Origin of the sequence: Bradyrhizobium sp. 195 (genome assembly GCF_023101665.1) — a bacterium.
Lineage (GTDB): Bacteria > Pseudomonadota > Alphaproteobacteria > Rhizobiales > Xanthobacteraceae > Bradyrhizobium.
In genome coordinates this window covers 2,677,675-2,791,652 of the sequence record NZ_CP082161.1, presented here as the reverse complement: position 1 = coordinate 2,791,652, position 113,978 = coordinate 2,677,675, and the positions used below count along the sequence as shown (strand labels likewise).

The 113,978-nt window shown below is 62.4% G+C and carries 105 protein-coding genes (2 of these 105 only partly in view); 44 read left to right on the top strand and 61 right to left on the bottom strand.

Annotated features, from left to right (window positions below; translation table 11 throughout):
• A protein-coding gene (locus tag IVB26_RS12970; RefSeq protein WP_247972017.1) for an indolepyruvate ferredoxin oxidoreductase family protein crosses the window boundary here: on the top strand, positions 1-2,458 show its 3' portion. The gene continues 1,019 nt to the left of window position 1, outside the view; only the last 2,458 of its 3,477 coding nucleotides appear in the window; the start codon falls outside the window, past its left edge; the stop codon is at positions 2,456-2,458.
• A gap of 223 nt (positions 2,459-2,681) precedes the next feature.
• Here the strand turns inward: IVB26_RS12970 and IVB26_RS12965 are convergent, their stop codons facing one another.
• The 4 genes from IVB26_RS12965 to IVB26_RS12950 all read right to left on the bottom strand — a co-directional run bounded on the left by IVB26_RS12965 (position 2,682) and on the right by IVB26_RS12950 (position 7,818).
• On the bottom strand, positions 2,682-4,409 hold the full coding sequence (locus IVB26_RS12965; RefSeq protein WP_247972016.1) for an FAD-dependent oxidoreductase: 1,728 nt from the start codon (positions 4,407-4,409) through the stop codon (positions 2,682-2,684).
• A 59-nt stretch (positions 4,410-4,468) separates the two neighbouring features.
• Positions 4,469-5,488, bottom strand: a complete 1,020-nt coding sequence (locus IVB26_RS12960; protein WP_247972015.1) for a S1C family serine protease — start codon at positions 5,486-5,488, stop codon at positions 4,469-4,471.
• Positions 5,489-5,580: 92 nt separating this feature from the next.
• Entirely contained in the window at positions 5,581-6,030 is a 450-nt protein-coding gene (locus IVB26_RS12955; RefSeq protein ID WP_247972014.1) for a hypothetical protein, read from the bottom strand.
• 189 nt (positions 6,031-6,219) lie between these two features.
• The gene (locus IVB26_RS12950) at positions 6,220-7,818 is read right to left on the bottom strand and encodes a GMC family oxidoreductase (RefSeq protein ID WP_247972013.1); all 1,599 of its coding nucleotides are present in this window, start codon (positions 7,816-7,818) and stop codon (positions 6,220-6,222) included.
• 200 nt (positions 7,819-8,018) lie between these two features.
• On the opposite strand from IVB26_RS12950, the gene IVB26_RS12945 reads away from it, so the two are divergent.
• Positions 8,019-8,807, top strand: a complete 789-nt coding sequence (locus tag IVB26_RS12945) for a thermonuclease family protein (RefSeq protein ID WP_247972012.1) — start codon at positions 8,019-8,021, stop codon at positions 8,805-8,807.
• A 220-nt stretch (positions 8,808-9,027) separates the two neighbouring features.
• Here the strand turns inward: IVB26_RS12945 and cyoD are convergent, their stop codons facing one another.
• The 4 genes from cyoD to IVB26_RS12925 are packed head-to-tail and all read right to left on the bottom strand — an operon-like array spanning position 9,028 to position 12,875.
• On the bottom strand, positions 9,028-9,414 hold the full coding sequence (cyoD, locus tag IVB26_RS12940; RefSeq protein WP_247972011.1) for a cytochrome o ubiquinol oxidase subunit IV: 387 nt from the start codon (positions 9,412-9,414) through the stop codon (positions 9,028-9,030).
• Positions 9,411-10,052, bottom strand: coding sequence for a cytochrome (ubi)quinol oxidase subunit III (locus tag IVB26_RS12935; RefSeq protein ID WP_246921277.1), 642 nt, complete (start codon positions 10,050-10,052; stop codon positions 9,411-9,413). The genes cyoD and IVB26_RS12935 overlap by 4 nt, the downstream gene beginning before the upstream one ends.
• The gene (gene cyoB, locus IVB26_RS12930) at positions 10,052-12,052 is read right to left on the bottom strand and encodes a cytochrome o ubiquinol oxidase subunit I (protein ID WP_247973145.1); all 2,001 of its coding nucleotides are present in this window, start codon (positions 12,050-12,052) and stop codon (positions 10,052-10,054) included. Before cyoB ends, IVB26_RS12935 begins: the two co-directional genes overlap by 1 nt.
• Positions 12,042-12,875: a cytochrome ubiquinol oxidase subunit II family protein gene (locus tag IVB26_RS12925; protein ID WP_247972010.1), complete on the bottom strand. Its 834-nt coding sequence runs from the start codon at positions 12,873-12,875 to the stop codon at positions 12,042-12,044. The genes cyoB and IVB26_RS12925 overlap by 11 nt, the downstream gene beginning before the upstream one ends.
• Positions 12,876-13,127: 252 nt before the next feature.
• On the opposite strand from IVB26_RS12925, the gene IVB26_RS12920 reads away from it, so the two are divergent.
• On the top strand, positions 13,128-13,928 hold the full coding sequence (locus tag IVB26_RS12920) for an SDR family NAD(P)-dependent oxidoreductase (RefSeq protein WP_247972009.1): 801 nt from the start codon (positions 13,128-13,130) through the stop codon (positions 13,926-13,928).
• Between the two features lie 176 nt (positions 13,929-14,104).
• On the opposite strand, the gene IVB26_RS12915 is transcribed toward IVB26_RS12920, so the two are convergent.
• A complete protein-coding gene (locus tag IVB26_RS12915) occupies positions 14,105-15,439 on the bottom strand; it encodes a PQQ-dependent sugar dehydrogenase (RefSeq protein ID WP_247972008.1) in 1,335 nt (444 codons plus the stop codon).
• Positions 15,440-15,643: 204 nt separating this feature from the next.
• Here IVB26_RS12915 and IVB26_RS12910 point away from each other — a divergent pair, with 204 nt between their 5' ends.
• From IVB26_RS12910 to IVB26_RS12900, 3 genes are all read left to right on the top strand, one after another.
• Positions 15,644-16,834 (top strand): urate hydroxylase PuuD, encoded by a 1,191-nt coding sequence (locus IVB26_RS12910; RefSeq protein WP_247972007.1) that lies wholly within the window; start codon positions 15,644-15,646, stop codon positions 16,832-16,834.
• A gap of 149 nt (positions 16,835-16,983) precedes the next feature.
• Positions 16,984-17,841 (top strand): VOC family protein, encoded by an 858-nt coding sequence (locus tag IVB26_RS12905; RefSeq protein WP_247972006.1) that lies wholly within the window; start codon positions 16,984-16,986, stop codon positions 17,839-17,841.
• A 76-nt stretch (positions 17,842-17,917) separates the two neighbouring features.
• The gene (locus IVB26_RS12900) at positions 17,918-18,193 is read left to right on the top strand and encodes a hypothetical protein (protein ID WP_247972005.1); all 276 of its coding nucleotides are present in this window, start codon (positions 17,918-17,920) and stop codon (positions 18,191-18,193) included.
• Here the strand turns inward: IVB26_RS12900 and IVB26_RS12895 are convergent.
• Complete coding sequence (locus IVB26_RS12895) at positions 18,190-19,236, bottom strand: L,D-transpeptidase (protein WP_247972004.1); 1,047 nt, start codon at positions 19,234-19,236, stop codon at positions 18,190-18,192. The genes IVB26_RS12900 and IVB26_RS12895 overlap by 4 nt on opposite strands.
• Before the next feature lie 172 nt (positions 19,237-19,408).
• On the opposite strand from IVB26_RS12895, the gene IVB26_RS12890 reads away from it, so the two are divergent.
• Positions 19,409-20,371 carry a lytic transglycosylase domain-containing protein gene (locus IVB26_RS12890; RefSeq protein WP_247972003.1) on the top strand — a complete coding sequence of 321 codons (963 nt, stop codon included), beginning with the start codon at positions 19,409-19,411 and terminating at the stop codon, positions 20,369-20,371.
• Positions 20,372-20,406: 35 nt separating this feature from the next.
• Here the strand turns inward: IVB26_RS12890 and IVB26_RS12885 are convergent, their stop codons facing one another.
• Positions 20,407-21,528 carry a DUF1236 domain-containing protein gene (locus tag IVB26_RS12885; protein WP_247972002.1) on the bottom strand — a complete coding sequence of 374 codons (1,122 nt, stop codon included), beginning with the start codon at positions 21,526-21,528 and terminating at the stop codon, positions 20,407-20,409.
• Positions 21,529-21,635: 107 nt separating this feature from the next.
• Between IVB26_RS12885 and IVB26_RS12880 the strand changes: the two genes are divergently transcribed.
• Positions 21,636-22,097 (top strand): NUDIX domain-containing protein, encoded by a 462-nt coding sequence (locus IVB26_RS12880; RefSeq protein ID WP_247972001.1) that lies wholly within the window; start codon positions 21,636-21,638, stop codon positions 22,095-22,097.
• Positions 22,098-22,131: 34 nt separating this feature from the next.
• Here IVB26_RS12880 and IVB26_RS12875 read toward each other — a convergent pair whose 3' ends face one another.
• Positions 22,132-23,115 carry a Bug family tripartite tricarboxylate transporter substrate binding protein gene (locus IVB26_RS12875; RefSeq protein WP_247972000.1) on the bottom strand — a complete coding sequence of 328 codons (984 nt, stop codon included), beginning with the start codon at positions 23,113-23,115 and terminating at the stop codon, positions 22,132-22,134.
• A 460-nt stretch (positions 23,116-23,575) separates the two neighbouring features.
• Here IVB26_RS12875 and IVB26_RS12870 point away from each other — a divergent pair, with 460 nt between their 5' ends.
• The 4 genes from IVB26_RS12870 to IVB26_RS12855 all read left to right on the top strand — a co-directional run bounded on the left by IVB26_RS12870 (position 23,576) and on the right by IVB26_RS12855 (position 26,714).
• On the top strand, positions 23,576-24,226 hold the full coding sequence (locus tag IVB26_RS12870; RefSeq protein WP_247971999.1) for a hypothetical protein: 651 nt from the start codon (positions 23,576-23,578) through the stop codon (positions 24,224-24,226).
• On the top strand, positions 24,223-24,537 hold the full coding sequence (locus IVB26_RS12865) for an HGGxSTG domain-containing protein (RefSeq protein WP_247971998.1): 315 nt from the start codon (positions 24,223-24,225) through the stop codon (positions 24,535-24,537). The genes IVB26_RS12870 and IVB26_RS12865 overlap by 4 nt, the downstream gene beginning before the upstream one ends.
• 187 nt (positions 24,538-24,724) lie before the next feature.
• Positions 24,725-25,267, top strand: coding sequence for a hypothetical protein (locus IVB26_RS12860; protein ID WP_247971997.1), 543 nt, complete (start codon positions 24,725-24,727; stop codon positions 25,265-25,267).
• A gap of 190 nt (positions 25,268-25,457) precedes the next feature.
• Complete coding sequence (locus IVB26_RS12855) at positions 25,458-26,714, top strand: MFS transporter (RefSeq protein ID WP_247971996.1); 1,257 nt, start codon at positions 25,458-25,460, stop codon at positions 26,712-26,714.
• A gap of 53 nt (positions 26,715-26,767) precedes the next feature.
• Here the strand turns inward: IVB26_RS12855 and IVB26_RS12850 are convergent, their stop codons facing one another.
• Positions 26,768-27,643: an outer membrane protein gene (locus tag IVB26_RS12850; RefSeq protein ID WP_247971995.1), complete on the bottom strand. Its 876-nt coding sequence runs from the start codon at positions 27,641-27,643 to the stop codon at positions 26,768-26,770.
• Between the two features lie 305 nt (positions 27,644-27,948).
• Between IVB26_RS12850 and IVB26_RS12845 the strand changes: the two genes are divergently transcribed.
• The 3 genes from IVB26_RS12845 to IVB26_RS12835 all read left to right on the top strand — a co-directional run bounded on the left by IVB26_RS12845 (position 27,949) and on the right by IVB26_RS12835 (position 31,778).
• Positions 27,949-29,142: a M20/M25/M40 family metallo-hydrolase gene (locus tag IVB26_RS12845; protein WP_247971994.1), complete on the top strand. Its 1,194-nt coding sequence runs from the start codon at positions 27,949-27,951 to the stop codon at positions 29,140-29,142.
• A 126-nt stretch (positions 29,143-29,268) separates the two neighbouring features.
• Positions 29,269-30,357 carry a mandelate racemase/muconate lactonizing enzyme family protein gene (locus IVB26_RS12840; RefSeq protein ID WP_247971993.1) on the top strand — a complete coding sequence of 363 codons (1,089 nt, stop codon included), beginning with the start codon at positions 29,269-29,271 and terminating at the stop codon, positions 30,355-30,357.
• A 272-nt stretch (positions 30,358-30,629) separates the two neighbouring features.
• Positions 30,630-31,778 carry an amidohydrolase gene (locus IVB26_RS12835; protein ID WP_247971992.1) on the top strand — a complete coding sequence of 383 codons (1,149 nt, stop codon included), beginning with the start codon at positions 30,630-30,632 and terminating at the stop codon, positions 31,776-31,778.
• Between the two features lie 184 nt (positions 31,779-31,962).
• On the opposite strand, the gene IVB26_RS12830 is transcribed toward IVB26_RS12835, so the two are convergent.
• Positions 31,963-32,178, bottom strand: coding sequence for a hypothetical protein (locus tag IVB26_RS12830; RefSeq protein ID WP_247971991.1), 216 nt, complete (start codon positions 32,176-32,178; stop codon positions 31,963-31,965).
• A 92-nt stretch (positions 32,179-32,270) separates the two neighbouring features.
• On the opposite strand from IVB26_RS12830, the gene IVB26_RS12825 reads away from it, so the two are divergent.
• Positions 32,271-32,993 (top strand): DUF72 domain-containing protein, encoded by a 723-nt coding sequence (locus IVB26_RS12825; RefSeq protein WP_247971990.1) that lies wholly within the window; start codon positions 32,271-32,273, stop codon positions 32,991-32,993.
• On the opposite strand, the gene IVB26_RS12820 is transcribed toward IVB26_RS12825, so the two are convergent.
• Entirely contained in the window at positions 32,990-34,177 is a 1,188-nt protein-coding gene (locus IVB26_RS12820) for a CaiB/BaiF CoA transferase family protein (RefSeq protein ID WP_247971989.1), read from the bottom strand. The genes IVB26_RS12825 and IVB26_RS12820 overlap by 4 nt on opposite strands.
• 166 nt (positions 34,178-34,343) lie before the next feature.
• Here IVB26_RS12820 and IVB26_RS12815 point away from each other — a divergent pair, with 166 nt between their 5' ends.
• Entirely contained in the window at positions 34,344-35,231 is an 888-nt protein-coding gene (locus IVB26_RS12815) for a hypothetical protein (RefSeq protein WP_247971988.1), read from the top strand.
• Between the two features lie 3 nt (positions 35,232-35,234).
• On the opposite strand, the gene IVB26_RS12810 is transcribed toward IVB26_RS12815, so the two are convergent.
• Positions 35,235-35,414, bottom strand: a complete 180-nt coding sequence (locus IVB26_RS12810; RefSeq protein ID WP_247971987.1) for a hypothetical protein — start codon at positions 35,412-35,414, stop codon at positions 35,235-35,237.
• Entirely contained in the window at positions 35,411-35,635 is a 225-nt protein-coding gene (locus IVB26_RS12805) for a hypothetical protein (protein ID WP_247971986.1), read from the bottom strand. The genes IVB26_RS12810 and IVB26_RS12805 overlap by 4 nt, the downstream gene beginning before the upstream one ends.
• A gap of 329 nt (positions 35,636-35,964) precedes the next feature.
• Here IVB26_RS12805 and IVB26_RS12800 point away from each other — a divergent pair, with 329 nt between their 5' ends.
• Entirely contained in the window at positions 35,965-36,420 is a 456-nt protein-coding gene (locus tag IVB26_RS12800; protein WP_247971985.1) for an Hsp20 family protein, read from the top strand.
• Positions 36,421-36,522: 102 nt separating this feature from the next.
• Positions 36,523-36,843, top strand: coding sequence for a hypothetical protein (locus IVB26_RS12795; RefSeq protein WP_247971984.1), 321 nt, complete (start codon positions 36,523-36,525; stop codon positions 36,841-36,843).
• A 22-nt stretch (positions 36,844-36,865) separates the two neighbouring features.
• On the opposite strand, the gene IVB26_RS12790 is transcribed toward IVB26_RS12795, so the two are convergent.
• Entirely contained in the window at positions 36,866-37,846 is a 981-nt protein-coding gene (locus IVB26_RS12790; protein ID WP_247971983.1) for a Bug family tripartite tricarboxylate transporter substrate binding protein, read from the bottom strand.
• 198 nt (positions 37,847-38,044) lie between these two features.
• Between IVB26_RS12790 and IVB26_RS12785 the strand changes: the two genes are divergently transcribed.
• Together IVB26_RS12785 and IVB26_RS12780 are read left to right on the top strand one after the other, a co-directional pair.
• Entirely contained in the window at positions 38,045-38,203 is a 159-nt protein-coding gene (locus IVB26_RS12785) for a hypothetical protein (protein ID WP_247971982.1), read from the top strand.
• Between the two features lie 87 nt (positions 38,204-38,290).
• Positions 38,291-39,211: a LysR family transcriptional regulator gene (locus IVB26_RS12780; protein WP_247971981.1), complete on the top strand. Its 921-nt coding sequence runs from the start codon at positions 38,291-38,293 to the stop codon at positions 39,209-39,211.
• Positions 39,212-39,539: 328 nt separating this feature from the next.
• On the opposite strand, the gene IVB26_RS12775 is transcribed toward IVB26_RS12780, so the two are convergent.
• Positions 39,540-40,133 carry a TetR/AcrR family transcriptional regulator gene (locus IVB26_RS12775; protein ID WP_247971980.1) on the bottom strand — a complete coding sequence of 198 codons (594 nt, stop codon included), beginning with the start codon at positions 40,131-40,133 and terminating at the stop codon, positions 39,540-39,542.
• A gap of 296 nt (positions 40,134-40,429) precedes the next feature.
• Between IVB26_RS12775 and IVB26_RS12770 the strand changes: the two genes are divergently transcribed.
• From IVB26_RS12770 to IVB26_RS12740, 7 genes are read left to right on the top strand one after another with little or no spacing between them, the layout of a single operon-like run.
• A complete protein-coding gene (locus tag IVB26_RS12770) occupies positions 40,430-41,743 on the top strand; it encodes a phytoene desaturase family protein (protein ID WP_247971979.1) in 1,314 nt (437 codons plus the stop codon).
• A gap of 3 nt (positions 41,744-41,746) precedes the next feature.
• Positions 41,747-42,601, top strand: a complete 855-nt coding sequence (locus tag IVB26_RS12765) for an ABC transporter ATP-binding protein (RefSeq protein ID WP_247971978.1) — start codon at positions 41,747-41,749, stop codon at positions 42,599-42,601.
• Positions 42,598-43,392 carry an ABC transporter ATP-binding protein gene (locus tag IVB26_RS12760; protein ID WP_247971977.1) on the top strand — a complete coding sequence of 265 codons (795 nt, stop codon included), beginning with the start codon at positions 42,598-42,600 and terminating at the stop codon, positions 43,390-43,392. The genes IVB26_RS12765 and IVB26_RS12760 overlap by 4 nt, the downstream gene beginning before the upstream one ends.
• Positions 43,392-45,326, top strand: a complete 1,935-nt coding sequence (locus IVB26_RS12755) for an AMP-dependent synthetase/ligase (protein WP_247971976.1) — start codon at positions 43,392-43,394, stop codon at positions 45,324-45,326. Before IVB26_RS12760 ends, IVB26_RS12755 begins: the two co-directional genes overlap by 1 nt.
• The gene (locus IVB26_RS12750) at positions 45,327-46,199 is read left to right on the top strand and encodes a branched-chain amino acid ABC transporter permease (protein ID WP_247971975.1); all 873 of its coding nucleotides are present in this window, start codon (positions 45,327-45,329) and stop codon (positions 46,197-46,199) included.
• A gap of 4 nt (positions 46,200-46,203) precedes the next feature.
• A complete protein-coding gene (locus IVB26_RS12745) occupies positions 46,204-47,250 on the top strand; it encodes a branched-chain amino acid ABC transporter permease (protein WP_247971974.1) in 1,047 nt (348 codons plus the stop codon).
• Between the two features lie 33 nt (positions 47,251-47,283).
• Positions 47,284-48,444 carry an ABC transporter substrate-binding protein gene (locus IVB26_RS12740; protein WP_247971973.1) on the top strand — a complete coding sequence of 387 codons (1,161 nt, stop codon included), beginning with the start codon at positions 47,284-47,286 and terminating at the stop codon, positions 48,442-48,444.
• Positions 48,445-48,477: 33 nt separating this feature from the next.
• Here the strand turns inward: IVB26_RS12740 and IVB26_RS12735 are convergent, their stop codons facing one another.
• From IVB26_RS12735 to IVB26_RS12700, 8 genes are all read right to left on the bottom strand, one after another.
• A complete protein-coding gene (locus IVB26_RS12735) occupies positions 48,478-49,662 on the bottom strand; it encodes an enoyl-CoA hydratase-related protein (protein ID WP_247971972.1) in 1,185 nt (394 codons plus the stop codon).
• A gap of 29 nt (positions 49,663-49,691) precedes the next feature.
• Positions 49,692-50,798, bottom strand: coding sequence for an acyl-CoA dehydrogenase family protein (locus IVB26_RS12730; RefSeq protein WP_247971971.1), 1,107 nt, complete (start codon positions 50,796-50,798; stop codon positions 49,692-49,694).
• Between the two features lie 83 nt (positions 50,799-50,881).
• Complete coding sequence (locus IVB26_RS12725; protein ID WP_247971970.1) at positions 50,882-51,817, bottom strand: alpha/beta hydrolase; 936 nt, start codon at positions 51,815-51,817, stop codon at positions 50,882-50,884.
• Position 51,818: 1 nt separating this feature from the next.
• The gene (locus IVB26_RS12720) at positions 51,819-52,571 is read right to left on the bottom strand and encodes an SDR family NAD(P)-dependent oxidoreductase (RefSeq protein WP_247971969.1); all 753 of its coding nucleotides are present in this window, start codon (positions 52,569-52,571) and stop codon (positions 51,819-51,821) included.
• Between the two features lie 3 nt (positions 52,572-52,574).
• A complete protein-coding gene (locus tag IVB26_RS12715) occupies positions 52,575-53,369 on the bottom strand; it encodes an enoyl-CoA hydratase/isomerase family protein (protein WP_247971968.1) in 795 nt (264 codons plus the stop codon).
• A 15-nt stretch (positions 53,370-53,384) separates the two neighbouring features.
• Positions 53,385-53,879, bottom strand: coding sequence for an aromatic-ring-hydroxylating dioxygenase subunit beta (locus IVB26_RS12710; protein WP_247971967.1), 495 nt, complete (start codon positions 53,877-53,879; stop codon positions 53,385-53,387).
• Positions 53,879-55,138, bottom strand: coding sequence for an aromatic ring-hydroxylating oxygenase subunit alpha (locus tag IVB26_RS12705; RefSeq protein WP_247971966.1), 1,260 nt, complete (start codon positions 55,136-55,138; stop codon positions 53,879-53,881). The genes IVB26_RS12710 and IVB26_RS12705 overlap by 1 nt, the downstream gene beginning before the upstream one ends.
• Before the next feature lie 537 nt (positions 55,139-55,675).
• Positions 55,676-57,505 carry a tannase/feruloyl esterase family alpha/beta hydrolase gene (locus IVB26_RS12700; protein WP_247971965.1) on the bottom strand — a complete coding sequence of 610 codons (1,830 nt, stop codon included), beginning with the start codon at positions 57,503-57,505 and terminating at the stop codon, positions 55,676-55,678.
• Positions 57,506-57,779: 274 nt separating this feature from the next.
• On the opposite strand from IVB26_RS12700, the gene IVB26_RS12695 reads away from it, so the two are divergent.
• Positions 57,780-58,223, top strand: coding sequence for an acyl-CoA thioesterase (locus tag IVB26_RS12695; RefSeq protein WP_247971964.1), 444 nt, complete (start codon positions 57,780-57,782; stop codon positions 58,221-58,223).
• 322 nt (positions 58,224-58,545) lie between these two features.
• Here the strand turns inward: IVB26_RS12695 and IVB26_RS12690 are convergent, their stop codons facing one another.
• The 7 genes from IVB26_RS12690 to IVB26_RS12660 form a co-directional block, all read right to left on the bottom strand.
• On the bottom strand, positions 58,546-59,556 hold the full coding sequence (locus tag IVB26_RS12690) for a branched-chain amino acid ABC transporter permease (RefSeq protein ID WP_247971963.1): 1,011 nt from the start codon (positions 59,554-59,556) through the stop codon (positions 58,546-58,548).
• Between the two features lie 2 nt (positions 59,557-59,558).
• Positions 59,559-60,437: a branched-chain amino acid ABC transporter permease gene (locus tag IVB26_RS12685; RefSeq protein ID WP_247971962.1), complete on the bottom strand. Its 879-nt coding sequence runs from the start codon at positions 60,435-60,437 to the stop codon at positions 59,559-59,561.
• A 13-nt stretch (positions 60,438-60,450) separates the two neighbouring features.
• Positions 60,451-61,164, bottom strand: coding sequence for an ABC transporter ATP-binding protein (locus IVB26_RS12680; protein ID WP_247970754.1), 714 nt, complete (start codon positions 61,162-61,164; stop codon positions 60,451-60,453).
• A complete protein-coding gene (locus tag IVB26_RS12675; RefSeq protein ID WP_247970755.1) occupies positions 61,161-61,958 on the bottom strand; it encodes an ABC transporter ATP-binding protein in 798 nt (265 codons plus the stop codon). The genes IVB26_RS12680 and IVB26_RS12675 overlap by 4 nt, the downstream gene beginning before the upstream one ends.
• Before the next feature lie 194 nt (positions 61,959-62,152).
• Entirely contained in the window at positions 62,153-63,253 is a 1,101-nt protein-coding gene (locus tag IVB26_RS12670; RefSeq protein ID WP_247971961.1) for an NADH:flavin oxidoreductase, read from the bottom strand.
• A gap of 600 nt (positions 63,254-63,853) precedes the next feature.
• Positions 63,854-64,654: an SDR family NAD(P)-dependent oxidoreductase gene (locus IVB26_RS12665; protein ID WP_247971960.1), complete on the bottom strand. Its 801-nt coding sequence runs from the start codon at positions 64,652-64,654 to the stop codon at positions 63,854-63,856.
• 69 nt (positions 64,655-64,723) lie between these two features.
• Positions 64,724-65,302: a TetR/AcrR family transcriptional regulator gene (locus IVB26_RS12660; RefSeq protein WP_247971959.1), complete on the bottom strand. Its 579-nt coding sequence runs from the start codon at positions 65,300-65,302 to the stop codon at positions 64,724-64,726.
• Between the two features lie 211 nt (positions 65,303-65,513).
• Here IVB26_RS12660 and IVB26_RS12655 point away from each other — a divergent pair, with 211 nt between their 5' ends.
• The 5 genes from IVB26_RS12655 to IVB26_RS12640 all read left to right on the top strand — a co-directional run bounded on the left by IVB26_RS12655 (position 65,514) and on the right by IVB26_RS12640 (position 72,502).
• On the top strand, positions 65,514-66,617 hold the full coding sequence (locus IVB26_RS12655; RefSeq protein WP_247971958.1) for an efflux RND transporter periplasmic adaptor subunit: 1,104 nt from the start codon (positions 65,514-65,516) through the stop codon (positions 66,615-66,617).
• Positions 66,617-69,727: an efflux RND transporter permease subunit gene (locus IVB26_RS12650; RefSeq protein ID WP_247968544.1), complete on the top strand. Its 3,111-nt coding sequence runs from the start codon at positions 66,617-66,619 to the stop codon at positions 69,725-69,727. The genes IVB26_RS12655 and IVB26_RS12650 overlap by 1 nt, the downstream gene beginning before the upstream one ends.
• Before the next feature lie 48 nt (positions 69,728-69,775).
• Entirely contained in the window at positions 69,776-70,033 is a 258-nt protein-coding gene (locus IVB26_RS43520; protein ID WP_458309349.1) for a DUF3551 domain-containing protein, read from the top strand.
• A gap of 307 nt (positions 70,034-70,340) precedes the next feature.
• Positions 70,341-71,501, top strand: coding sequence for an iron-containing alcohol dehydrogenase (locus tag IVB26_RS12645; RefSeq protein WP_247971957.1), 1,161 nt, complete (start codon positions 70,341-70,343; stop codon positions 71,499-71,501).
• Between the two features lie 122 nt (positions 71,502-71,623).
• The gene (locus IVB26_RS12640) at positions 71,624-72,502 is read left to right on the top strand and encodes an alpha/beta fold hydrolase (RefSeq protein ID WP_247971956.1); all 879 of its coding nucleotides are present in this window, start codon (positions 71,624-71,626) and stop codon (positions 72,500-72,502) included.
• Here IVB26_RS12640 and IVB26_RS12635 read toward each other — a convergent pair whose 3' ends face one another.
• The 10 genes from IVB26_RS12635 to IVB26_RS12590 all read right to left on the bottom strand — a co-directional run bounded on the left by IVB26_RS12635 (position 72,503) and on the right by IVB26_RS12590 (position 85,024).
• Positions 72,503-73,666, bottom strand: coding sequence for a lactate 2-monooxygenase (locus IVB26_RS12635; protein WP_247971955.1), 1,164 nt, complete (start codon positions 73,664-73,666; stop codon positions 72,503-72,505).
• Between the two features lie 20 nt (positions 73,667-73,686).
• The gene (locus IVB26_RS12630; protein ID WP_247971954.1) at positions 73,687-74,631 is read right to left on the bottom strand and encodes a ketopantoate reductase family protein; all 945 of its coding nucleotides are present in this window, start codon (positions 74,629-74,631) and stop codon (positions 73,687-73,689) included.
• Positions 74,632-74,749: 118 nt separating this feature from the next.
• Positions 74,750-75,961: an ABC transporter substrate-binding protein gene (locus IVB26_RS12625; protein ID WP_247971953.1), complete on the bottom strand. Its 1,212-nt coding sequence runs from the start codon at positions 75,959-75,961 to the stop codon at positions 74,750-74,752.
• 172 nt (positions 75,962-76,133) lie between these two features.
• Positions 76,134-76,925, bottom strand: coding sequence for a class II aldolase/adducin family protein (locus IVB26_RS12620; RefSeq protein ID WP_247971952.1), 792 nt, complete (start codon positions 76,923-76,925; stop codon positions 76,134-76,136).
• A gap of 36 nt (positions 76,926-76,961) precedes the next feature.
• Positions 76,962-77,783 carry a class II aldolase/adducin family protein gene (locus tag IVB26_RS12615; protein WP_247971951.1) on the bottom strand — a complete coding sequence of 274 codons (822 nt, stop codon included), beginning with the start codon at positions 77,781-77,783 and terminating at the stop codon, positions 76,962-76,964.
• Between the two features lie 633 nt (positions 77,784-78,416).
• Positions 78,417-79,373, bottom strand: a complete 957-nt coding sequence (locus IVB26_RS12610; protein ID WP_247971950.1) for an NHL repeat-containing protein — start codon at positions 79,371-79,373, stop codon at positions 78,417-78,419.
• Between the two features lie 146 nt (positions 79,374-79,519).
• Positions 79,520-81,616, bottom strand: coding sequence for a PQQ-dependent dehydrogenase, methanol/ethanol family (locus IVB26_RS12605; RefSeq protein WP_247971949.1), 2,097 nt, complete (start codon positions 81,614-81,616; stop codon positions 79,520-79,522).
• A gap of 268 nt (positions 81,617-81,884) precedes the next feature.
• On the bottom strand, positions 81,885-82,340 hold the full coding sequence (locus IVB26_RS12600; protein ID WP_247971948.1) for a DUF2141 domain-containing protein: 456 nt from the start codon (positions 82,338-82,340) through the stop codon (positions 81,885-81,887).
• A 65-nt stretch (positions 82,341-82,405) separates the two neighbouring features.
• The gene (locus tag IVB26_RS12595; RefSeq protein ID WP_247971947.1) at positions 82,406-84,547 is read right to left on the bottom strand and encodes a xanthine dehydrogenase family protein molybdopterin-binding subunit; all 2,142 of its coding nucleotides are present in this window, start codon (positions 84,545-84,547) and stop codon (positions 82,406-82,408) included.
• Positions 84,548-84,565: 18 nt separating this feature from the next.
• Positions 84,566-85,024 (bottom strand): (2Fe-2S)-binding protein, encoded by a 459-nt coding sequence (locus tag IVB26_RS12590; RefSeq protein ID WP_247971946.1) that lies wholly within the window; start codon positions 85,022-85,024, stop codon positions 84,566-84,568.
• Positions 85,025-85,230: 206 nt separating this feature from the next.
• On the opposite strand from IVB26_RS12590, the gene IVB26_RS12585 reads away from it, so the two are divergent.
• Positions 85,231-86,163, top strand: coding sequence for a LysR substrate-binding domain-containing protein (locus tag IVB26_RS12585; protein WP_247971945.1), 933 nt, complete (start codon positions 85,231-85,233; stop codon positions 86,161-86,163).
• 101 nt (positions 86,164-86,264) lie between these two features.
• Here the strand turns inward: IVB26_RS12585 and IVB26_RS12580 are convergent, their stop codons facing one another.
• Positions 86,265-86,933: a TetR/AcrR family transcriptional regulator gene (locus tag IVB26_RS12580; protein WP_247971944.1), complete on the bottom strand. Its 669-nt coding sequence runs from the start codon at positions 86,931-86,933 to the stop codon at positions 86,265-86,267.
• A 220-nt stretch (positions 86,934-87,153) separates the two neighbouring features.
• Here IVB26_RS12580 and IVB26_RS12575 point away from each other — a divergent pair, with 220 nt between their 5' ends.
• Positions 87,154-88,095, top strand: a complete 942-nt coding sequence (locus IVB26_RS12575) for an alpha/beta fold hydrolase (protein WP_247971943.1) — start codon at positions 87,154-87,156, stop codon at positions 88,093-88,095.
• 68 nt (positions 88,096-88,163) lie between these two features.
• Positions 88,164-89,147, top strand: coding sequence for an NAD(P)H-binding protein (locus tag IVB26_RS12570; protein WP_247971942.1), 984 nt, complete (start codon positions 88,164-88,166; stop codon positions 89,145-89,147).
• Positions 89,148-89,204: 57 nt separating this feature from the next.
• On the opposite strand, the gene IVB26_RS12565 is transcribed toward IVB26_RS12570, so the two are convergent.
• Both IVB26_RS12565 and IVB26_RS12560 read right to left on the bottom strand, forming a co-directional pair.
• Positions 89,205-89,663 carry a winged helix-turn-helix transcriptional regulator gene (locus IVB26_RS12565; protein WP_247971941.1) on the bottom strand — a complete coding sequence of 153 codons (459 nt, stop codon included), beginning with the start codon at positions 89,661-89,663 and terminating at the stop codon, positions 89,205-89,207.
• Positions 89,664-89,808: 145 nt separating this feature from the next.
• Positions 89,809-91,506, bottom strand: coding sequence for a long-chain-fatty-acid--CoA ligase (locus tag IVB26_RS12560; protein WP_247971940.1), 1,698 nt, complete (start codon positions 91,504-91,506; stop codon positions 89,809-89,811).
• Positions 91,507-91,806: 300 nt separating this feature from the next.
• Here IVB26_RS12560 and grxD point away from each other — a divergent pair, with 300 nt between their 5' ends.
• Entirely contained in the window at positions 91,807-92,136 is a 330-nt protein-coding gene (gene grxD, locus IVB26_RS12555) for a Grx4 family monothiol glutaredoxin (protein WP_247971939.1), read from the top strand.
• Between the two features lie 202 nt (positions 92,137-92,338).
• Here the strand turns inward: grxD and IVB26_RS12550 are convergent, their stop codons facing one another.
• A complete protein-coding gene (locus tag IVB26_RS12550) occupies positions 92,339-92,830 on the bottom strand; it encodes a winged helix-turn-helix transcriptional regulator (RefSeq protein WP_247971938.1) in 492 nt (163 codons plus the stop codon).
• Positions 92,831-92,974: 144 nt separating this feature from the next.
• Here IVB26_RS12550 and IVB26_RS12545 point away from each other — a divergent pair, with 144 nt between their 5' ends.
• Genes IVB26_RS12545 through IVB26_RS12535 form a run of 3 tightly spaced genes read left to right on the top strand, consistent with a single transcriptional unit; the run spans position 92,975 to position 96,677 of the window.
• Positions 92,975-93,457 carry a (2Fe-2S)-binding protein gene (locus tag IVB26_RS12545; RefSeq protein WP_247971937.1) on the top strand — a complete coding sequence of 161 codons (483 nt, stop codon included), beginning with the start codon at positions 92,975-92,977 and terminating at the stop codon, positions 93,455-93,457.
• Positions 93,454-95,823, top strand: a complete 2,370-nt coding sequence (locus IVB26_RS12540) for a xanthine dehydrogenase family protein molybdopterin-binding subunit (RefSeq protein WP_247971936.1) — start codon at positions 93,454-93,456, stop codon at positions 95,821-95,823. Before IVB26_RS12545 ends, IVB26_RS12540 begins: the two co-directional genes overlap by 4 nt.
• Positions 95,823-96,677, top strand: a complete 855-nt coding sequence (locus IVB26_RS12535) for an FAD binding domain-containing protein (RefSeq protein ID WP_247971935.1) — start codon at positions 95,823-95,825, stop codon at positions 96,675-96,677. The genes IVB26_RS12540 and IVB26_RS12535 overlap by 1 nt, the downstream gene beginning before the upstream one ends.
• Here the strand turns inward: IVB26_RS12535 and IVB26_RS12530 are convergent.
• The 4 genes from IVB26_RS12530 to IVB26_RS12515 form a co-directional block, all read right to left on the bottom strand.
• Positions 96,657-97,205, bottom strand: coding sequence for a winged helix-turn-helix transcriptional regulator (locus tag IVB26_RS12530; RefSeq protein WP_247971934.1), 549 nt, complete (start codon positions 97,203-97,205; stop codon positions 96,657-96,659). The genes IVB26_RS12535 and IVB26_RS12530 overlap by 21 nt on opposite strands.
• An 83-nt stretch (positions 97,206-97,288) precedes the next feature.
• Positions 97,289-98,524 carry a CaiB/BaiF CoA transferase family protein gene (locus tag IVB26_RS12525; RefSeq protein ID WP_247971933.1) on the bottom strand — a complete coding sequence of 412 codons (1,236 nt, stop codon included), beginning with the start codon at positions 98,522-98,524 and terminating at the stop codon, positions 97,289-97,291.
• A 31-nt stretch (positions 98,525-98,555) separates the two neighbouring features.
• Positions 98,556-99,335, bottom strand: a complete 780-nt coding sequence (locus tag IVB26_RS12520; protein ID WP_247971932.1) for an enoyl-CoA hydratase/isomerase family protein — start codon at positions 99,333-99,335, stop codon at positions 98,556-98,558.
• A 106-nt stretch (positions 99,336-99,441) separates the two neighbouring features.
• Positions 99,442-100,440 (bottom strand): fumarylacetoacetate hydrolase family protein, encoded by a 999-nt coding sequence (locus tag IVB26_RS12515; RefSeq protein ID WP_247973144.1) that lies wholly within the window; start codon positions 100,438-100,440, stop codon positions 99,442-99,444.
• A gap of 323 nt (positions 100,441-100,763) precedes the next feature.
• On the opposite strand from IVB26_RS12515, the gene IVB26_RS12510 reads away from it, so the two are divergent.
• Positions 100,764-101,666 (top strand): SDR family NAD(P)-dependent oxidoreductase, encoded by a 903-nt coding sequence (locus IVB26_RS12510; protein WP_247971931.1) that lies wholly within the window; start codon positions 100,764-100,766, stop codon positions 101,664-101,666.
• 246 nt (positions 101,667-101,912) lie between these two features.
• Positions 101,913-102,209, top strand: coding sequence for a YciI family protein (locus tag IVB26_RS12505; protein WP_247971930.1), 297 nt, complete (start codon positions 101,913-101,915; stop codon positions 102,207-102,209).
• 229 nt (positions 102,210-102,438) lie between these two features.
• Here IVB26_RS12505 and IVB26_RS12500 read toward each other — a convergent pair whose 3' ends face one another.
• The 6 genes from IVB26_RS12500 to IVB26_RS12475 all read right to left on the bottom strand — a co-directional run bounded on the left by IVB26_RS12500 (position 102,439) and on the right by IVB26_RS12475 (position 108,882).
• Positions 102,439-103,452: an NAD(P)H-dependent flavin oxidoreductase gene (locus IVB26_RS12500; RefSeq protein WP_247971929.1), complete on the bottom strand. Its 1,014-nt coding sequence runs from the start codon at positions 103,450-103,452 to the stop codon at positions 102,439-102,441.
• Between the two features lie 21 nt (positions 103,453-103,473).
• Positions 103,474-104,661 carry an acetyl-CoA C-acyltransferase gene (locus IVB26_RS12495; protein WP_246918160.1) on the bottom strand — a complete coding sequence of 396 codons (1,188 nt, stop codon included), beginning with the start codon at positions 104,659-104,661 and terminating at the stop codon, positions 103,474-103,476.
• A 14-nt stretch (positions 104,662-104,675) separates the two neighbouring features.
• Positions 104,676-105,806, bottom strand: a complete 1,131-nt coding sequence (locus IVB26_RS12490; protein WP_247971928.1) for an acyl-CoA dehydrogenase family protein — start codon at positions 105,804-105,806, stop codon at positions 104,676-104,678.
• 21 nt (positions 105,807-105,827) lie between these two features.
• The gene (locus IVB26_RS12485; RefSeq protein WP_247971927.1) at positions 105,828-107,009 is read right to left on the bottom strand and encodes an acyl-CoA dehydrogenase family protein; all 1,182 of its coding nucleotides are present in this window, start codon (positions 107,007-107,009) and stop codon (positions 105,828-105,830) included.
• A gap of 12 nt (positions 107,010-107,021) precedes the next feature.
• Positions 107,022-107,759 carry an SDR family oxidoreductase gene (locus tag IVB26_RS12480; protein WP_246918154.1) on the bottom strand — a complete coding sequence of 246 codons (738 nt, stop codon included), beginning with the start codon at positions 107,757-107,759 and terminating at the stop codon, positions 107,022-107,024.
• Between the two features lie 490 nt (positions 107,760-108,249).
• Entirely contained in the window at positions 108,250-108,882 is a 633-nt protein-coding gene (locus tag IVB26_RS12475) for a 2-hydroxychromene-2-carboxylate isomerase (protein WP_247971926.1), read from the bottom strand.
• Positions 108,883-109,081: 199 nt separating this feature from the next.
• On the opposite strand from IVB26_RS12475, the gene IVB26_RS12470 reads away from it, so the two are divergent.
• The gene (locus IVB26_RS12470) at positions 109,082-109,600 is read left to right on the top strand and encodes a winged helix-turn-helix transcriptional regulator (RefSeq protein ID WP_247971925.1); all 519 of its coding nucleotides are present in this window, start codon (positions 109,082-109,084) and stop codon (positions 109,598-109,600) included.
• Positions 109,601-109,715: 115 nt separating this feature from the next.
• On the opposite strand, the gene IVB26_RS12465 is transcribed toward IVB26_RS12470, so the two are convergent.
• The 3 genes from IVB26_RS12465 to IVB26_RS12455 all read right to left on the bottom strand — a co-directional run.
• Positions 109,716-111,521, bottom strand: coding sequence for an AMP-binding protein (locus tag IVB26_RS12465; protein WP_247971924.1), 1,806 nt, complete (start codon positions 111,519-111,521; stop codon positions 109,716-109,718).
• 162 nt (positions 111,522-111,683) lie between these two features.
• A complete protein-coding gene (locus IVB26_RS12460) occupies positions 111,684-112,883 on the bottom strand; it encodes an ABC transporter substrate-binding protein (protein ID WP_247971923.1) in 1,200 nt (399 codons plus the stop codon).
• Positions 112,884-113,215: 332 nt separating this feature from the next.
• A protein-coding gene (locus IVB26_RS12455) for an alpha/beta fold hydrolase (protein ID WP_247971922.1) crosses the window boundary here: on the bottom strand, positions 113,216-113,978 show its 3' portion. The gene runs 131 nt beyond the window's last position; the window shows 763 of its 894 coding nt (coding positions 132-894); its start codon lies beyond the right edge, outside the window — the gene reads right to left on this strand; it ends in the stop codon at positions 113,216-113,218.

The window sequence follows — 113,978 nt, the reverse complement described above, 5'->3', positions numbered from 1 at the left end:
GAAGCGCGGCTTCATCGAAGACCAGCTGATGCGCATCCTCTACAATATCGACGCATCCAGGCGCCCGACCGTCACCGGCAAGCGCGACGAGAGTGGCGCACCACTACTGCCGAGCGAGGGCGAGCTGACGCCGACGATTGTTGCCTCCGCCCTCGTCGCTCGGCTGCGCAAGCTCGGCCATCACAGCCCGGTGCTGGAGCAGCGCCTCGCCCGGCTCGAGGCCTTTGACAACCCCGTCACCACCAGCGCGCCGATCAAGCTCGCACGCACGCCGTTCTTCTGCTCGGGCTGCCCGCACAACACTTCGACGCGGGTGCCGGAGGGCAGCCGCGCCATGGCCGGCATCGGCTGCCACGGCATGGCCCTGAGCATGCCGACCCGCCGCACCGATCTGATCTCGCATATGGGCGCCGAAGGCGTGAACTGGATCGGCCAGTCGCCCTTCACGACCGAGACCCACATCTTCCAGAACCTCGGTGACGGCACCTACACCCATTCCGGGCTGCTCGCCCTGCGCGCGGCATCGGCCGCCGGCATCAACATCACCTACAAGATCCTCTACAACGACGCCGTCGCGATGACCGGCGGCCAGCCGGCCGAAGGCGCCTTCAACGTCGCGCAGATCGCGCATCAGGTCTGGGCCGAGGGCGTCAAGCGGCTCGCGATCGTCTCGGACGATCCGACCAAGTACCCGCAAGGAAACTACTTCCCGCAAGGCGCGACCATCCACCACCGTCGCGAACTAGATGCCGTGCAGCGCGAGTTGCGCGACGTCAAGGGCCTCACGGTCGTGATCTACGACCAGACCTGCGCCGCGGAAAAGCGCCGCCGCCGCAAGCGGGGGCTCTATCCCGATCCCGCCAAGCGTGCCTTCATCAACGAGCTGGTGTGTGAAGGCTGCGGCGACTGCTCCCAGGCCTCGAACTGCGTCTCGGTTCAGCCGCTGGAGACCGAGTTCGGCCGCAAGCGCCAGATCGACCAGTCGAACTGCAACAAGGACTATTCCTGCGTCGAGGGTTTTTGCCCGAGCTTCGTGACCGTGCACGGCGGTACGCTCAAGCGCATGAAGACGTCGGCCGTCGATTCCGGACAGCTGTTCGCCGACCTGCCGCTGCCGCCGGCACGTGAGCTGGAAGGCCCCTACAACATTCTCGTCACCGGCATCGGCGGCACCGGCGTCATCACCATCGGCGCGCTGCTCGGCATGGCCGCCCATGTCGATGGCCGCGGCTGCTCGGCACTGGACTTCACGGGCCTTTCGCAGAAGAACGGCGCCGTGATGAGCCATGTCCGCATCGCCCCGAAGCCGGAGGACATCTCCGCGGTTCGCATCACCACCGGCGGCGCCGACGTCATTCTCGGCTGCGACATGATCGTCTCGGCAGGTCCCTCCGCACTCAGCCGTGCCGAGCGCGGCGTGACCAAGGCCTATATCAACGCCGATTTGCAGCCGACCGCGAGCTTCGTGCAAAACCCCGATCTCGATTTCGAGATGGGCACGATGCAGACCGTGCTGCGCGACGCCGTCGGCGACAAGAACCTCGACATCATCGATGCGACGGGCATTGCTTCAGCGCTGATGGGCGATTCCATCGCGACCAATCCCTTCATGCTCGGCTTCGCTTTCCAGAGAGGCGCGATCCCGCTGTCGCTGGAGGCCTTGCTCCGTGCCATCGAGATCAATGGCGCCGCGATCGAGATGAACAAGCTCGCCTTCACTTGGGGCCGCCTCGCCGCCCACGACATGTCGCGCGTGCGCAGCGTGCTGCAGTTTAAGGCTCGGGCTGCCGCGCCGACGAAATCGCTCGACGACATCATCGCGACCCGGGCCGGATTCCTGACCGGCTACCAGGACAAGACCTACGCCGACCGCTACCTCGCCGCGGTCGCGAAGGTACGCAAGGCGGAGAGCGCGGCGTCGCCGGCGTCCATGGAGCTGACCGAGGCCGTCGCCAAGAACCTGTTCAAGCTGATGGCCTATAAGGACGAGTACGAGGTCGCGCGGCTCTACACCGACGGCAGCTTCGCCAGGAAGGTGTCCGAGAAATTTGATGGCGATTTCCGCCTGAAATACCACCTCGCCCCGCCGATCTTCGCGAAACGCGACAAGACGACGGGTCGGCTCCAGAAACAGGAGTTCGGCGGCTGGATGATCCACGCCTTCCGCGTGCTGGCCAGGCTCAAGTTCCTGCGTGGCGGCGCATTCGATCCGTTCGGCAGAACCGAGGAGCGCCGCACCGAGCGCAAGCTGGTTGAGGATTATCTCGGCATGATCGACCAGCGGATCGTAGGGCTGCAAGCGGCGCAGATTCCGCTGCTTACGAGGCTCGCGCGCGTGCCCGAGACGATTCGTGGCTTCGGCCACGTCAAGGAAGCCAACATCAAGCAGGCCTCGGCGGAGAAGGCGCGGCTGATTGCTGAGCTCGAGAACAGCCGTTTTGCCGCGGCTGCAGAGTAGCGGGGCAGCCCGCACTCTCTCCACGTCATTGCGAGGAGCTCGCGACAAAATTGCGTAGCAATTTTGCGCTGATGTGACGAAGCAATCCAGAGCCTCACCAGACAGTCAGTGTCATCGCCCGGCTTGACCGGGCGATCCAGTACTCCGAGACGGTGCGGTTCTGCTGATAGGCCGCGGCGTACTGGATGCCCCGCTTTCGCGGAGCATGACAGCGGTGGGGTGGCTAGATCGACGTCTTGGCGGCACTCGACGCTGCTTCCCCACTCCCCTCCGCCAGATGCCGGCCCGCGATGTACCCGAACGTCAGCGCCGACCCCAACATGATGCCCGACCCCGGATAGTTCCCGTTCATGATCGAGCCCATGTCGTTGCCGCAGGCATAGAGGCCGGCAATCGGCGTGCCGTCCTCGCGCAGCACGCGCGCCCGCGCATCCACCTTCATGCCGATGGCAGTGCCGAGATCGGCCGGATGGATGCGCATCGCGAAGAACGGGGCGCGGAGAATCGGCGCGACGCAGGGATTGGGCTTGTGGCAGAGATCGCCGAGGTGGCGCTGATAGACGGTGCTGCCGCGGCCGAATTCGCCATCGCGACCTTCTTTCGCATCGGCGTTGTAGCTCGCGATCGTCGCCGTAAGAGCGGACGGTTTAACACCGATCTTGGTTGCGAGCTCTGCGATATTAGGAGCCTCGATCAACTCGCCACTCGCCACATGACGCCAATAGCCGCGCGTAAACGGCTTGATGCGACCGAGGCCGTAGGCCCACAGGAACGCGCGGTCACAGATCAGGTAGAATGGCCGGTCCGGCTCGCCATTGCCATCACGGAGCATGGCAAGCACGAATTCGTGGTACGACAGTGCTTCGTTGACGAAACGCCGGCCCGCTGCGTTGACGGCGATCACACCGGGCTTGGCGCGGTCGGTCACCATATGCGGGAACACGCCGCGGCTGCCATCAGTCCGGCGGAACAGCGAGGCCGGCACCCAAGAGGCCGGGCTGGTCGCGTCCGTGTTGAGCGCGGCGCTGACTTTGGCCGCGAGCCGAAGTCCGTCGCCCGTCACTGATGTGTTCGTCGCCGAAACAAATCCGGCTGCCGCCGGAAAAAGGCGCTTGCGCAACACAGCGTCATGCGAAAAGCCGCCGGTCGCCAGCACGACGCCGCGACGCGCGGCGATCGGCCGGTCGCGGGAGCCGTGACGGATCACCACGCCGCTGACGCGATCACCCTGCATCGAGAGATCTTCGACGTCGGCGCTGAAAAGAATTTCAACCCGCCGCGAAAGCAGCGAGGCATAGAGCCGCGCAGCAAGCGCATTGCCAAGATGCAGCGTGGTGCCGCGCGGGCTGCGCAGCCGCTGCAATGCATATTCGGAAATCAGCCGCGCCGCACGCAGGGTCGAGCGCAGCGATTTCCCCGCCTTCCGCAGGTGCGGAATGTCGAGACGATTGACCATCATCCCGCCGAACAATGTGAACTCCGGCAGCGGTGGCCGCAATCGCGCAAAGGCGGCGCCCAGCCGCGTGCCATCGAACGCAACCGGCTCCAGCACACGGCCGCCGGGCGTTGCGCCCAGCCGTTCCGGATAATAATCCGGATAGGTTTTCACCGGCTGAAGCCGCACCTCGGTGTTGGCTTCGAGATAAGCGATCACTTCGGGCCCGCGCGCGAGAAAGGCGGCGCGCAGGCCGGCATTGGCGGGCTCGGGCACCGTGCCCGACAGGTACTGCACGGCATCCGCGACACTGTCGGAGAGCCCTACCTCTTTCATTTTGGCATTGGCGGGGATCCAGACCATGCCGCCGGACCAGGCCGTGGTGCCACCGACAAAGGCGCTCTTCTCGATCACCAGCACGCGCAGGCCTTCGGCAGCGGCCACGGCCGCCGCCGTCATGCCACCGGCACCGGCGCCGATGACAATGACGTCGTAGGTCTCGTGCGCCGGCATCATGCGGCAAGGGTCGGGAAGCGAGGCATGGCACCGTCATACCCCGCCCCGACCGTGGAGCGCTAGCGTTGCGGCTTGCGCTCGATCGGGTCGATGTCGATCGCCCGCAGACGGCCGAGCCGCAGCACGTCCATGGCGAGCCGCCGGCCGATACGGTCGCGGTCGAGCACGCGGATCAAATCGTCGACGCCATTGATCTCGATGCCGTCGAGCCTGATCACGACGTCGCCGGGCAGCAGGCCCGCCTTCGCCGCCGGGCCATCCGGCTCGATCTGCGCGAGCAGCGCGCCCATCTTGTTTTCGACCCCGGCCAGCACCGCATGCCGCCGCGGCACCGGTGCGGTCTGTCCGGCGACGCCGATATAGGCGCGGCGGACATAGCCGTGGCGGATGATCTCCGACAGCACGAATTGCGCGGTGTTGCTGGCAACCGCAAAGCAGATGCCCTGCGCGCCGTTGATGATGGCGGTGTTGATGCCGATCACCTCGGCGTTCGACGACACCAGGGGACCGCCGGAATTGCCGGGATTGAGCGCGGCATCGGTCTGGATCACGTCCTCGATGGTGCGCCCGCTCACCGAGCGGATCGAGCGCCCCAGCGCCGAGACCACGCCGGCGGTCACGGTCGATTCGAAGCCGAGCGGATTGCCGATCGCGATCACCAGCTGACCGCGACGCAAGGTCTTGGAGTTGCCGAGCGCGGCATAGGGCAAATCGCGCACGCCGTTGGCGCGCAGCAGCGCAAGATCGGTGTCGGGATCGACGCCGAGCACCCGGGCATCGCCGACATGGCCCTCGACGTCCCGCAGCCGAATCTCCTTCGACGAGCCGACTACATGGCTGTTGGTGAGAACGAGTCCGTCAGGCGAGATCACGATGCCCGAGCCGAGCCCACCGCGTTCGCGGCCGTTCGGCACCTTTGGCCCGGTCTCGACGCGCACCACGGCAGGGCCGACGCGGTCGGTCACGTCGATCACGGCATTGGAATAGGCATCCAGCAGAGCCCGGTCATCGATCGGAGCAGCAGCCGCCGTTCGCGATGACGGTGCGTCATCGGCGATATCTGAGGTAATATCCAGCATGGCAAGAGTCCTTGAAGGCTCACACAGATGGTGGCCTGTTCCCTGTCGCGCAAGGTGCACGCCCGCAGCGCAGGGCTGGACTACCCAGGTGGCTAGGGCGCCCTTCTCAGGCTGACAGGTCTTGCCCTGACGGGATCGAGCAACGACCAGTCGCCGTCCGGGAGCACATGGCCCTTGGGAAACGGCGCGCGCAGCTCAAGTCCGAGCGAGTGCAGCACGCGATCGTCGCGATAATAGCATTGTAGCACGACGCGGACGAGTGTTGCGGCGGCCGCGCCGCCGTGCTCGCGAAACTCCTGCGCCACCGCATGGCGCCTGGCAGCATCGAGCCCGGCGAGCGGCTGACCTGCCAGCCGCGCCAGATGATCCAGCGCTGCCGTCACCAACTTGGTATCGCGGCCGAGCGTTGCCAGCATGTCGGCCTGGATCACGGGATCGTCGGCGCCCGGGACCTTGTACTCGTCGCTGGCGGGAACGATCATCGCGGCGATGGTGCGGAGATCATCGCGCTGCCGCGGCGTCAGGGAAAGTTGATCAGACATTGTGTCCTCTTCTGGCGCAGCGGTGAAGGTGTGCTCCCTCCCTCGCTTGCGGGGGAGGGTTGGGGAGAGGGTGTCTCCACGGAGGGAATCCCCCAGAGGAAAGAGCCCTCACCCGGCGCGTTGCGCCGACCTCTCCCGCAAGCGGGAGAGGTGCACCGAGCGCGGAGGTCGCTTCATTCTTCGTCATGTTCAGTCGAACAAATTGGCCAGGCGCTGCTTCATCTGGTCGGCGATGTACAGCGCAAGGGCCTGGATGGTGGAGGTCGGGTTCACCCCGCCCGAGGTGACGAAAATGCTGCCGTCGACAATGAAGAGGTTCTTCACGTCGTGCGTGCGCCCCCATTCGTTGACGACGGAACGCGCGGGATCGGTTCCCATCCGCGCGGTGCCGAGCAGGTGCCAACCGCCCCAGGGGATGGGCGAGTTGATGCAGATATCGGTGGCGCCTGCCGTCTCGAGGACCTCCCGGCCGCGCGCCAGCGCATGCTCCATCATCTTCCGGCTGTTCTCGCTGATCGTGTAGTCGATCTTCGGCGCGGGAATGCCGTGGCTGTCCTTCAGCACCGGATCCAGCGTGACCTGGTTGTGCTCCTCCGGCAGATCCTCGCAGATCGCGGAGAAGCCCAGCCGATGGCCGTTCAGCTTGCGGAAGACGCGATGGTGATCATCGCCCCAGGGCAGAATGCCCTTCTGCTCGCTGACGACAGCCTCGAACACCGGCCCTGCCCCACGCACGAACTGCACGCCATAGCCGCGCACGAAGCCGCGCGACAAGTCGGTGTCGTACCATTCCTTGCTCCACAGGCAGGTCGGCGGCGCGCGGTTGCTATCTGTCGGCTCCTTCACGTAACCGTAGATCTGCGCATAAGGATGGAACATCAGGTTCTTGCCGACGAGGCCTGACGTATTGGCAAGGCCGTTCGGAAAGCGCGAGGACGCCGAGTTCAGCAACAGTCGCGGCGTGCCGACGCCGTTGCAGGCGATGATGACGACATGCGCCGGCTGGAACTGCTCGACGCCGTCCTTGTCGTAATAGACCACGCCCGAAGCCATGCCGTTCTCGTCGGTGGTGATCTCGCGCACCCGGCAATGGGTGCGCAGCTCGACGCCGGCGCGGATCGCATGCGGCCAATAGGTGATGTCCGTGGAGGATTTTGCGCCTTGCGCGCAGGCCGGCGTGCAATGGCCGAGATTGATGCAGCGTGCCCGGCCTTCATAATCCATCGTCGCGACCGTCGTGTCCGACGGCCACCAGTGCCAGCCGAGCTTGTTCATGGCCTTGCCGATGATGGCGCCGGACAATCCGAGCGGCTGCTGCGGCATCGGCGGATGCGTCAGCGGCGAGAGCGGATCGCCCGACAAGCCGGACGTGCCCATCATGCGGTCATTCTCTTCGAAGAACGGGGTCAGCGCGTCGTAATCGATCGGCCAGTCCTCGGCGACGCCGTCGAGCGTCTTCACCTTGAAATCGGAAGGATGCAGCCGCGGCCAGTGCGCGGTGTGCATCACCGTCGAGCCGCCGACCGCGTTGTAGTTGACGACCTTGATCGGCGAATTGTCGTCGTTAACAGGATAGTCCTCGGGCCGGCCGCGAACGTTCGGGCTCGACGACCATTCACCGTAGAATTTCGCCTCCCAGTCCCGACCCGTGCTCGGATATTCCGCCGGGTTCATCCAGCCGCCCTGCTCCAGGCAGAGAATGTGCATCTTGGTCTCGGCCAGCGACCACGCCACCGCGGCGCCCGAAGCGCCAGCGCCGATGATCAGGACGTCCACGGGGTCTTTCATCGCAACCTTTTTCCTCCCGCCCTCGCCGCTTTCCGGGCGATTCGGCCTGCACGGTCGGCAAGGCCGCAAACGATAGGATCAGAGCGGGCGGGGAGTAAAGCCGCGAGGCCGGAATGTCGCACTTCGCAGGGTGCAGACCATTGGTATCGCCCCGTCCGAATGCTAGGAACAGGCGCCCGAGCCATCGATAGCGAGACCGTATGTCCTTCCGAAATGTCTTTGCCGCCGCCCGCGCTTTTGCGCTCGTTGGGTTTTTCGCCCTGTCCGGATTCCTGGCGTCCTCCGAGCCGGCTTCCGCGCTGACCGCCGCCGCGACGGTCCGCGACGGCAATTCCATCCAGCTTGGCGACGCCACCTATCGGCTCGACGGCGTCGACGCACCCGAGCTGGACCAGGTCTGTATCGACGATCACGCCGATCCCTGGACCTGCGGCATCGAGGCTCGTGACCAGCTGACCAAGCTGATCGGCAAGCGGACGGTGCGCTGTGACGATGTCGGGCCGGAGAAGAGTTTTGGCAAGCGGCACCGGGCGATCTGCACGGCTGAGGGCGACAAATCGACTTTGAACGAACAGCTGGTCAAGCTCGGCTTTGCTGTCGCTCGGGAGCCGATCAAAGCGAACGTCAAGCCGGCCGCGACCGAAGCCAAGACAGCCGGCGTCGGCATCTGGAAAGGCTGCTTTGTTGCACCGCAGGACTTCCGCGCCGGCAAAAAGGACGGCGCATTGCTGGGCGCTGCCTGCCGCCAGGACCGCGACAAGGAAATCCGCACCGTGCTGTTCCCGGAGGAGCTGACGATGCCGCCGAGCTGCAGCATCAAGGGCAAGCTCGCGGTACGCGCGCGCGTCACCGGCAATATCGGCATCTATCATCTGCGCGGCTGCCCAAGCTACCCGGCAACCACCAAGCCCGACCGCTGGTTCTGCTCGGAGGACGACGCTCAGGCCGCCGGCTTCCGCAAGGCCTATAATTGCCGCCGGCCAAAGTGAAAAAATCGCTCACACACCCGTGAGTGGTAGTCCGAGACCGTATTGATCCGGAATTGAACTTCATCGGGAGTTGCCGCATTGGTATGCGGACGCAAGCGCTTGCGCGTGCGTTTCCTTGGCGGCAATCCGGCTCCGGCCCGATTGTCTTGCTTGGGCGTTTCCTCCCTAGACTTGGGCCGCTTGTCATCACAAGCGGCTCTTCTTTTTAGGGCGGGTTCCATCACTGCATCCGCATGATGTGGTCCATCGGCGGCATGTTGGCGTTCAGATGCGCCATGATCCAGACCGTCCCTCCGACCACGAGGAAGACCACCAGCAGCCCGAAGGCGAGCGCCAGCACGTTGTTGGTGTTGTCCGGGCCAGTGGTGATGTGCAGGAAGAACACCAGATGCACGCCCATCTGCGCGATCGCGAGCACGATCAGCGCGACGGGGATGGACGGTTGCCAGACCAGATCGGTGCCGGCGATGAAGAACGACGTCGCCGTGAGCAGCAGCGCCAGGACAAGGCCGACGACGTAGCCGAGGATGCGGGTGCCGACACTGTGTTGCTCTTCGTCACCTGGCGCGAGATCGTGCCCGGCCGGCACATGCGTCTGATCGCTCATGCGGCGCTCCCAAGCAGGTAGACGACGGAGAACACTGCGACCCAGATGATGTCGAGCGCATGCCAGAACAGCGCAAAGCACATCATCCGGCGCAATATGTCGGCACGGAACCCCTTGGCGAACACCTGGGCCATCATGGTGAGCAGCCACAAGACGCCGGCGGAAACATGCAGGCCGTGGCAGCCGACCAGCGAGAAGAATGCGGTCAGGAACGCGCTGCGGGACGGGCCATAGCCGCGCGCGACGAGATCGGCGAATTCGCGGAACTCGAGAACGAGGAATATGAGACCGAGCACGCAGGTCACGCTCATGCCGAGATAGAACCAGAACCGGTTGCGCACATCGGCCGCGATGCTGGCCATGCCGCAGGTGAAGCTCGACAAGAGCAGGCAGACCGTCTCGATCGCGACGTTCTTCTGCTCGAAAATCTCCGAACCTTTCGGCCCATCCGCGGTCTGGCCGGACAGCACCGCGTAGGCTGCAAAGAAGCAGGAGAACATCACGATGTCCGAGAGCAGGAAGATCCAGAAGCCGTAGGCGGTCACGATCCGCTTCGACGCGGGTCCGGGATGCTCGATCACGACGCCGATGTGATGGGGATCGGCGTGCGCGTGGCCGGCTGTCGCGGTCATCGTCATCAGACGGTCCCCGCCATGCTGACAAGGCTGCGCCGCTCCTCAATATTCACGCGGTCTATCGTCGCGACCTCCTCGGCCGGGATGACGTATTCGTCGTGGTCCCGCCAGGCGAACACGACGAAGGTCGCCCACGCGCCCAAGCCGCCCAGAATCACCATCCACCAAATGTGCCAGATCAGCGCAAAGCCCATGATGGTGGCGAAGAACGCGCAGACGAAGCCGGTCGGGGAATTCCGGGGCATCTCGATATCCTGGTATTCCGGCCTGTCGCGTTCGAGCGATTGCTGTTGGGCGTGAGCCTTCATGTGCCAATAAGCGTCCTCGCCGCGCACATCCGGATTGAGGGCGAAATTGAACACGGGCGGCGGCGACGAGGTCGCCCATTCCAGCGAGCGGCCATCCCAGGGATCGCCAGTGCGGTCGCGCAGAGCCTCGCGATTGCGAATGCTGACCACGAGCTGCACGATCTGGCAGATCACGCCGATCGTCAGCACGGCCATGCCAGCGGCTGCAACGATCATCCAGGGCCGCCACGCCGCGACGTCATAATGCTGCATCCGCCGTGTCATACCGAGCATGCCGGCGATATAGAGCGGGATGAAGGTGATGAAGAAGCCGAGGAAGGTGAACCAGAACCCGGCCTTGCCCCAGCGCTCGTCGAGACGGAAGCCGAACGCCTTCGGAAACCAATATTCGAAGCCGGCGAAGGCGCCGAACAGCACGCCGCCGATGATGACGTTGTGGAAGTGCGCCACCAGGAACATGCTGTTGTGAAGCATGAAATCGGCCGGCGGCACGGCGAGCAGGACGCCCGTCAGACCGCCGATGATGAATGTCACCATGAAGCCGACCGACCACAGCATCGGCGTCGCGAAACGGATGCGGCCGCCATACATCGTGAACAGCCAATTGTAGATCTTCACGCCTGTCGGTATCGCGATGATCATGCTGGCGATGCCGAAGATGGCGTTCACGTCGGGGCCCGCACCCATCGTGAAGAAATGGTGCAGCCAGACCATGAAGGAGACGACGCAGATTGCCATGGTCGCGAGCACCATCGAGCGATAGCCGAACAGCGCCTTGCCGGAGAAGGTCGAGACCACCTCGGAGAAGATGCCGAACGCCGGCAGCACCAGGATGTAGACCTCGGGATGGCCCCAGGCCCAGATCAAATTCATGAACATCATGACGTTGCCGCCGGCCTCGTTGGTGAAGAAGTGGAAGCCGAGGTAACGGTCGAGCAAGAGCATCGCGAGCGTGGCGGTGAGGATCGGAAAGGCTGCGACGATGAGAAGATTCGAGGCCAGCGTGGTCCAGCAGAACATCGGCATGCGCAGATAGTTCATGCCTTTGGTGCGCAGCTTCAGCACGGTGGTGACGAGGTTGATGCCGGCCACCAGCGTGCCGACGCCGGATATCTGGAGCGACCAGGCGTAGTAATCGACGCCGACCCCCGGTGAATAAGACAGTCCCGACAGCGGCGGAAAGGCGAGCCAGCCGGTGCGCGCGAATTCGCCGATTACGAGCGAGAGATTGACCAGCAGCGCGCCGGTCGCGGTCAGCCAGAACCCGACCGAATTGAGCGTCGGGAACGCGACGTCGCGCACGCCGAGCTGAAGCGGCACGACGAGGTTCATCAGCCCGATCACGAAGGGCATCGCCACGAAGAAGATCATGATGGTGCCGTGCGCCGAGAAGATCTGGTTGTAGTGCTCCGGCGGCAGATAGCCCTGCGACTGATAGGCGATGGCCTGCTGGATCCGCATCATGATGGCGTCGCTGCCGCCGCGCAGCAGCATGACCGAAGCCAGCAGAATGTACATGACGCCGATCCGCTTGTGATCGACACTGGTGATCCACTCGTGCCAGAGATAGGGCAGATGTCCCTTCACCACGACCCAGACCAGCACCGCGAGGATCGCGATCAGCACCACCGCGCCCGCAATCAGCGGAATCGGCTGGTCGAACGGGATGGCCGACCAATCGAGCTTACCGAGCATCATGGCCTCCACTGTGCGGCCGGCCCGCTTCGGATGCGAGCTCCGGTCCTGGACCTGGCGGAATGTGCTGGGTCGCGATCAGGTCGAACAGGCGCGGGTCTTCGAGACGATAGGTCGGCCTGCCCTTCTCGATGCCCTGCTGCATCAGCTTCTTGTAGCTGTCCTCATTCAGCACGGCGTCAGACCTTGCCGTGGTCGCTACCCAATCGGGAAATGCGAGCGGCGAGATCACGTTGACGTCGAACATCATGTCCGGAAACCCGTCGCCCGAGAAATGCGCCGACAGTCCCTGCAGCTTGCCTTCATTGTCGGCGCGCAGGTTCAGCTTCGTCACCATGCCGTTCATGGTGTAGATCATGCTGCCCAGTTGCGGGATGAAGAACGTGTTCATCACGCTCGATGACGTCAGCTGGAAATTCAGCTCGGCACCGGCCGGCACTGTCAGCGAGTTAACAGTGGCGATGCGCTGATCCGGATAGATGAACAGCCACTTCCAGTCGAGCGAGACGGCCTGGATGCGGACCGGGCTGCCGGTGCCCGGCACGGGTGCCGCGGGATCGAGCTGATGCGAGCCGATCCAGGCGACGCCACCGAGCAGGATGACGGTGAGCGCCGGAATGGCCCACACCACCATCTCGACCCGGCCGGAATAGACGAAGTCCGGCTGAAACCGCGCGCGCGGATTGGATGCGCGAAACCAGAACGCAAATGCCAGAATCGCGACAATGGTCGGCACCACGATCACGAGCATGATGAAGACGGAATCGACCAGAATGGTGCTGTTGGCCGCAGCCACGGGCCCTTGTGGATCGAGCAGATTCATCGGCAAGCCACTGGCGGTTGGGAAGCCCCGGGACAGAGCCTAGCGCGGGAAAGGCTCCGCAACAAACGCCGCGACCTCGGAACGGTTCCGATACACCAGGGGCAGCCATGCGCGATCGGCCGGCCGCAACCTGCATTTCCACGTGATGTCAATGACATGAACGCAGGAGCCGCGCCTTCTCTCCGCGCGGGGCCGTTGCTAATCTGCACGAAAATAATGGGATGACCAGGACTCGGGTCGGGAGTGAATGAGATGCGCTTGAAGGACAAGGTTGCGATCGTCGTCGGCGCCGGCCAGAGCCCCGGCGAAGGCATGGGCAACGGCCGCGCCACTGCGCTGACCTTCGCGCGCGAGGGCGCGAACGTCTTGTGCGTCGACCATCACCTGGAGTCGGCGCAGGAAACGGTTGCGATGATCTCCGCGAAACACGGCACCGCCGCGGCCTTCAAGGCCGACGTGACCAAGGCTGCCGACATCAAGGCGATGGTGGCGGATGCACAATCGCGCTGGGGCCGGATCGACGTGCTGCACAACAATGTCGGCGTCAGTCTATCCGGCGGCGATGCCGAATTGCTGCAATTGACCGAAGAGGCGTTCGACCGCGTCGTCGCGATCAATTTGAAGAGCTGTATCCTCGCCGCGAAAGAAGTGATCCCGATCATGCGCATGCAGCGAAGCGGCGCTATCATCAACATCTCATCAATGGCGGCGATCACGACCTATCCTTACGTTGCCTACAAGGCGACGAAATCGGCGATGATCGCCTTCACCGAACAGCTCGCCTACCAGAACGCCGAATACGGCATCCGCGCCAACGTCATCCTGCCCGGCCTGATGAACACGCCGATGGCCGTCGATACCCGTGCGCGCGAATGGCACAAGACCCGCGCCGAGGTCGAAGCCGAACGCGACAGCAAGGTGCCGCTGCGAAAGAAAATGGGCACCGGATGGGACGTCGCCAACGCGGCGCTGTTCCTGGCGTCGGATGAAGCGGGCTTCATCACCGGCGTGACGCTGCCGGTGGACGGCGGGGCGAGCGTGAGACGGGGGTGAACGGAGGCGAAAGACGCTGCCCTTCCCTTCTTCCCCTGTGGGAGAAGGTGGCGCGAGCGCCGGATGAGAGGTCTGCCTCTGCACACTCAACGAGAGTTGGACTCGCGGAGAGAGACCCCTCACCCGGCTTCGCTGCCGCGAAGCCACCCTCTTCCACAAGGGGAGAGGGTTCATGGTCACTGCCGCGTGCTCGTCACCCGCCAGATTGTCCCATTGCCATCCTCCGACACCAGCAGCGATCCGTCCTTCGCAACCGCTACGCCCACTGGCCTGCCCCACACCTCCGTGTCGCTCACGACAAACCCCGTGACGAAATCCTCATACTCGCCCGTCGGCTTGCCGTCCTTCATCTTGATGCGGATCACCTTGTAGCCGGTGCGCTTCGACCGGTTCCACGAGCCGTGCTCGGCGGCGAAGGCGTCGCCCTGGTACTCGGACGGAAACTGCGTGCCTTGATAGAACGTCATACCGAGCGACGCCGAATGCGGCTGAATCAGCACATCCGGCATCGTCACCTTGTCCTTGAGGTCCGGCCGCGCGCCAGCGTGGCGCGGATCCTCGTTGTTACCGATATAGAACCATGGCCAGCCGTAGAAGCCGCCCTCCTTCACGGAGGTCACGAAATCGGGCACGAGATCGTCGCCGAGGCCGTCGCGTTCGTTGGTCGAGCACCAGGGCAGTCCGATCTGCGGCTGGATCGCAAGGCCGACACAGTTGCGGATGCCGGTGGCGTAGATCTTGCGCTCCTTGCCGTCAGGATTGAAGGCCAGCACGGCGGCGCGCTCGGTCTCGCTGGCCCAGGCCGCGCCGAGCGGTTGCGCTTTCGACCACGCCTCCATTCCGCCCGGCGGCGTGCCCATGCCTTCGGCGACGTTGCTGAGCGATCCGACCGACACCAGCATGCGCTTGTTGTCAGGCGTGAAGACGATGTCGCGGGTGGAATGGCCGCCATCATGCGGCAGGCTCGCCACGATCGTCTCGGCCTTGCCGCGCGCCTTGAGATCGCCGGCCTGATAGGGAAAGCGGACGACGCCGTCGGTGTTGGCGACATAGACCCATTGCGGGTTGTCGCCATTCGGAAAGAAGGCGATGCCGAATGGCTGCCTCAACCCGGTCGCAAACACCTCGTTGGTTGCGACCTTGCCGCTCTCTCCAGCGCGAAGCACGCGGATGGTGCCCGCCCGCGTCTCGGCGACGAGCACATCGCCGTTCGGCGCCACCCGCACGATGCGCGGCGCGCGCAGGCCCTCGGCGAACAGCTCGATCTTGAATCCGGCCGGCACCTGAAGCTTCGCGTCCGGCGGACGCGGCACCACGCGCGACGAACTCGCCACCGAGCGTGTCGCACCGGGCCTGACCAGATCCTGCGGCCGGATCAGCCTGACCGTGCCGGGCTTGTCGGCCCGCCAATCACCATAGGCGTCCTTGCCCTGCAGCACCGGCTCGGCCTGCGCGCCAGTCGCAACCAGCAGTCCCGCGGATATCGCTACGGACAGAATTCTGCTCTTCACGTTGTCCTCCCAGCCTGCAGCCTCGAACATCGACACCACCGCGGCAGGTCCCTGCCGCATCCCTCGTCAGCTGATGCCCGCACCATGTGCATCAGGTGCAGGCCATCGTACTGGAAAACACCGCGGATAGGTGCGACACATTGTTAGGGCGGGGGTTGCGGTCATCAAAGCTGCGGCATCGCTGTCGCAATTGACGGGATGATCATGTGGGGATCCATCATATCGGAATGGGCGAGCTTGCTGCTCCGCTGGCTGCACGTGGTCGCCGCGATCGCCTGGATCGGCAGTTCCTTTTATTTCATTGCCCTCGATCTCAGCCTCAAGCCGAAGGCTGAGCTGCCCGACGGCGTGCAGGGCGAAGCTTGGCAGGTCCATGGCGGCGGCTTCTACCGGATCATGAAATATCTGGTGGCCCCGAACCAAATGCCGGAGGAGCTGACCTGGTTCAAATGGGAGGCCTACACCACTTGGCTGTCCGGATTCGCGTTGATGGTAGTGGTGTATTATCTCGAGGCCGATCTGTTCCTGGTCGACAAGTCGATCCTCGACCTCACGCCATTGCAAGCCGGCCTGTTCAGCTTGTGCAGCCTCGCGCTGGCGTGGCTGCTCTACGAGGCCGCCTGCCGCACCGGGCTTGCACAGCGCGAGCTGCCCTTTGCCATCGGCGGCTATCTGTTCCTGGTCGCGCTGACCTATGCGTTCACCCATGTGCTGAGCGGCCGCGGCGCCTTCAACCAGATCGGCGCGATCATCGGCACCATCATGGTGGCCAATGTTTTTGCCCTGATCATCCCGAACCAGAAGAAGATCGTGGCCAGCCTGATCGCCGGGCAAGCACCCGATCCAAAGCTGGGCAAGGCCAGCAAGGAGCGTTCGGTCCACAACAACTATCTGACCCTGCCGGTCGTCGTGTTGATGATCAGCAACCACTATCCCCTGCTCTACGCCACGCGCTTCAACTGGATCATCGTCGCGATCATCCTGGCGCTCGGCCCCGTGATCCGCCACTTCTTCAACGAGCGCCACGCGGGACGCAAATCGCCGTGGTGGGTGTGGGGGGTAGCGGCAATCGGCGTAATCGCGATCCTCTTCCTTTCCGCGGCCGGCCCGCGCGAGGTCAAGACAAGCGCGCTGTCGTCTCAGCCAACGCTCGCCAATGTCGAGGAGATCGTGATGTCCCGTTGCAGCATGTGCCATGCGGCCGAGCCGGTCTGGGCCGGCATTGTGACCGCGCCGAAGGGCATTTTGCTCGATGCGCCCGAGCACATCCACCGCAACATCCGCCTGATCGGCCGTGTCGCGGCCTGGTCGAGCGCGATGCCGCCGGGCAACATCACCGAGATGACCAGCGAGGAGCGTGCGATCCTTGCCGCCTATATCGAACAGGCGCGCTGACGCCACTACGCGTCGATGCCGCATTTCGCGGAATGAAATTCCATATGGCCTGTCGATTAGAAAATGACTTGACCGCTTATCCGGCGTAGACAAGACCTTGCGGTCGCCGGCGCGGCCTGAAGTCAGTTTGCATTCGCGGGGAAAGAACAGTGGCCCTCAACAACGTCATCGGGATCGACCACGCCGTGGTCATGGTGCAGGACCTCGACAAGGCCGCCGAGAACTACCGGCGGCTCGGTTTCACCGTCTCCCCGCGCGGCACGCATAGTGCGCATATGGGCACCGGCAACTACACCATCATGTTCGACCCCGACTATATGGAGCTGCTCGGCGTGCTCACTGCGACCGAGCACAACGCGCCGGCGCGGGCGTTCCTGGACAAGCACGGCGAAGGCATCGAGCGTATCGTCTTCACCGCGGTTGATTCCGCGGCGGGCGCGGAGGAGATCCGCGCGCGTGGCCTGACGCCGGTCGGCCCGACTGATTTCGAACGGCCGGTGACGCTGCCGAATGGCACGATCTCCGCGGCAAAATTCCGCACCTTCATGTGGCCGACCGCGGAAGCGCCCGGCGGCGTGCGCATCTTCGCCTGCCAGCACAAGACCCATGAGACCGTGTGGATCCCCGAGCTGATGCAGCACGCCAATGCGGCCAAGCGGATCAAGCAGACGCTGATCGCAACGCCCGAGCCGGCGCAGGAAGCCGCGCATCTCGGACGGCTGATCGACCGTGAGCCGAAGGCCGAAGTCGATGGCGCGGTCACGGTGCCCTCCGGCGGCGATCGCGCCAACTTCGTCTATTTGACGCTGGCCCAGCTCGCCAAGCGCTATCCCGGCGTACCGCTCGCCGGCCTCTCCGAGCGTGGTGGCGCGGCGCTGGTGCTCGTCAGCGGCGATCTCGCGGCAACCGAGAGGGCGCTGGGCTCGGCGGCCGTGCGCAGTGGATCTGCGATCTGCGTGCCGCCGGCCAGGGCCAACGGCACCCTGCTCGCTTTCATTGCCGGCTGATTTGAACTAATTCTTTAACGCCTGTTTACCCGGCGGCTCTAGGATTCCCGCGATCCAAGCCACCGGGGCCAGACGCATGTTCAAAGAGGGATCGCCGATCGCCTATGACGCGCCGGCCGAGTTGAAGAAGTGGCCGTCGCTGAAGGGCGAGAGGCAGAAGGACAGAGGTCCGCCATATCTCGTCTACAACGGCTCGCTGGCCGACTGCGTCCGCGAGCTGATGGGCAAGCCGATCAAAGGCATATCGCTCTACGACATCATGACGAAGCCGCAAGCCGCCTTCGACCAGACCGTGCTGTCGCCCGGCGATGCCGCCGAGATCGCGATGCGCAAGGATTTCCCCAAGGCCTAATTCGAGGACTGGTTCGCGGCGCGCGTGCCGGCCGCCTTGCCCTGCTGCTTCGCGGAGGATTCCGTTGGCGCATCGAGGAAGACGACGGGCGTGCCACGCTTGACGTTCTCGCCGAGCACGCGCGCGTCCCAATTGGTCAACCGGACGCAGCCGTGGGACGCCGACTTGCTGACCCTGTCAGGCTCCGCCGTGCCATGAATGCCGTAGCCCTGCGCCGACAAGCCAATCCAGTACGAACCCACCGGATTGTTCGGCCCCGGCTTGATCTCGAACGGCCTTTTGGATTTCACGCTCTTGAACTTGTACTCCGGATTGTAGTGGTAGGTCGGCTGCTCATTGGTGCCGGTGACCTTGAGCGTGCCCGTCGGCGTCGGGCGATCCGGACTGCCGATTGACGCCGGATAGAACGCGACCAGCCGACCAGACCCCTCGTAAGCCTTCAGCGTCGCGTGCGTCTTGTCGATCTCGATCCGAGCGATCCGCGGAAGCTCTCGTCGCGCCGGCACGTTGGCCACGGCAATTGTCTCGCCGGCTTTGTCGAACGCCTTTCCCGGATTGAGCGCCTTCAACAACTCTTCGCTCATGTGGAATTTTTCCGCGAGACCTTCGAGCGGACTGGTGTAGCTGAGCGCCTCCACCGACTTCATGTCATCGAGCTTGGCCGGCAGCTTCTTGAGAAACGGTCCCTTCACATCTGCGTCGGTGATCTTGTAGTCGACGAGGACAGAACCTTCGCTCGCTGCGTTCAGCTTGTCCCAGAGTTCAGGGGCGATCGTCTTGTCGAAGCCGACACCGTTCTGCTCGGCAAACGCCGTCAGCGCCTTCTGCGCATTTTCGCCGAGCTTGCCGTCGATCTGGCCGGGAGAGAATTGCGCGCGATCGAGCAAAATCTGAAGCTTCGTCACCGGCGCGGTGATCTTGTCCGCGGCCGGCTGCTTTTCGGGGCGCGCAGCATCATTCACCGCTCTCGCATCGAGATTGCCTGCGAGCGCCGGGCAGACGAACCACAGTGACATCACCACGCCAAGCATCCATCGCATCATGATCGTCCCGAACAATGACCCGAAAATCCGCGGGCAGTTTCTTCTTGGGAACACCGTAGTAACACCGAAGGAACCGACGAGACCGCAGCTTTGCCGCAATCGGAAGGTTAAGAACTCCCTATCGCCGGCGCATCGCTGGCCGTTCACCCACAGTTCGAGGTTGCCCCAGCAAATGCGATTTGTCGTCGCGGCTTGCGCCGCGTTTCTGATTCTGATGTGCGACCTCGATCTGTCGGCGTCGCGGCAAACATCAACTGCCGACACCGCCGTTCTCAAGAACAATCATGCCTCGCCACTTGTTCCCGTCGTCGAACTCTTCCTTGCCAGCGTGCAGGCCATCGAGCTCGCCAACGCGCGCGCGGCGTATGAGGAAACAATCGAGCCACCGCGCGCGGCCGAACCTGTCGCCGAGGGGCCGGTTTCACCGACAGACAAATTCTGCCACGCGCTTCGCGAGGCCGCCGAGGCCAGCGGCATTCCCGTGCCCTTCTTTGCCCGCCTGCTCTGGCAGGAGAGCCGCTTCAAATCCAACGAGGTCAGCCAGGCCGGCGCCCAGGGCGTCGCGCAGTTCATGCCCGGAACGGCTGCGGAGGTGGGGCTCGACGACCCCTTCGATCCGATGAAGGCGCTGCCCGCATCGGCGAAATTCCTGCGCAAGCTGCGCGACGATTTCGGCAATCTCGGCTTGGCGGCCGCCGCCTACAATGCAGGCCCGGGCCGCATCCAGAAATGGCTTGCCAAAGAGAGCGAGCTGCCGCGCGAGACGCGCGACTATGTCCGCATCATCACCGGCACCAAGGCCGAGGACTGGACCGAGCGATCCGAGGCGCTAGCGATCCGGATCGACCTGCCGCGCGAGGCGCCCTGCGAAGGTTTCGGCAGTCTCTCGAAGACAAAGGACGTCGCCTGGGTTCCGGTCAACCTGACGCCTTCGGTCACGACGATCATTCGCAAGGCCGAGCAGCTTGCCGCGCGCCAACCGACGAACCGCGCGCGCAAGCGGTTCGCCATTATGCTTCGGAAGAATGCCACGGCCCATGGCAAGGCGCGCAGCATGATCGCGGCACGCGCGGCCGGTAAGAGCGCGAAGGCCCGCGCCGTTCGCTTCGCATCACGCGAACGGCCATCGGGTTAGTGTTCGGAGCCACTCGCTTGAGTGGCTCCGACGCGCTAGTCGATTTCCTCGATCACACGGCGCTCACGAGGTTCGATGACGTAGGTCCGGGTGTCGCGGTGGATGTAGCGGTATTCCCGCAGATCCGGCGCGTCCCGATAGACCGTGCTCGGGAATTCCTCGACCTCGACGCTCTCGGGGAGACGGTCACCGACGCGGATGTCCGTGCGTACGGTGCTCCCGGTGGTCCGCGCCTCGCTCCGCCCTTCGGTGCGAGTCTTCGCATGCTTGCGGATCGCATCACGATCGCGATCGGAGAACTTGCTGGCGCTGCGCTCGCGCGTGGTCGTGGTCGCCGTGGACTGCCCCGAATACGGCAGCACCGTCACGATCTTGTAGCTCGCTGGATCGACCACGACGATCTGATCCTTGACCAGAGCAAAGCTGTAGCCGCGATATTGCGGCACGATCTCGACGACGTCAGGCGGCAGTGTCGAGAGATGAACGTCGCGCGGCACCACCGTGCCGACATTCAGCGAGAAATTGACGCTGGTCACAGGCCGAACGTTCAGGCGCGAGATCGAGGTGCTGATCTTGGTCTCCTGCTGCCGGTTGAGATTGACGTCGGTCCGCGCTGCCGCCTGCGAACCGGTGCTGGACCGCTCGCCCTGGGCCTGATTGCCGGCTGGCGCATTCGGCGCCTGCTGAGCCTGATTGGTCGGGGATGCAGCGGGCGCCTGCTGGGCCTGATTGCTGTTGGCGGGCGGCGGATTGGACCGATCCTGCGCCTGGTTGGTGTTCGCCGGCGGCGGGTTGGTGCTCTGCTGGGACGCAGGCTGGTTGCCGGTCGTGTTCGAGCTTGCCGTGCCGCTCTGCGGCGGCGAGGTGCCCGTGCTGTTCGTCGCGTTGTTAGATGTGGCGGAGCCGGAATTGGCGGCCCCGGATGGCGGCGTGGTGCTCTGCGTCGTCTGCGCCGAGTTTCCTGTCGCCGGTGATTGCTGCGGCTGTGATGTGGTCTGCTGCTTATCAGCCGCAGACGGCGCAGCGGTGGACGGCGCTGTCGAATTTGATTGGGACGGCGGGCTCTGATCGGACTTCGTCGTCGCGCCGGGCGATTGCGCAAAGGCGGCGTTCGCCAGCACCAGCCCCAATGCGGTGGTTGCCAACAGGCGGATCATGGTTCACTCCCTTTTATCAAATGAACGTTGGCTACTAACCTGCGCTAAAACAGCCGGTTCCACTTTTTCCCGAGAAAGGCGAGCCCGCTTCCGCACGGAACCTGCAAATGCCATCGAAGAGTGCCGGGATCATCGCCTATCGGAAGCGGCGGACGCTCGAGGTTCTCCTCGTTCATCCCGGAGGACCGTTTTGGCGCAACAAGGATCTCGGCGCATGGTCGATCCCGAAGGGTGAGTATGCCGACGACGAAGATGCAGAGATCGCCGCGCGGCGAGAGTTTGCCGAGGAGCTTGGACTTGAAATGTCCGTGCCGCTGACCGCGCTGGGTCAGGTCAAGCAGCGCGGCGGCAAGCTCGTTACCGCGTTCGCGGCCGAGCTCGATCCCGACGTGCGCAGCGTTCGCAGCAACAATTTCGAGATGGAATGGCCGCCGCGCAGCGGCAAACGGCAGACATTCCCGGAGGTCGATCGTGCCGAATGGTTCGCGCTCGAAGAGGCGCGTACGAGGATCAACGCAGGACAACGCCCGCTGCTCGATCGGCTGGAGCAGCTGGCCGGCGGCGAATAGCGCCTCGTGCTTGCATGCCCTGGCCGACCACCTCTTACTCGGCCTTGATGTTCGCGGCCGTCACCACGTCGGCGAGCTCTTTCGTCTCCTTGGCGATCTTGGCGGCGTAGTCGGCCGGGCTGAGCACGGACACGACGCCCTGCGAGCCGAGCTTCTGCTCGATTGCAGGATCCTTGGCAGCCGCGACGATCTCCCGGTGCAGCGTCTCCAGGATCGGCGCCGGCGTCGACTTCGGCATGAAGAAGCCGACCCAGAACGAGATGTCGAAGCCGGGATAGCCTGCTTCCGCGACGGTCGGCACGTCGGGCAGCGCCGGCAGCCGATCGGCTGACGACACCGCGAGCGCGCGCAGCTTGCCGGCCTTGACCAGCGGCACGGCGGAGAGCGGATCGAACACCGCCAGCACCTCCTGCGCGAGGATGCCGACCTCGGCGGCCGAACCGCCGCGATAGGGCACGTGGATCATCTTGGTCCCGGCCTTCTGGCTGAGCAGCTCCATGGCGAGATGGGCAAGGTTGCCGTTGCCGCCCGAGCCGTAAGCCAGGGCGCCGGGCGCGGCCTTCGCCGCTGCGACGAGATCGGCCACGGTCTTGATATCAGCCGTCTTGGGATTCTCCGGATTGACCACGAGCACAAGCGGCGCCGACACGACGGTGGTGAGCGGCGCGAAGTCGCCTTGCGGGTCGTAGCGGATGTCCTTGAACAGCGTCTTGTTGAGCGTGATGGTGGACGAGTTGCAGGCGAGCATCGTGTAGCCGTCCGCATCCGCACGCGCGACGCCTTCGGCGGCGATCATGCCGTTGGCGCCGGCGCGGTTCTCGACAACGAAGGGCTGCCCGAGCTTGCTGCTCAGGCGATCGCCGATGATGCGCGCAACGACATCGACCGGACCGCCGGCGCTGAAGCCGACCATGACCTTGACCGGCCGCACCGGGTATTTTTGCGCCACGGCCTGCGTCGACAGCGCAGAGGCGCACAATCCGGCGATGACTGCCAGCAGGCGGGCGGTTCGTTGCATTGGTTCTCTCCCCAGACCTCATCGCGCGCCGCTTGTGCAGGCTTGTTGGTGCGACGCGTGTGGAGATCATGAATAGCTATCGCGCCGGATTTCGCAATCGCGTTTCCGCGGACGCGATGCCCAAGCAATTCCGCCGCACGGCAGGTGCGGACCGCAACAAAACAAAAACGCGAAAACAACCCCATGCACAGTAGCCGGCCGCTGTCGGAACAAGGACTTACGCAGGATCTTTTTCGGATCTTGCGAATTCGATTTGACTCGTCGGGCGACACACGGGCATAATGGCATCATCGCGACATTCCGCCCTCATCCACATCGCCCCGGCCATGGGCGAGGCGAGGCGGATTCGCGTAAGCCCCTCATCAACATCTGGAAAATCGTAAACCGCCGCACGGCAGGTGCGCGGGTCGACCTCGCACAGCGAGCCCTCGCGCCTGCACGGCCCCAAGGAGACATTGACATGACGACAGCCCTGACACGCAACAGCACGAGCCCCGTCGCGGCAGACGATCGCAGCAGGCAGAGCCCGCGGATCAAGCTCACCCGACGAAGCATCGTGATCCAGCATCCCGACGCGCAGGCAGGCGAGCGGCTGATGGCCGAGGCGCTCGGCGCGGTCGACAGCGACGCGCTGCATGGCATCCTCAAGCAATTGATGAAAGCCAGCGTGATCCTAAAGAAGCCCGACGAGGACAATCTCGCCTTCATGATCTCGATGATGAAGGGCATCGCGCCCAGGGATTCCCTCGAGGCCATGCTGACCGCACAGATGGTGTCCGTTCACGTCGCCACCATGCGTTCTGCCTGCCGGCTCGCCTTCACCGAGAACCTCTCGCAGCAGGAAGGCATCTCACGCACATTGACCCGGCTGGCCCGCACCTTCTCGGCCCAGATGGAAGCCCTCAACCGCCACCGAGGCAACGGCGAGCGTCCGATCACCGTGCAGAATCTGTCGGTGCAGGACGGCGGCAGCGCGATCGTGGGGAATGTCACGCAACAGGCGAATCTGATCGCTGCCGAGCCGGCCACCGCGACAGACGCGGGACTGGTCCCTTCCCGCGAAGCCGGCGAACACGACCGGGCCGAGGCCATGCGCGGCAGCACCGCATGAGTGCCAATCACATCCGCAACACGCGCGCGATGTCGGCGAGCCCACGCTGCGGCGCCGGCACTCGCAGCGGCCTCGCCTGCCGCGCGCCGGCCATGCGCGGCAAGCTTCGCTGCCGCATGCACGGCGGTGCGCCGGGATCTGGCGCACCATGGGCAAACCGCAACGCGCGCAAGCATGGCACCTTCACACAGGAGCGGATTGCGGAGCGAAGGGCGATCCGGACGCTGCTGGGCGAGGCGGGAAAGCTGCTGATGGATTTAGATCGCGCCCCGCAAGAACGGATCAAATCATCTGACACCGAGGGCGGATGATCCAAGAACAGGCCATATGGCATGTGGTCTATTCAACCCAATGTCGGCGGCGTCCAATCTTAACGGAGGTTAGTGGAACTCAACGAAAGTTCCTCGATTCCTGCGCGTTTAGGGGCGCTGCCGTATTTAGGCTCAGAATTGTTTTGTCTCTGCGGCGGGGCGGGCTTCATCAACCTGGAGACCTGCGATGTACCGTTACGTTGCGTTTGCGTTTGCTTTTGCTTTCATTATTGCAATTTCCTCTGGCGTCGCCGATGCGCGCCCCTTCCGATCTCACCTCGCGGCGCCGCCCGAATGCAACGTCATCATGCCGTGCGACTTCTCCGGTTCGTACATGCGCGGTCGCACGACGTCGTCGCCATTTCGCGCGCCACGCGAGGTGACGGGGCGCACCGCTGCGACGCGGATTGCCACGGCGGAAGGCGCGGGCCGGATCGTCGGCGGCCGCCCTTCCGGTTGCCCACACTCCTTCTGCGGTTGCGCAGCATCGCTACGCGTGTTCGGCCGCATCGTGCCGGGATTGAATCTGGCGGCCAACTGGCTGCGCTTTCCGCGGACGTCGCCGGCGCCGGGAATGGTCGCCGCGCGACATGGTCATGTCTTCGTCCTCGAGCAACATATCTCAGGCGATGTCTGGATGGCGTATGACGGTAATTCAGGAGGCCGGGCAACACGCATTCACGCGCGTTCGTTGCGGGGCTATGTGGTGGTCAATCCGCGGACTGCGTGATCTGCGCCTGCAGAGGGTGCAAGCCAATGCTCCTGGCATGCTGGCCATGTCAGGAGCCGCCCGGGCAAACGGCGGTCCCGCGGCATGAACTGATCCCGCCGAGAACAGATGTCGCCATGCCATTACTCCGCCTTGGCACCGTCGCTCCGATCGTGTAACGCGACACGAAAGTTGCCGGGACGGGATACTCATGGAGACTGCCGCTGCCGACGACGCGGGCACCGCCACCCGCGCGCTGATCCTTGCGCTCGTCGCGTTGGCGTGCGGTCACATGCTCTCGACTCTGCTCCGCACCATTCCCGCGGTCAGCCTCGATCTCATGGCCGCAGATTTCCATCTTGAGCCGCAGACGCTGGCGAGCCTCACCTCGATCTATCCTTTCGCCTTCGCCGCGGCGCAGATCCCCGTTGGGGCGGCGATGGACCGGTTTGGCGTGCGACCGGTGTCGCTGAGCCTGCTCGTGGGGACCGTGTTCGGCGCGGTCGCGTCGGGATTTGCGACCGGCCCTGCGAGCTTCGCGGTCGGGCAGTTCATGCTGGGGGTTTCCACCTCGGGCATGCTGATGTGCCCGATGACGCTGGCAGCCAAGCAATTGTCGGCGGCGCGGTTCGGGCTGTGGTCAGGCGCGATCCTCTCGATCGGCAATATCGGCATGCTGCTGTCGTCGAGCCCGCTCGCCTTCGTGGTTGACAATTGGGGGTGGCGCGCCGGCTTCTGGATGTCCGCTCTCGGCGGAGTTGCGGTCACGCTCGCCGTGTTCGCGCTAGTGCCGAAGCAGGCGGCCGAACACAAGGACGAGTCCTCGCCGCTGTCGCAGATGATCGAGGTGCTCAGGCTCGGTCTCTCGCGTCCCTTGCGGGGCCTGATCGCGCTGGCCCTGGTGTCGCTGGCGACCTCGCTGGTGCTGCGCGGCCTGTGGGGCGGACCGTGGTTGATGCAGGTGAAGGGATTGTCGCGTGTCGAGGCCGGCAACCAGCTCGGCGCGTTCACGCTGGCGATGATCATAGGTCCGCTTCTTGTCGGCATGATCGACCGCAGGCTCGGCCGCCGCCGCGATCTGGTGGCAGGCTCGCACATGGTCGGGGCGCTGCTGCTGGCGTTGATGGCGTTCGGGGCTCCGCATTATGCGGTCTCCGCGCTGTTCGGCGTGCCGGTGATGCCGCCGCAATACGACCTCGTGCTGTTGGTGCTCATTGGTCTTGCGACGTCGGCCCAGCCGCTGCTGTTCGGCATGTCGCGGCAGCTGGTCGACGCGCAGACGACGGGCAAGGCGCTCGCGGCCGTGAACCTCGCCTTCTTTCTCGGCGCGGCCTTGATGCAATCGGTGACCGGCGCGGTGGCGGCGCTCGCTGGGCTGCCGGCCGTGCTGCTGTTCATGGCAGCGATGCTGGCAGTCGGCGTGCTGGTCTTCCTGGCCTATACGTCGCCGCTTCGCGGAACAGGCTGAGCGCTTCGCTCACGCCACCCTTGCACGCTTCCAGGCCATCATGAGGCCCGGGATCAGTACTTCGCGACCACCGGTCCGCCGAAGCGATAATTCACCCTGAGAGTTGCTTGCTCGACCGTCAGCCGCGAGCTCGCCGTCCCCGTTGCGAACACGCCGCCAAGGCCGTCGGGAACGGTGAAGGCGACGCTGCGGCTGCCGAAGTCGGTGTAGCGATATTCGCCCGCCAGGCTCCAGTTCGGGTTGAACGCCCATTCGATGCCGCCGCCGACAGTCCAGCCCCAGCGCGTCGTAGAACCGTTCGTTGCCGTGAAACTTCCCGCCGGGATGGCAATGCCCGGGCCGTTGGCGACCGTGGTCCTGGAACCGCCGATCTCGGCGACGGCGGCACCGCCGGTGACGTAGAACATCGCCCGGTCCACCGTGACGCCGGCGCGACCGCGGAAGCTGGCCATCCAGTCGATATGACCGAAATCGACCGTCACCGTCTGGGTCACCGGCGGCGCAAACGTCGGGGCACCGAAGGTGCGCGAAGCGCTGGCGCTGCTCCCGCTTAATCCGGTGCCGACCGCGTCGGCCTCCACGCCGAGCACGAACTGCTGGACCTGCCAATTGTAGCCGATCTGGCCGCCGCCGATGACACCGCTGTGGCGGCCGCCGCCAGCAAGGGTGCCAGTCTGTCCGGGAACAATCGTCAGCACGGCCGCGACCGGGGGCGCCACAGCGAAAGCAGGGAACAGCGGTCCGCCATCGCTGCCGCCGCCGCCGGGAGTCCAGGCGCCGCCGACATTGGCGCCGACATAGAATCCGGTCCAGCTGAAGATCTGCGCGGCGACCGGCGCAGGTCTCGCCTTGACCGCCATATCCGCAGCATTCGCCGCCACGACACCGAAGAATAAGGCACTTCCCGCAATGGCTGCGATCCGCATCATCGTCCTCAATACCTCTAGGCAAGTGTCAGCGTGCCGCCGCACCAAATAACACCCTAAGTTAGAGGCGAATCGCAGCCCAAGCTGTCACCGGACGGCAACATCCAGACACATTGTGTCTGCGCGACGCGATGCCCGCGCCGGCTGATCGCCTCGGCCATACGGCCCGGCCCTGGGCCGCGTCGAGGCCGTCCCGGGACCATGCGCGCCCGGCAACGCAGCGCTGGACTTCATGCGTCGAGGCCGCCTTGCACAACGGCGTGCTGCAAGGGATGCTGACAAGCATCGTGCATCAAGGGAATGAACTCATGCCTGTCGACACCAAAGCCGCCACCGACCGCCTCATGCGCTTCCTCGCCGTCGAGGGCGTGACCGGACAGGAGGCGGCGATCGGGCGGGAGCTGATGGCCGCGCTGAGGGAGAGCGGCGTGCCGGCGAAGGCGATCCGGCTCGACGATGCCAACAGCCGCATTCCCGTGCCGACCGAGACCGGCAATCTCATCGTCGACCTGCCCGGCCGCGGCGCGCTGCACAACCAGCCGCGGATCATGTTCATGACCCACATGGACACCGTGCCGCTCTGCGCCGGTGCCAAGCCGAAAAAATCCGGACGCAAGATCGTCAACGAAGCCAAGACCGCGCTCGGCGGTGACAACCGCTGCGGCTGCGGCGTGCTGGTGACGCTGGCGGCCGAGCTCGCCAAGCAGAAGCTCGATCATCCGCCGATTACGCTGTTGTTCTGCGTGCGCGAGGAGAGCGGGCTCTATGGCGCGCGCCACGTCAAGCTGGACGAGCTCGGCTCGCCCGTAATGGCTTTCAACTACGACGGCGGCTCGGCCTCCAACGTCGTCATCGGCGCGGTCGGCGCCGACCGCTGGACCGTGGAGATCTTCGGCCGCGCCTCGCATGCCGGCGTCGCGCCGGAGCGCGGCATCTCCTCGACCATGATCATGGCGCTCGCGCTCGCGGACGTGAAGGCCGGCGGCTGGTTCGGCAAGGTGGTGAAGGGCAAGCAGCAAGGCACCAGCAATGTCGGCCCCGTCACCGGCGGCGAAGGCCGCCCGGCGGGCGATGCCACCAACGTTGTCACCGACTACGTGCATGTGCGCGGCGAAAGCCGCAGCCATGACGGAAAATTCTTCAAGGAGATCACGAAAGCCTACAAGGCCGCGTTCGAGAAGGCGGCCAAGAAGGTGACGAACGCGCAAGGCAAGTCCGGCAAGGTCAAGTTCAAGGCCGAGACCGACTATTATCCGTTCCGCATGAAGGACAGCCAGCCCGTGATCAAGCGCGCGGTCGAGGCCGTATCCGCAGTCGGCGGCACTCCGAATGTCCGCACCGCCAATGGCGGCCTGGATGCCAATTGGATGGTCCGTCACGGCATTCCGACCGTGACCTTCGGCGCCGGCCAGAACGAGGCGCACACGATCGACGAATGGATCAATCTCGACGAATACGATCGAGCGTGTGCGCTGGCGGTGCAGCTTGCGACGATGCGGTGAGCATAGAGCAGCTTGTAGGATGGGTAGAGCGTTAGCGAAACCCATCGCTGCTTGCGAAGATGAAGATGATGGGTTTCGCTGCGCTCTACCCATCCTACAAACAAAAATAAAAATCGGGAGAGGAACATGCCACACATCGCAAATATCGAATCCGCCCTCTACCGGATACCCCTCCCCGTCACGCTGTCCGACTCCACGCATGGTGAGATCGCAGCGTTCGAGCTGATCACCTGCCGCATCCGTGATGCCGATGGCGCCGAAGGTGTTGGCTACACTTACACGGTGGGCCGTAACGGCGGCGCCGTCGCCGACATCCTCAAGCGCGAAATTCCGGGGCTGGTCGAGGGCCGCGAGGCCGACGACACCGAAGCGATCTGGCATCAGGTCTGGTGGGCGCTGCATTATGGCGGCCGCGGCGGGCCGGTGGTGCTGGCGCTCTCCGCGCTCGACATCGCGCTGTGGGATTTGAAGGCGCGGCGCGCGAAGCTGCCGCTGTATCAATTGCTCGGCGGCTTCGATGCGCGCGTGCCGTGCTATGCCGGCGGCATCGACCTCGATCTCTCCGTCGATGCGCTGCTCAAGCAGACCGACGGCAACCTCGCCAAGGGATTTCGCGCCATCAAGATGAAGGTCGGCCGGCCCGACCTGAAGGCCGACGTCGCGAAGGTCTCCGCGATGCGGCAGCATCTCGGCGACGGTTTTCCGCTGATGGCGGATGCCAACATGAAATGGACCGTCGAGGAAGCGATCCGCGCGGCCCGCGCGTTCGCATGCTATGACCTCACCTGGCTCGAGGAGCCGATCATCCCTGACGATGTCGCAGGCCACGCGCGCATCATGCAGGAGGGCGGTGTGCCGATCGCGGCGGGCGAGAATTTGCGCTCGCTGTGGGAGTTCAAGACCTACATCGCCAGTGGCGCGGTGTCCTATCCCGAGCCCGACGTCACCAATTGCGGCGGCGTTAGCGCCTTCATGAAGATCGCGCGCCTGGCGGAAGCCTTCAACCTGCCCGTCACCAGCCACGGCGCGCACGACATCACCGTGCATCTGCTCGCGGCCTGCCCGAACCGCTCCTATCTGGAGGCGCACGGCTTCGGGCTGGACAAGTACATCGAGCACCCGCTGGTGCTTCAGGACGGCAAGGCGCTGGCGCCGGACCGCCCCGGGCACGGCATCAGCTTCGATTGGGCGGGGCTGGCGAAGCTGGCGGCGTAGGGCGATCCGTAGCCGGAGGTGCGCCCCCTCTCCCGCTTGCGGGAGAGGGTTGGGGAGAGGGTGTCTCCGCAGTGAGATCCCCAATGACGATCGAGCCCTCTCCCGGCCTCTCCCGCAAGCGGGAGAGGTGAAGCGAAGCGCGTGGCGCAGCCGGTCTGCCCCAGCAATTACCGCAAGCTTTGCTGCACGCGAGCCATTCCAGGGCGCTTGGTGCGACCGACGAATAATCCGCTATGGTGCCCTCAACCGACATTTTGCGAGAGACCCCTGCCTTGACACCCGAGCTGCACCAGAAACTGACCGCGTGGCGCCGGCACCTGCATGCCCACCCGGAGCTGTCGCTCCAGGAGAAGGAGACCGCTGCCTTCGTGCAGGACAAGCTCACCGAGCTTGGCATTCCCTTCGAGTCGGCAATCGGCGGCCACGGCATCGTCGCGACCTTGACGCGCGGGCATGCGCAGAGCCGCGTCGGCTTGCGCGCCGACATGGACGCGCTGCCGATCACCGAGGATACCGGACTTGCCTACGCCTCCAGGACATCAGGCGTGATGCATGCCTGCGGCCATGACGGCCACACCGCCTCGCTGCTCGGCGCCGCCGCGCTGCTCGCCACCGACACCGACTGGAGCGGCACGGTCGATTTCATCTTCCAGCCGGCCGAGGAAGGCTTTGGCGGCTCGCGCGCGATGGTCGCGGCCGGGCTGTTCGACCGCTTTCCGATGGAACGGGTATTCGGCTTTCACAATTGGCCGGGCCTTGCCGCCGGCACCATCGCCGTGCATGACGGCGTCGTCATGGCCTCCGGCGGGCGCGTCATCATCACCATCGAGGGCCATGCTGGCCACGCCGGCATGCCGCATCTGACGCGCGATCCGGTGATGGCGGCCGGCCATCTGATCGTGGCGCTGCAAGCGATCACCTCCCGCAGCGTCGATCCGCTCGACACCGCGGTGCTGTCGCTCTGCACGATCGAAGGCGGCACCGCGCCGAACCAGATCGCCGGACGCGTGACCATCCGCGGCACGCTGCGGTACCACCGCGAGGCGGTCAAGGGCGTCATCCTCGACGGGATCGAGCGCACCTGCGCCGGGATCGCGACGAGCTTTGGCGTCAAGGTCACGCCCGAGATCGTCATGGGCGTCGGCGTCGTGATCAACACACCTGACGAAGCTGGCCTGGCACGCATCGCTGCGGAGAAGGTCCGGGCCGAGCTGCGCCGCGACCTCGCGCCCAGCATGGCTGGCGAGGATTTTGCCCATTATCTGCAGCAGCGGCCGGGCGCCTTCGTCTGGATCGGCAACGGCGAACTGCGCGACGGCGCCGAGCTGCACGGCCCGCGCTACGATTTCAACGACGCGATCCTGCCGGTGGCAGCGAGCTGGATGGCCGAAGTGGCCAAGGCGGCGCTGGCGTCGAACTGAAGCACGACAACATGAGACGCAGTCGCTGCAACGAGGGAGCTGCACTCCCTCTCCCGCTTGCGGGAGAGGGTTGGGGAGAGGGTGTTTCCGCAATGTGACAATCCCCAAGAGGAGAAAGCCCTCACCCGCGCCATAGGCGCGACCACTCCCGCAAGCGGGAGAGGTGAAGGAGCCCCGATCCGTTTCACGAGATCTCGCGCGGAAGCTTCCAGTCCGGCCGCGGCGCGAACGTCTCTTCCACCTGTGCGACGTGATATCCCTCCGGGAGAAGCCGGCCGCCCTCCTCGTCGGCCACGGGAACGTCGGTCACCAGCCCCTCGATCAAGGCGGCCTCCCACACCTCTTTCTCGGTGGGAAAGGGATCGCCGATCTGCTTGTTGCCTTCAAACAGCGCGTACATCGGTTCCGGTCCTGCGTTGATCAAGCTCACGAGCAACGTATCGGCGGCACGGACGTTCCTTCCGGCAAATGGCAACGGATGGCACGTGACACATGGCGCGCGTTCTGATCGGCACCTCCGGCTGGCACTACGATTCCTGGCGTGGGCCGTTCTTTCCCGAGGGCGTGACGCTGAAGCAGCAGCTCAGCTACTACGCCGGACAGTTCGACACCACGGAGCTGAACGGCGTGTTCTACCGCACGCCGACGCCCGAAGCGGTGAAAGGCTGGCGCGAGCAGACCGGCGGCGACTTCGTGTTCGCCTGGAAGGCGTCCAAATTCATCACGCATTGGAAGCGCCTGTCGGAGCGCTCCGTCAACAGCCTCGAGCTGCTGGAGGACCGCATCTCACGGCTCGGCGGCAAGGCCGGCCCCATCCTGTTCCAGTTGCCGCCGCAATTCGAGGCGAACGCCGACCGGCTCGCGTCCTTCTTCAAGCTGTTGTCGCGGAAACGGCGCTACAGTTTCGAATTCCGTCATCCGAGCTGGTATCAGCCGCGCATCCTGCGAATGCTGGCGGACGAGAACATCTCGCTCTGCCTGTCCGACCATCACGATGCGCCGGCGCCATGGAAGCGCACCGCGGATTTCGTCTATGTACGCGGACACGGGCCAAGCGGGCGCTATCACGGGCACTATACCAAGGCCGCGCTGGCGCAATGGGCCAAACGCATCAAGTCCTGGAAGCGTCAGGGCTGCGACGTCTACGTTTATTTCGACAACGACCAGAAGAGCGCGGCACCGGCCGACGCGCAGGCCTTGAAGCAATTGCTCTAGATGACACCGCCTTGCCGAAGCGCCGCGATCGCGGCCGCATCATAGCCGAGCTCGGCGAGGACGAGATCGGTGTGCTCGCCGAGTGTCGGCGGACGGCTCGCGATTTCACCCGGCGTTTCCGACAGCCTGACCGCAGCACGCGTCACCGGCGCGGGCTTCGGCAGGCCGGGATAGTCGACGTCCTGCATGAAGCCGGCCGCGCGGATGTGCGGATGATCCAGCGCCTGTTGCGGTGAGAGCACGGGCCCGGTCGGAATCATCGCCTTGCCCAGCGCATCGACGGCGTCCTGCGTGGTGCGCTCGGCGCACCAGCGCGCCATCCGCTCGCTGATGACGGGGCCGTTATTGCCGCGGCTGATGTCGTCGGCAAAGCGCGGATCGTTCAGCCACAAATCCTCCTCGCCCATCAGCCGCGCCCAGCGCTTGAACAGCGGATGGCCGGTGACCTGGCACAGCACCCAGCCGTCCCTGGTGCGGTAGATGTCGGCGGGCGCCGCGGTCTGGCCGAGATTGCCCGTCGGGACGCGGTTGACGTTGATCACCGCCTGCTCGATCAGCGTCGCATTGGTGAAGGACAGCGCGGTTGCGAGCAGCGCGCCCTCGACGATCTGCCCGCGCCCGGATTTATCGCGCTCGATCAGGGCTGCGAGCGTGCCAAACGCGCAATGCAGCGCAGTGCCGAAATCGACCCAGTTCACCGCGGCGCGAAACGGCGGATCCCCGGTGCCCGTCATGTAGACCGAACCCGACATGACCTGTCCGACACCGTCGAAACCGACGCGGTCGGACCACGGCCCCGGCCCGCCGAATGCGGTTGCCGTCGTCAGGATGATGTCGGGCTTGATCGCCTTGAGCGACTCGTAATCGAGCCTCATCGCGCGCAGGGTCTGCGGCGGCAGATTGGCGACGACGACGTCCGCGGTCGCAACCAGGCGGCGCATCACCTCCTGCCCTTCCGGCTTCATCGGATCGAGCGTGACGCATTTCTTGTTGCGGTTGACCTGGAGGAACAGCGCGCCTTCGCCGCCCTCCCCGACCGGCGCCACGAAGCGATCCTCGCTGCCCTCGCGCTTCTCGACGCGGATGACCTCGGCACCGAACTCCGCCAGCAGGGTCGCGCAATAGGGGCCCGCAATGTAGCGCCCGAAATCGAGGACGCGCACGCCCTCCAGAACTCCTCCCATCGATCCCTTCCCTGAATTTTTGGAGAGATTACAGGGAACGGCTGCCACGGCAAGGTGGCAACGGCCATCTTGCGCTGCTCTCGATATTTCATCGGTGCCCCGTTTCGGCGGGCGGAAATTCTGCTCTAATATGCACCTGTCCATCCCCCAGCCAGAGCGCCCATCCATGCCGCAACAATTCGACCGATCCGCAGAAGATCTCGGCAATGCCATCCATTTCGAGCACGTCAACATCCAGGTTCCGGATCAGCGCCTCGCCACCCTGTTCTACGTCGCAGGGCTCGGGCTCACCCGCGATCCCTATCTGATGGTGTCGGACACCAATATGTGGATCAACGCCGGACGGAGCCAGTTTCACCTGCCGAGCGGCAGGGCGCAGGTGCTGCGCGGCCATATCGGGCTGGTCATCGCGGGGCGCGAGGCGCTGCTGGCGCGGCTTGCGTCGGTCGCGAAGAAACTCGAGGGCACGGCCTTCGCCTTCGCCGAGCGCAACGACCATGTCGAGGCGATCTGTCCCTGGGGCAACCGCCTGCGCTGCTACGAGCCCGACGCCGCGCGCTTCGGGCGTATCGCGCTCGGCATTCCCTATGTCGAGTTCGACGTGCCCATGGGATCGGCGCGCGGCATCTGCGCCTTCTACCCCGAGATCATGGGCATGCCATCGGAGTTGTGGAATGGCGACGGCACGGTCGCCGCCGTGAAGACGGGCCGCAACCAGCATCTGTTGTTCCGCGAGACCGATCGGTCGCAGGGCGACTATGACGGGCATCACGTGCAGATGTACATCACCGATTTCTCCGGCCCGTATCGAAAACTCCTGGCGCGCAGACTGGTCTCCCGCGAGGACAATCAATACCAGTACCGGTTCTGCGACATCGTCGAGCTCGACAGCGGCAAACCTCTGTTCACGGTGGAGCACGAGGTGCGCAGCGCTACCCATCCAATGTTCATGCGGCCGATGGTCAATCGCAATCCGGCGCTCAATAACCGGAATTACGCGTACGGCCACGACCAGTCCCTGTGGGCGATGGGACCGGACCAGTACGAGGGCTAGTCCTCACGCCGCCGATCGATCCAGCAAGCCATGTTGGAGCGAATCGAGCAGGCGCTGCTCGCGCTCGATCCGGGCGCGATAGAGCTCGCGTTCGCTCTCGCTTCTGGCACCGGCCAGCAACATGCGATAGTGCCCGATCACCTTCTCGCTGCCGCTGATGAGGAGGTTGCGGACGTCACTCATCGTTCCGCTCCTGCAGCAGTGGACACCGATGGCATGTTCGGAAGGCTGAATGCAGCCGGGACGGCATCGCCGGTAAGAGCCTCGAGCGCGGTCTGCTCCTCGGCGAGGCGTCGTTCGATAAACTGGCGCTCAATGTCCGACAGCCTGGTCTTCAGCAAGCGTCGATAACGAGACAAATTGTTGCGGTGCGCGCGGATGCGGGCGAAATCCTGATCGAGCATCGGTCGTCACTCCTGACGGTCTTTCACGGTCCTTTTCGATTTTGCGGTGCAGGAAGAAACTATCTTCCGGCGCAAAAAATATTCAGGCGCGTTGTCCTGTCAAGACGCTGTTTCGCCGCTCCCCCGACGGCGCCGGCGGCCCCTCAAAAAAAATTTCGGGCTCCCTCTTGCAAGGTCCTTGCGCCGCTCTAATTCGTTTTTCGCCGCGAGAGCGGTGCGCCGGATGCCCAATCGGGTTCGGCGCGGGCGCCGGGCCGGGTCTTCGGACCCGCTTCCGATTCCCTGTCTTGCGCTCCTTCGTAACCATCTTGCTCTTTGGAGGACTTGGTATGAGGACCACCTTTGACTTCGCGCCGCTGTGGCGCTCCACCATCGGCTTCGATCATCTGGCCGACCTCGTCGACAGCACGCTGCGCCAGGCGGGCGAGGACAACTATCCGCCCTACAACATCGAGCGCTCCGGCGAAGACCAATACCGGATCACGCTGGCCGTGGCGGGCTTCGGCGTCAACGACATCGCCGTGACCGCCGAACAGAACGCGCTCACCATCGAGGGCCGGAAGCCCGACAGCGCCACCCGCGAATATCTCTATCAGGGTATCGCGGCGCGTCCGTTCCGCCGCGTGTTCAATCTCGCGGACTACGTCCAGGTGAAGCAGGCGGCTTTCCAGGACGGTCTCCTGGTCATCGACCTCCTGCGCGAGATTCCGGAAGCCATGAAGCCGCGCCGGATCCAGATCGCGGGGGCTGCGTCACCGCAGATCGAGCAGAAGAAGGCCGCCTAATCGCGCCCGACGCGGTCGACGTGCCTGCGACCACCAAGGCGGACGGCGACCTCCTCGCCGTCCGCCGCATCCCTTCGAAAGGAGCGTAGAGGGAGACCAGAGATGACCAACGCCAATGCGACCACGGGCGGCCTCAGCCCGCTGTTTCATCCCGCCGCGCATTATGCATCGCCGAACGCCGTCCTCGACGACGGCAAGCTCTCGACAGCGGAGAAGCGGATCATATTGTCGTCGTGGGCCTCGGACATGTACGCCGTCGAATCCCACCCGGCGCTACGCGAGATTCCGGGCATGGATCATCCGATCCGGCTTGCAGACATCCTCGCCGCGCTGCGCAAGCTCGATGACGACGACGATGACCCGCCGCCCCGCGGCGGCGTCCCGATGCGGCTGCGGCGGCCATGGGCCGCCGCAACGCCGTGATCGAAGACCGCCAGGGGATGAGTTATGGCTTCTTCTTGTTTGCTTCGACAATCGTCGCCCAAGAGTCATGGCTTGCCGCCACGAACTTCGCATACTCCGCGGGGGTGGACGTCGGGCTGATCTTCACGCCAAACTCCTTGAAGCGCTCTTCGGTGGCCGGTTCGCGCAACGCCGCCAGGAAACTGGCGTTGAGCTTGCTGACAATAGGCTCTGGGGTTCCCTTTGGGGCAAAGAGGCCGGTCCAGAAGTAAAAGTCCATTCCCAGCAGTTCCTTGGATTCACTGGCAGACTGCATGTCCGGATTGCCGATGTCGCGATCTCTGCTCATGACACCAACAGCGGAGAGGTTTCCGGTCCTAATGTACTCAAGCAGCGCAGGTAAGCCGGACACGGCGATATCTAGATGGCCGCCCAGCGCATCCTGAGCAATCTTTGCTGCGCTCGTGTAGGGAACGAACTGAATGTCGATGTTGGCGCGGCGCTTTAGATCTTCCATGGCCAGTGCCGGAAGGGACCCGGCACCAGTTGCCCCATACGCGAGCTTTCCCGGATTCTTGCGGGCGTAAGCGATGAGATCATCAAAAGACCTGATACCGAGATCTGGCTTTGCAACCAAGCCGATGCCGCTGGTACCCAGCGGGGCAATCGCCTCGAGATCGCGATAGCTGTAGTTGGTGTTGACCTCGGTCAGGGGGGCTATAACTACGTCCGATACGATACCGAGCAAAATCGTGTATCCGTCCGGTTTGGCAGCCTTGGCCACTCGGGCTACGCCGATTGTACCGCCCGCACCGGGGACGTTCTCGATGATGACGGGCTTGCCTAGTTTTGCTTCAAGCTTGGGCTGGAGGATGCGCGCAAAAACGTCAACGGTGCCGCCTGGTGCGTAGGGCACTACCAGTTTGATCGGACGGTCGGGATATTGTGCCTGAGCGATCGCGGGCAATGCCGAAAGCGACAGACCCAAAGCGCAGATTGATTTGATGAGTTGAACGAGCTTCACTTCTAACTCCCTCGATATTCTTCCCTTGAACCGATGCTAGTTTGGGGTTTCGGCCAACCAATCACCGACGAGGGAGATAATTTCATCGCTGTTCAACGTCGATCATGAGAAAATGCGTTCCCACCCGCCAGATATTCGCTGGCCCGCTGTCGATGTCCCATCCACGAACGGTTCTATGAAGTCGCACCAGATCACCAAGTGAGCGGCAATGCCGTTTCAGCAAGGGCCGTCGGCATACCGCCGGGCTCACTGCAAGAACTCTCTTTACTAGCTTCGGGCGACGCCGTGCAGCAAAGCCGCGCCTTGGTTGTGGCCAACCAGACTTATGGATCGACGAATTTTGCCGAAGGTGAATAGTCTCGTTGAAGTCACCATTCCCGAACGCTAGAAACGGCGCTATGGTGTGTCAAACAGGAATATTGCAACCATTGTTGCGTTTGAAGAATGAATTACAGCATTGAGGATCTTAAAGCCTTTTGCGCCGTAGTGCGGCTCGGACGTTTCTCTGAGGCGGCGGATGCGCTTTGCATCACTCCGTCTGCACTGAGCCGCCGCATCGCCAATATCGAGCAACGCCTGGGCGGCCAATTATTCACCCGCACGACGCGAAAAATCACACTGACGCTCACAGGCGCGGCTCTGTACAGCAAAATCCTTCCACTGTTGTCCGACCTGGATGCCAGCCTGGAAGAAGCTGCTCGCTCGGTGAAAGGCCAGTCTGGCACTCTGACCGTTGCCATGGTTGCAACAATTACCGCGTCAGTCCTGCCCGATATTCTGTCTTCATTCGGCAAAGCCTACCCGCACGTTCTGCTATATGTCCGCGACGGTACTGCTTCGAGCGTGGTCAATCTTGTCGAGCAGGGAAATGCGGATTTCGGCATTACGACACAATTGACCTTTGGCAATGCGATTCATGCCGAATCCATGGGATGGTACGACTTCCGTCTGATAGTATCGACCAAGCTGAAGAGGACTCTCGGCATCAAGGACAAAGTTTCCTGGAAGGACCTTGCTGATTTCCACGTGGTGGGCCTCAATCCTCTTAGCTCAACCCGTCAACAGATCGACGGTGAACTTTCACGTATGGGACTTAGCGTGCCCTGGCGCATTGAAGTAGAGCAGCTCTCGACGATCGTAAGTTTGGTTCGTAGCGGGCAGTATGTTTCCATTCTGCCGACCTCCTTTGATGCGCGGGCCAACGGAGTGGAAACACTTCGCATCGTAGCACCCCGCATTCAAAGACAGCTATATCTGGTAAAACGTAAAGACGCTGACTTGCTCAGCCACGCGCAACATTTCATTAATCTGGCGCGGCAGCTCATTCCTGCCGCGATTCAGAGACCACGTCGCGCTTCTGGGTAGGGTGAAATGCGTACAGCTCATAGGCTGCGCTGAAAACTAGACCGCGGCAGTGAGCGGCTCGTACGCTGTAAAATAGCCGATCCGATGGCGGCTGAGTCTAAGATGCTTTGAGGATGGCGAAGGCACGAGCCAAATGACGGTAAGCGTGCGCAGTGCTCTCTTGAAATATTCCCAGCTGTAGCCGGTGGGCGCACTTGAGATAAAAGTACGGTGTGGATGTCGAAACTTGTCGGCGTCATAGATTCCCGCCTTCCGATGCCGGCAAGTCCTCAAGCGCGAGTTGCGTGCACGGCTGTGAGAAGCCAGACGCGGCGTAAAAGCTGGAATTTTACGAGGCTGACTTGGCAGAGCGCGCGGACGTCGCGGGATGCCGTGACACAACAGGACTCGCGATCCCATACAGGAATTGATCCACGATCATGTCCGCGAACTCGGCCGGTCCAATCCCTCCCTTGGGATCATACCAGGTGTGGCTGAAGTTCAGTGTGCCAAAGAGCATCATGGCGTAGACCTTCCGCGTCCGCTTGACGATCTTCCCCTGATTGTCGAGCTGGAGAAGCAGGCCGGAAACCAGATCGACAATCTGGCGCTCAAGAGATTTGATCGTCTGTTGGTCGTCTTCAGACAGGAACGTCAGATCGTTGAGGATCAGGCGTTGTTCCTGCGGCGAACGCGCGTTGAGATCGACGATGGCGCGGATCGCTGCTCGGAACTGATCGGCCGTCGATTCATGCCTTGCGATCGCGTTCTCGACGTCCGCAATCATCTGGCGTACGTGCTCGTCCAGAATTGCGAACAGGATCGCTTCCTTCGATTCGAAGTAGTGATACAGCGCGCCGCGTGACAGCTTGCACGCTTCGGCGAGATCGGCGATCGAGGCACGCATATAGCCGTGTTCTGCGAACAGGCCGCGGGCCGCCACGATGATTCCGCGGTGAATGTCGTCGTAGTTCTCAGAGCGCGTCCGCGCCATCGGCCTCTCTCGCTCAAAACGAACGCCGCCGAATCCGGCGACTTCCGCTCCTCTATACAACCGCTTCGGCCATCGCGCTCAGCTTGTGGACACAAGTCCACCAGAACTCTAGCCGAGGCGTCCGAAAGTTTGATCCAGATCAAAAAATAATTTGAACGGCCGGTCGGATTATAATATCGTCCTATCTCGTCGGGCAAGCAATTCAGGCACGCGGGACCAACCCAGCGGCATCAGGGAGGTTGTGCGTGGACAGTCGGAAGGTCGATGCTGTCGTGATCGGGGCCGGCGCGGGCGGCCTGTGCGCTGCGGCGCGGCTGGCGCATGCCGGGCTCTACACGGTCCTGGTCGATGATCACGACAGGCTAGGCGGCCGCGCCTCAACCGAGGAGATCGACGGCTTCAAGATCAATATCGGCGCGATCGCGATCGAGTTCGGCGGCGTGTTCGAGGAGACGTTTCGCACCGTCGGCGCCCCGCTCAACATTCGCGCGCCGGAGCCGGCAAGCTCCTTCTTCATCGACGGCAAGCTGATCGATGTGGGCCGCGGCGGCTGGTCGCTCCTGCTCGGGCAACTGACCAAGCAGGCCTCCCGCATCCTCGAGAAATTCGCCGACGCCCGCTCCGGCAATCTGCCCGATGGCCGGCAATCCACCGAAGACTGGCTGAAGGGCTACACCAGCAACGCCACCGTGCATGCGCTCTTCCGCAATCTTTGTGCTGCGATCTTCGCCTGCAACGCCGCCGAGCTGCCAGCTCGCGCCTTCCTCACCTATTTCACCAGCAAGGGCGCCTTCAAGAAGTTCGGCTTCTGTCCGGAGGGAACGGTCGGCGTTTGGAACAGCCTTGCGACGGCGGTCAGGCGCAATGGCGAGGTCTGGCTCGGCGCACCGGCTACCCAAATCCACACGGCGAACGGACAAGTGAGCGGCGTGACCCTGGTCCGGGACGGCAAGCCGACGCGGATCGACACCGATCTCGTCGTCAGCAATGCCGGGCCGAAGGCAACCGTCGCGCTTGCCGGCGAAGCCGCCTTCCCCGCTGATTATGTCACCCGGGTCAGGAACGACCTCCGTCCGGCCGCCAACATCGTCATCAATGTCGCGAGCCGCGAGCCGCTACTGAACCACCCCGGCATCGTGACGTTCGGCAAGACGCGCCGGTTGTGCAACATGGCGAACCTCTCCGCCACTTGCCCAGAGCTAGCGCCGCCCGGCTGGCATCTCTATGTTGCCTATGCCGTGCCGGTTCCCGCGCTCGGCGAGTTCGACTCCGATGCCGAGATCGCACTTGCGCTGACGGATCTCCGCGAACAGTTCAGCAATTTCGACCAGGCCAAAATCCTCTCCATCCGCGTGATGCGCGACGACTGGCCGGCGCAACGGAGCTGCGCCGGCTACGACCTGCCGCGCGAGACCGGCATCGAGGGCCTGTGGTGCGTCGGCGATGCGGTCAAGCAATATGGCAATGGCGGCACGCAGGCCTGCGCCGAGACGGCGAAGATCGTCACCGACGCCATCCTCGCAACGCGGCCGCCCGCGGCCCAAGCGAGCCGGATCTGATCGATGCCGACCACGATCCGAACCCCGACCTCCTCCTCCGCGACGCAAGCGATGCCCGCGCCGGATTGCCTGCTCGAATTCCGCAACATCCGCATCGTCTACGATAACGCGATCGAGGCCATTCGCGACGTCTCGATTGCGGTGCCCGAAGGTGGCATCGTCGCCCTGCTCGGCTCCAACGGCGCCGGCAAGTCCACGCTGCTCAAAGCGATGTCCGGCATCCTCTACACCGAGGAGGGCGTGATCGAGAATGGCAGCATTCGCTTCAGTGGCGAGGACGTGCATCAGCTCCCGCCCGACGCGCTGGTACGCCGCGGCATCGTGCAAGTACCCGAGGGCCGTCGTGTCTTTGCTGCACTGACGATCGACGAAAATCTCCAGATGGGAGGCTACACGAGGACCGGTGCGGAGGCGCGCGAGCGTCGCGAAAAGGTATTCGCGTTGTTTCCGCGACTCTACGAACGGCGCGACCAGATAGCCGGCTACATGTCCGGCGGGGAACAGCAGATGCTCGCGATCGGCCGCGCACTCATGACCGATCCGGTCCTGCTCGCACTCGACGAGCCGTCGCTGGGGCTCGCGCCGCTGATCATAGACCGCATCTACGAGGTGATCGCCCGCCTGCGCGACGAATTGAAGATGACGGTGCTGCTGGTCGAACAGAACGCGCAGCGTGCGCTCGATATCGCCGATTATGGCTACATTCTCGAAACGGGGCGCGTCGTGCTCGACGGCACCGCCAGGAAGCTCACGGCCAATGAGGATGTCCAGGAATTCTACCTCGGCGTCTCCTCGGCCGGCCGCAAGAGCTTGCGCGAGGTCAAGCACTACAAGCGTCGCAAGCGGTGGCTGTCGTGACCGCGCTCCTTAAGGTCGAAAACCTCAGCAAGCGTTTCGGCGGCCTCCAGGCCATCGCCGACGTCAGCCTCACGGTCGCGCCCGGCGAGATCTGCAGCGTGATCGGCCCGAACGGCGCTGGCAAGACCACCCTGTTCAACATGATATCCGGCGTGCTGCGGCCGAGCGGCGGCCTGATCGTATTCGACGGCGTCGATGTTTCAACCATCTCGCCCTGGCGGTTTGCCGCCGCCGGAATCGGCCGCACCTTCCAGAACCTAGCCCTGTTCAAGCACGGTACCGTGGTCGAGAACATCCTGACCGGCCGCCACACCCATCTACGTTCCAACGTGCTTGATGCCGTCATCTTCTTCGGCCGTAGCCGCAGTGAGGAGATCGCGGCGCGGCAACGGGTCGAGCACATCATCGAATTCCTCGAGATCGAGCATGTCAGAGACGCCGTCGTCGGGACGCTATCCTACGGCCAGCAGAAGCGCGTCGAGCTTGCGCGCGCGCTCGCTTCGGAGCCCAAGATCCTGCTGCTCGACGAGATGGTCTCGGGCATGAACCAGGAGGAGACGGAGGACATCGCCCGTTTCGTGCTCGACATACGAGACGAGCTCGGCATCACCGTACTGATGATCGAGCATGAGATGCGGATCGTCATGGACATCTCCGACCGCGTCCACGTGCTCAATTTTGGCCGCAAGATTGCCGAAGGCACACCCGACGAGATCAGACACCATCCAGCCGTCGCCGAAGCCTATCTCGGCGGCAAACGTTCCGGCGCAATTGCACAGGCGGGATCGTGATGTCGACGCTCGATAGCCTCCGCTCCGCGCTTCCGCCGCTCCAGGCGGCCGCCACCCGCAGCGCGCCCGCAAGTGATGTGGCGACCTTTCGTGCCTCGCTCCGGGATGGTGCCATCACCATTCCGCAGATGCTGAGACACCGCGCCGCCGTGCATGGCGAGGCACGGGCCTTGCGCGAAAAGGATTATGGCATCTGGAACCCTTACTCCTGGCGCCACTATTACGAGACGGCGCGTGCAGTGGCGTTAGGCCTGCTGTCGCTCGGCATCAAGGCCGGCGATCGCATCGCCATCGCCGGCGAGAATACGCCGGAATGGTTTTACGCCGATCTCGGCGCGCAGATGATCGGGGCCGTGACCGTCGGTATTTATCCGACCAATCCCTGGGTCGAGCTGCAATACATCGTCAAGCATTCCGGCGCCCGTGTTGTCGTCACCGGCGACCAGGAGCAGACCGACAAAGTGCTGGACGCCATGGCCAACAATGGCGGACTGCCCGATGTCGAGGCCATCGTCTGCATCGACATGAAGGGCCTGCGGCACTACCGCCAGTCGGCGCTGATGTCGTTCGAGACCCTGTGCCAGCGCGGCTTTGCCCATGCACGTGAGACTCCGGACGCGAACGCGGCACTCGATCGCCTGATCTCGCAAGGCGCGCCCGACGACGTCTGCATCCTGGTCTACACCTCCGGCACAACCGGCCCGCCCAAGGGCGCGATGCTGACACATCGCAATCTCGTCTACGCCGCCTACACTTACGCCGAAGCCGTCGGCATCGCGGATAAGCCGTTCGAGGCCGTCAGCTATCTGCCGCTGTGCCACGTCGCAGAGCGCTGCTACGGCATGGTGACGCATCTGGTGCTCGGTGGCACGGTGAGCTTTGCCGAATCGATCGACACCGTCGCCACCAATATCCGCGAGATCGCGCCGACCTTCTTCGTCGGCGTACCGCGCATCTACGAGAAGCTGCAACAGGGCTTTCTGTTCCGGCTCGGCGAAAGCGGCAGGCTGCGGCAAGGCCTGACCAGGGCTTGCCTCGCCTGGGGTCGCACACTTTCCGACCGCCGGCAGGCAGGCAAGCAAAGCTTCATCGATCGGGCCGCTTACGGCCTGCTTTATCTCCTGATGTTCCGGAATCTGCAGCGTCACCTCGGCTTCGCCTATAGCCGTCATCGGCTCTGCGCAGGCGCATCGATCTCGCCTGAGACCCTGCGCTTCTTCGACATTATCGGCCGCCCGGTCTCGCAGGGCTATGGGCTCACCGAAAGCGGCGGCGTCGCCTTCGTCCAGTCGGCAAGCCACCACCGGATCGGCGGCTGCGGCCTGCCGCTTCCGCGGACCGAATGGAAGCTCGATGACGACGGCGAGATCCTGCTGCGCAATCCCGGTGTCTTCAAGGGCTACTTCCTCGACGAAAAGGCCTCGACGGCTTCACTCGAGAACGGGGGCTGGCTGCGCACCGGCGACATCGTCGAGGTGCTCGACAATGGCGAGATCGCCGTGGTCGACCGCAAGAAGGCCATCATCATCACCGCGGGTGGAAAGAACATCGCACCCTCCGAGATCGAGAACGCGCTGAAGGATTCCGAATTCGTCAAGGAAGCGATCGTGGTCGGCGAGGCCAAGAAGTATCTCGGCGCCATCATCCAGGTCGACTACGACAATGTCGGCCGTTGGGCGCGCGACCGGGCGCTGGCCTACACCAACTACAAATCGCTGTCGCAGCTCCCCGAAGTCCACGAGTTGGTGGAGCGCATCGTTGGCGAGACCAACAAGCGCTTTGCCCGGGTCGAGAACGTCAGGCGGTTCGCCATCCTGGAGAAGGAGCTCGACCACGACGACGGCGAGCTGACCGCCACGCAAAAGGTGCGGCGCGCCATGATCGAGAAGAAGTTCGCGCGCGAGCTCGCCATCATCTATCCGGCGGAGGACTGAATGCAGTATCTCCTGCAGCTTTTGATCTCGGGTCTCGCAATCGGCGCGATCTACGGCCTGATCGCGATGGGCTTTGCCGTCATCTACAAATCGACCGGGCTGGTCAATTTCGCGCAGGGCGAGATGACCATGATCACCGCCTATATCGCCTGGACCATCTCGACCACCGTCGGCGGAAATGTCGTCGTGGTGGCGTTCGGCGCTATCCTCGCCGCCATCCTGCTCGGCCTGATCATCGAGCGCGTCGTGATGCGGCCGATGTTGGGCGAGCCGGTGTTTGCGACCGTGATGGTGACCATCGGGCTGGCGGTGATCCTGCGCTCGGCGATCAACTTCATCTGGGACGCCTATCCGCACGGTTTGGACGTCGGAATGGGTCGCGACATCGTACGCTTCGACGGCATCGGCGTCCGCACGGGCCAGATAGCTGTCATTGCGACGCTGCTGGCGCTGCTGGCGGCGATCTGGGCGTTCTTCCGCTACAGCAAGATGGGGATCGCGATGCGCGCGGTCGCGGCCGACGATCGCACCGCGTTGCTGATGGGCATCAGCGCCAGCCGCGTTCACGCGATGGCCTGGGCGGCCTCGTCGGTCATCGCCGGCATCGGCGGCGTGTTCTTCGCCCTTTCATACGATCTGTCGCCGGCCATGTTCCAGCTCGGGCTCAAGGCGTTTCCAGCCACCATTTTGGGCGGGCTCGACGCCGTTCTCGGCTCCGGCCTCGGTGGCCTGCTCATCGGCATCACCGAAAATCTCGCCGGCGGCTATCTCGGCTCCGACATGAAGGAAATCGCGGGCTTCGCGATGATCATCGTCGTGCTCATGATCCGCCCGTTCGGCATGTTCGGCGAACGCGACATCGAGAGGGTCTAGGACGATGCGCACCGGCGATTACAAGCAGACTTATGGCGAGCTCGTCGCCCTGATCGAATCTCCGCCGATTTGGTTGTGGTCGGCGGTGCTGTTGCTGGCGCTGATCGTCGCGCCTTACGTCTTGAACGCTTATGCGCTGTCGTTCCTGATGATTATCCTGATCACGGTGACCGGCGCGCTCGGCCTCAACATCCTGACCGGCTACACCGGTCTGATCTCGCTCGGCCATGTCGGCTTCCTCGTCACCGGCGCCTATGCCTATGCCATCCTGGTAGCGAAATATCATCTGCCGCCGCTGATCGGCTTCCTCGGCGCGGGGCTCGTGCCGGCGCTGGCCAGCTTGATCGTCGGTGCGCCATCGCTGCGCCTGAAGGGCCTTTACCTCGCGATCACGACGCTCGCCTTCTCGTTCATCATCAACACGGTAATCCTGGAGATGCGCTGGCTCACCAATGGCGCCCGCGGCCTCTCCGTGCAGCGGCCGGAGATTCTTGGCATCAGCTTCGACAGCGACGCAGCCTTCACTTACCTTTGCCTTGGCGTCGCCACGCTGACCCTGTTTGCCACACTCAACATTCGCCGCAGCCGGGTCGGCCGGGCTTTTGTCGCGATCCGCGACAACGACACCGCGGCCCGTGTCATGGGCATCAACCTGCATGCCTACAAGCTGCTTGCCTTCGTCACGTCGGCCTTCATTACCGGCCTCGCCGGTGCTCTCTACGGTATCTACCTCTCCTTCGTCAGCGTCGAAGGCTTTCCGTTCCTGCTGTCGATCGAGGCTCTGGCGATCCTGATCGTCGGTGGGCTCGGGTCGGCGCTCGGCGCCGTGCTCGGGACCGTTCTGATCGTTTTGCTTCCCGAGGCTGCACGCCTCGTCTTCAGCTTCTTCAGCGCGCAGCTCGACGCGGTGTTTACGACCGGCGCACAGGAGCTGAAGAGCATGCTCTACGGCCTCGTCATCATCCTATTCCTACGCTTCCAACCGCGCGGGCTGGTCGGTGCCTGGCACGACATCAGGCGCGCATGGGTGAACTGGCCGCTGCGTTACTGACAAAGAAGATCAAAATTGGAGGGAGGACGGACAATGAGAAATCATCTGACTACCGCGTCAATCCTGCTCGCGACGACCTTGCTGGCGGGCGGCGGTGCATTTGCCGCGGAGCCCGGGATCACCGATACCGAGATCCTGATCGGCGATGTCGAACCGCTCACCGGCCCCCCGGCGCTACTCGGCGTCGCCGCCTCGATCGGTCACAAGATCGCGATCGCGGAAGCCAACAATGCCGGTGGTATCAACGGCCGCAAGATCAAGTACGTGTTGGAGGATGACGGCTACGTCACCGCGCGTACCATCCAGGGCGTCAAGAAAGTGATCGAGGTCGACAAGGTCTTTGCCATGCTTGGCATGTCCGGCTCTGGCCAGTCGATCGCCGTGATGCCCGTACTCGAGAAGGCGGGCATCCCGACCGTGATCGACGTCGCGCCGGTCAAGCTGTTGTGGGAGCCGCCGCGCAAGAACGTATTCGTCGTCGGCCAGTCCTACGAGGAAGGCATCATCCATCTCGTCAACTATCTCGCGGAGAAGAACCCCGGCAAGAAATGGGGTCTCATCACGCAGGACGACGACTACGGCATCACGGTGCGCGACGGCTTCGATTCCGTGGTCAAGTCGAAGAAACTGAAAGTCGTCTACAGCGGCAATTACAAGAAGGGCCAGCAGGATTTCTCGTCTGACATGCTCCAGCTGAAGGATTCCGGCGCCGAAGTGTTCCTGGCCGGCGGCATCATCGCGGAGAACATCGCGATGATGAAGGAACTCGAGAAGCTCAACGTCAAGCCTGTGACCGGCATCTTCTGGCCCGGCCGCATCGAGCCGGTGCTCAAGCTGATGGGGCCGGCCGGCGATGGCATCTTCGCGGTGGACTATGTCGAGCCCTTTGCCGGCGAGGCCGGCAAAGCGTTCCTCGAGAAAGCAAGGCCGCTTGTGTCGGAAGCAGAGTTCAAGGGGATCAATCGCTACACGATGAGTGGCTATGCCGCGGCCAAGGTTCTGATCGCGGCAATCGAACGTTGCGGCAAGCAGCCGACCTGGGCCTGTACGATCAGCGAGTTGGAGAAGACCAAGAATGTCGAGACCGGCGTGATGGCTCCGATCAGCTTCGGACCCGGCATCCGCTTCTCGAACCAGAAGCTGCAGATCACGCAGGCCGACACCGCTACGCTCAGCTTTAAGCCGGTGAAGTGATGACCTCCAGCGGATGGCCGAGGCAACGCCCGGTCATCCGCCTTTAAAGACGGGCCGACGCCTGGCTGCGAAGGCGGCGATACCCTCGCGCGCATCGTCGGAGCGGCTCGCGTCGACGATCGATTGCATTTCGGCTTCGAGTTGAGCGCCGAGGCTCGTTTCAAAGGATTGCCGTAGCATACGCCGCATGGCCCCAAAGGCCCGCGTCGGCCCCGCCGCCAGTTCGCGGGCAACGGCGATTGCATCGCCTTCCACCGAATCGTCCGGCACGAGGCGGGAGACCAGGCCGAATTCCAAGGCTTCCTGCGCCGACAAGCGGCGGTTCAGCAGGAACAGTTCCTGCGCCCGCCGCATGCCAACCATCCGCGGCAGAAACCAGGTGTTGCCACCGTCGGACGTCAAACCCAGCGCGCCATATCCGAGAGCAAAGCGCGCGTCGGTGGATGCGACCACGATGTCTGCAATGTAGAGGAGGCCCAATCCGCCTCCGGCCGCCGCGCCGCGCACCGCCGCAACGACTGGTGCATCGATGCTCGTCAAGCGATCGATGGCGCGATGATAACCATCGATCATGCGACGAAGCTTGCCCGGCAGCTCGGCCGACGGCGTGCCGGCAAAGAGATTGACATCCCCTCCCATGGTAAAGTTTGGTCCGTTTCCCGAAATCAGTACGGCGCGCAAGCCGGAGGTCTCGGCAATTCGCGTTGAAGCCTCTTCAAGATCCGCGGCCATCTCTTCATTGATGGCGTTGCCCTGGTCGGGCCGATTTAGCCGAAGCGTTGCAACACCATCTGCGATGTTGAGGAGAACGGTCTTGAACGGGCTCGCGGCATCATGCCAGCGGGCCGTATCGGTATATTGCTCGAGGCGCGTGATGCGATCACCCTCAAACGAGATGAGGTGCGCAAAAGAGGCGTCGAGAGAGGCTCCTCCATGCCTGCCCTCGCCACGATATCGGCCTGTCACAAGCAGGCACGCCTCTCCGACCTCGAGAAAGCGCTCCGGCTCCGCACGTGCCGCAAAATGCCGGGCAATCGCTCCCCACCCGTTGCGGCGCATCGCAGAGGAGCCCTCGTGCCGGCCACCAATGCCGAAGGGCATTCCCTCGGCGATCTCGCCAACGAAATCCGGGTGGAGCAAGGTCTCAAGCTGCTCCCTGTTTCCTGCAGCCAGGGCCGCGTAGAGCGCCCGTGCGATGTCGGAACGAGCCTTTTGCATTGACCTTCCTCCCCGCAAGATCGCCTGAGCTACATCCTCTTGGCGACTTCTTCCAGCATGACCTCGGTGGCGCCGCCGCCGATGGTCAGCACGCGCGCGTCCCGAACCATGCGCTCGATCGGCGTCCCGCGCATGAAGCCGCTGCCGCCGTGCAACTGCAGGCAGCCGTGCACGACCTCGTGAAGCACCTCGGGCGACAGCGCCTTGACCATCGACACTTCGCGCAGGCAGGGCTGCCCAGCCGAGGCGAGCTCGGCGGCGTGATAGGCAAGCTGGCGCGCGGCGGCTGCCTTGGCCGCGAGTTGGGCGAGCTTCAGTCGCACGGCCTGCTGGTTCCAGAGCGGTCCGCCGAACGCCTGCCGTGTCTTTACGTAGTTTGCCGTCAGCTCGATCGCCTTGGCGGATTCGCCGGCGCAGATGCCGCCGATGCAGATGCGCTCGTTCTGGAATGTCTCCATGATGCCGTAGAAGCCTTTGTTTTCCTCTCCGAGCAGAGCATTGGCCGGTACACGGACGTCCTGGAAGGCGATTTCAGCGGTGTCCGAGCAGAGCCAGCCATGCTTGTCGAGCTTGGTCACAGCGATGCCCGGCGTATTGCGCTCGACGATGAACAGCGAGATGCCCCGGCTGCCCTTGGCGTGCGGATCGGTACGGGCAGCGACGATCAGGATGTCGCCATAGACCGCATTGGTGATGAACATCTTGGAGCCGTTGATCACCCAGCTGTCGCCATCGCGGGTCGCGCGGGTCTTCAGGCCAGCTACGTCGGACCCGGCATCCGGCTCGGTCACTGCGATCGAGCAAATCGTCTCGCCACGGATGATTGCCGGCAGGTATTTCTGCTTCTGCTCCGGCGTACCGCGCAAAGAGATGTGCACCGCCGACATGTCGGTGTGCACCAGGATCGACGAGGTGAAGCCGCCGAAGCTCGAGCGTCCCAATTCCTCGGCGAACACCATCGAGGCCAGCGGACTCATGTCGGTGCCGCCGTACTCCGGCGCGTGACGCATGCCAAGAAATCCGAGCGCGCCCATGCGGCGAAAAATCTCGCGCGGGATCTTGCCGTCGCGCTCCCAGGCGTCACCATGCGGCACCACCTCCTTCTCGACGAAGCGACGTACCTGCTCGCGTAGCATGCGAAGCTCCTCGGGCAGATTGGGTTGCTCCGAGAATTGAAATTCAGCTTCAACAGGCTGGCGGGAACTGGATGTCATGACGTTCATTGTGCCGCCCTCCCATCTTGGATGTGAAGATGTCCGCGCAGGAATTTTGCAAGCGCCGCGATAGCTTCGCCAGCCTGCGGGATTTCCGGGAACATCTGGAACACGTGGATCATGCCATCCCAGATTTGCAGCTCGATGTTGACGGCGGCAGCTCTGGCTCTGGCAGCGAACTCGGTTGAATCGTCGCGCACCGTCTCGCGGTCGCCGACCTGGATCAGAAGCGGCGGCAAGCCGGACAAGTCGGCATAGAGCGGCGAGGCCAGCGGGTGACACGGATCGCCATCCCGGCCCAGATAGTTTTTCGCTAGTACGAGGATCATCGCGCGCTGATGGATCGGGTCGACCGTCGCGCGGTTTTCGTAGCTTGCACCTGTCGCGGCGAGGTCGGTCCAGGGCGACATCAGCACGGCGGCTGCCGGCAGATTCTCGCCGCGATCACGCAACGCCAGCATGGCGCTCAGCACGAGGTTGCCGCCGGCCGAGTCTCCCGCGAGTGCGATGTCGGGTGGTCGCAAATCCTGGTCGAGCAGGTATCGATAGGCGGCGAGCGTATCGTCCAGCGCGGCTGGAAAGCGATGCTCGGGCGCCAGGCGATAGTTGATCGCCAGGAGGCGGCAACCACAGGAGCTGGCGATTCGCGCGATCAGATCCCGGTGCGAGGCAATCGAGCCGACGCGGAAGCCGCCGCCATGGAGATAGAGGATGGCTTTCTCCTGCGGCGCGGCGGCGGGCGCGAACCACTCGCCCTCGACACCGCCGACCGAGACCTGACGGCAGGTCATCGGCACGGAGCAGCCGGCGAACGCTCCATCCCAATCGTGACGCATCTGCTCGACGCTCGTATCGCGCGTCCATTTGCGGTAGACCGACTGCAGCCGCTCGACCGCACGATCGACAGGGGTTACCGCAATATCGCTGGCCGCATCCTTCATCTCAGCCGCCGATTCCCATGCCGCCGGACACGCCGAGCGTCTCACCCGTGATGTAGGCGGCCTGGTCGGACGCCAGGAACAGCGCGGCTGCTGCAACCTCGTCCGGCTCGCCGAGCCGGCCCAGCAGGGTTGCATCGGTCATCGCTCGAAGGATCTTGTCACCACCGCGGGCGATCGCCTGCTCCAGCATTGGCGTGCGGATCGGACCGGGCGCAATCGCATTCGCCGTGATGCCGTATCGCGCGTTCTCTCGCGCCATGCTCTTGGTGAAGGCGATGACCCCGCCCTTGGCGGCGGAGTAAACCGACCCACCCTTGGACCCGAGCCGGGCGGCTTCGGATGTTATGTTGATGATGCGGCCGTACCTTGCAGCCTGCATCGCCGGCAGGACGGCCTGGGTGCAGGCCAGAACAGACGTGAGATTGACCGCGATCAGCTTTGCCCAGTCGTGCGGCGTGGTCTCGATGAAAAAGGCGTGCTGGTCGATCCCGGCATTGTTGACGAGGATGTCGAATGGGCCGTGTTGCGCCACGGCCGCCTGCACCGCGCCCGCATCGCTGACGTCGAGGCGAACAGCGGCGGCGCCGATCTGCCGCCCGACCTCGGAAGCTTGGGCCATGTCGAGGTCGGCAATCAGGACGTTGGCGCCCGCACCGACAAAGCTCTTTGCAATCGCAGCGCCAATGCCGCGCGCGCCGCCCGACACGAAGGCGCGCCGGCCGTCCAGTCGTCCGAATGGAAGCGTATCTGTCACACCTCAGCGTCCCGTGAAGATGGGCTTGCGCCGCTCGATGACGGCTGCAAGGCCCTCGCGCGCGTCCGCCATGCCGGACAGCTCTGAAACCGTGCGCGCCTCCTCGGACAGGCATTGCTCGATGCTCGTCCCGGTGCCGGCCCAGACCAGGCGCTTGGTTGCGGCAAGCGCCTTCGGCGCTCCGGCTGCGAGCTCGCGCGCCAGCGTCAGCGAGGCCTCGGTGAGCTCGCCGTCAGGAACGACCTTGGTGACGATCCCCATCTGGAGTGCCTCGGCCGCCGGGATCACCGGATTGGTGAGGAGGATCGACATCGCGCGCCGCAGGCCCACCAGGCGTGACAGCGTGACCGACACGCCCGCATCCGGCGCCATCGCAACGCGCGTTCCACCCGCGAGGAACTTCGCCGATTCGGCCGCGATGACGATGTCTGAGGCGCAGACGAGGCCGAACCCGCCGCCGCCCGCCGCAAAGCCGTGCACCGAGGCAATGACAGGTGCTTCGAGCCGCAACAAGCCGGTGACCGCATTCTGCAGATAGGCCGTCGCCTGGCGGATATAGTCCGGCAATTTCTCGCCTTTGGACGCAAAGGCGCGCACGTCACCACCGGCGCAGAAGTTCGCACCCTCGCCGCTCAGCAGTACCACGCGCAGATCGGGGTGGCCGTGACACGCCATGATGGCATCGCAGAGCGCGCTGAGAAGCTCGACGCTCATGCCGTTCGCGGCATCGGGCCGGTTGAGACGCAGATGCGCGATACCCTTGTCGATGTCGAGCAAAACAGGTCCCTTATCGATCATGGCGCGAGACCTCTCCTAGACCAGGAATGACAGTGTGTAGATCGCCTTGTCATTGTTGACGAGCACCACCTTTTTGTAAGCCATGCGCAAATCGCCATCGACATGGCGCAATCGGTACTCGTTGCGGGCGGCCCACAGCGTATCGTCACGCAAGCTCGATTCGAAGATCAGGCTGTTGCTGGCCACCGCGATGTCGCCGCCCGGCTGCTCACCCATCAGCTCGATGTTGGAAACGAGCCGACGCAGGTTCGATTGCGGCGTCTGGGTGAAATGCTTGCCCGTCATGAGCTGGCGCACGCGCAGGGCGATCCGCGAGCGGTTGTCGTAGATGATGGACATCTCCCGCTCCGGATCGATATTGGCGCCGTTGGCCGGCACCCAGTAGACGCCGTCGTCGGTCCAGAGCCTTTCCCAGGCTTCGTATTGATGTTCATCCTGCAAGCGCGCTTCGCGATTCAGGAAGGCAGTCACGGCGCCCATCAGCGTGGCGCTGCTCTCGCGCGACAGCATCAGGCGGCCTCCATCAGCTTGCGATAGTGAGCCCAGATGCCGCGCGACGGCACCTCGTCCGTGACGTGGCCGATCTTGAAACCGAGTTCGTCCCGGCGCTCGCGCTTTTCGCCGCGGCCGAGAAAAACCCATTCCGGATTGCGCGCCAGTACACCGCGATGGCAGCGTTCGTACATCTCGGAATCATCGGCAAGCAGGAAGCCGGCCGGGCCGACGGAGCCCATGGTCTGCTGGCGCAAGCGGCGGTTCAGATCAGGCGCCCCCTTGAACTGCAGCGCAGTAACGTGCTGCACGCTGTCGTCGACACCGAGCGGCTGAATGACGAACATCTGGATTTCGGCGATGAACAGGTTCGGGAAGATCATCACATGCGGCGTGCCATCGATCATGATCTCCCGTGCGGCTGTATCGCCATAAGCCGCCTTCATGCGCGCCGTGTAGTCCGGCAAGCGCTCTTCACTGGTGCCGAACCAGCTCATCGGCAGGTCGCGCTTGCGGAATTCGGGCCGCAGGTCGATCTCGGTGTGGCCATTGCCGTAGTCGCGGGTCAGTGCGGTCGAGGCACCGCCATAGAGCTTGCCGATCATGCTGTCGGCGACGCCGAAGATCGAGGTGTGGACGAAGGCCGGATGATAGCCGTCGCACTCGTTCTCCAGGATGAACTTCCAGTTCGCCTTCACGCGATGCTTGAGAAAACCGGCAGTGACTTCGACTTCGCCTTCCGGCGAGGTGCGTACCAGGCGGTCGATGGTCTCGGCGGCGCCTCCGAGATGCTCTTTCAGGGTCGGGCCTTCGGCGGCGAAGGAGCCGAACACGAACCCGCGGTGGGATTCGACGCGCGTCACCCGACCGAGCGCGAGTTCCGCCCTGTCCTGCCCCTCATATCCGTCGGGGAAGGCATAGCCAACCAGGCGGCCGTCATTGGCGAATGTCCATGAGTGGAACGGACAGGTGAAGGACCGCGCATTGCCGCGGTCATAGGAGCAGACCTGATTGCCGCGGTGCGAACAGCGGTTGAGCAGCAGGTTTACCTTGCCCTGCTCGTCGCGCGTCATGATCACGGATTGCGGACCGATTGACTTGACGACGTAGTCGTTGGCCTTGGGGACCTCACTCTCGTGGCCGACATAGACCCAGGTCCGGTACCAGATGTTCTGCAGTTCTGCCTCGAAAATGGAACGGTCGGTGTAGAGCGAGCCGTGGATCCGATCGGGGTGGATCAGCTCGTTCCATTGCGCCATCCGTCGTACGACGTTCATCGTCTGGCCTCCGACCCGAATAATAATCCGACTGACCGTTTAACTATTAGCAAAGCTGGTGCCGCACAGCAAGCCCGAATGCGTGGTCGTCGCCGTTGCACTTGATGGGGCCTCCAATTCCCAGGCCTATCGACCAGAGCCGCCGGTGATCAAAGGGCGCGGTCGGGCAGCCGGAGACGCCGCCCGCGGAAAGCCGATCATGCGGAAGACCTATCAGAGCTTAGCCGGAGGACCCTGATCGACAGGGGATCGCAAGCAGCCCCCGACCGGGCTGGCCTGGTAAGACAAACGGCACCACAATGCCGACCGGTCGAGCGCAGCCATGAACTCCCGCACCGCCTCGATGACGAGCAGTCCCGCGAAGAAAGCGTCGTTACTCCGCGTGTCCTTTTCTTTCGTCCGAAGGGTGGTCCGGGCGATCCGTCACGCCGATCTGCGCGGCAGCCATTCCGCGCAGGGGGCGACGGCGGCGGCAAGCCGGCCGGCGTCGACCAGCTCGCAGGGATTGGTGTTGCCCTGTCAGCAACATTGCAGGGATCAGCGGCAGCTGAAGCTTGAAGGCTGCGTTGTCGGCCCGCTGCCGTTCCATGTGGTCATCAGCGGATAGACACACGCCGGATAGCTCACGCTGTTATCGCGCGACACCAGCAGGATCTCCTCCGGAGCGGCACCCCTCTCGACCCAGTCTGTGAGCGCGGAGAAGAACTGATCCTGCTCGCGAGCGGGCTTCTGGTTGGCGTTGCCGGGCAGTTTCGGCAGCGGCACGGCATCGTTGCGCCCCCCGGCCGCATAGGCGCGTCCCTGAGAGGAATGCGCGACGCCGGGCAACAGGTACATGCGCATGAATTTCTGCACCTCGGCTTGGCCACCCATCGCCGCCAACACGCGCTCGTGATAGTTGACGTTGCCTGCCGGCGGAATGGCGTCGTCGGCAAGCCCGCTCCAGACGATCACTTTGCGGCCGAGGTCGCGCAGCTTGGCAAGATCGGCCTTGTCAGTGGCGAGACCCGCAAACAGCGTCGGCTGCAGGGCGACGTTCTTGTCGAAGGCATCGGCAACACCGGCATAGTCGAGTTCGAGCCATTTGTTTCGGACATTTGTGGAGCCGTTCGCGATCGGGATCGATGACGTCGCGCCGGCATCGGCGGCAAAGCGCACGTCCTGCAAGGCCAGCGCCAGAGCGTCCGTGGATGCACTCTTGACCAGGCCGGCGATCGCGGTGCCGCGCGTGAACGTCCACCAGAGCTGATTGTTGCCGAGCGACTTTCCGCTCCGAGCATCGCGGCTCTGTGCTGCGTCGACGTTGCCATCACGCGCCGCGCCGTACCAGATCTTGCCGAGCGCCCTCGCCTCGCTGGCGCTCATGCAGGTCGCCACATCATTGCTGCTGCCGGTGACGCCGGTCCCCGCCTCCCCCGCGCAAAGGGCAGTCGCATCGCGTGCAGGATCGTAATCGCACGCAAAGGGATCGAGCAGGAAGCCGAGCCCCGCCTTGTCGCAGGTCGCCACCGCGCGCTTGTTGACCGCATCCACCTTGGACGCGAAGGCGGTCGCTTCAGCCTTGTTGACTGCGGTGATGCCAAGCTCGGTCTTCATCACGATCTGCGGATAAATCGAGACGGTGCCGAATCTGGCAATGTTGAGCGCGGGCTGGGCGATCAGATAGCCGTCGTAAAGCTCCGGAAATTCCTGAGCGATCTTCATGCCCTGCCGGCCGCCTTGCGAATGGCCGTCGTAGTAGGCGAACTTGGGCGCCTTGCCGTAATAGAGATTGACTAGAGCCTTCGTCTTTACCGCCTGCTCGACCATCGCATCGACCGAAAAGCTGCGCAGCGCCTCGGCATTCACCTTGCCGTCGGACAAGAACGTGAAGGAGCCGTCCTGGTACCAGGGCTGGCCGGCATCGGTGGTGCCGGAAGCATAACCGATGTTGGCATTGACGATGGCCGGCACCTTGCTCCCGATCTTGTCGGCGTAGCGATGTCCGCCGCCGACCCAGCCGCCGCCGCCATAGTTGCGGATGCGTTCATTCCAGTTGGCGGGTGTCGGCAGCCAGACTTCGATGCCGATGCCTTCGGAATACGAGCGCGCCGACTTGTCCTTCTCCGCAGTGGCGCCAGGGCCGACCAGCAATTTGACGAGGCAGAGGTCGGCGGTCGCCGTGATCGGCGTCGGCGCGTCCGGGGCCAGCAGCTCCTCGCCCTTTTTCACCAGGCGAACGGCGACGACGCTGGTATTCTCATCAGGACGAAAAGCCTGCTTGATACCATCGTCGCACGACAGTGGCTCGGCCAGCGCAGCGGTAAGCTGGCTCGAGACTGCCAGCAGCAGAAGGGACCAGATGATTTTCCGTGGCGTAGTCGACATCGACATATCCCTCTCGATTCCCGGCCTGCAACGATAGCGCGTCGCTGACCCCGAACAATTATCCGTTTATTACCCGAACCTAACATGATGTTATTTTGTCAAATAGCTGCCGGACGCGGGGCCAGTGAAGCTTTCGATCCATGCATCGCCGCGCACCATCCGAATGTCTTTGCGGGCGCGTATCGACGCGCGTCCGCTTCTTCGTGACTTGCCTCCCTTGATCCGACAAGCTAGGCAAGCTTCAGCAGGTACGAGTTGCAGTGGAGCGTCTACGATGTCCGACCGTCCGGCGCGCGACGAGCGTCGCGAAGACTTCGTCTGGTGGACGAAGATCTCGAGCCGTTGGGCCGATTGTGATGCCTACGGACACGTGAACAATGCAACCTATTATAGCTGGTTCGACACGGCCTTGACCCTTCTGGCGATCGAGCGCGGAATTCTCCGGGCGCCAGGTCAGACGTCGATCGGGCTTTGTATCGCCAGTGAATGCGAATTCCTGGCTCCGGTCGGCTTTCCGGAAACGGTCGATATCGGCATTCGGCTGGGTCGACTGGGGAGCAGTTCGATCACGTACGAGCTTGCGATGTTTGGCGAAGCCGCCGACAAGGCATCGGCCGTCTGTAAATTCACGCATGTCTATGTCGACGCCGAAACGCGAGCGAAAGTATCGCTGACCGAAGAGCAAAGATCTGCGATTGGAGACTTGCTTCGGTATTAGCACTCGCGCGGTCGGCCCGATATTCCCGTGTATTGAAGCACGATCAGGTCGGCCGTCTCATGGCGACGGCTCAGCATCGAAAGTAACCGGGCACAATCGCCCCATACCAGTCGAGCACGCGCCGCACCCAATTGCGCTGCATCCCGCCAACTGCCTCGTTGAAATTATCATTATGAAATTCTTGAGTGTAGAATGGCTCACGGTGTCTCACAAAGCGGACACCGGAAATTGGCGTAAGAATGAATGTCAATCGAACGACTCCTATGCTGGCCTGAGCGGTCAATTCCTTAGAACGGCTTCTGCCGATCGCCCGGCATTCTCGTCATCTCCCCCCAGAAGGCTTTCTCTGAACAAGAAGCGCGACCTGCCTTGCGCCGTGCGGCACCAGGTAGATGACGAGGAACAGCATCACGCCGAACACCGCGCCGGAAAGGCCCTTGGAGATGCTCTCCGCCATGTTCGGCACGAAGATGATGAAGGCTGCACCGACGAACGAGCCGGGCAGCCAGCCGACGCCGCCGACGACCATGCCGAGGAACAGCGAGATCGCGAGGAGGAAGGTGTAGCTGTCGGGCGCCACGAACTGCACCGCAATGGCGCTCAGGCCCCCCGCCACTCCGGTGATGCCGGCGCTCACTCCGAAGGCCAGCGTCTTGTAGAGCGCGACATCCACACCCATCGCGGAAGCTGCGATCTCGTTGTCGCGGATCGCCATGAAGGCGCGGCCGGAGCGGGAACGCAGCAGGTTCACCGCGAAGATGTAGATCGCGAGCGTCACGATGAGCGTAAAGTAGTACAGCCACATGTCCTGCGACATCGGCAGGCCGAACGGCGCGTCAGGCTTGGTGACGACGAGACCCTGCACGCCGCCGGTCCAGTGCTCGATAACGTTCAGCTTGAGCAGCTGCGGCATCGCAGTTGCGAGCGCGAAGGTCGCGAGCGCCAGATAGACGCCCGACAGCCGCAGTGCCGGCTTGCCGAACAGGTAACCAAATCCGAAGCAAACCACGCCGGCGACTGGCAGCGTCAGCGCATAGTTGACGTTGAAGTGCTCCAAGAGCACTGCGGTCGTATAGGCGCCGACGGCATAGAACGCGCTCTGGCCGAGCGAGAACTGTCCGGAGCCACCGGTCAGGATGTTGAGCGCGAGCACGGCGAGCCCGTAAATCAGGAGCATCGTCATCTGGAAGATGATGAAGTTCTTGACGAAGACGGGTGCGATCAGCAGCGCCGCCAGCACCAATAGCGAGGTGCCCGTGCCCAGCGTCATGGCCCGCTTCGGAACCGCCTCGACGGCCGGGGCTTCCGTGACGACGTCTTCTGCAGCGCTCATGATCAAACTCGCTTGACGATGTGCCGGCCGAACAGGCCAGCGGGTTTGACGACCAGGACGGAGATGATCAGCGCGAGCGCGATCGGGAGTTTCAGCTCGTTGCCGACGCCGGGGATGTAGGTGCCGGCGAGGTTCTCGAAGACGCCGACCAGGAAGCCGCCGACCACCGCGCCAAACGGGCTCGACAGTCCGCCGAGCACCGCGGCGGCGAAACCGTAGATCAGCACGCCGCCCATCATGTTGGGCTCGAGGAACACGACAGGAGCGATCAGCATGCCGGCGATCGAGCCGATCGCGGTGGCCATGCCCCAGCCGAGCGCGATCATCCAGCTCGTGTTGATGCCGACCAGGCGGGCCGATTCAGGCACCGAGGCGGCCGCGCGCATGGCAAGACCGATCCGCGTGTACTGGAAGAAGAAGTAGAGCCCGAGCAGCAGCAGCACGGTGACGCCGATCATGCCGGCCTGGTGGGTCGAGATCAGCTGGCTGCCCAGGAACGGCGAAGAGCCGAACGGGGTCGGATACTGCTTGATGGTGAAGTCCCAGATCAGGCCGGCCGAGGAGTTGATGATCGCAAACAGCGCGATGAAGCCGGCGACGTTGGTCAGCACCGGTGCCTTGGCGAGCGGTTTGAACAGGATGCGCTCGATCGCGATGCCGGCGACAAAGGAGAATGCCAGCGTGATGATGAAGGCGGCCCAATAGGACACGCCCCATTGCATCAGCTGCCAGGAGATGAAGGTCGAGAACATCGCCATCTCGCCTTGCGCGAAGTTGAGATGGTCGATGGCCTGGTAGATCATGACCACGGCGAGCGCCATGCAGGCATAGATCGCGCCCGTGGCGATGCCGGCCAGGACCTGGTTGGTGAACAGCTCCATTGTCCCGGCTCCCTCAGTAACCCAGATAGGATTTGCGGATTTCTTCGTTGTTCGCGATGTCCTTGGCCTTGCCCGACATCACGATGCGGCCGGTCTCGATCACATAGGCCTGGTCGGCCAGTTCGAGCGCGAGCTGGGCGTTCTGCTCGACCACCAGGATCGACACCTTGTCCTCGCGGTTGATCTTGCCGAGGATGCCGAACAGGTCGCGCACCACCAGCGGCGCAAGGCCGAAGGATGGCTCGTCCAGCAGCATCAGCCGCGGCCGCAGCATCAGCGCGCGGGCGACCGCGAGCATCTGCTGCTCGCCGCCGGACAGCGTCCCGGCCTGCTGGGTGTGGCGCTGCTTCAGCACCGGGAAATGCGCGTACATGCGCTCGATGTCGGAGACGATGCCGGCGCTGTCCTTGCGGGTGATGGCCCCGAGCTGGAGGTTCTCCTCCACCGTCATGGTGGTGAAGGTGCCGCGGCCCTGCGGCACGTGGGCGATGCCGTACCGCACGATGCTCTCGGTGGAGCGGCTGTTCAGCGGCTTGCCGTCGAACTCGATGCCGCCGGTCGAGCGCACCATGTTGCAGATCGCGCGCAGCGTGGTGGTCTTGCCGGCGCCGTTGGCCCCGAGCAGCGTCACGAGCGAGCCCTCGTTGAGCGAGAAGGACAGGCCATGGAGCGCCTGGACCTGACCGTAATAGGCGCGCAGGTCCTTGACGTTGAGCAGCGTCGTCATTGGTCCTTGCTCCCGAGATAGGCCTTGATGACGTCGGGGTCGGCCTGCACCTGGGCGGGCGTGCCTTCCGCGAGCTTCTTGCCGAAGTTCAGCGCGACGACATGGTCGGCGATCGACATCACGAGGCCCATGTGGTGCTCGACCAGCAGCACGGTCATGTGACGCTCGTCGCGGATGCGGCGAATGAGGTCCCCGAGCACATAGACTTCCTCATGGTTGAGGCCGCCGGCCGGCTCGTCGAGCAGCAGGATCTTCGGATCGGCCGCCAGCGCGCGCGCCAGCTCGACGCGCTTCTGCGTGCCGAAGGGCAGGCCTGACACGACGGTGTGGGCGACGTCCTCGAGATCGAGATAGGCGAGGATCTCGTGCACCTTCTTGTTGACGCTGGTCTCGCTGCGCCGGACCCAGGCAAGCTTCAGGGAGTCGCTGATGATGTCGCTGGAGGTCTTCGAATGGGCGCCGACGCGGACGTTGTCCATCACCGACAGGTTCGGAAACAGCGCGACGTTCTGGAAGGTGCGGCCGATGCCGATCTCGGCGATCCGGTGCGGCGGCCGCGTCAGGATGCTCGCGCCTTCCATCAGGATGTCGCCGGACGACGGCTGATAAAGCCGCGAGAGGCAGTTGAACAGCGTGGTCTTGCCGGCGCCGTTGGGGCCGATCAAGCCGAGGATCTGGCCCTTGTGCATGTCAAAGGACACGCCGTTGAGCGCGATGATGCCGCCGAACACGACGCTGACGTCGCGAACCGCGAGCAGGGGCGATGTCCCCTGCGCGAGCTGTGCCTGCGTCATCTCGTCTCGCCCTTGTCGTTCGGCGACCTGGTGAGCGACCGCGCTCCGCAACGACCACGGCTATCCAATCCCCTCCGCTTCTCGCGCACTTTTCCCTCCTGATTGCGTCATTGTTTTTTTGGGATTTGATGTCGCAACTTGCGCATCTCCTCCAATGCCCGGTGCTCAAAAGAGCAATCGACGCGTTCCGATGTTCAGCTCAAGGTCGCAAATGCCGAGCGATCGAAAGCCATCAGTTCAGCGGCTCGTCCGTCACGCACCTTCAACAGCCATTGCGGATCCTGAAGCAGCGCCCGACCAACGGCCACGAGATCGAATTCCTCTCGGTCCAGACGACGGACCAGTTCGTCCAAGGATGCCGGTCGCGAACTCTCTCCGCCGTATGCGGCGATGAACTCACCGGTCAGCCCCACTGAGCCGACCGAAATCGTCGGCAAGCCAGTCACCTTTTTCGCCCACCCCGCGAAATTCAGATCCGAGCCCTCGAACTCCGCCTCCCAGAAGCGCCGCTGCGAGCAATGAAGAATGTCAACACCGGCTTCACGCAGAGGCATCAACCACGCCTCCAATTCGCGCGGCGTGCTGGCGAGCTTTACGGCGAAGTCCTGCTGCTTCCACTGGCTGATCCGAAGCAATATCGGGAACTCAGGGCCGACCGATTTACGCACCGCGCGCACGATGTCTGCGGCGAAACGCGCTCTTCCGGGTAGGTTTCTGCCACCATACGCATCTTCTCTGCGATTGGTCCCTTCCCAGAAAAATTGGTCGATCAGATAGCCGTGCGCTCCATGCAGCTCGACGGCATCGAAATTCGAGCGCTTGGCGGCAAGAGCGGCATCCGCGAAAGCCCGAATGGCGTCCGCGATATCCTCATCGCTCATCGGGATGCCCAGATTCTTCTCGGGTCGCGAAAGCCCCGAAGGGCTGTCGTAGGCGCCTGGAGGCTGCCAGTCTTTCTCGCGCGTGCGGACGGCGCCGACGTGCCAAAGCTGAGGCGCCATCAGTCCGCCGGCATCGTGGACTTCGTCCACGATGCGACGCCAGCCGGCGAGCTCCTGTACGCCGTGAAACCGAGGGACGTTCGGGTCGTTCAAGGAAGCCGGGCGATCAACCCCTGTGCCCTCCGAAATGATAAGTCCGACCCCGCCTTCGGCCCGGCGACGGTAGTACTGCGCTACATCTGCGGTAACTATGCCATTTGGAGAGAACGAGCGGGTCATCGGCGCCATAACGACGCGATTTGGCAGGTTCAGGCCTTTATATGTGAACGGCCGAAAAAGAACGTCGATCGCCATTTGCGCTCCAGACTCGCTCTAACCTAACGAAGTTCGGTGCGAGCGATCGATCTCGCGATTGCGAGTCGGAGTGCGCTCATCGACGATCATCACCTTCCCCCCTTTTCGGCGAATTCTTGGATTGGCTCGTTTTGCAAGGAGCGCCTCCCTATACAGTTCTAAATAAGAACCGTCAATGAAGCTTGATCAAACTTTTTCTTACCAATGGCTCCCTTAGACACTATGACGCAGTTCTTTTTTGGAATTTTTATCGAGGTCGGCTGGTCTGGCGATTTCGACTGCGCTGGTCGGGGCGTTGTGCGCGGTCTCACGAACCTGTTCGGCGACACTCTTCAAAACCGCTTGCGCGAACGCGGGTCATTGCACAGCTCGCAACGGCTCAAGGCGCCGGTCTAGCGTCGAGAGGGCCGCGATCCCGCGCGCCAAGATCCGACAACTGTCGATCCGTTCTTCGATGGTTGGTGCTGAGGTCGAGCTTCAATTACAAGAGCCATCGGCTCGTATCCGCGCTTGCTTGCACACGCGCCTTTTCTGCGACCTCTGCCAAGAGTCAAGAACCCGCGCTGGTTCGGCGAGCGCCCGCACCCAGGCGCTCCGGAGTCAAGCGTCCATTATTCTTTTCATCGTGGCCCTTTGCATTGATCGCGGTGTCAGACGATTTGAAAAGGCGGCCATTTTGTTCGAGAAGCCTGCGACCACCATAGCCTTTCCTTGCAGCAATGCCCGAATTCCGCTCGCGGCGACCGGGCGCGGCTTCATGGTGAGAAGGCGCAGCACGGCCGATGCGGTTGCGCCGGCTGCCGCATCGAAGCCCGTCGCGGTGTGCCCCGGGCAGAGACTGGTAACGACCACACCGTTTGGGCGGAGTTCGTCATGCAGGGCCTCGCCAAGCGCGAGGACATAAGCCTTGGTCGCCGCATAGGCCGCGTAGCTGGGGACGGCCTGGAAGGCCAGAAGGCTGGCGATGAGAAGGATATGTCCGGATCGCCGCTTAGCCATGTCATGGCCGAATAGATAGGTCAGCTCTGTGAGCGTTGTGATGTTGAGCTGGATCATGTTCGCGGTATGCTCGATCGGCGTGTCCAGAAAATCGCCGTGCAAGCCGAAGCCGGCATTGTTCAACAAGATGTCGACCGTCACTGACCTCGCGTCGAGACTGCTTTTCAGGCGGGTGGCCGCGCCCGGCGCGGCAAGATTGATCGCCTCGACCAGCACATCCACCCCGTATTTGCGGCGGAGATCGGAGGCAAGCCTATCCATCGGCTCTTGCCGTCGCGCCGCCAGCACGAGATTGACTTTCTGCGCCGCCAGGAGATCTGCGAATTCAAGGCCGAGGCCACTCGACGCGCCCGTGATCAGAGCCCATTTTCCGGCGAAGCTGTCCGCTGCCTCTTTCGACATCGTTCTCTTTCTAGTTTGATCCGCGAATGGGCCTCGGGCACGTTCTCAATCCGAACAACGTCCCATCCTTCAAGCGACAGCGGCGTCGCGAACCTGTTCGGCTGCGGCATCCAGAACGGCCTGAGCCAGATCGGGGTCGTTGATCATGCGCGAGAGCGTCACCGCGCCAACCATCGTCGCGAGAATGGCCATGGCCTTGCTGCGGGAGGCCTCGTCGTCAGCTCCGGCGATGAAGCGGCCGAGCACGTCGAGATGGGCTTTGATGCCCGCTTCAAATTCCGCCTTCACCTCGGGGCCCTGACGCGCGGCATCCGAGCCAAGCGCCACGATCGGGCAACCGTCCATCTTTTCTCCGCGATGGTCGCCGCTGAGGTAGAACCCGATCACCGCGCCAAGCGGATCATCGGGATTCTGAGTGGCAGCATCCGTCCATCGGCCGGACGCGCTCTCCAGAGCGCGCCTGGATGCCTCGACCGCCAGATCCTCTTTGGACGCGAACTGCTTGTAGAAGGCGCCCTGGGTTAGCCCGGCACCCTTCATCAGGTCCTTGAGCCCAATGCCGTCGAAGCCGCGCTCCCTGAAGAGGCGACTGGCCACATTGATCACGGTTTGGCGGTTCTCGGCCGCCTGGGTGCGACTCACTCGCATCGTGGACCTCCATTTGGATTTCGTCCCACTTCTATATCTTATATAGAGTTCAACTGCAATCTATCAATCTCAACCCCTGGATTTGGCACTCCGCGAGGAAACCTTCGATCTGGAGATCACGCTTTCGTTATCATCCCAAAATTAGATTGCGATCGACTTCTAACTTGTGTATAGATTTCGGGCACAATCTAAAACTCAAAGGAGACAGGTCGTGAAAAAGGGTGTTGCGGTGCTCGCCGGTATTCTGGTCCCAGCCGGGGTGGCGACCTTCGTTGCTCTTGCGATTCCCTCCCATGAAGCCTCGGCCGTCAGCGACCCCAGGCAGGAGCCCCCGATGGTCCGTCTGGTCGCGGCCTCGCGGGTCAGCGGATCCGAGCGCGGTTTCACCGGGACCATCGGCGCGCGGGTGGAAAGCAATCTCGGTTTCCGCGTCGCCGGCAAGATCGTCGAACGACTGGTGAACGTCGGTGAGCAGGTCAAGTCCGGCCAGCCGCTGATGCGGATCGACGAAACCGACCTGCGCCTCGCCGTCGCAGCGAAGCGCAACGCGGTTGCCGCGGCGCGGGCCGTTGTCGTTCAGACCGACGCCGACGAGCGGCGCTACGCCAATCTGGTGAACGAGGGATGGACGTCCAAGCAGCGCTACGAGCAGGCCAAGGCCGCATCGGACACCGCCAAGGCGCAGCTCGCCGCGGCGGAAGCCGACGCAGGGGTCGCCGAGAACCAGGCGACCTATTCCGTCCTGGTGGCGGACGCGGACGGAACGGTCACCCAAACGCTGGGTGAGCCCGGCCAGGTCGTCGCCGCGGGACAAGCGGTGGTGCGGCTGGCGCAGTCCGGTCCTCGCGAAGCCGTGGTGGCGCTCCCCGAAACGATGCGGCCGGCGATCGGTTCGCTCGCCGAGGCGAGCCTGTATGGCAGCGATGGGCGCCGCTTTACCGCGCATCTGCGCCAATTGTCGGATTCCGCCGATCCCCAGACCCGCACCTATGAAGCCCGCTACGTGCTCGATGGCGAGGCCGCGGCGGCACCGCTCGGCGCGACGGTCACCATTCGGCTTGCCAGCCAGGATCAGCAGCCGGAAGTCCAGGTGCCGCTCGGAGCCGTGCTCGATGACGGCAGGACGACCGGCGTGTGGGTGTTCGACAGCGCGACCTCGACCGTACGCTTGCAGCCTGTCAAGCTTCTGCGCGTGACCAGCGAGACGGCCGTCATCTCCGGATCGAAGTCCGGTGACCAGATCGTTTCGCTCGGCGCTCATCTTCTGCACGATGGCGCGCGCGTCAAGACCGCCTCGGAAACCGGGAGCAAGTGATGAGCTTCAATCTCTCCGCCCTCGCCGTCCGCGAACGGGCCGTCACCCTGTTCTTCATCCTCCTGCTGGCAGCCGCCGGCGCCTACGCCTTCCTCATGCTCGGGCGGGCCGAGGATCCGTCCTTCACCATCAAGACCCTGACGGTCACGACGGTCTGGCCGGGCGCGACCGCGCGCGAGATGCAGGACCAGGTCGCCGAACCCCTGGAGAAGCGGATTCAGGAGCTGACCTGGTACGACCGGGTGGAGACGACGACGCGGCCGGGCTACGCCTACATGACGGTGACGCTGAAGGACAGCACGCCGCCCGCGAGCGTGCAGGAGGAGTTCTACCAGGCCCGCAAGAAGCTGGGCGATGAAGCGCGCAAGCTGCCCTCCGGCGTGCTCGGCCCCTTCGTCAACGACGAATATTCCGACGTGAGCTTCGCCCTTTATGCCCTCAAGGCCAAGGGCATGCCGATGCGCGAGCTCGCCAGGCAAGCCGAGACCATCCGTCAGGACCTCCTGCACGTGTCCGGCGTCAAGAAGATCAACATCCTCGGCGAGCGTCCCGAGCAGATCTTCGTCGAGTTTTCCTATGCCAAGCTGGCAACCCTCGGTGTGTCGGCAACGGATATCGTTGCCGCCTTGCAGCGGCAGAACACGATGACACCGGCCGGCTCGATCGACACCAAGGGACCGCAGGTCTTCATCCGGGTCGACGGCGCCTATGACAGCGTCCAGGCGATCGCCGATACGCCCATCGTCGCCGCCGGGCGGACGCTGAAGCTGTCCGACATTGCCGAGGTCCGCCGCGGCTACGAGGATCCTCCCACCTACATCATCAGGCACCAGGGTGAGCCCACCATCATGCTCGCAGCGGTGATGCAGGAGGGCTGGAATGGTCTGGCGCTCGGCAAGGCGCTGGAGGAGAGGTCCGCAGCCATCGCCCGGACGCTGCCGCTCGGGATGTCCCTGGCCAAGGTCAGCGACCAGGCCGTCAACATCACCTCGGCGGTCGACGAGTTCATGATGAAGTTCGCAATGGCGCTCGGCGTGGTGCTGCTGGTGAGCCTGCTCAGCCTCGGCTGGCGCGTCGGCATCGTGGTCGCGGCGGCCGTGCCCCTGACGCTCGCCGTCGTGTTCCTGATCATGCTGGAGACCGGCCGGTTCTTCGACCGCATCACGCTCGGCGCCCTGATCCTGGCGCTCGGTCTCCTCGTCGACGACGCCATCATCGCGATCGAGGTGATGGTGGTGAAGATGGAAGAGGGCATGGACCGCATCTCGGCGGCCGCCTATGCATGGAGCCACACCGCGGCGCCGATGCTGTCGGGAACGCTGGTGACGATCGCAGGCTTCTTGCCGGTGGGCTTCGCCCGCTCCACCGCCGGCGAATATGCCGGCAACATCTTCTGGGTCGTGGGCTTTGCCCTCATCGTCTCCTGGATCGTCGCGGTGATCTTCACGCCCTATCTCGGCGTCAAGATGCTGCCCGCGATCAAGCCGGTCGAAGGCGGTCACCACGCCATTTACGGCACGCCCAATTATCAGCGCCTGCGCGGGCTCATCACCTTCGCGGTCCGCCACAAGTTCGTGACCTGCAGCGTCGTCGCCGTCGCCTTCGCGCTGTCCGTCGTCGGCATGGGCGGCGTCAAGCAGCAGTTCTTCCCAACCTCCGACCGCCCCGAAGTGCTGGTGGAGGTTCGTCTGCCGGAAGGCACCAGCATCGAGACGACGACCGCCACCGTCGAGAAGCTCGAGGGCTGGCTGCACGATCAATCCGAGGCCAAGATCATCACGAGCTATGTCGGTCAGGGTGCGCCGCGCTTCTTCTTCGCGATGGCGCCCGAGCTGCCCGATCCGGCCTTCGCCAAGATCGTGGTCCTGACGCCTGACGCGGAAGCGCGCGAGGTTTTGAAGCACCGGCTCCGACAGGCCGTGTCACAGGGCCTTGCGGCCGAGGCCAATGTGCGCGTCACCCAGCTCGTGTTCGGACCCTATACGCCGTTCCCGGTGGAGTTCCGGGTCATGGGACCCGATCCCGCGCAATTGTATGCGATCTCGCAAAAGGCCCTCGAGATCATGCGCGGCGTTCCGGACGCGCGGCAGGCCAATCGGGATTGGGGCGATCGCACGCCCGTGCTTCGCTTCGTCCCGGATCAGGACCGGTTGAACCTGATCGGCCTGTCGCCGGCCGAGGTGGCCCGCCAGCTCCAGTTCCTCCTCACCGGCATCCCCGTGACGCAGGTTCGCGAGGACATCCGCAATGTCCCGATCGTGGCCCGCAGCGCCGGCCGCGAGCGGCTCGATCCGGCCCGTCTGGCGGATTTCTCGTTGATGAGCCGCGACGGCCGCGCGATTCCGCTCGACCAGGTCGGCCATTCGGAGATCCGGCTCGAAGAGCCGATCATGAAGCGGCGCGATCGCACGCCCGTCGTCACGATACGCTCCGATATCAATGAGGCGACCCAACCTCCGGAAGTCTCCAAGGATATCAACACCGCCCTGCAGCCGCTGATCGCATCCCTTCCGGCCGGCTATCGTATCGAGCTGGGTGGATCGATCGAAGAGGCAACCAAGGCCAACGATGCGTTGGCGACGATCTTCCCGGCCATGATTGCCGCGATGCTGATCGTCGTCATGCTGCAGGTGCGCTCGTTCTCGACGATGGCGATGGTCGTCCTGACCGGACCGCTCGGCCTCGTCGGCGTCGTGCCCGCATTGCTGCTCTTCAACCAGCCGTTCGGGTTCAACGCCATCCTGGGCCTGATTGGACTTGCGGGCATCCTGATGCGCAACACGCTGATCTTGACCGAGCAGATCAAGGAGAACCTTGCCGCCGGACTTGACGACTATCACGCCGTCATCGAAGCCACGGTGCAACGCACGCGGCCCGTGATCCTGACCGCGCTCGCCGCCGTGCTGGCCTTCATCCCGCTCACGCATTCGGTGTTCTGGGGGTCGATGGCCTACACCCTGATCGGCGGCACCGCGGTCGGAACGGTGCTGATCCTGCTGTTCCTTCCCGCGCTCTATGCCACCTGGTTCCGGATCAAGCCGACCGCAGATGATAGGCACGAGGCCTCGCACGAGAAGCCGGACGTGCGACCGGCATTGGCCGCAGAATAAAAGGGAAAGCGCGCCGTCCTTCGGCGCGCAAGAACACTGACCGCCTGAGTGCAGGAGATCACCTTGAGCAAGCTATTCACCCTTCTCTCGATTGTCTTTGCCGGCCTGGCTGGCGCAGACTACTTGAGCGTTGTGCCGGCAGCCTCGACAAACGCCCACGGATACTGTCTTCAGGACCATTCCTCAGACATGAGGACATGCAGCTTCCACACCCTCGAGCAGTGCGTCGTCGTAATTTCCGGTCGCGGTGGGAGCTGCGCTCGCAGCCCCTACCCGGCCCGGGAAGCCGCGATGGCCGTGAACTGAACCCAGGCTGGCCGCTCCATGTTCTGGCCGAGCGAGACTTCCTCGAAGCGTAGCTCGGCTGATCGACCGCTCGCATCACGCGTCCGAACGTGTTGCCTTCCGGCAGGATCACGCCGCCGATTCCCCGGGATGAGAATGCCGGCGGATGCAATTTCCCGACTACCCTCGCAGGCGCGCACGTTACAGCTGCGCTGCGTGGCTCGCGACCGCACGAATGGCCTCGATCCCATGCCAGAAATGGCCGTTGCACCCAGTCACTATTAATACTAAAGTGACTTACATTCAAAAGACAATCCAGGGGAAACGAATGCGCAAGGTTGGGATACATAACTTTCCTGAAATCGATCGGGTCGTTTACGGCAAACCTGCAGCCGAGGCGTTGAATGACGAGGCGATGCGGCTGGGAGCCAAGCGCGTTTTCCTCTTGGTCAGCCGAACCTTGAATACCAAGTCCGGTGAGATCGAGAAGATCCGGAGTGCGCTCGGCAACAAGCATGTGGTTACCTTCGATGGAATTGCGCAGCACACGACCCGCAAGCAAGCCGCCGAGGTCGCGCGTCAAGCAAGGGACGCCCAAGCTGATCTGGTCGTAGCCGTCGGCGGCGGCTCTGCAGTCGACCTCGCGAAAATCGTCATCATGGCCATGGAGCACGATATTCGCGATGAGGCAGGTTTCGACCCGTTCGTTATGGGGCCTGGCGTGCCCTTCTCTCCATTCCGTGCGCCCAAGGTGCGGCAGATCGCAGTGCCGTCGACACTGAATGGCGGCGAGTACAATGCCGGTGCGCTCGTCACGGACGAACGCACAAAGCTGAAGCAGATATTCTTCCACCCGCAGATGTCACCCGTGGCGGTCATTCTTGATCCCGACCTCAGCCTTCATACGCCCATGAACCTGTGGATGGGATCCGGGACACGCTCGATGGATCACGGCATCGAAGCCCTGTGCTCGCCGGCAGGCACGCCATTGGCGGATGAAGTGGTCTTGGCGGGCATCCGTCTTTTGCGCGAGGGTATGCTTCGCACCTTGCAGCACCCGGATGATTTGGAAGCGCGACGCCAGTCGCAACAAGGCTCATGGCTCGCCGCTTTCGGTCTGCAGGCACGCATTCCGATGGGGGCAAGCCACGGCATCGGACACGTGCTTGGCGGCACTTTCGATGTTCCTCACTATTACTGCACGCCCGTCATCATGCCGAGCCTTCTTCGGTACAACAAGGCCTTTACCGAGGACGCGCAGAAGCGCTTGGCGGCAGCCCTCGGCAGCCCTGATATGGAAGCTGGAGATGCCTTTGGCGGCTTCGTCAAAGCCCTCGGACTACCTACGCGTCTTGCCGACGTCGGCGTCGGCGAAGACAAGTTCGAGAAGATCAGCAAGATTGCGATCAATCATCGCTTCGTTCAGGCCAATCCGCGGCCGTTCAAGAGCGAAGCCGATATCATCGATCTGCTGCGAATGGCCGCTTAACTGATCGTTCTCGCGATAGGGCCGAGGTGCGTGCGATCGGCAGAGGGGCGGCTTGCGCAAGCCCCTTGCAGATGTCGATCTCGCGTGTCTTCGAGCCACTTCTATCGATAGACGGAGTGAAGATGACTGCTCTCGCTGATTTGTTTCCCGGATTTGAGTCGGTGTATGCCAAAACAAGTTCGGGGCGCATTTTTGCGCGCGTTGGCGGTAAAGGTCCGCCGCTTCTCTTGTTGCATGGATTTCCTCAAACCCATGTGATGTGGCATCATCTGGCTCCGGCACTCGCCGAGCGGTTTTCCCTCGTGATCGCTGACCTTCCGGGATACGGCGCGTCGGACGTTCCGAGCACCGACGCAGAACATACTCCTTACACGAAGCGGGCAATGGCCCGAACGATGGTCGAGGCCATGGAAACTCTCGGCCACTCTCGTTTCTCCCTAGTTGGCCATGACCGGGGAGGACGTGTCGGCTATCGTTTGGCGCTCGATCATCCCGAACGCCTTTCGCGAGCTGTCGTCCTCGACATATTGCCTACTTACAATTACTGGACGAATCTAAGCCGTGTCTCGGCGCTTCGCATCTATCATTGGACTTTTCTCGCTCAGCCTCATCCTTTACCCGAAACGCTAATCTCGCGAGACTCGGACGGGTTCTTCGGTCCCGTGTTCGCGGAGGGTTTCGATTCCCGGGCCGTAGAACACTACCTCAGCGCATTACGCGATCCGGAACGCGTACATGGCCTCTGCGAAGACTACCGAGCCGGCGCCTATGCAGACTTCGACCATGACAAGAGTGATCTTGATGCCGGGAAGAAGATTACAACGCCCCTTCATGTCATCTGGGGAAGCCGCGGCATCGCCGCAGCGGGCGCCCAACCGCTGATCATCTGGAAACATTGGGCACCGCAGGTCACGGGAGAAGCCGTCGAGGCGGGGCACTTCATGTGCGAGGAAGCTCCAGATGCCACGCAGCGAGCTATCCTGAAGTTCCTCGCCGGCTGATCAGCCAACTGGCAGCAGCGCCGACTGCCGAAGATCGGCGATACGCGGGTATCCATCGACGGCCATCAGCAAGTCCGCCTCGGCCAAGATGCATCGCAACACGTGAACGATACCCTCGACGCCATCGAGCGCGAGGCCGTAGGCATATGGCCGGCCGATGCCGACGGCCGTCGCGCCCAAAGCCAAAGCTTTGACAACATCCGTGCCTGAGCGAATTCCCGAGTCAAAAAGAACGGGCGTGTTGCCGGAGGCCCTGACGATGCCGGGCAGCAGGTCCACCGCCGCGATGCCGCTGTTTGCCTGGCGGCCGCCGTGGTTCGAGCAGTAAATGCCATCGACGCCGGCGTCGATGGCACGTCGCGCGTCATCAGGATGACAAATGCCTTTCACGATCAACGGCAGTTTCGTCAACGAGCGCAACCACGGAAGATCATCCCAGGTCAGCGGATGTCCGAAGATCGTTCCCCACTTCATGATGGCAGCAGGAACATCGCTCTCAGGCGGCTTTCCGAGACTGCCGCGAAATACAGGGTCCGAGAAATAGTTGGCGAGGGCATGCCCGCGGAGCTGAGGGAAATTTGCCTGATTGAGATCGCGCGGACGCCACCCGGTCACCCACGTATCCAAGGTCACAACGATCCCCTTGAAGCCGGCCGCCTCTGCCCGGTGGACCAAGCTCTCGGCAAGCGCACGATCGGTGGGCGTATACAGCTGGAAAAAGCCTGGCGTCTCACCGAACTCCGAAGCAACCTCTTCGAGCGGAGCGTTGCTAAAGGTTGATGCAATCATCGGCACGCCAAGCTTGCGTGCGGCCATTGCCGTTGCAATATCACCGTGTCCATCCTGCGCGCACAAACCAATGACGCCAATCGGGCACAGAAACAGGGGCGTCGGGAGTCGCATTCCGAAAAGATTGATCGATATGTCCCGCTTGGCAGCGCCGACGAACGCGCGTGGGATCAATCCCCAGCGTTCAAATGCAGATACGTTGATATTTTGGGTATGCTCATTCCCGCAGCCGCCTGCCACGTAGGATACGACCCCCGGCGGCATTGCGGCGTGGGCCCGTAACTCGAGTTCGCGAAAGTCGACCGGAAGCTTCGGCAGCACCCCGTTCAAGCCCGAACGATAGATTTCGAACTGATAGTCGCCGTAATTGACCAACCCAACCTCCCAAGGCCGTGTCATTCTGCAGAACGCAGCCGCGGATTCTCTCGTGCCCGCCGCGCCTCATACGACTTTACATGTGCATAGGCGGTACTGAGGAGGACCGGGGCCTCGCCTCCCGCGACGCGACCGAGCAGATCACCGAGAATATGATCGCCCTCGGTCGGTGCTCCTCGCTCGATATCGCGTACCATGGAGGCCATCAGTGGAGAGCCTGGCGTCGTGAGAATCGCACGCACCCGCTCGATGTAGGCCGGACGCGGTTCAAATCCTTGCTTAGCCGCGATTTCACAGGCCTCGTCAAGCAACCGCATCACCGCGCCGGACGCGCCGGCGGCTACGATGTCCCCGATCGCGGCGCGCATCAAGGAGGTCGCGCTGGCCGTGGTGGCGATCATCACCCACTTTTCCCACATGGCCTGAAGAATATTGTCGCTCAGCTCGGCGTCGAAGCCAGCGCCCGACAAGGCACCGGTGATCTCGGCGCGACGTTCAGATCGCGTTCCATTCTGTTCGCCAAAGCTCAGCGTGTGCAGATCCGTCATGTGCAAAATCTCACCGTCGGCAGAAAGCGCCGCTGAGATCGCACACTGGCCGCCGAACACGTTCTTTTCACCGAACCGGGCGTTCAGCACGTCGAGATGACGCAAGCCATTCAACAGAGGTATGATGACGGAGTTCTTGCCCACCGCGGGAGCAAACGACTCCATCGCGCCGTCAAGATCGTAGGCCTTGCAGCTCACAATGATGAGATCATACGGACCATTCAGCCGTTCGGACGTGACGGTCGGAGGCGATGCCAGGTGCAGATCGCCAACCTTGCTCTTGACCACCAGCCCGCCCTTCGCGAGCGCTTCCGCGCGCTTGGGCCGTACCAGGAACGTGACGTTGCGCCCTGCTGCCAGAAGCCTCGCGCCGAAATATCCGCCCAGAGCGCCGGCTCCGATTACCAGTATCCGCAAGTTTCATCTCCTCTTCGATGTGAAAGATCGTCGTCCCTTGTCGAAGGCACGACCTGGCGTCCGGCTCCGCAGCGCGATAGTGGCGCCTCAGTGACCGTCGCCTTGCCGGCAGGCGCGCCTAGTCCGCGGCGCTGACAAGCTTCCCAAAGGGGATCCAGCTTTTCCCGTCGAAACTCTCGAACTGAAGCGACGTCCACGCCTGGTTATTGTTCACGCTGGTATTGATGGCGCTGCCTGGGAGCGCCATCGAAGGTGAAAAGTTCCTCAAATTCCGCGCCTGTTTCATTATGTTTTCGCGCGACAGGTCATCGCCGCACTGCTGGAGGATCTTCTCGAGAATTTCCCCTTGGACGACACCGGCAATGTAAAGCGTCTCTGCCACATCGCCGCCTGGAACGTACTTGGCTAGGAGCGCACGATAGCTTTTTACCCCGGGATCGTGCTCCCATGTCGGATCCATCGGATCTTTCAGGAACGTGGTTGATACCACCCCCTTGGCGTTGTCGAGTCCTGCCGCCGCAAGCGTACCCGCTACGGACGTGGTTGAATTGATAATGACCGTCAGAGGATTCCAGCCGATTTCGCGGCTCCTACGGAGAGCCTGCGCCGTAAATTTTGGCGACCCCGCGATAAAGAACGCTTCTGCCCCCGAGCTCTTGAGCGACACGACCTGAGATTCGACGGTCGGATCAGCCGCCTCGTAGGATTTTGCCACGACCAGCTTGCCGAAATCGTCCTTCATGTAGGAGCGGAAAGCGCCGACAAAATCCTTCCCGAGATCATCGTTCTGGTAGAGGATGGCGATGCGCGAGCCCGGCATCTTTTCGGTTATGAATTTCGCATACACCCTACCCTCGGTATCGTAGCTCGGAAGCCCGGTCGTGGTGTAAGGATACTCGGCATGATTGGTGAACTTGTTTGCGCCTGAAAGAACGAAGAGGTGCGGCACCTTTTTGCTGTTCGCGTATTTCACGTTCGCGGAAATGCTTGCGGTCCCAAGCGGGCTGAACAGAAATGCGACCTCCTCGCTTTCCACCAGCTTGCGGGTCTGTTCGACAGATTTGCTCGGCGAGTAGGCATCGTCGAGTGCAATCAGCTTGATCTTGCGGCCGTTAACTCCTCCCTTGTCATTGATGAACTCGACATAGCCCATCAATGCCTTGCCTACATTGCCGAGAGCCGAGGCGGGACCACTGAACGGAAACGTCGCGCCGACCTTGATCTCCGTTGCGGTCACCCCGACTGGATCCTCGGCCGCAGCCTTCTGCGCAAAGGACACCGGCGCAATTGCAAGCATCAGCGTCGCGAGCACGGCTCTTTTCTGCCACATCGATATTTTCCCCACAATGAGACGCTCTCGGCGTCAATGGCGTTTCCATTCCGCCCCCGCATCTGACGGCGGGGTTGCGCACTTACTAAGATCGGCTTTGACTCGTCCTTGCTGTCTTCCAACAATCAATGTTCGGCAGCCTCTCGCGCGAAAATCTCGCGGTAGGCGCGCTTCAGTCTCTGTAGCGCGCACCCTTCGCATCCAGCGCGCGACGATAAGCCTCGAATGAATCTTGCCCAAAGGAGGTTTTCTCGTCGAAGCCCTTTGCAACCTCGCTCTGCATCTGGCGCGTGGTACGTTGCAAAATCTCTTCCGACAACGGCCGCCAGCTCTTGCCGAACGTTGCGGCCGCGAGCTGCACTTCGCATGCGCGTTGCAGGATCGTCATGCGGAACAGTGCCTCGGCGGCAGTCCTCCCACACGTCAGAAGACCATGATGTCTCAGGATCATGTAGTTCTTGTTGCCGAGCGATTTTACGAGACGCTCGCGCTCGCCGAGATCCGTCGAAATGCCCTCGAAATCGTGATACGCAATTTGCCCATAGAGCATCGCGCCGTAAAAGGTGTGATGCGAGAGCCCCTCTTCCGTGCACGCAACAGCCACACCGGCCGTCGTATGCGTGTGGGCAATGAAATGAGCGTCATCGCGCGCGGCATGAACCGAGGAATGGATCGTGAAGCCTGGCGCGTTGACGCGCCCCGGAAGGTCTACGACCTTGTGCCCATCAAGATCGATTTTGATGAGATTGGAGGCCGTGACTTCATTGTACGCCAAGCCAAACGAATTGATCAGAAAGTGCTTATCAGGACCCGGCACGCGGGCCGTGATGTGATTGTAGATGTGCTCGCACCAGCCTAGATCGAAAAAGACGTGATAGAGGGCAGCGAGGTCCTCGCGGACCAGCCGCTCTTCGGCGGCCACAGCACTTCGGCTGATGTTTTCAGGTGAAGTTTGGACGTTCATGCGGTCCTCCATGAACTCTTATCGTTGGCCGGCACCTCAGTTGAGCAGGTCCGGCTGTTCCTTTACGATCTTCGAGTACAGGGTCTGGAATTGAAACCACCCTGTCCTGGACGAACCGAGGATAGCGAAAGCCTGCTTGGCAGATTGTTCGGGAATGATTTTGAGAGCTTGGCCGGTTCTCGCCGCCGCCGCCTCGGCAAGTAGCTGAACCTGGCACGACCGCTCCATCGTGATGAACCACCAGACCGCCTCATCCACGCTCTGTCCGACGGTCAAAAGTCCATGGTTCTGCAAGATTGCCGCCTTGTGCGGCCCCAGCGCCTGGGCGATTTGCTGGCCTTCGTCCACTTCGACCGCCACGCCACCATAGTCTTCGTATAGAGCATGATCGTTGTAGAAAGCGCAGGCGTCCTGCGTAATCGGCTCCAGCTTCCGGGCCAGCGTCGAGAACGCCCGGCCATACGTGGAGTGCGAATGCGCCGCACCAATCGACTCCGGACGGGCCGCGTGAACGCTTGCGTGAATCGCGAAAGCAGCGGCATTGACGGGATGGTTACCCTCGACGACCTCGCCCTTGTGATTGACCCGAATGAGATCCGACGCCTTGATCAAACCGAAGCTCATCCCGAAGCCGTTCACCCAGAACGTGTCCGTGAACTCGGGGTCACGCACCGTGATGTGGCCTGCGACACCCTCGTCGAATCCGAACTTCGCAAAGAGCCTCAGTCCGGCAGCCAGCCGTTCCTTTCTGTGCTGCCTCTCTTCAGCCAAGGACTTGAAGACAGGAGGCTGTGGCAGCCCCGCACCGATCTTGGTCACGGCTCCAGCATGTTGATCCTGTGGGTGATGTTGGTTCATCGTTTTTCCTTCGTATTCAGTATGCCGCGTAAGGGCCGCGGCACAGTGACGGGGATTGTTCGACGCCGCGCTGATTAAGAGTTCAGGTTCAGCTACGGATGTCCGCTGCTGCCACTAAGCTGGCAGCAAGCAGCGAAAAGACAATTGAAATCGATTGTGGATCGTTGAACTGCGCTCAGCGCAAGAGGTCGAATGCAAGTCAACACTTTCCCCGCTGGAAAGCCTCCGCCGTTTGTGCGCGTTAGTGTGACTCCAACGTTCGCAAAGCTTGCGGCCGAACAGAAACAATCAGAATGGCTTGTCTTGTCCGATGGCCGGCGATGCCGCTGCGGAGCGAAAGCGATCAACGCCAAACGCGCTAGATAGATCAGTCTGCTTCGGCTGGTGATGCCGATCTATCGTCAGCGCGACGTCCAGGCCGGCAGGCCTCGACCTCGATACATCAACACTCGCAGACTGGTCGTCGCAGCGGCAACTCTGATGCCGCTGGTCGACGCAATTCGGAGCCATGCTGGGCACATCAAATAGCTGCGTCCCGAGATACGGATATCCCAGCGCGTCGTGTAGTTCGAGGCAGAGGCTCAGAGGTTGGCCTTAAGTCGAGCCAACAGAGGTCCCATAGGGTTGTGTTGGTCACGGAGCGTCGATTGAACGCAACTGGAAGGTCGGCGTCTGGCCCTTCTTGGAGGGATCCATGAGATAGCCGATCTGGCCTTCCACGACCCAAAGCATATTGCCGACGCGCGCGACTCCTGTTGGTCCAGCGAATTCTTTGATCGTGTCAATTTGGGCCCGATCCCCGACGATCGTGACCCTCGAAAGCGGACCGGCACCCTCCACCATCACGAACCCGGTCTTGTCTGTCCGAAGACCGTCCGGAAACTTGATTGGGCGTGATGTCTCAAGCTTCGTGACGGCGCCGGCGACTCCCGATTTGGCTTCGATGCGGAAGAGTTCGCCGCTTTGGAAGGTGTTGACGTACAAAGCTCCATCCTCTCCGAAGGCAATCCCATCAAGGCCACCCTTCAGCTTGTCGTCCTGGACCCAGATATCAAGCTCGGAAGATCCCTTCTTCAAGCGAAGGATCTGTGGCTGCAGAGTATTCGTGACGTATAGCGCGCCGTCCGGCCCAATCGCGAGATCGTTACAGAGCGAGGGTTTCGCGGGCAATTGAGCGCTGATTTTTCCCTCTCCGGTCTTGAGGTCGAATCCTTTGACGAACGAGCCTTCGATCGTGTTTGGACCTTTGACGCCGAGCGGGGTGGCATCGTTCGAACAGACCCAAAGAAGGCCTGATTTCTCGTCGGCGAGAACGCCGAATGTCGATCGCGTATCGAATGTCCCGGGCTTGATCCAGGCTTCGGCCTCGGAGGCGCCGGGCTTTGCGCGCGCGATCCCGCCGTTAGTCAAGCTGCTGACGAAGAGCGTTCCATCCGTTGTCGCTGCCAGGCTTTCGGGAAACGGGGATCCAGATGGAATCGCGATCTGCGACCGAGCCTCATTTGCAAATGAGGCCCCGGCTACGCTCACCATCGCTGCGACGGCCATTCGGGCGAGGTTTTGAAACAAGTCGGTTTTCTTGGCTGACATGCGCTCCTCCGAGTTGGTGTGTATGGTCGACGTTCAGTTCTGAGGGGTCTTGAGCCACGCTTCCCCCAAGATGGCCGGCTCGCGCGGCGGAAGATAGGTCGAACCCGCTGCCTGAAGCGGCCCGCAGGGCCGCTTCGAAGGGAGCACTACTTGCCGCGCATCGCATCGGCCGTGCTCTGGATGAAGGCCTTTAGCTTCTCCACATCGTCTGCGCTGAGCTTGCCGGTGAAATCGGGCATGCCGCGCGACATGGCCGGCCCCTTGAAGACGAACTTTTCCAGATTCTCGATGTAGGCCTTGTCCAAATAGACCAAGCTGGGCAGGTTGCCGCCAAGATGCTCCTTGCCGGGCTCGCCGTGACACAGCAGGCAGTTGCTCAGGTACAGCCCGAGGCCGGGCGCCACGTCGGCGAGGTTGTACTTGACGCCGGCGACCAGCTCACCCAGGCGATGGGCGGGAAAGTCGGGCAGAGGCGCCTTGCCGCCCACGGCGAAGGTGTACACGGTGCCCGGCGCCCGCTTTTCGCTGTGACCCGCGGATAGCCCGTACGTGCCACCCCAGCCCACCGCGATGGAAACGTACTGCTGGCCGTTCACCACATAGCTCACGGGCGCCGCCACCACGCCGCCGCCGATGGGCGTCTCCCAAAGCACTTTGCCATCGCGCGCGTCGAAGGCCATGAGGCGGCCATCCGCGGTGCCCTCGAACACCAGGTTGCCCGCAGTGGCGAGGGTGCCGCCGTTCCAGGGCGCCGAGTGCTCATGCGTCCAGGCGGCCTTCTGTTGCACAGGGTCCCAGGCGACAAGTCTGCCGAGGGTCGGGCCTTTGGGCTGCTTCGCGTTGATGAACGTGGCCAGATTCCAGCCCGTGCCGCTCTGTATCTGGCTCGGGGTGCTCTTGTTGAACTTCCAGTCCTTGTCGTCCATCAGCGTGAGAGGTATGGACTGCACCGGCATGTACACTAGGCCCGTGGAGGGGTTGAACGACATCGAATGGAAGCCGCGCGCGCCGTGCGCGCTGGGGGTGATCTCGCGCGGCCGGTCGCCCTTGCGGGCGATGGCGGTCTCGATCGGCCGGCCCTTGTCGTCGTAGCCCGTGGCCCAGTTCGCATCGACGAAGTTCTTGGCGGAGATGAACTCGCCGTTAGTGCGGTCGATCACGAAGAAGAAGCCGCTCTTCGGTGCATGCAGGATCACCTTGCGCGGCTTGCCGGCGATCGTGATATCGGCCAAGATCATCGGCGGCGTGGAGTCGAAGTCCCAGCTTTCGCCCGGCGTTTCCTGGTAGTGCCAGACGTACTGGCCGGTGTCCGGGTTGAGCGCCACGATGGAGGCAATGTACAGGTTGTCGCCGCCCGCGGGGCTGCGCTGGCTCTGCGCCCACGGCGTACCGCTGCCGGTGCCCACGTACATCAAGTTCAGTTCGGGATCGAAAGTCATCGTGTCCCAGGCATTGCCGCCGCCGCCGAACTCCCACCACTTTCCCGCCGGGTCCCACGTCTTGGCGGCCTTCGCCATCGACTCGTCCTCGAAAGGCTTGCTCGGGTCGCCGGGCACGATGAACCAGCGCCACTTCTGTTCGCCGGTGTTCGCGTCGTACGCGGTGATGTAGGCTCGGGCGCCCATCTCGGCACCGCCGTTGCCGATGATCACCTTGCCGTTGAACACGCGCGGAGCGCCGGTGATGGTGTAGCTGAACTTGTGATCGGCAATGGTGTCCTGCTCCCAGACCTTGCCGCCCGTGCTCGCATCCAGCGCGATCAGCCGACCGTCGAAGGACGCCACGAACACCTTGCCTTGCCAGAGCGCCACGCCGCGGTTGACCACGTCGCAGCAACCCTTGTAGCCCTCGTCGCGCTTCACCTGCGGATCGTAGGTCCACAGGCGCTTGCCGGTGCGCACGTCCACCGCGTGCACCACGCTCCACGATGCCGTGACGTACATGACGCCATCCACCACCAGGGGCGTGGCCTCCACGCCGCGCGTGGACTCCAGGTCGTACGACCACACCAAGCCCAAGTCTTTCACGTTGGAGGTGTTGATCCGATCCAGGCGTGAGAAGCGTGTCTCCGCGTAGTCCAGACCGTGGCTCGGCCACTCGGTTGTCGTGAGTGCATTGGCGCGGATGAATGTGCCATCGACCTTGCCCGCCGGTTTATCGGCCGACAGCGCCGCGGTGTGGGCGGTCAGCGCAAGCACGGCCAACAACGCCGCGGCCGTCCGCTGCGCGAATGCGGTTTTCATGGAATCCTCTCCTATGTTTTTTGTCGGGTGTGGTGGTCACCCGCTGAATTTTGAACTGATCGCTCGCGGTCTTTCGCCGAGCCTACGCTGGCTCAACGCCGAAGCCGAAAGGTCTGGGGGTGTTTGCTGGGCCGCGACGATGCCGGAGCAGCGCAAGCCCTTGCCCAAAAACGCCGCCCATGTCCGCGCATGACGATTCAGCTGCAAACCCTGGATTTTGCCAGCGGCCCGCGCAGGGCCGCTGGTACAAAGTCACAACCCGCCTTGCTTACATGTCTACTTCGACATTGAGCGTCAGGTCCGTGGCCGGCATCGTGAAGGCACCGTCCTCGAAGGTCGGCACTCGCATCGGGGGCCGCACGTTGGTCGATATCGCCCACTGCTCGGTGGGCTGGCCGACGGGGCTGACGTCCATCATTTGGTTGTTGTTCACGTCATGCATGATGGAAGCCGCATAGCGGCCGGGGGCAACGTCTGGGAAGCGACACGTGACTTCGGCTGCGGCCGGCACCCAGACGATCGCCTTGGTGGTTTTGGGGTTCATGGGGTATCCCTCGCTGCTGCTGTACAGCCAGCAGCCAACCTTGCCGTAAGGCGCCTCCGCGCCTTTGACCTTGATGATCAGATCACCGGCCCAGGCCGACGATGCCAGCATCGGTGTGGCCGCGAACGCGGCGAGCAGGGATGCACGAAGGAGCAACGAGTGCGAGGTGTTTGAGAACATGTGAGAGATCCTTAAAGTTAAGGGTGTGTATTGCCTCGAAAACGAGCTCAGGGAAATTCGTAGTCTCAAGCCATCTTTATGGCCTCGGCAGTCATCGGCAGTTTGCGCAGCCGCTTGGAGGTGAGCGCGGCGACCGCGTTGGCAAGGGCCGGCATGATCACGGCCGTGGCCGGCTCGCCGATGCCGCCGGGCGCCTCGGTACTGTCGACCAGCACGATGTCGATCGCCGGCACTTCATTCATGCGCACGACCGGGAACTCGTGGAAGTTGGTCTGCTGCACCCGGCCCTTTTCCAAGGTGATCTCCTGCGACAGCGCCGCGCCCATGCCGAAGATCACGCTGGACTGGATCTGCGCCTCCACCGTGTCGGGGTTGACCATGCGGCCCAGGTCGGCCGCCACGACGACTCGGTGCACCTTGACTGCGCCCTGGTCGTCCAGGCTGATCTCGGCCACCTGGGCCATGTAGGTGTTATAGGCTTCCATCAGGGCGATGCCACGGGCCCGGCCGGCGGGCAGCGGCTTGCCCCAGCCCGATTTTTCGGCTGCCAGTTTCAGCACCTCGACAAAGCGCGGCTGGTTGCCCAGCAATGACAGGCGGTACGCGTAAGGGTCTTGGCCGGCCTCCTTGGCAAGCTCGTCGATGAAGCACTCGTTGGCAAACACGTTGAGCGGGTTGCTGACCGAGCGCCAATAGCCCACCCGCAACCCCGCGTCGTGCTTGACCACGTCGTGGCGCGTCGCCGCAATTTCGTAGGGCGCGACGGCCGATTCGGTCATCGTCGGGTCCTGAACCTTGAGCGGGATGCCGAATACGCGGATGCCGACAGACTGGGAAGCCATGCGAAAGGTCATGGCCGTCGGCTTGCCGTCCGACCCCAGCGCGGCAGCGACGCGGTGCACCGCCTGCGGCCGGTAGAAGTCGTGGGTCATGTCGTCCTCGCGCGACCACAGCAGCTTGACCGGCTTGCCCACGGCCTTGGAGATCTGCGCGGCCTGAACGACGAAGTCCACTTCCTGGCGACGGCCGAAGGAGCCCCCGAGGAAGGTGGTCTCCAAGGTGACGTCCTCGGGTTTGATACCCAAGGCCTTGGCCACCGCAGTCTGCGTCAAATCTTGCCACTGCGTGGGGCCGATCAGGTGAACGCGCCCGTTGTTGTAATGCGCAGTGAAGTTCATCGGCTCCAGCGCCGCATGCGACAGCAGGTGGCTCACGTACTCAGCGCGCACCACCCGCGATGAGGCGGCGATCACGGCATTGGCGTCGCCATTCGCCTTGAACAGTTTCGGCGTGCCGCTGTCCAAAGCCGCCCGGGTGCCGGCCAGCATGGAATTGTGGTCGAGCGCGGCGCCCGCGCCCTCGTCCCACTCGATGACCAGGGCCTTGCGGGCCTGGTTGGCGCGCCACCAACTGTCGGCCACCACCGCGACGCCGTCGGGGATCTGCACCACGTCCACCACGCCAGGCATGCCTTTGGCCTTGGCCGAGTCCACGGTCTTGACAGTGCCGCCGATCACCGGGCATTGCTCGAGCGCCGCGTAAAGCATGCCGGGCAGCTTGACGTCGATCCCGAAGCGGGCCGTGCCGTTGACCTTGGCCGGCGTGTCCAGCCGCCGCGTGCTTTTGCCGACGAGACGAAAGTCCTTGGGGTCCTTCAGCGGCGGCTTCTCCGGTAGCGGCATCGTGGCCGCTGCAGCCGCGAGCTCGCCGAAACTCGCCTTGCGCCCCCCGGGGCCCGTGACGAAGCCATTGCCCGGCCGGACCTGATCGCGCGTCACCTTCCAGCGCGCGGCCGCCGCGCCGGCGAGCATCTCGCGCGCCTGCGCGCCCGCGATACGCAGGCGATCCCAGCCGTCGCGCACCGACGTGGAGCCGCCCGTCAGCTGCAGGCCGCCCACCAGCGCGTTGCCGTAAGCCTTGGCGTTGGGCGGAGCGACCTCCACCTTGATGCTGGCGAGGTCGACACCGAGCTCTTCGGCCAGCAGCATGGGCAGCGCGGTGTAGACACCCTGGCCCATCTCGGAGCGGGCGGTGATGAGGGTGATGCTGTTGTCGTCGGCGATGTGCACCCAAGCATTAAGTGTGTGCACGTTTCCGGTGGCTTTGGCATCGAGCGGACTCGGAAGACTGACACACAGCAGCAGGCCGCTGGCGACGGCCGAAGTTCTCAGGAAATCGCGGCGTGAGGGTTCGGTGAAGTTGTTCATTCGTTTTCCCCGGAAGACTCAGCCTTTGCGCATCATGATGGCTGCGTCCTTGATGGCGGCCTTCACGCGCGGATAAGTGCCGCAACGGCAGATGTTGCCGCTCATAGCCTCGTCGATGTCGACGTCGCTCGGGTTCTTGTTGTGGGCCAGCAGCGCCGCGGCGCTCATGAGTTGCCCTGACTGGCAGTAGCCGCACTGCGGCACGTCGTGCTTGATCCAGGCTGTTTGCAACGGATGGCTGTTGTCAGGCGACAGGCTCTCCACGGTGGCCACCCGCTTGCCCAGCACGGCCGACAACGGCGTCTGGCAGGAACGCACCGGCTGACCGTCGAGGTGCACCGTGCAGGCGCCGCACAAGGCCATGCCGCAGCCGAACTTGGTGCCGGTCAGGCCGATCTCGTCACGAATGACCCACAGCAAAGGGGTGTCGGGTTCGGCGCTGGCCGAAACGGCTTTGCCATTGAGATTGAATTTCACGCTCACGAACTCACCAAGCTTTCTCCCTGTTTCTAAGCGCCCAAGTTGACGGCGCTATGCCGAGCTGTTCGGGTTCGGGCACAACGACCCTGTACTTGAATCTAAATTGCGCTATGGAGCGTCGCTTGCTTCCGCTAAGCTGGAAGCAAAGCAAGTGGAACACAACTGAATTCGATTGCGGATCGTTGAACCAGGCTCACGACAAAATGTCGAATGCACCATCACCTCTCCCCCCCTTGGCAAGCCTGCGCGCATTCGAAGCTCTTGCACGCTCAGGCAGCGTGAAACTTGCTTCCGAAAGTCTGAATCTCACGCCGTCCGCGATCACGCACCAAATTCGCACGCTCGAAGCGCACTTCGGGATTCAACTGGTTCAGCGCAACGGCCGGAACATCGAACTCACTGAAAACGGGGCGATCTATGCCAGCGCCGTCCTGAGCGCCTTCAACGAATTGTTTCGCGCAAGCGACCTCTTGGAGGATAGAAAGCGGGGTCCTATCGTCCGGGTTAGCGTAACCCCTACGTTCGCGATGCTTGCTGCGCTCCCTCACCTTGAGAGATTCCGCATCGATAATCCGGGGCTTGATTTGAGACTGGAGGCCAAGAATACACTGGCCGATTTCGAGAGGGACAACATCGATGCCGCGGTCCAATTCGGCGAGCCGCCCTTCGGCAGCCTGACCTATCACAGGCTGCTCAGGTCGCGCGCTGCCCCATGCGCGGACTCGAAGCTATTGGATCGCTTCGCCCCAATTCAGCACCCGGAAGACTTGACGAAGCTGCCATTGATAAAGGTCGCCACGGCGCCAGAACTTTGGCCAAGATGGTTCGAGGAGTACGAACCACAGGTCGCCACTAAGGAACCGGACTTGGTCGGCGACAGCCTTTTGACGGCCATACAGATGGCCAGGTCATCGATGGGCGTCGTGCTGGCGCCTTTTCCCCTGATCGCCCCGCTGGTCAACAGCGGCGCCCTGACAGTCATGGCACAATGGGGCTCGAAAGGCATGCCGCTGAGGGACTTCTACTTCACCCATCGGGGGGTCGACGGCTCGTCCGAGAAGATCAAGGCCGTCCACAAATGGCTGAAGGTGGTGTCCAAGGCCCTGGAGACTGATTCAAGGAAGTTGGGCGTTTAAACAATCGAGGTTCTTGAGCGAGTTCTGTCCAAGTCCGCTATCCGGCGTATTGCACAATGACGAGTTCGCTGATTCCGCAACACAGGCCTTGTGGGTCTTCTTCACGGAAGATGCTTGGATTTTTCGCGCTTCTGCGGCCTCTTCGCATTCGCACGCTTCGTCCGCGCCGGCAATTTGCGCGGCGCTTTCGCGATTCCGAGGACCTGCGGGTCGCCGCCCAGGACATACTCGCGGGCCACGCTCATTATTTCCGATGAGAATTCCGGATGATCCACCGCCCGGGCCAACAGCAAGGCACCCACGATCTCGGATACGATGGCAATCGCTTCTCGCTTCGACGGGCCGTTCGCGTCCTCCGACAGGAGGTCGATTATCTCTCTCAGGCCGCTTGAAAACGTCCTTTTGATGCCAACACCGGCTCGCGAGGCTTCGGCACCGAGCGAGGGAAGCGCGCAACCATTCGCGACAGCGTTACGATGCCGATCCGTGAGGTAGTAGTCGACGATGCCCAAAAGCCGTTCGTCCCGACTTGAGCGATCCGCCAGCTTCCGCCATTGCTCCACCGATCCGTCCATGGCCCGGGCGAAAGCTCTTTCGATCAGATCACGACGAGATTTGAAATGGAGATAGAAGCCGCCGTGGGTCAGACCGGCAGACTTCATGAGCCCGGCGACCTTGATGCTTTCAATCCCCCGCTCGCGAATGCGCGCCGAAGCGCATTCAACGATACGGGCCGACGTTCCGGCTCCATGACCTTTCTCGTAGCGCATAATGTCTCGCCATCAACGAGCGATTGGCCGATCGAAATTCGCGACCACATCCCCGCGCCCAGTGTGCGGCCGTCCGCTGGTCCAATCGCCACCCGGCTCACCGTAATTCAACCCAGTGCAGCCCAACACGGCAAAGCTGCTGCCACACCTATTCAACAATGAATTACGCACCTCCGGCTCTGGATGATAGTCATCATCCAGAATTCACGAGGACCTCGCAATGACAAAGACTGCTGCGCCTTCGCCCGATCGCGCCGGTGCTCCGCTGCAGATGGGCCGGAACTTTGGGTCGAACGAGATCCGCAAGCGGGTGGTTCGGGCCAACGGACTGGACTTTCCAGTCCTCGAAGTCGGCGACGGCCCGCTGGTGCTATGCCTGCACGGCTTTCCCGATCATTCGCAAAGCTGGGGTCACGTCCTCGGCCGTCTCGCGCAGGAGGGATATCGGGCCGTTGCTCCGGCGCTGCGCGGTTTCTGGGCCGGTGGCGCTGCACCCGACGGATCCTACCGTGCCGCGGCCATCGGGCAGGACGTGCTCGCCCTCATCGAAGCTTTGGGCGTGGAACAGGCTTATGTCATCGGTCACGATTTTGGGGCACGGGCGGCCTATTCCGCGGCAAGTCTCGATGCGTCGCGGATCCGCAAGCTTGTAGGGCTGGCGGTCCCCTACGGGAAAGGCTTGTCGCAGGCGTTCCTGGCCGACGGCGACCAACAGCGACGAAGCTGGTACATGTTCTTCTTCCACACGCGTTTTGCCGAACCGGCCGTTCAGCTCAACAACTTCGCTTTCCTCGATCGACTTTGGCGGGAGTGGTCGCCCGGCTACACGATGCCGGCTTCGGATCGCATGGCGCTGATCGAAACGTTCAGACAACCCGGAGTCGTGCCCCAGACGCTCGCCTACTACAGGCAATTGTTTACCCCGCCGCCCGAAGCGGAAGCGCAGGCCCTCGAAGCTCGCGCGAACGGCCCGATTGCCGTCCCAACTCTTTATCTACACGGGGAGGAGGACGGCTGCATGTCAGCGCGGCTCAGCGACGACATGGCTGCAGCGTTCACGAAAGGCTTCGAACGCGTCGTGATACCCGGCGTCGGCCATTTCCTGCATCTCGAAAAGCCCGAGGCCGTTTTGAGCCACATCTTGCCTTTCCTCAAGAGCTGATGGCAAGGCGCGCCGCGCGGCCCGCCTTTCCGTTCAAACCCAGTCAGGTCCTCCAATAGGAAGATGCGATGTCCAAACCGTGTCCCATCTTGATTACCGGCGCCGGCGGAGACGTGGGCTCCATCAGCAAGACGATGATCAACATGCTCATCGAGAAGAAGCATCCGGTGCGTGCCTTCGTACGTAAAGACGACGAGAGGGCACAAGCGCTTCGAAAGCTCGGCGCCGAGATATTCGTGGGGGATCTACTCAACGTCGCTGATGTTGCGGCGGCCCTGAAGGGCTGTCGCCGGGTCTACTTCAGCATGAGCTTGAACCCCTATTACACCGACGCAACGATCTTGATGGCAGCCGCCGCGCGAGCCCAAGGCGACCTCGAGGTTTTTCTCAACATTTCCGAGTTCGAGCAGTCCTATATGGACTTCACGCGGATGACGGCCCCTTATGAGGCACGGCGGGAGTGGTTGGGAGGACTTGTCACCGACTGGTCGCCGCAGCAGAGAGCCCATTGGGCCTCCGAACAGGCTCTGAATTGGTCCGGCCTGCCGGTCGTCAATATCCGAGCAACAATGTTCGTTGAAAATCCAATTCTTGCCTGGTTTCCGCTCAAGCAGTTGCTGAGTGCGGGCGAGCTTCACCTCCCCTTCGGCAAGCACAAGATCGCCCCGATTGCCGCCTACGACGTTGCCGAGGTCTGCACCAAGATCCTCATCGATCCGTCGGCGCACGTATCGAAAACCTACGAGCTCACAGGCCCGGAGGCGAAGGACATGCAGGGCTTCGCCGAGGACTACGCCGCGACGTTGGGAAGACCCGTTTCCTACGTTCCTCAGGATCTGAACGCCTGGATCGAGGCCTACATCAATGGAGCACTGGCAACTCGCGTTCCGCACACCGCGGAGCACCTAAGGACTATCACCCGTCTGGCCGCAAGTGGACGGTATGAGGCCGTCACCGGCGAGCTCGAACATCTGCTCGGACGCGCTCCGAAGAGCTTCAGATGGGCCTTGGAGCGATCGCCCCGGCTCCTCGAAGCCGCCGGTAAAGTCTGATCGAGACAAATGCTTTCTGAAGCGACATCCCGAACCGCTCGCATGGTGGCTCGCGGCTCAGTTCCTTGCGTCTCTCGCTCCCTTCGCCGTCGACTTGCCTCCGGATTTCACTCGTTGCACCGGACGGCGGATCAAGGCCTCTGAGGCTTGCTGCAGGTGCCGGAAGCACTCATCGTGCTGCAGGCCGGGATTCAATTTCCCGCCGAGGTGGCGCAGGCCCCACCGACCAAGAGCCAATACGATGACGCCGAGCTCGCGGCCCGGATCCGTCAAGGTATAGGCAGCTCTGGGAGGGTGATCGCTGTAGAACTCGCGGCTCACGAGGCCGTGTTCCTCAAGGATCTTTAAGCGATCGGAGAGCACATTTGGAGCCATGCGGGGCAGACGCTCTTGAAGATCCTGAAAGCGCATGGTGCCAGGAAGCAAGTCCCTGATGATGAGGAGCGTCCACCGCGCGCCGACGATGTCGAGCGTACGGGCTACCGGACAAGTTACGTCGAGGCTATTTCTTGCCATCCAAATGGGTCCTAAAGTCCTTATCTTGTCTAAATATAGTCAATATTCCTGGAATTGAAACTACGCCAATGTGCGCTTGCAACACCTCCCGCGCCCGTCGATCGATCTTCGTCCTGCTGGTGACGTGAAGTTCTCCGCCCGGCTCTCATGAAGCCTGCGGCCCGCCGCCTACTTGCGCTTCACTCCTCAGCTCGCGACGCAAGATCTTCCCGACATTGCTTTTAGGAAGTTCAGACCTGAACTCGATCAGCTTCGGAACCTTGTATGGCGTCAACTGGGTCCCGGCAAAACTGACGAGTTCCTCCGCGGTCAGCTGAGGGTCGGCACGAACAACAAAGACTTTCACCGCCTCGGTGGATTTCGCGTCCGGCACGCCGATTGCGGCGCACTCCAGCACCCCTGGGTGACTCGAGATGACCGCTTCCACTTCGTTCGGATAAACATTGAAGCCCGAAACGATGATCATGTCCTTCTTGCGGTCCACTATCTTTGTGAATCCGTCGGCCGACATGACGCCGATGTCACCCGTTCGGAAGAACCCGTCGGCGGTCATCACCCGGGCAGTCTCATCAGGCCTGTTCCAGTAGCCGGACATCACCTGTGGGCCTTTTCCGCAGATCTCGCCGGCTTCTCCGATCGGGAGTTCGATTCCTTCATCGTCGCGGATCGAGATATAGGTCGATGGAAGCGGCAAGCCGATCGTGCCGGAAAACTCCGTCATGGTCGGCAGCGTGGCCGTCAGCGTCGGTGAGGTCTCGGACAGACCGTAGCCCTCGGAAAGGACACTGCCCGTCACCGCAAGCCACTTGTCCGCCACGGCCTTTTGAGTTGCCATTCCTCCACCGATCGCCATCCGCAACTGCGAAAAATCCACGTTCTTGAAGTCGGGATGGCGCAGGAGCCCATTGAACAGCGTGTTGACGGCCGGAAAACTGTGAATCCTGTATTTGCGGAGCTCCTTGACGAAGCCATCGATATCCCGCGGGTTTACGATCAGAAGATTGGCACCGCCGATCCGCACCGAGACCAAGAAGCAAACGGTAAGCGCGAAGATATGATACAGCGGCAGCGCGCACACCGTCAGCAAAGGTTCGCCTGCGGGAACACTGCGGAAAGCAGGCTCGCTCCAGGCATGAATTTGAAGGACGTTGGCCACCAAATTGCGATGGAGCAAGGTCGCTCCTTTCGAGACGCCGGTGGTGCCTCCGGTGTATTGCAGGAAGGCAACGTCGTCTGGGCCGATATCAGGCCTCTTCAACTTCATCTTCCGGCCTGCCGACAGCGCATTCTTGAACGAGACGGCGCCCGGAAGCGCATAGGCAGGGACCATCTTCTTCACCTTGCGCACGACAAGGTTTACGAGAACCCCCTTTGGACCGAGCAACTCCCCCATCGAGCAGATGACGATGTGCTTGACGTTCGTCCTTGGCAGCACCTTTTCCAAGGTCGAAGCAAAGTTCTCGAGTATGAAGATCGCTTCCGCGCCCGAATCGATCAACTGATGCTCGAGCTCTCGAGGCGTGTAGAGAGGATTGACGTTCACAACCGTGCAGCCCGCGCGCAAAGCCGCCGCACCAGCAATCGGATTCTGGAGAACGTTCGGCATCATCACCGCAACCCGGCTTCCTTTTGCCAGGCCCTTGCTCTGCAGGTAGGCGCCGATTGCACCCGACATCTCGTCGAGCTCGCGGTAGGTGACTGCCTTGTCCATGCAGATGGCCGCTTTACGGTCTCCAAATTTCGCAAAGCTCGCTTCAAACATTTCGATCAATGACGGAAATTGATCGACGTTGATATCCGCCGGCACGCCGTCGGGATAATTCTCCAGCCAAAACCGTTCCACGTTTTACCCCCCTTGGTACGGACCGACTTTGTGGCCTCGATCTGTCCGCCGAATGCGCCACAGCCTCGGTTGTCCGAGCGACGATATTAGCGCGGGACTTCAAATTCCCAAGTTCCTTTTCGGTATTGACTTTCTATTAAAATTCAAGTGACATCTGTGTCGTTCGGGAAGCGAAGCCGGGTCCGCGAGAGATCTCGCTCGGCTGACCACGTTGATCGTAAAGGGCGTATCCGCCAGGGCGCCCTTTCGTTCTCAGCGAATTGTATCGACTTGGTGACTGACAGCGGCAGGAGAAGACCGATGACGATCGCAGACTTCATAAGCAGCGAGGTCAATGCAAACGAAGTCGTGCTGTTCATGAAGGGATCGCCGAGCTCGCCGGCCTGCGGATTTTCGGCGCAGGTCGTTCGGATCCTCGATCATCTGGACGTGACGTACAAGTCGCACGACATCTACCAATCCGAGGAATTGCGGCAAGGAATCAAGGCGTATTCGGATTGGCCGACGATTCCGCAACTCTACGTGCGCGGCGAATTCGTCGGCGGCTGTGACATCGTCACGGAAATGTTCCAGTCGGGCGAATTGCAACAATTGCTGTCGCAAGAGCAGCAAGTCGCGCACTCGTCCTGAGCTAGCCGCAACAACACTAAGGCCCGCCTGCTTGGCGGGCCCTCTCATTTGTCATGGTGCCAGCGGCGCCAGCAGCTGTGGGGGCTGACCGCCCATGCGCCCGATTGCAATACTCGTTACAAGGACGTAGCTCACCTCTGGTTCGCGATTGAACGACCGGCGACTCCATTGGCGCCCCCGGAACCACAAGCCTGCTCGACCGCTATGGTGCGACTTTGGATATCCGCCATCTCACCAGGTCGTCGGCGCCCGGGCCGGCCTTCGGCCGAACATCCCTCAAGCGGACCGTCGCACCCGTATCTTCATCAACAATCGCCAGCTTCACCCGGCTGCCCCCGCTCTTGTTGATGAATTCGAGTGGAGGGCCGGCGCTCCCGGTCACTGCCCATTTGTCGCCGACCTGAGCGAGCGCCTGAATCACGAGAGCCACGTCCCAGCCTCTTATGGACAGGAAATACTCATAACGATCGGGTCCGGTCTGATAGAGACGACGCTCGATCAATCCGTTTCGTTCGAGATGTTTTAGCCGATCAGACAGGGTGGCATGGGTAATGCCGCTCGACTTCTTCAGATCCTCGTACCTGCTTACCCCCAACGAGAGGTCACGTAGGATCAAAAAGGCCCAGCGGTCTCCGACGGCGTCCAGTACGCCGGCGATAGAACACGCCATTCCTTCAAAGCTTTTCAATCGCATCCGTCATTGGCCCATTCAAGCAATCACACAAACAGAGGTACCGCATCCGAAATCTCGGAGCGACGGCAAAAAGCTCTTGCCCAAAGTCACTATTATTATTAGAGTGACTACAAGTAAAGCATCAAACTAACCGCGGGAGGAATTATGCCGGCCGTTCCGCATGAAGTGACAATCGAGATCAATGGTTCGCGCAGGACGGTGACCGTCGAGGCGCGCAGATTGCTTGTCCATCTCATCCGGGAGGATCTCGGCCTCACCGGCACGCATGTTGGGTGCGACACTTCTCAATGCGGCGCCTGTACCGTCGAGATCGATGGACAAGCGGTGAAATCCTGCACTGTCCTCGCCGTGATGGCCGATGGCACGTCCATCACGACGATCGAGGGCGTGGCCGGCGGCGGCGGTCTCGACCGTGTTCAGGCGGCGTTTCAAGATCACCACGCGCTTCAATGCGGCTTCTGCACGCCAGGTATGGTCATGGGCGTGCGGAATTTGTTGAAAGAAAACGCCAATCCCAGCGAGCGCGAGATACGACACGGTCTTGCCGGAAACATCTGCCGGTGCACTGGCTATCATAACATCGTGCGCGCCGTCGAAAGCCTCGCATCGAAGGGGGACGTGGCATGACCATTTCGACCGGAAAACGACACGTCGGCCAGCCGCTCAGGCGACGCGAGGACCACAAACTACTCGCCGGCAGGGGCCGTTACGTCGACGACATCAAGCTGCCGGGCATGCTGCACATGGCGATACTCCGATCGCCACACGCCCACGCCACGATCAGCAGCATCGATCTGTCGCATGCGAAAGCGGCGCCCGGAGTTCGCCTGGTTCTTTCCGGCGAGGCGCTTGTCGATAGGATCGGTCCTATCGTGCCCAACTGGATTATTCCCGGCAGCAAGGTGCCGGTCCGCCCGGTGATCGCGACCGACCGCGTTCGCTTCGTCGGAGAATGCGTGGCGCTGGTGGTGGCGGAGACACTGGCACAGGCCTACGATGCAGTCGGGCTGATCGAGGTCGATTACGAGGTGCTGCCCGCGGTGACCGAAGAGGCGGCCGCCGTCCAGCGGGGCGCGCCGCAGCTTCACGAGAACGTACCGGGCAACGTCACAACCCTCTATCAGGTCAAGGGGGGCGATTACACCAAGGCAAATCGGGAAGCGGATCAGGTCATCAGTCTTCGCGTCATCAATAACCGCTTGATTCCGACTTGCATGGAGACGCGCGCGATCATCGCCGCGCCAGAGCCCGACGGCACGCTCACGGTTTATATCGGCAGCCAGGTTCCTCATATGCACCGGCGCTGGATCGCGGAGACAGTCGGCATTCCCGAACATCAATTGCGCGTGGTCGCGCCCGATATCGGGGGTGGCTTCGGTGCCAAGATGCATCTGTACCCGGAAGATCTGCTCTGCCCCTATCTCGCTCGCGAATTGAACGCACCGGTGAAGTGGTGGGAGACCCGCTCGGAGAGCCATCAATCAACCAGCCACGGCCGCGCCCATACCGAGGATATCGAGGTCGCTTTCACGAACGATGGAAGGATACTCGGCCTCAAAGTCAGTACGCTTGGGAATGTCGGAGCCTATCTGTCAAACATGGCGACCGGCGGCCCTACCGTGAACACGGTCAACTTCGGAACCGGGACCTACAAGATCGACAATTACGAAGCATTTTCCCGGGTCGTCGTCACCAATACGGTGCCAGTAGACGCCTACCGCGGCTATGGCCGGCCCGAAGGAGCTTACATCGCGGAACGCGCCATCGATGCCGTGGCGCGTCATCTCAATCTCGATCAGGTGGATGTCCGACGAAAGAACCTGCTTCATTCGTCGGATTTCCCTTACCGGCCGTATGGCAGCACCGGCGTGATGTACGACAGCGGCGATTATCACGCATTGATGGACAAAGCGCTCGAGGCATTCGATTATGAAAGACGCCGTGAAGAATGCGAGCGCTTGCGCGGGACCGGCATCTACCGCGGCATTGGAGTCGCTGCCTACACGCATATGTGCGGCATGGCTCCATCACGCCGTTTGGCTCCCGGCGGGTTCAACCGCGGAGGCTGGGAAAGCGCTCGCGTCAGCATTGATTCCAGTGGCCGGGCCACTATTTACTCCGGCTCAATGAGCCAGGGGCAAGGCCATGCCACGTCGCTCTCGCAAATCGCTGCGGACGTTTTGCAAATTCCGATAGACGATATCGAGATCGTTCAGGGCGACACGCGCCAGGTGCAAGCCGGACACGGCACGTTCAACTCACGCTCCATGGCGGTCGGCGGATCGAGCGTTCATGTGTCTGCTCACCAGGTCATCGCCAAGGCCAAGAAGATCGCCGCGGGCATGTTGGAGGTGGACGAGAAGGACGTTTCCTATTCGGCGGGCGCATTCACCGTACCCGGCACCGATATCGCCCCGCTGACCTTCTCCAAGGTGGCGCGCATGGCATATGTCGGCCATCAGTTGCCCGACGGGGTGGCCCCCGGCCTCGACGAGACGGTTTTTTATGATCCTACCGGCATGGGCGCCCCGTCAGGGGTCCACCTCGCTTATGTCGAGGTCGATCCCCAGACCGGAGCGGTCGACATTCTCGACTATGTCGCGGTGGACGATGTCGGGACGTTGATCAACCCGCTTCTGGCGGCGGGCCAAATCCATGGCGGCGTCGTGCAGGGCATCGCTCAAGCCCTTTATGAAGAAGTCAGCTACGACCCCGAGAACGGCCAGCTCCTGACCGGTTCGCTGCTCGACTATGCCGTTCCGCGCGCGGAGCACGTACCGAACATCCGATCCTTGTTTCAGGAAACGCCGTCGCCGACCAATCCGATCGGCGTGAAGGGCATCGGTGAGAGCGGCTCGATCGCTGCTCCGCCCTGCATGGTCCACGCCGTGCTCGATGCGTTGTCGCCATTCGGCATCAAACATCTCGATATGCCGCTCACACCCCCACGAATCTGGGCCGCAGTACGCAACGCACGCGCAGGAGCCGCCTGATGATCCCCGCTGCATTCGATTATGTCCGCGCGTCCTCCCTCGCCCAGGCGATCGAGCTGTTGCGCGACAATCCCGACGGAGCGAAGCTCCTGGCCGGCGGCCATACCCTGCTTCCAGCGCTGAAGTTGCGGCTGGCTTCGCCCGAACTTTTGATCGACATCGGAGGCATCTCCGAAATCAAGGGGATCGAAGTCGGCGAAACCCACGTCAAGATCGGCGCGCTTACGACCCACGCTGAGCTGTTAGCTTCCGAGCCGTTGAATCAAATATTCCCGGTCTTCCGGGAGGCAGCCAACGTTCTCGCGGATCCCCAGGTACGTAACCGCGGCACGATCGGCGGTTCGTTGGCGAATGCCGACCCGGCGGCAGACTGGCCAGCCGTCGTCTTGGCGCTGCGGGCGGAAATCGAAATCGCTGGTGCAGCCGGACGTCGCACCGTACCGGCGGAAGACTTTTTCGTCGATATCTTCACGACGGCCCTGGAGCCAGACGAAGTTCTTGCCGCTATCCGCATCCCGAGGCCAAAACCGGGCACGCGCTACACCTATCGAAAGATCCGGCATCCGGCGAGCGGGTTTGCCGTCGTAGGGGTCGCGGCAGGGGTGCAAATGCAGGGCGATATCGTCGCCGACGTTTCCATCGGCATCACCGGTGCAGCGAACCACGCCTTCGTGGGCAGGGCAGCGTCCGACTTCCTGATCGGCAAGGCTCTCTCTCAGGACAACATCGGCGAAGCCGCCAAGATGGTCGGTGATATCACCGAATGCCTCTCGGACCGATATGCACCGGCCGAATATCGCGCGGACTTGATCCGGATCGAGCTCGGCCGAGCTCTACTTGCGCTTTCCTCTTGAGACGGCACCGACCGGCTTGCCGACATTGCGGCCGCCTGAAGCGCCGCCAAATCGCGTTCGATTGAAGCGCACGGCACCCGCGCCGGGGACGATCTCGACGTCCTCGAGCCGCAAAGGCTTGCCGTCCGCTCTTTTCAGCTCCGGATATTCAATCGGACGTCCCGCCGCGCGATCGAGAAACACGACCTGCGGTCCCTCTGACTCCGCGAGCCAGTCGTCACCCCATTTCTTCAACGCAAGGTAGGCCGGAAAAAAGTCGCGGCCCTTGTCGGTGAGGACATACTCGTATCGGCCAGAATGCTCGGGCAGAGGTACCCGCCTCATAACACCGGCAGTTACGAGCTTCTTCAACCTGGCGCTCAGGATGTTGGGGGCGATTCCGACGTACATCTCGAACTCGTCGAAGCGCTTCACGCCGTAATACGCCTCCCGCAGAATCAGGATGGACCAACGATCACCGACGATTTCCATGGCTCGCGCAACGGAGCATTCCTTGTTGGCGAGACGGCCCTGCTTCGCACTGGACATAGGTTTTCACCTCCAAACCCAGCCCATACCAAATCGAGCGGGATTCGTGTATGTCCAGTACGAGCCTTTTTCGCGTGTGTTCCTCAGGCGGCCTGTCCGGGCTCGGTTTTCGTCTTGGCGGCCGCGTCGGTCTCCAAAGCGCGCCTATGGGAGACCAGAACGCCTGCCTCGCTCAAGCGCTTCAACTCTTCTTCGCTGATGCCGAGTTCGCCGAAAACCGCAAAATTGTGTTCTCCCTGGAAGGCCGGCGCTCCAATCGGCGACAATTGGTCTCCGGAAAAGTGCCACGGTCGTCCCGGCAACCGGTATTCCCCGCCGCTTCGATCTGGAACCCGTTGGACCGCGCCCCAATAGTCGCTCCACTCGGAAGATGCGAGCTCCTTGAGGGAGCGGATCTCTCCCATCGCGATTTTGGCTTCGTCGAACTGCGCATCGAGCGTCGCCATGTCGGGGAATGTCAGTATCCAGGACTGGATGATCTGGTGCAGCAGACCGAAGTTCAACCGGCGCGCGGCCGCGGTGGCGAACCGTGGATCCTCGATCAGATCGACGCGGCGCATCGCTCTCAGCCAAGACGGAAACGTCAGGCTGCCGATGATGCTCGTTGCGACGGTGAACTCTTCGCCTTGCGGCCCGATGAAGAACGAGCAGTCGGTCGCCCCCAGCACTGCCGGCTCCGCTCCGATGTCGTCGTCGGACAGATCGACGTGGGCTCGCTCGTTGACCGCCAGCAGCGTCGCCGCCATAGCTATGTCCACGTACTGGCCCTGCCCGGTCTTCTGGCGGCTGTTGAGAGCCGCGAGGATCGCGATCACTCCCTGCAACCCGGTGTAGACGTCCGCATGCGAGAGACTGTCGGTGCGCGGCTCGGTCAACGCCTCGCCGTAGTGACGAATACTGTTATGAGTGAAGCCGGCCTCGGCCTGCACGGTCGGCGCATACGCCATCCGGCTGCGCCAGGGGCCGCCCTGCCCATATCCGGTGATGGACGCGTAGATCAATTTCGGGTTTCGCTTGGACAGCGTATCGTAGTCGAGCCCGAAGAAATTCAGCGTGCCAGCGCGGAAATTCTCGACCACGACGTCCGCCGTGTCACAGAGCTTCAGCACCAACTCATAGGCCCCCGGCACGTTGAGATTGATGCTGACGTTGCGTTTGCCGGCATTCTGCTGCGCGTAATAGCCTGACATGCCGTCGGTCGACGGAAACGCGAACCGACTGACATCAGGGCTCGGCGGTTCGATCTTGATGACCTCGGCGCCGAGATCCTGCAGCGTCCTCGCGCACAAGGGGCCCGCCAGGACGCGGGAGAAATCCACGACTCGAATTCCACTGAGAGGGCCGCTCATGTCAGCGCCCCGCGAATTTTGCGAGACCAGGACCATTCTTGCGATAGGACACAAGGCCGGTCTTCAGGTCCTCCGACGCCCAAATTGGCGCCTGTACTCTCGCCATTGCTTCGTCGGCGGCCGCGACGCCCTCGTTGACTGCGATATAAGCGAGCTCCTTGGTGGCGGCATGCGCGACCGTGGGGCCCTGCGCAAACTCCTCCGCGATAGCCATCGTCGCAGCCTCCAAGGACTCCTCCGGCACAGTTAGATTGATAAGACCCCACTTCTCCAGCGTCGGTGCGTCGTAACGGCGCGCCAACATCGACATTTCCTTGGCACGCTGCGCGCCGATCCGCTGCACCTGACGCTGGATCCCGCCCAGCAACGGATGCAGCCCCAGCGTCGCCTCGACCGAGCCGATCTTTGCCGAACTAGCCGCGATGATGTAGTCGCAGGACAAAGCGAGTTCGAGCCCGCCACCCAGGCAGACACCGTGGATGCTCGCAATCAACGGAACCGGCAACAGCTCCATAAAGCGCAGGAAGTCGACGTTCGTTCGCCGCAAATTCGCGCCGCTCCGTTCGGCGTCGTCGGCCGCTACCTGCGTCTCGAAAATATCCAGATCCGCTCCGGCTGAGAAATGGCGCAACCCGCTGCGGATGACGATCGCACGGCTCCCGGCCTTCTGAGCCGCCTCAACCTGCTGAACGATCGCACTGAGGAATTTGGGGCCGAGCAAATTGTACGGCCGGTAGACCATGGTCAATACAGAGATATTTCCGCGCTCGTCGCGCGTCACCAATGCCTCTTCAGACAAAGCCGCCTCCCTGGTCGACGCCGCTCCGTAACGGCTCATTATTTTCCTATGAGACGATTGTCACATCATGACTTGCATTTTGCAAGCCTCAATTTTCAGGCGCATCCTGGCGTGCGACCCTATTTCTCAAGACGCCGATCTTCTCGACCTCGAGCTCGATCGTATCCGAATGCTCGAGGTACCATCCAAGCTCGAGACCACAGCCATTGCCGACAGTACCCGAGCCGATGAACTCACCCGGCATCAACGTCTCATCCCGTGTCACATGCGCGATGATTTCTTCGAACGAGAATAGCATGCCCTCGCTTGTGCCTCGCGAACGGGTCTCACCGTTGACGCGCGCTTCCATGGTGAGCTTGTAGGGATCGCCTATTTCATCTGGCGTCACGATCCAGGGCCCGAGCACGTTGCCGCCGTCAAAGCTCTTGCCTTTGGCTGGCCCCAGCCTGCCCTCCATCTCCACCCGCTGGGCATCGCGCGCGGAAAAATCATTGAAGATCGTGAACCCGAATATGTGATCGCGCGCGTTCGCTGCAGGGATGTTCGCGCCCCTGTTCTTGGTGATGATGCCGAACTCCAGCTCGTAGTCCATCACTTGGCTATAGCGCGGCCATCTCACAGTGGTGTTGGGGCCTCCGACGCTGAAGCGGTTCGTGATGTAGTAGATCGGCTGCTTGCGATAGACTTCCGGCAATTCAGGCAGAGGGGCGGCCTGAAGGCGGGCGAGTTCAACCGCGTCACCGGCCTTTCGCGCCTGGGCCCTGAGGTGTCCAATCGGAGCTTGAACGATGTGAACGGGAAAAGACATGCCGTCTCGCATTTGGCGCGGCTCCGGCAGCGGGGCCAAAAGTTCGGATGCGGCAACATCGAATGACAGATCCTGGTCCTGCCCGTATCGGCGGAACAGGTCCGACGCCGCATCGAGCGACGCGTCACAGTCGTCGATGAGCTCGAGCATCGAATTGAAGGCAGGATTTGCCTTGCCGGCACGTTCGGATGCGGCAGCAAGATCGAACAGCCGTGTATCGCCGCCATAAACCAAGGCGACCCTATTTCGCCCGTTCGACCGATAGGTAGCTAGTTTCAAGAGCCCCTCCCATGATCTGATATTCTCGTTGCTTAAGGCTGAGCATATCGCATGGCTATTGTTTTGCAAGCCATCTGGCCAGACGTGCAGTGGACGTGTGGCATGATCGTCACCCGGCGATCATTGACCCGAGCGCCGCGATCGATGGAGCAACATGAGCGCCAAGCCGGCGGAGCCATCGGCTCGGCGGATGCCTGCCGCAGGCCGCGAGAAGATGGGTCGTTGCGAAGCCTGCATTGCCGGCGTATAGGATTGGTATGATATGCCCCTAAATAAAGCTCGCGGCCGGTTCCGGGCCCGCATATCCCACGCGAGGAATAAACATGCAGTCCCCCATCTTGATCACCGGCGCCACTGGCACCATCGGCCATGTTGCATGCAAGCTGCTGGTCGAACGGGGCTCGAAGGTACGAGCTCTCGTCCGCAGCGAGGACGCTCGATCGGCCAAGCTGGCCAACTTAGGGGTTGAGATCGTCGTTGGCGATCTTCTCGACCTGCACGCGATGCATCGAGCGATCGAAGGTTGCGAGCGGGTCTACTTCGGTATGGCCGTTTCACCTTCATATCTGGAGGCGACCGTCAACGCCGCGGCCGTCGCGAAACACCACAAGGTAAGCGCGTTCGTGAACATCTCCCAGATGACCGTATCGCAGATGAGCATCAATTCGACGACCGACAGTCCGCAGCAAAAGCTGCACTGGCTCGCGGAACAGGCATTGAATTGGTCCGGACTACCCGTCGTACATGTCCGCCCCACGGCATTCCTGGACACCTTTTTCCTTCGACTTTCCGCGAGTTCCATCCGTGACCATCGACAAATTCGTCTACCCTTCGGAAACGGGAAGACGTCGCCGATAGCGAGTGAAGATGTCGCGCGCGTGATAGCAACCATCCTCCAAGACCCGGGCCCGCATATCGGCAAGATTTACGAACTGACGGGACCCCGGTCACAGGACATGAACGGAATTGCCGAGGAGTTCTCCAAGGCCCTGGGAGGTCCGATCACTTATGTCAACGTTCCCTGGGAGCCTTGGCGCAAGCAGTTGGAGGATAGCGGAAGATTGCCTCCCCATGCGCTTTCCCATCTCGCGACAATGGCTCTTCTCAAACAGCAGAATCGATACGACAGGTTGACCTCGGATGTCGAGAAGATCACCGGCAAGCCACCGCTTAGCGTTTACGATTTCGTTCTGCGCCACGCGGGCTTTTATACGACGGGCGGTTAGGCGGCACCGCGTCAACGCCTTCGCGGTACGTCATCGCCGGTGCACAGCAGTGCAAACGGGCACTCCGGGTCAGTTACGCCTTGCGAAACCGACCCTCGAGAATCTGATCGTCCCGTCAAATCCGATGTTTGTATATTTTACCTAGCGACTTATAATTTGATAGTCGCGACACGACCAAGCCCGGATACGGGCAACGGTCGGCAGCGATGGGTGTGTCACCACTGCCTCAAAGCTTGGAGTCCAAACATGAAGGCTTACCTCTGCAAGTTCATTCCGCCGCGGGCCGATTTTATAGCGACGATGACGGCCGACGAAGCAAAGTGGATGAAGCAGCATGGCGCGTTCTTGGACGATCTGCTCGCCAAAGGAATAGTCGTCGCGCACGGCCCCGTCATGGATCCGAGTGGCGGTTATGGCGTCTCACTCTACCAGATCGCCGACGATGAGAGCATCGAAGCGATTACCTCACAGGATCCCATCGTGAAGAACGGCGCGGGGCACTATGAGCACTTTCCGATGCGACATTTGTCGGCTCGAGGCTGAACGCCACGTCCATCACCTCCAGGATCAGGTACCGCGCAAATCTGGCGTTTGTCTCTCGGACTTGCGCAGGATGCGCGCTCCAGTACAGCGCCAACATCGGCCGAAGAAGCAGCGCGCTTCTCTTCCGGTGATCGGCGTGACTGAAGAGTGTACGACAGACTCATAAGAGAACTGGACGCTCAAAATATTGAGCGTCCAGTCCGTTCAGACCCCTACTTCCCGAGACGCGTCAGGCGATTGCGCGTGCCGGGACGGAACCCGTGCTCACACCGTCGAGGAAGCCCGTCAGCCGCTGCCGGATGATGCGTTCGGCACCGTCCATGATGCGATCGATCAATTCCTTGACGGTCGGAATATCGTTGATAAGCCCGACCACCATGCCGCAGCTCCAGGCCCCGGCATCCATGTTGCCCTCCAACATCACCTTTGGATAGACGCCGGCAACTTGGTCGAGAATATCCTCGATCTTCAGGCTGGCGCCCTTCTCGCGCTCGATCTCGATTAGCTCGCTGACGCCCTTGTTCTTCAACACGCGCTCGGTGTTGCGCAGCGCGCGCATGACGAGAACGGTGTCGAGCTCGGTCGCCTTGACCAATGCTTCCTTCACATTGTCGTGGACCGGCGCCTCCTTGGTGGCGACGAAGCGAGTTCCCATGTTCATGCCCGCCGCACCCATGGAGAGAGCCGCGACGAGGCTGCGCGCATCCGCCATGCCGCCCGACGCGACGAACGGGATCTTGAGCTCATCGGCCGCACGCGGCAGCAGGATCATGTTCGGCATGTCGTCCTCACCCGGATGGCCGCCGCACTCAAAGCCATCGACACTGACCGCGTCGCAGCCGATCTTCTCGGCCTTCAGCGAATGCCGCACCGAGGTGCACTTATGGATCACCTTGATGCCGGCGGCCTTCAGCGCCGGCATGTACTCCTCCGGGCTGCGGCCGGCGGTCTCGACCGCCTTGATGCCGCCTTCCTTGATCGCGGCGATATACTCAGGATAAGGGGGCGCGGTGAAGCTCGGCAAGAAGGTGAGATTGACGCCGAACGGCTTGTCCGTCATGTCGCGACAGCGCGCGATCTCCTTGGCCAGAAGCTCGGGCGTCTTCTGGGTGAGGCCGGTAATGAGGCCGAGGCCGCCGGCGTTCGACACCGCTGCTGCGAGTTCGGCGAACCCGACATAGTGCATCCCGCCCTGAATAATCGGATGTTCGATACCGAACAGTTCAGTGATCGCTGTCTTCACGATGATCTCCCGCAGTTCCGTTCAATGGATGATTTCGAAAAGGCCCGCCGCGCCCATGCCGCCACCGATGCACATGGTCACGACGCCGTACTTTGCCTTTCGTCGCCGCCCCTCGATCAGAAGGTGGCCGGTGAGGCGCGCGCCGGTCATGCCATAGGGATGGCCGATCGCGATCGAGCCCCCATTGACGTTGAGCTTGTTCGGGTCGATGCCGAGCTTGTCGCGGCAATAGATCACCTGAACGGCATATGCCTCGTTGAGCTCCCAGAGATCGATGTCGTCGATCTTCAGGTTGTGACGCTTCAGCAGGCGGGGGATCGCGATGACCGGGCCAATACCCATCTCGTCCGGCTCGACGCCCGCTGCAACGAAGCCGCGGAAGATGCCGAGCGGCTTGAGTCCCTTCTTGGCTGCGGCCTTATCGCTCATGATCACGCATGCCGAAGCACCGTCGGAAAGCTGGCTCGCATTGCCGGCGCTGATGGTCTTGCCCTCGAACACCGGCTTGATCTTGGCGAGGCCTTCTGCCGTCGTGTCGGGACGCGGGCCTTCGTCTTTGGCGAGGGTCACCTGTTCATAGGAGACCTGCTTGGTCTCCTTGTTGACGAGCGCCATTTTCGTCGTGATTGGAACGATCTCCTCGTCGAACCGGCCGCTCTGCAAAGCAGCTCCGACGCGGCGCTGGCTCTCGAGGCTGTATTCATCCTGCTTGTCGCGGCCGATCTTGTAGCGCTCGGCGACCGTTTCTGCCGTCTCGAGCATCGACATGTACATGTCCGGCTTCATTGCCATCAATTCATCGTCGACCATATGAAACTTGTTCATGTGCTCGTTTTGCACCAGGCTGATCGACTCGATGCCGCCGCCGATCGCGACGTCCACGCCATCCAGCATCACGGAACGTGCCGCCACGGCGATCGCCTGCAGGCCAGAGGCGCATTGCCGATCGATCGTCGTCCCGGCGACGGTCACCGGCATGCCCGCACGGATCGCCCCCTTGCGGGCCACGTTCATCACCATGGTGCCTTGCTGCATGGCGCAGCCCATCACCACGTCTTCGACTTCACCCGGGGCGATGCCGGCGCGCTTCACCGCCTCGGCCATGACGTGACCGGCCAAGGTCGGGCCCTCCGTATTGTTGAGGGATCCACGGTAGGCTTTGCCGACCGCGGTACGAGCGGTGGAAACGATTACTGCTTCTGTCGTCATACTCGCCTCTTTTCTTACGCGGCCGCGCCCAGTCGTGCATAGCGCAGGACATGGAACGCAGGGTCGCCGAACTGGATGTTGATGGAAGAGATCCGCTTGAAATAGTGGCCCACATTGAGCTCATCGGTCATACCCATGCCGCCATGCAGCTGCACAGCCTGGTCGGCGACGAATTTGGCCGCATAGCCGATCTTCGTCTTGGCGCCGGAGGCGAGCCGCGAGAGCCCGGCTTCACCGTCGCTGATGCTGAGATTGAGATGTTGCATCAGCGAGAGCGCTTCCTGATGGGCGATGAACATATCGACCATCCGATGCTGCAGCACCTGAAACGAACCGATGGTGGTGCCGAACTGCTTGCGGGTCTTCGAATATTCCAATGTGGCGGAATTCAACTCGCCAATGGCACCGACCGCTTCCGCACAGAGCGCGCCGATGGCGCGGTCGCGGCAGGCCTCCAGCGCAGCCACGCCCTCGCCTTCCTTGCCGAGCAACTGCCCACGGACATTGCGCAGACTGATCTCGGCGGCGCGCCGGCCGTCGATGGTCCTGAAGCTTTGCAGATCGACACCAGCCGCGCGGCGGTCGACCACGAACAGACTGACCCCATCGCGGTCCCGTCGATTACCCGAGGTGCGCGCGGAAATGAGGATGTAATCCGCCCAGGGCGCCGCGATCACCGCCGTCTTTCCGCCGCTCAGGACATAGGCATCGCCCTCGCGTCGCGCGGTGGTCGTCACGTCTGCGAGATCGAACCGCCCCCCCTTCTCCGTCCAGGCCAGCGTCCAGATCTTCTTGCCGTCGATGATGTCGGGGATGAAGCCCTGTTTCTGCGCGGCATCGCCTAGCCGTTCGATCAGGCCGCCGGCCAACACCACCGTCTCGACGAACGGCTCGACGACGAGATGGCGCCCGAATTCATGGGCGATGATCATGGTCGACAGCGGACCGCCGCCGAGGCCACCAGCGTCTTCCGCGAACGGTGCAGCCAGCAGGCCGAGTTCGGCGAACGCCGCCCATTGCCTGCGGCTAAAACCTTGTTCGTCGGCGACGATCTTGCGGCGCGCATCGAAATCATACTGATCGCGCAGCAGGCGCTGGATGCTGGATCGCAGCAACTCCTGCTCTTCCGTAAACTGAATGTCCATCCGACCCTCTCGATACTCTGGCTAGAGACCAAGCACAACTTTTGCGATGATGTTGCGCTGAATCTCGTTCGACCCGCCGTAGATGCTGAGCTTGCGAGAATTCAGGTACTTTTCCGACGCGGTGTGCCCGTATTCAGAGCCGGGCATGAAGTGGTTGGCGCTGACCGGATGCTCGCGCAGCGCGAGCCCGTAATTGCCGATCGCGCGATGAGTCAATTCGGTGATCTTCTGGAAAATCTCAGTGCCGCGGATCTTGAACAACGAGGCGGCCGGTCCAGGGTCGATGCCCCGCGCCATCTGAGCCACGACACGCAGCTCGGTCGCCTCGAGCGCCAGTACGTCGAGTTCCACGAGGGCGATCTCGCGCAGGAAGTCGAGATGCGCAGGATCGTCGGGCGCGACCTCGGCCTCCACGATCTGCTTTAGTTTGTTGATGTAGCGCGTCGATCGACCGATGCCGGCCATGCTGGTTCGTTCGTTGCCGAGCAGAAACTTGGCATAGGTCCAGCCCTTGTTCTCCTCGCCGATCAGGTTCTCGACGGGGACACGAACGTCCTCCAGAAAGACGTCGTTGACCTCATGGCTTCCGTCGATGGTGATGATCGGCCGCACGGTGACGCCGGGCGACTTCATGTCGATCAACAGGAAGGAGATGCCGGATTGTGGTTTCGCATTCGGATCGGTCCGCACCAGACAGAAGATCCAATCCGCATGCTGAGCGAGCGTCGTCCAAGTCTTGTGACCATTGACGATATAGTGATCGCCGTCGCGCACGGCCTTGGTGCGGACGGTTGCCAGGTCCGAGCCGGAGCCCGGCTCGGAGTAGCCCTGGCACCACCAGTCCTCGCCCGACAGGATACGCGGAAGAAACTTCTTCTTCTGGGCATCGTTGCCGAACGTGTAGATGACAGGCCCCACCATGGTGACGCTGAATGCCAAGGGCGGCAGCGTGCCGGCGCGGCTGGTCTCCTGTTCAAAGATGAAGCGGCGCGTGATCGACCAGCCGGGACCGCCGTACTCCTTGGGCCAGAGAGGCGCGATCCAGCCCTTTTTGTGCAGAATGCGATGCCAGAGCAGCGATTGCTCCTTGGTCAGGTCGGTCTCCGGATTCGGGACTCGCATTTCCGCAGGGTAGTTTTCCGCGATGAAGGAGCGCACTTCGTCCCGAAATGCGGCATCCTCTGGAGAAAGCGCCAGCTCCATACTATTTGCTCCTCACCACTTCTCGCCGAAAGGACGAATCTCCAGCTCGAACGTCCATGCGCTTTTCGGCTGCTGGTAGAGTTGCCAATAGGATGCAGCAACGGAGGACGGCGGCATCAACGCATCCGGATCGTCCAGCGCGTTTGGCCCGAGAGCCTCCAGCCGCCGCTGCCGAACCCATTCGGTATCCACACCGGAATCGATGATCAGATGCGCAACGTGGATATTTTGGGGGCCAAGCTCGCGAGCCATTGCTTGCGCGACCGCGCGAAGGCCGAATTTTGCGCTCGCAAAGGCAGCGTAACCGCTGCCGCCGCGGAGCGAAGCGGTCGCCCCCGTAAAGAAGATCTTACCGCCCCCGCGCGGCAGCATCAGGCGAGCCGCCTCGCGGCCGGCCAGAAAGCCCGAATAGCAGGCCATTTCCCAGACCTTGCGGAAAACGCGCTCAGTGGTCTCCAGAATCGGGAAGTTGACGTTCGCGCCGATGTTGAAGATGCAGACTTCCAGCGGCGCATGTTTGTCTGCATCGTTCAGGAACGAGACGATCTCGTCTTCCTTGCGAGCGTCGAGCGAACGGGCGTGAACCTCTCCGCCGGCAGCCTCGATATCCTTGACGAGCGGAGCCAACTTTTCGCCGTTACGACGGCCGGCGAAGACGGTGAACCCTTCTGCGGCAAACTTCTTGGCGATCTCGCCGCCGATGAAATCGCCGGCGCCGATGACAGCCGCGGTTGCGTTTCTCTTCTGCACGGGCGTGCTCCCTGTGAGGTTATACTTCGCTTGCGAATTAGCTTGCCGTGAACCCGCCGGACCGCGTCGTCGACGCGCTCGGCATCACGGAAAGTACATAGCGTTCTTTTTTAGAACTCGTCAATTGATATTTGAAGTTGGCGCTTCGAGGTCGCAAGGCGAACGAGGCTCCGACCTCAAACTGAACTGGATATCGAGCCTGACTGCCCGAGCACGGCAGAAGATGCGCTGTCCCGGTCCAGGGACAGATCATTCAAAGTGACCTCGCTCACGGCACGAAGTTGAAGGACATCAGCGCTGTCCTTTATCGGGGCCGCGCTTGCGTCCAAAGATATTGCCGCCGAGCTCACCACTTCACCGCGAGGGCGGCTGCTTTGGTGGTCGCGCCAGACGGCGAGCGGCTCGAAGCCCTACCTGCAAGGCTCACCGCGATCATCGCCGGCGAGCAGCGGCGAATTTCATTCATGATCGCCGAACTTCGATGCAGATATCACTTGGTCCTGGAAGTGGTCCCGCGGGTTTGTTCGACGATGGATTCCTCCACGTCTCGCAACTGATCCTTTCCGAAGAACATTTCCTTGCCGACGAAGAAAGTCGGCGAGCCGAACGCGCCCCGGCTCACGGCGTCGTTCGTCAACTCGATGAGCCGCTTCTTCACATCGTCTTCCTGCGCACGTTTTGCCACGCGATCGATATCGATGCCTGAAGAGACGAACGCGCTCCGAAAAACTTCAGGATCGTCCATTTTCTTCGGTTCTTCCCACATATGATGATAGGCGGCCCTGAAGTAGGGCTCGAACACTCCCTCGAACTGCGCCGCAACCGCGCAGCGCATCAACATGAGGGTGTTGACGGGGAAGAAGGGATTGGTGCGGAATTTCGTCACGTTATGGCGGCGAATGAACCGCTGCGTCTCGAGCGCCTGATACTCCGGCTTGTTCTTGATTCCACGAAGAGAATCGAAGGGCGACATGTTTCCGGTGGCCTTGTAGATGCCGCCAAGAAGGACCGGGACGTACTCGAATTTGGCCCCGGTTCGCTGTTCGATGCCCGGGATCGCGACCTCGGCCAAATAGGCGTTCGGACTACCGAAATCGAACTGGAATTCTACTTTCGGGGTCATGTCGGCGTCCTCCGGACAATTTTGATGATTGTGACATGGGTTTACAGTTCTATTTTTGAACTGTCAAACCGATACTCGGGCAATTTGGTCGATTTTTCCGGGGGGTATTGTTTGAGGATCAGTACCTATCTAGAATGGTATGACTTGTCGCTTCTCCGCAGATTCGTGGGAGAATGATCGGGGCTATTGGAGACCGCGGATGAAATGGAAGGAACTTGAGGAAGAGCCATGCTCAATGGCCAGGACTATCGCCGTAATCGGCGACCGATGGACGCTGCTCATCCTACGCGAATGCTTTTTGCGTACTCGCCGCTTCGAGGGATTCCAGTCCGCCTTGGGAATAACCCGCCATCTCCTTGCCGAGCGGTTGAAGAAGCTTGTCCGGCAAGGCATTCTTCGCCGAGTCCCCTATCAAGAATCGCCCAAGCGCCACGAGTACATCCTGACGCAGAAGGGCCTCGATCTCTATCCGATCATGATGGCGATCGTCCATTGGGGCGACACTCACATGGTCGACGAACGCGGTCGGCCGCTTCTGCATCAGCATCGCAACTGCGGTAAGAACTTCGACCCCGTCATGGTTTGCTCCGAGTGTGGCGAGCCGGTTTTAGCCAAAGAGGTCCATACGCATCCGGGCCCTGGTGCCAGGCGCCCCCTTGCGAAAAACGACCTGGAAGCGCCGGCCCCAAAACCCAAGGTACGACGCAAAGCAGCCTGATCACCCTGCCCTGCGAAGCCAGGCCAAGCCGCTACGCAAATGATTGAGGGGCTGACCGTTTCACCGAGATCAGCCTCCATGTTTGCCACCGGCTGGGCGCTCGATGAGTAAAAGTTCAAACTCGGATCACGTCTGGGTTCGGGGCGGAGCCGTAGAGAGATTCGACCTGGTCCGACCGGCACTTCAAGACCGCGCGTTGATTGACATACGCCTTGTCGGTGATTTCTCCGGCGGCAATTGACGGCGGCTCCTTGAGCAGCACGAACGAGTGGACCTTCTCGCTGCTGCCAACGGTCCGGTTGTACTCTTCGAGGCGATCCTTGAGGAACTGCACGACGACGGGATTGGGGTTCAGGTCGGAAGACGACTGCGAAGAGATCCGGGCCGCCTCAGTCGGGTTCAGCCAGCAAAGCAGACCGCAGCATTCTCGGTTTTCGCCTGCAATCACCACATCCGACAGCACGCCGCGGCCAGCTGACAAGATTGCGGCGCGCATGTTCCCGATCGATACCCAGGTCCCGTTCGCGAGCTTGAAGTTTTCGGAAATCCTGCCCGTAAAGCGAAGTCCCTTTTCGGGTTTCTCGGGGTCCATGAACGAGACCGTGTCGCCGATGCGATAGAAGCCTTCTTCATCAAAGGCTTGTTCCGTCAAATCCGGCCGGCCGAGATAACCCGGCGTGACGTTGGGACCCTTGACCCGCACCTCGTATGTATCGGAAACGGGAAGCAGTTTAAGCTGCAAACCGGGCGCGGGAAGGCCGATTTCCCCCGGTCGATCGGTAGCCCAATGGGTCGTACTGATCGTTGGAGCGGTTTCCGTCGTACCGTAGCCGGACATGACAGGAATCCGCCGGTCGGTGATCGATGACGTCAATCGGTAAAGACGCTCGAGCGTGTTCTGCGAGATGGCTGCGCCAGCGTAGCTTATCCTGTCCAACCGCTTCAGTATGCGCGCCCCAAGCTCGGAATCCTTCTCGATGGCGTCGCAAAGGAAATTATAGCCGGCCGGCACATTGAACATCGCGGTCGGCGAAACCTCTTGGAGATTGAGGAGCGTTTTGTGGAAGAGCTGCGGTAATGGCCGGCCGTCGTCGATGTAGAGCGTCCCTCCATTCTTGAGTATGCCGTGCAGAATGACGTTGCTTCCCATGGTGTGGTGCCATGGCATCCACTCGACCTGAACAGGCGCTTCGGACGGGGCTACCAGCAAGCTACCCATTTGTAGCGAGCTCGCCATCATGCGGTGAGTATTCAGGACGCCCTTGGGAAGGCCCGTCGAGCCCGACGTGAAGAGGACTTTTGCGACGGAATCGCAAGATACGGAGCGGGACGCGCGTTCGAAGCCTTCATAGCCACTCCTCTGCTTCGTCAGGTCGGAATAGCGCACCGTTTCGGGAGCACCGTCTACGCTGATCCAGCTTGCCGCCTTCAGTTCCGGAATGGAGCGGGCGGCGGCGAAATCGCGTCCGCTTTGCACGAATACGAACTTCGGACGCAGCACCTCTGCGATATCCTTCAGGCGCGCCAAGCCGCCAGGCATCAAGGTGTAATTCGGCGAGATCGGCGCGAAAACCAAGCCGATCGACATTGCGGCGAAAGAAATCACCGCATTCTCTATGGAATTCCCGGAGAGGATGGCAAGACTATCCGAAGGCTTCGCATCCATTTCGATCAGGCTTTGACCAACCGCCTGAACCGAGGACCAGGCCTGGCTATATGTGATCTCGTCCCACTCGCCGTTTGAATTGCGCTGAGCCAAGAAGATGCGATCGGGAGCGGCTTTCGCCCAGGTCAGCAGGAAGTCCGTGACACGCCAATCGCACTCTCCCAGCTCGAGCGGCGACTTCAAGATAAGCGTACCGTCGCTCCGACGCTGCAGTGAGACCTCTTTGGGCGCGAAGACAGGTTCGTTCGTTGACATTGAAATTGATCCCATGACTTACCGTAGGCCGACCCCGCACACTCGCGTGTGATCCGGCTTCTGATCGCCGACCATCTCGCGAAACTTGCGCGGGTGACTTATCCCAGGAGCTCGGCAGCGCATTCGATCACGCGCTGCTTTGCAGTTTTCTGCTCGAAACCGCTACTCGGATTTCGCGTCGAGCACATCTCCGAACAACTTGTACGCCGTGCCGGTCCAGCGCTGCAGCCGCATTTGAGACCACATCATGTTCGCGTTTTCACTGGTATTGACCTCAATTCCCGGCAGCGCGACGGGGACGATGGCCTGCTTGAGATTCTTTGCCTGCGCGAGAATATTCTTGCGGGAGAGGTCATTGCCGCATTGTTTCAGGATCTGCTCGAGCAGAATTCCCTGCTGATATCCGACCAGGTAGGTCCCGTTGGTGATGTCGGCGCCGGGGATATACTTCTCGAAGAACTTTCTGTAGTCCTGCATGGCAGGATCGTCCTTCCACGCCTCGTCAGCAATGTCTTTGGTGATCGTGCCGGCGATTACGCCGATCGACTTGTCGAGACCGGCCGGCGCGAGCGTGCCACCAACGGACGCGGAAGGAAAATTGATGATGATGGTCGCCTTCCATCCGATCACCGAAGCCTGCCTGATTGCCTGCGCCGCAAACTTCGGCGTCCCAGCGATCACGAGAGCCTCGGCTCCAGTGCTCTTCAGGTTCGTGATCTGTGAATCGATCGTGGGCTCGGTGACCTCGTAAGCGGCTGTCACGACCTTCCGATCGAACTCGCCGCCGAGATACGCCTTGAAAGCATTGACGTAGTCTTTGCCGAGGTCGTCGTTCTGATAGAGAATGGCGTACTTCGCGTTGGGAAGCACTTTGGTTAGATACTTGGCGTAGATCTTCCCTTCGGTATCGTAACTGACGAGACCGGTCGTCGTCAGGGGATAATTGGCGATATCCGTGAACTTGGATGAGCCGCTGATGATCGCAATGCTGGGCACGCCTTTCGCCCTGAGATACTTGGCCGTAGCCGAGATGCCGGGCGTACCAAGCTGACCGTACATGAACGATACTTCGTCGCTTTCGACCAGCTTGCGCACGTGCTCCACCGCCTTGGGTGGGCTGTATGAGTCATCGTAGGCGATGTAGTTGATCTTGCGGCCGTTGACGCCACCTCGCTCGTTCAGCGATTGGATATAGGCGATAAGACCCTTGCCCACGAGCCCGATCGATGACGCCGGTCCGCTGAAGGGGTAAACCCCGCCAATTTTGATCTCGGTATCGGAGACGCCTGGCTCTTCCGCCGCAGACGCCGGGCCGCTCAAAAGCACAGCCAGTGCTATCGCGATTTTCCATTTCGCTATCATCGATCATCCTCCCCCACGCGCGCCTGTCGGGGCACGCCAGTATGTTGGTTGACCTTCTGCTTTGCGCGCTTCCCCGCCGGTCGTCGGTTCGCACCGACCGGAGTGAGGCTAGAGGTCTAATCGGAGCATACCGTTCTTTTTTAGAACTCGTCAAGAGTCTCTGTAGGCTAAGATCTGCGACACGATCATCCGAGACCTAACCTGCCGGTCATTCCGGTCCCGATAGCTCCACGCCCAGTTCGACCAATTACTTCCGTTATCGAACTTACCGCGCTGTGCCGCGAGCGACGGCCTCAAGACGGACTGGACCGCCGCCACTCGAGCGCAGGTCGTCAAGTACTGCCAATGAAAAGCTCGATCAGCGCAATCACGGTATCGGGCGCGTCTTCCTGGCTGAAGTGTCCCGCGTGCGGAATTTTTATGATCGGCCTCCCCGGCCAAATCGCACTGAAATCGGCGATCTGCGTGTCGGGCGCGATGGCGCGATCCTTCATGCCGACAGCAAGCATCGCCGGCTTGGACTTCAAATTGTCAAGTAGCGGAAAGCCCTCAGCGAGGTAGGGCCGGATTCTGCCGAGCAGTGCATCGAGCGGAAACTCGATCGCTCCGAGACATTCTTGTTTGGTCGTGAATGGCGAACCGTAGGCCGCGAGCCAATCGGCGTTGACGACGGAGAGATCCTCCAGACCTTGAGTCTTCATGACGCTAAGGATGTTTACACCCAGATGTCCCAGCACTTCAGTGAGCGTTCCGGCCCTGTGATGATCGAGGACGAACTGGAACCACGGCGTCAGCCCCGGAGGAGCGTTGCCGTAGCCAGTAAGTGTGTTGAGCAGAAACAGCCGCTTGATGCGATCGGGATAACGTAGCGCGAACGCCGAACCGATCAATCCTCCCCAGTCCTGCACAACGAGCGTGATGTTCGTGAGATCGAGCGATTCGACCAACTTGGTGAAGTTCTCGACGTGGGTTCTGAGCGAGTATTCGCGATTTGGAGGCGTCTCGCTCTTGCCGAAACCCATATGGTCGGGAACGATCACCCTATGTGAAACCGCAAGCGGTGGGATGAAGCGGCGATAGAGATAGCCCCACGTC

What these genes read in the sequence shown, in the direction of transcription:
- IVB26_RS12965 (WP_247972016.1), bottom strand. Translation starts at nt 4,409, where the DNA reads ATGATGCCGGCGCACGAGACCTACGACGTCATTGTCATCGGCGCCGGT.
- IVB26_RS12960 (WP_247972015.1), bottom strand. Translation starts at nt 5,488, where the DNA reads ATGCTGGATATTACCTCAGATATCGCCGATGACGCACCGTCATCGCGA.
- IVB26_RS12955 (WP_247972014.1), bottom strand. Translation starts at nt 6,030, where the DNA reads ATGTCTGATCAACTTTCCCTGACGCCGCGGCAGCGCGATGATCTCCGC.
- IVB26_RS12950 (WP_247972013.1), bottom strand. Translation starts at nt 7,818, where the DNA reads ATGAAAGACCCCGTGGACGTCCTGATCATCGGCGCTGGCGCTTCGGGC.
- IVB26_RS12945 (WP_247972012.1), top strand. Translation starts at nt 8,019, where the DNA reads ATGTCCTTCCGAAATGTCTTTGCCGCCGCCCGCGCTTTTGCGCTCGTT.
- cyoD (WP_247972011.1), bottom strand. Translation starts at nt 9,414, where the DNA reads ATGAGCGATCAGACGCATGTGCCGGCCGGGCACGATCTCGCGCCAGGT.
- IVB26_RS12935 (WP_246921277.1), bottom strand. Translation starts at nt 10,052, where the DNA reads ATGACGATGACCGCGACAGCCGGCCACGCGCACGCCGATCCCCATCAC.
- cyoB (WP_247973145.1), bottom strand. Translation starts at nt 12,052, where the DNA reads ATGCTCGGTAAGCTCGATTGGTCGGCCATCCCGTTCGACCAGCCGATT.
- IVB26_RS12925 (WP_247972010.1), bottom strand. Translation starts at nt 12,875, where the DNA reads ATGAATCTGCTCGATCCACAAGGGCCCGTGGCTGCGGCCAACAGCACC.
- IVB26_RS12920 (WP_247972009.1), top strand. Translation starts at nt 13,128, where the DNA reads ATGCGCTTGAAGGACAAGGTTGCGATCGTCGTCGGCGCCGGCCAGAGC.
- IVB26_RS12910 (WP_247972007.1), top strand. Translation starts at nt 15,644, where the DNA reads ATGTGGGGATCCATCATATCGGAATGGGCGAGCTTGCTGCTCCGCTGG.
- IVB26_RS12900 (WP_247972005.1), top strand. Translation starts at nt 17,918, where the DNA reads ATGTTCAAAGAGGGATCGCCGATCGCCTATGACGCGCCGGCCGAGTTG.
- IVB26_RS12895 (WP_247972004.1), bottom strand. Translation starts at nt 19,236, where the DNA reads ATGATGCGATGGATGCTTGGCGTGGTGATGTCACTGTGGTTCGTCTGC.
- IVB26_RS12890 (WP_247972003.1), top strand. Translation starts at nt 19,409, where the DNA reads ATGCGATTTGTCGTCGCGGCTTGCGCCGCGTTTCTGATTCTGATGTGC.
- IVB26_RS12885 (WP_247972002.1), bottom strand. Translation starts at nt 21,528, where the DNA reads ATGATCCGCCTGTTGGCAACCACCGCATTGGGGCTGGTGCTGGCGAAC.
- IVB26_RS12880 (WP_247972001.1), top strand. Translation starts at nt 21,636, where the DNA reads ATGCCATCGAAGAGTGCCGGGATCATCGCCTATCGGAAGCGGCGGACG.
- IVB26_RS12875 (WP_247972000.1), bottom strand. Translation starts at nt 23,115, where the DNA reads ATGCAACGAACCGCCCGCCTGCTGGCAGTCATCGCCGGATTGTGCGCC.
- IVB26_RS12870 (WP_247971999.1), top strand. Translation starts at nt 23,576, where the DNA reads ATGACGACAGCCCTGACACGCAACAGCACGAGCCCCGTCGCGGCAGAC.
- IVB26_RS12865 (WP_247971998.1), top strand. Translation starts at nt 24,223, where the DNA reads ATGAGTGCCAATCACATCCGCAACACGCGCGCGATGTCGGCGAGCCCA.
- IVB26_RS12860 (WP_247971997.1), top strand. Translation starts at nt 24,725, where the DNA reads ATGTACCGTTACGTTGCGTTTGCGTTTGCTTTTGCTTTCATTATTGCA.
- IVB26_RS12855 (WP_247971996.1), top strand. Translation starts at nt 25,458, where the DNA reads ATGGAGACTGCCGCTGCCGACGACGCGGGCACCGCCACCCGCGCGCTG.
- IVB26_RS12850 (WP_247971995.1), bottom strand. Translation starts at nt 27,643, where the DNA reads ATGATGCGGATCGCAGCCATTGCGGGAAGTGCCTTATTCTTCGGTGTC.
- IVB26_RS12845 (WP_247971994.1), top strand. Translation starts at nt 27,949, where the DNA reads ATGCCTGTCGACACCAAAGCCGCCACCGACCGCCTCATGCGCTTCCTC.
- IVB26_RS12840 (WP_247971993.1), top strand. Translation starts at nt 29,269, where the DNA reads ATGCCACACATCGCAAATATCGAATCCGCCCTCTACCGGATACCCCTC.
- IVB26_RS12830 (WP_247971991.1), bottom strand. Translation starts at nt 32,178, where the DNA reads ATGTACGCGCTGTTTGAAGGCAACAAGCAGATCGGCGATCCCTTTCCC.
- IVB26_RS12825 (WP_247971990.1), top strand. Translation starts at nt 32,271, where the DNA reads ATGGCGCGCGTTCTGATCGGCACCTCCGGCTGGCACTACGATTCCTGG.
- IVB26_RS12820 (WP_247971989.1), bottom strand. Translation starts at nt 34,177, where the DNA reads ATGGGAGGAGTTCTGGAGGGCGTGCGCGTCCTCGATTTCGGGCGCTAC.
- IVB26_RS12815 (WP_247971988.1), top strand. Translation starts at nt 34,344, where the DNA reads ATGCCGCAACAATTCGACCGATCCGCAGAAGATCTCGGCAATGCCATC.
- IVB26_RS12810 (WP_247971987.1), bottom strand. Translation starts at nt 35,414, where the DNA reads ATGAGTGACGTCCGCAACCTCCTCATCAGCGGCAGCGAGAAGGTGATC.
- IVB26_RS12805 (WP_247971986.1), bottom strand. Translation starts at nt 35,635, where the DNA reads ATGCTCGATCAGGATTTCGCCCGCATCCGCGCGCACCGCAACAATTTG.
- IVB26_RS12800 (WP_247971985.1), top strand. Translation starts at nt 35,965, where the DNA reads ATGAGGACCACCTTTGACTTCGCGCCGCTGTGGCGCTCCACCATCGGC.
- IVB26_RS12795 (WP_247971984.1), top strand. Translation starts at nt 36,523, where the DNA reads ATGACCAACGCCAATGCGACCACGGGCGGCCTCAGCCCGCTGTTTCAT.
- IVB26_RS12780 (WP_247971981.1), top strand. Translation starts at nt 38,291, where the DNA reads ATGAATTACAGCATTGAGGATCTTAAAGCCTTTTGCGCCGTAGTGCGG.
- IVB26_RS12765 (WP_247971978.1), top strand. Translation starts at nt 41,747, where the DNA reads ATGCCGACCACGATCCGAACCCCGACCTCCTCCTCCGCGACGCAAGCG.
- IVB26_RS12755 (WP_247971976.1), top strand. Translation starts at nt 43,392, where the DNA reads ATGTCGACGCTCGATAGCCTCCGCTCCGCGCTTCCGCCGCTCCAGGCG.
- IVB26_RS12750 (WP_247971975.1), top strand. Translation starts at nt 45,327, where the DNA reads ATGCAGTATCTCCTGCAGCTTTTGATCTCGGGTCTCGCAATCGGCGCG.
- IVB26_RS12745 (WP_247971974.1), top strand. Translation starts at nt 46,204, where the DNA reads ATGCGCACCGGCGATTACAAGCAGACTTATGGCGAGCTCGTCGCCCTG.
- IVB26_RS12740 (WP_247971973.1), top strand. Translation starts at nt 47,284, where the DNA reads ATGAGAAATCATCTGACTACCGCGTCAATCCTGCTCGCGACGACCTTG.
- IVB26_RS12735 (WP_247971972.1), bottom strand. Translation starts at nt 49,662, where the DNA reads ATGCAAAAGGCTCGTTCCGACATCGCACGGGCGCTCTACGCGGCCCTG.
- IVB26_RS12730 (WP_247971971.1), bottom strand. Translation starts at nt 50,798, where the DNA reads ATGCTACGCGAGCAGGTACGTCGCTTCGTCGAGAAGGAGGTGGTGCCG.
- IVB26_RS12725 (WP_247971970.1), bottom strand. Translation starts at nt 51,817, where the DNA reads ATGAAGGATGCGGCCAGCGATATTGCGGTAACCCCTGTCGATCGTGCG.
- IVB26_RS12715 (WP_247971968.1), bottom strand. Translation starts at nt 53,369, where the DNA reads ATGATCGATAAGGGACCTGTTTTGCTCGACATCGACAAGGGTATCGCG.
- IVB26_RS12710 (WP_247971967.1), bottom strand. Translation starts at nt 53,879, where the DNA reads ATGCTGTCGCGCGAGAGCAGCGCCACGCTGATGGGCGCCGTGACTGCC.
- IVB26_RS12705 (WP_247971966.1), bottom strand. Translation starts at nt 55,138, where the DNA reads ATGAACGTCGTACGACGGATGGCGCAATGGAACGAGCTGATCCACCCC.
- IVB26_RS12700 (WP_247971965.1), bottom strand. Translation starts at nt 57,505, where the DNA reads ATGTCGACTACGCCACGGAAAATCATCTGGTCCCTTCTGCTGCTGGCA.
- IVB26_RS12695 (WP_247971964.1), top strand. Translation starts at nt 57,780, where the DNA reads ATGTCCGACCGTCCGGCGCGCGACGAGCGTCGCGAAGACTTCGTCTGG.
- IVB26_RS12690 (WP_247971963.1), bottom strand. Translation starts at nt 59,556, where the DNA reads ATGAGCGCTGCAGAAGACGTCGTCACGGAAGCCCCGGCCGTCGAGGCG.
- IVB26_RS12685 (WP_247971962.1), bottom strand. Translation starts at nt 60,437, where the DNA reads ATGGAGCTGTTCACCAACCAGGTCCTGGCCGGCATCGCCACGGGCGCG.
- IVB26_RS12680 (WP_247970754.1), bottom strand. Translation starts at nt 61,164, where the DNA reads ATGACGACGCTGCTCAACGTCAAGGACCTGCGCGCCTATTACGGTCAG.
- IVB26_RS12675 (WP_247970755.1), bottom strand. Translation starts at nt 61,958, where the DNA reads ATGACGCAGGCACAGCTCGCGCAGGGGACATCGCCCCTGCTCGCGGTT.
- IVB26_RS12670 (WP_247971961.1), bottom strand. Translation starts at nt 63,253, where the DNA reads ATGGCGATCGACGTTCTTTTTCGGCCGTTCACATATAAAGGCCTGAAC.
- IVB26_RS12665 (WP_247971960.1), bottom strand. Translation starts at nt 64,654, where the DNA reads ATGTCGAAAGAGGCAGCGGACAGCTTCGCCGGAAAATGGGCTCTGATC.
- IVB26_RS12660 (WP_247971959.1), bottom strand. Translation starts at nt 65,302, where the DNA reads ATGCGAGTGAGTCGCACCCAGGCGGCCGAGAACCGCCAAACCGTGATC.
- IVB26_RS12650 (WP_247968544.1), top strand. Translation starts at nt 66,617, where the DNA reads ATGAGCTTCAATCTCTCCGCCCTCGCCGTCCGCGAACGGGCCGTCACC.
- IVB26_RS12645 (WP_247971957.1), top strand. Translation starts at nt 70,341, where the DNA reads ATGCGCAAGGTTGGGATACATAACTTTCCTGAAATCGATCGGGTCGTT.
- IVB26_RS12640 (WP_247971956.1), top strand. Translation starts at nt 71,624, where the DNA reads ATGACTGCTCTCGCTGATTTGTTTCCCGGATTTGAGTCGGTGTATGCC.
- IVB26_RS12625 (WP_247971953.1), bottom strand. Translation starts at nt 75,961, where the DNA reads ATGTGGCAGAAAAGAGCCGTGCTCGCGACGCTGATGCTTGCAATTGCG.
- IVB26_RS12620 (WP_247971952.1), bottom strand. Translation starts at nt 76,925, where the DNA reads ATGAACGTCCAAACTTCACCTGAAAACATCAGCCGAAGTGCTGTGGCC.
- IVB26_RS12615 (WP_247971951.1), bottom strand. Translation starts at nt 77,783, where the DNA reads ATGAACCAACATCACCCACAGGATCAACATGCTGGAGCCGTGACCAAG.
- IVB26_RS12610 (WP_247971950.1), bottom strand. Translation starts at nt 79,373, where the DNA reads ATGTCAGCCAAGAAAACCGACTTGTTTCAAAACCTCGCCCGAATGGCC.
- IVB26_RS12605 (WP_247971949.1), bottom strand. Translation starts at nt 81,616, where the DNA reads ATGAAAACCGCATTCGCGCAGCGGACGGCCGCGGCGTTGTTGGCCGTG.
- IVB26_RS12600 (WP_247971948.1), bottom strand. Translation starts at nt 82,340, where the DNA reads ATGTTCTCAAACACCTCGCACTCGTTGCTCCTTCGTGCATCCCTGCTC.
- IVB26_RS12595 (WP_247971947.1), bottom strand. Translation starts at nt 84,547, where the DNA reads ATGAACAACTTCACCGAACCCTCACGCCGCGATTTCCTGAGAACTTCG.
- IVB26_RS12585 (WP_247971945.1), top strand. Translation starts at nt 85,231, where the DNA reads ATGTCGAATGCACCATCACCTCTCCCCCCCTTGGCAAGCCTGCGCGCA.
- IVB26_RS12580 (WP_247971944.1), bottom strand. Translation starts at nt 86,933, where the DNA reads ATGCGCTACGAGAAAGGTCATGGAGCCGGAACGTCGGCCCGTATCGTT.
- IVB26_RS12575 (WP_247971943.1), top strand. Translation starts at nt 87,154, where the DNA reads ATGACAAAGACTGCTGCGCCTTCGCCCGATCGCGCCGGTGCTCCGCTG.
- IVB26_RS12570 (WP_247971942.1), top strand. Translation starts at nt 88,164, where the DNA reads ATGTCCAAACCGTGTCCCATCTTGATTACCGGCGCCGGCGGAGACGTG.
- IVB26_RS12565 (WP_247971941.1), bottom strand. Translation starts at nt 89,663, where the DNA reads ATGGCAAGAAATAGCCTCGACGTAACTTGTCCGGTAGCCCGTACGCTC.
- grxD (WP_247971939.1), top strand. Translation starts at nt 91,807, where the DNA reads ATGACGATCGCAGACTTCATAAGCAGCGAGGTCAATGCAAACGAAGTC.
- IVB26_RS12550 (WP_247971938.1), bottom strand. Translation starts at nt 92,830, where the DNA reads ATGCGATTGAAAAGCTTTGAAGGAATGGCGTGTTCTATCGCCGGCGTA.
- IVB26_RS12545 (WP_247971937.1), top strand. Translation starts at nt 92,975, where the DNA reads ATGCCGGCCGTTCCGCATGAAGTGACAATCGAGATCAATGGTTCGCGC.
- IVB26_RS12540 (WP_247971936.1), top strand. Translation starts at nt 93,454, where the DNA reads ATGACCATTTCGACCGGAAAACGACACGTCGGCCAGCCGCTCAGGCGA.
- IVB26_RS12535 (WP_247971935.1), top strand. Translation starts at nt 95,823, where the DNA reads ATGATCCCCGCTGCATTCGATTATGTCCGCGCGTCCTCCCTCGCCCAG.
- IVB26_RS12530 (WP_247971934.1), bottom strand. Translation starts at nt 97,205, where the DNA reads ATGTCCAGTGCGAAGCAGGGCCGTCTCGCCAACAAGGAATGCTCCGTT.
- IVB26_RS12510 (WP_247971931.1), top strand. Translation starts at nt 100,764, where the DNA reads ATGCAGTCCCCCATCTTGATCACCGGCGCCACTGGCACCATCGGCCAT.
- IVB26_RS12505 (WP_247971930.1), top strand. Translation starts at nt 101,913, where the DNA reads ATGAAGGCTTACCTCTGCAAGTTCATTCCGCCGCGGGCCGATTTTATA.
- IVB26_RS12495 (WP_246918160.1), bottom strand. Translation starts at nt 104,661, where the DNA reads ATGACGACAGAAGCAGTAATCGTTTCCACCGCTCGTACCGCGGTCGGC.
- IVB26_RS12490 (WP_247971928.1), bottom strand. Translation starts at nt 105,806, where the DNA reads ATGGACATTCAGTTTACGGAAGAGCAGGAGTTGCTGCGATCCAGCATC.
- IVB26_RS12485 (WP_247971927.1), bottom strand. Translation starts at nt 107,009, where the DNA reads ATGGAGCTGGCGCTTTCTCCAGAGGATGCCGCATTTCGGGACGAAGTG.
- IVB26_RS12475 (WP_247971926.1), bottom strand. Translation starts at nt 108,882, where the DNA reads ATGACCCCGAAAGTAGAATTCCAGTTCGATTTCGGTAGTCCGAACGCC.
- IVB26_RS12470 (WP_247971925.1), top strand. Translation starts at nt 109,082, where the DNA reads ATGAAATGGAAGGAACTTGAGGAAGAGCCATGCTCAATGGCCAGGACT.
- IVB26_RS12465 (WP_247971924.1), bottom strand. Translation starts at nt 111,521, where the DNA reads ATGTCAACGAACGAACCTGTCTTCGCGCCCAAAGAGGTCTCACTGCAG.
- IVB26_RS12460 (WP_247971923.1), bottom strand. Translation starts at nt 112,883, where the DNA reads ATGATAGCGAAATGGAAAATCGCGATAGCACTGGCTGTGCTTTTGAGC.